Below are 93,062 nucleotides of genomic sequence, written 5' to 3' on the forward strand. Positions count from 1 at the left end.
CCCGCCGGCCCCGGCCCGGATCCCCGCCTGGAAAGGCAGGAAGTCCTGACTCTCAAACTGGCTGTATTCCCGCTCATCGATGGCAATGCCGGTATGGGTGTCCACGTTATTTCCATAGCCCGGGAAATGCTTCAGCACCGAGCCGATACCCAGCGTCCGCCCGTCCGACTCATAGGACACCTGATTCGCGGCGCTGACCACCGTCTCCACGTACTCCGCCGTAGCGGCGGCATCCTGACCGAAAGCCCGGTCGTAGATGAAGTCCGCTGGGTCCACGGACACGTCCGCCACCGGTGCCAGATTCACGTTGATGCCCAGCGCCAGCAGCCCCGCGCTCTTCTCCAGGGCGTCGCGCCGCACCGCCTCCAACCCCCCGGCGGCAAACACCTTCTGAGGGGACTTAAAGACAGCGGGAAAGAGGTTGGGATTCCGGCTGGCCCTGGCCACGGTACCGCCCTCCTCATCCACCCCGATGAGCAGAGAAATTTTTGCCGCCGCCTGATAGGAGGCGATGTTCCCCATGAATTGTTCTCCGGTCAGCCATGTCCCGGCGGCGTCCTTAAAATCCTGGCCGAAGAGAATATAGCCGCCCAGATGGTAGGCGCTGATATCCTCCACCGCCCCAGCGGCGGGGCACCGGACGAAGAACATCTGCCCCACCTTCTCCTCCAGGGACATGGAGGCCAAGATAGCCTCCACAGTCTCCGCCCTTGGATCCGCCCCCGCCGGGGGCTTGTCCTCGTCCCCGTCCCCCGGGGATTGATTGTCTTCCCCGTCTTCCGGCGGAGGTGCGATTCCGTTACTGTTATTATTTGAGTTGATATTACTATTTGTATTATTTAAATTGGTATTGCCGGCGCTATTTTCCACAGCGCAGCCCGCCAGGAGCAGGAGCACCAGCAGAAAAGGGATGATTCTTTTCATCACGATGTACCTCGTTTTTCTCTGTTCGTAGACTGGGCTGTAGGGGCCTCCGGCCAACGCTTGGTTTTCCCCTGCCGGGGGGACGGAGGATGTGGGGCCTCCCCGGCCCCACGCCCCGGGTAACTTTTTCCCGCGCGGGAAAAAGTTACCAAAAAGCGCGCCAAGGGGCTCCGCCCCTTGGAACCCTAATGTTTGATTATTTTTGCGCTCACCCTGTAGTCCGTCCGGTCTAAACCGAACTCACTCCCGTGTATAAGGCGAAGCGGCTATTTTAGAGCTGTTGTACGAGAGATATCTATGCAGCGCCCAGTCGCCTTTGGCGACCTTCGCATTGGTTGCGCTGTACGGCCTGTCTCCCTCTCGCGGAGTAGAACGGAGCGACGGAGGGCAGTTAAAACAAAAAAGCAGTACCGATGAGGGCTTCTCTGGGTTCTGCTCAATACCCATCTCCCGCAAAAAAGGGGGTCCAGCCCGTAGGGCTGGCGGTTTTTCCGGCCACTTTTGGGCGTCCAAAAGTGGCCCCAGGGTGAGATGAATCAAACAAAAAGAAAAGACCAATAAGGGGCTGGAAGCCCCCGGCACCCAGGCCATGGGGGTGGAACCCCCGCACCCCCGCCCCGGCAGGGGAGGGGGGAGGCTCACGCCTCCTCCTTCTCCTTTTCCGTCACAGCAATGTGCAGTTCATCCAACTGCTTCTGCTCTACAAAAGAAGGCGCCCCCATCATCAGATCCTGTGCGTTCTTGTTCATGGGGAAGGGGATGATCTCCCGGATGGAGTCCTCGCCGGCCAGCAGCATCACCATTCGATCCACGCCCGGGGCGATACCGGCGTGCGGAGGCGCGCCGTAGCAGAAAGCGTTGTACATGGCGGGGAACTTGGCCTTGACGTCGTCCTCGCCCAGCCGTACCAGATTGAACGCCTTAATCATGATCTCCGGGTCGTGATTCCGCACCGCGCCGGAGCTCAGCTCCACGCCGTTGCACACCAGATCGTACTGGAACGCGGTGATGGTCAGCGGATCAATCTCCCCGGCGATGGCCTTGTCCAGAATCTCCGCGCCGCCGTTAGGCATGGAGAAGGGGTTGTGGCAAAACTCCAGCTCACCGCTCTCCTCGCCGATCTCATACATGGGGAAGTCCACAATCCAGCAGAACTCGTAGCGCTCTTTGTCCATGTGATTGGGACACATGGTGCCTAGCTTGTTCCGCAGCACACCGGCGGTCTTCTGGGCCGCGCCCTTCTTCCCGGCGGTGAGTCCCACGAAGCAGTTGGGTTCCAGCCCCAGTTCAGAGACCACCCGATCCTTCACCGGCTGAATAAACTTGGCAATGCCGCCCACAATCTCGCCCTTCTCGTCCACGCGGAACCAGTAGGGCTTCTGCCCGGCCTGGACCTCCACATCGGCGCACAGCTTGTCGATCTGCTTGCGGGTGGCGGAGAAGCCGGAGACTACAATAGCCTTCACCACATTGCCCTCAAATGGCCCAAAGCCGATGCCGCCCAGCAGATCACTCACGTCCCGCACCACCAGATCGATGCGCAGATCCGGCTTATCGGAGCCGTAGGTCTCCATCGCCTCTGTAAAGCTAATTCGCTTGAAAGGCGCTGCGGAAGCTACATTGTAGGTGCCGAATTTGGCGAAAATGGGCGGCAGCACGTCCTCCAGAACGGCGAACACATCATCCTGGGTAGCGAAGCTCATCTCCATGTCCAGCTGATAGAATTCGCCGGGGGAGCGGTCGCCCCGGGCGTCCTCGTCCCGGAAGCAGGGGGCGATCTGGAAGTAGCGGTCAAAGCCGGAGGTCATCAGCAGCTGCTTGAACTGCTGGGGCGCCTGGGGCAGGGCGTAAAATTTGCCGGGGTGGTTTCGGGCGGGCACCAGATAGTCCCGGGCGCCCTCGGGGGAGGAGGCGGTCAGAATGGGCGTGGTGATCTCCAGGAAACCGTGCTCCGTCATGGCCTGCCGCAGGGCGGCCACCACCTGGCACCGCAGGACGATGTTGGCCTTGACAGCGGGATTCCGCAGGTCCAGATAGCGGTACTTCAGCCGCTGGGCCTCGTCGGCCTCCCGGCTGCGGTTGATCTGGAAGGGCAGCTCATTGTGCTGGCAGCGGCCCAGGACGGACACCTGCGCGGGGACGATCTCAATGTCGCCGGTGGCCATCTTGGCGGTCTTACTGTCCCGCTCCCGGACGGTGCCCTCCACGCTGATGGTGGATTCCTTGGTAATGGCCTTGAAGGTGTTCACCATCTCCTCGGTCTCCGCCACCACCTGGGTGGTGCCGTAGAAGTCCCGAACGACAATAAAGGCCAGGCTGGAGGAGACCTCCCGGATATTTTCCATCCAGCCCACGATCTTTACCTGCTTTCCAGCGTCGCTGAGCCGGAGTTCCCCGCAGGTATGGGTACGATTCTGCATCATAAAATAACTCCTATTTGTATAATAAAATTGATTTATTGCGATTTGTATTTTTATTCTTCCGCATCGTTGAAGAAATCAGAGTCAATGGTCTTGATTTCATATTTTGCGATGGGGGAGACGCCAAGATCATATTCGATCATTAGTCGGGTAAGCCGTTTTCCGTCTACCAGCACGATGTGCTGCCTTTCGGCAGAGGCGCGAGCGCCGTCTGAAAATTTTGCAGTGGTAATAAACAGCCCCTTTGACGCGCCTTCATCACGAAGCGCGCCGGAAAATTTTTGGATATCCGGGCGGCTGATCGACTTTTCAGGATCCCAGCGTTTGGCCTGAATGTAGATTTGGTCAAAGCCCAATTTATCTTCCCGGATAATGCCGTCGATGCCGCCGTCATTGGATTGCTGCGTGACAAAACCAGAGTCAGAGGCCGAGCCGCCATATCCCATTTTTTGAAGGAGTTTGACAACCAACTGTTCAAAAAAAACGGGGTCTTTGGACATGATTTCTGCCATTAAGTCATCAGCCAGCTTTTGGTTGAGGGAAGAGAATGCGTGGTCGATCAAATCCTGAGGCGTTTCATCTGATTCGGTGGGGTTGGAAATTCGCTCGGAAGAGGAGGATTCTGTCAGATAAAAAGCTTGAAAAGAGGGATATTTGCAAAGAAAATTGTTGTCCAGAAGTGGGGGCGGATTTTGCAGGATTTGATATCCTTCGTCTGTCAGGCGATGATGACCGCGCCTTTCGCTTTCCACCAGTCCTGCCTTTTTCAGGTATGTGCAGGCCCAGTTTACCCGATTTGAGAAGACTGATACACCGCTTGTGAGTGTGAGTTGCTGCCGTTCTTGCTGTGTAATTCCAAGGCTTTCGGCAATTGTATCAGCCATCTCCCGGTTTGTATGAACTGCGCGATCCCCGAGGGCTCTCAACAGAGGAAGATACATTTCGTTGTATTTTGGAATTCCCATACAAAGCCTCTTTCTGTATCTTTCTATTTCTATGGATCGTATTCGTTTATCCCAAAATCACCGCGCCTTTTTCCCGTTCCGCCAGGCCCGCCTTGATGCGGTAGATGGTGGCGGGGGGCTCCAGCTTGGTCTGTTCGCCGGTGGACATGTCCTTGCAGGCCACCACACCGGCGTTGATCTCGTCCTCGCCCAGGAAGATGACATAGGGGATGCCCAGCTTGTCGGCATAGCTGACCTTCTGCTTGAACTTCTTCTCCTCGCAGTGGAGCTGGGTGCGAATGCCGTTTTCCCGGAGCTGGGTGGCGAGACCGATGGCGGCGGAGAGGTCCTCCGTCATGGGCAGGATCAGCACATCGGCGGGGGCGGTGGGCAGATCGGGATTCAGCATGCCCTGCTCGCCCAGGACGTAAAACAGACGGGTCAAGCCGATGGAGATGCCCGCGCCGGGGAGCTGGCGGTCCGTGTAGTACTCCGCCAGGTTGTCATACCGTCCGCCGGAGCAGACGGAGCCGATCTCCGGGTGGTCCAGCAGGGTGGTCTCATACACGGTGCCGGTGTAGTAGTCCAGGCCCCGGGCGATGGTCAGGTCCACGGCGAAGTTTTCGGCGGGCACGCCGAAATCCGCCAGATACCGCACCACGGTCTTCAGCTCGGCAAGGCCCTGGTCAAACATCTCATTCCGGCCCTGGTAGCCCTCCAGCGCCGCCAGCACGGCCTCGCTGCCGCCGCCGATGGCGATGAACTTCAAAATCTCGCCGGCGTCGGACGCACTGACGGCGAAATCCTCCACCAGAATGGCCTTGACCTTCTCGGGACCGATCTTGTCCAGCTTGTCCACGGTGCGCATCACGTCGCCGGACTTTTCCGTCAGGCCCAGCATGGTGTAAAAGCCGTTGAGGATCTTCCGGTTGTTCACCCGGATCTGGAACCGTTTCAGGCCCAGAGTGGAGAAGGTCTTGTAGATGATGGCGGGGATCTCCGCCTCATTGATGATGGAGAGCTTGCCGTCGCCGATGATGTCGATATCCGCCTGGTAAAACTCCCGGAACCGGCCCCGCTGGGCGCGCTCGCCCCGGTAGACCTTGCCGATCTGGAAACGGCGGAAGGGGAAGGTCAGGTCGTTGTAGTGCAGGGCCACGTATTTTGCCAGGGGGACGGTGAGGTCGAACCGCAGGGCCAGGTCGGCGTCGCCCTTCTGGAAGCGGTAGATCTGTTTTTCCGTCTCGCCGCCGCCCTTGGCCAGCAGCACATCGCTGGATTCGATGACAGGGGTGTCCAGAGGGGTAAAGCCGTACAGGGAATAGGTGCGGCGGAGGACCTCCATGATGCGCTCCATCTGCTGTTGGGGCGCGGGAAGAAGCTCCATAAAGCCGGACAGCGTCCGGGGGGTCATTTTAGCCATGGTAATCGTCTCCTTTTCTTCTGCTGGTCTCAAAGATCTCTGCCAGCCGCACTGCGGCCGATTCACGGTCTTTCAGCCGAGACCATCGGATAGCTTTTTGGGTAAATCCCCTGAGTTCCAAGTGTTTGTATGCCTGTATATAGTCGTAATCTTTTTCGTCGATCTATTTGACCAGCAGCCTGTCATCCTTGACCAGCCGGGCGACGAAACCGCGGGAGAAGGCGCCGCCGCTGCCCCGCTGAAAGCCCAGTAAATAGCAGCCGCCGGTCTCCGCATCCCATTCAATGTGGTCCGGCACAATGGAGCGCTCGCCGCGGAACAGCTTGCGGAGAACATGGAAGTCCGCGGTTCCATAGATGGTCAATTCTGTCTCACGGCTGGAGAGGGGTTTTCAATATTGAAAAACAGTCTGCCGTCCGGCGAGAAACAGCAGCCCTCATCCTGGGCGGCGCCCAGAGGGGAGAGTTTAAATTTCTTCACAAGCTTTGGCGGCTCCAGGGAATAGACCGCCAGCCAACCGGCGGTGGATTTTACGATAAACGGATCCCCCTTTGGGGAAAACATGGGTGTGTAGGCATATTTCAAGTCTTTGAATGCTGCAGGTTCCGTGCCGCTGGCGTCGCAGAGGCAGACTGTCTGGCCGGTGCAGCTCACAGAGTAGTGCTCATTTCTGGCAATCTCCCAGGACCGGCGCATAAAATACCTTCCGATAAAATAACGCTCCCGTCCCATCAGCATTGGGACGAGAGCGAACAGACGCTTCGTGGTGCCACCCAAGTTCAAGACCGAAACGGTCTCCTTTGGCCTCCTGGTACGGGGAGGGCGCCGTGGGCGTTTCCGCCCCCGCTCCGCCGCTGTCCTTCGCCCGGGCCGAACGGGGCGCTTTCAGCGCTGCGCCCCTCTCTGAGGATCGGCTGCCGGAGTACTGCTGCGGCATCTCTGCGGTATCTGTGATTGTATGCGTTTTTTCCAAAAAAGTCAAGCGATGGGACGGGTGGAGGGGTTGACGATGCAGCGCCAGTCCAGATCGCCCCGGGCCAGACCCAGCACCAGCATCTCGGCAGTGGCGATGTTGCTGGCAAAGGGGACGTTGTTCTGGTCACACAGGCGGGAGATATAGGAGATGTCGCCGGCCATGCTCTCGTTGCTGGGATCGTTGAAGAACAGGACCAGGTCAAATTCGTTATATGCGATGCGGGCGCCGATCTGCTGGCTGCCGCCGTGCGCGTAGGACAGGAAGCAGTGCACGTTCAGACCGGTGGCCTCGGCCACCATGTGTCCCGTGGTGTTGGTGGCGTAGATCCGGTGCTGAGACAGGATGCCGGCATAGGCGGTGCAGAACTGGACCATCAGGTCCTTTTTGTTGTCGTGAGACATGATCGCGATATTCATTGGGATGGACTCCTTTCTCTTCTATTTGATGCGCAGAAGGGGGGCTTTGCCGCCCTGAATGCGCGTGGCGATGTTTCGATAGGCGGAGGCGGCAGGCTGGGCGCCTGCCAAAAGTAACGGGACGCCCTGATTCAGGCAAAGCGGGAGGGCGTCATCCTCCGGGACCACCCCGATCAGCGGGAGGCCGGCTTTATCAATGGCATCGTCAATGGTGGCGTGCATGCTGCGGAGCATTTTCTTTCGTACCCGGTTGACCACCAGATGCAGGGAACCGCTGGAAAAACGGTTCAGCTCCATGACGGTGTGCTGGGCGTCCCGGAGGGAGGAGGCGTCTGCGGTGGTGACCACGACAGCCCGGTCCGCGGCGCAGGTGGCCAGCAGAAATCCGCCGCCCAGGCCCGCCGGCGCATCCAGCAGGCAGTAGTCATACCGTCTGCGGATCTCCTGAAGCAAGTCTGCCATCTGGCGCTCGCTGACCGGACGGCCGCGGCTGCGGACGGGGGCGGTCAGCAAAAACAGGCCGGGGATCTTGGGGTGCTCCACCACAGCGGACTCCAGAGAGCAGCGCCCCTGGGCCACATCGGAGAAATCCATCAAAGCCCGGTCAGTGAGGCCCAGGGCCAGGTCCAGGTTCCGGAGGCCCACATCGCAGTCCAGGCACAGGACGCGCTTGCCGCCCAATGCCAGGGCAGAGCCCACACCGGCCGTGAAGGAGGTCTTTCCTGTGCCTCCCTTGCCGGATACAACGGCGATGCATTGTCCGCGTGTTTCCATGAACTGGCCCCCTTTCCTGCACAATTATTTACTATTTTCTGCCATCCATTATAACATAAATTTTCGGCATGTATAGCGCAAAACAGTGGAATGTGCGTATATTATAACGGATTTTTTTTGATTTTTGCAAATGCTCTGGGATATTTTTGGGGAGTTTTTTGGACTTTTTTGATGCAGACCAGCCGGTGGCGGACATCTGTGCCCGGAATGGTGTAGTCCGATACCTTTTCCACCGTCCCGCCTAGGACTTGGATGGCGTGGGCGGCGGACCGCAGCTCCGCGTCGGAATCCACGGATTTCATGGAGAGAAAATATCCGCCCTCCTTCACCAGGGGAAGACACAGTTCCGCCAGAAGGGGCAGTCCGGCCACCGCCCGGGAGGTGACGGCGTCAAAGGACTCCCGGTGGCCGGCGGCGAATTCCTCGGCCCTGGCGTGGACGCAGGCGACATCCGTCAGACCCAGATCCCCGCAGACCTCCCGGAGAAAGTCGATGCGCTTGTTCAGAGAGTCCAGAAGCGTCAGGCGGATGGACGGCTCCAGGATGCGCAGCGGCATTCCCGGAAAACCGGCGCCGGTCCCTACATCCGCCACAGCTTTCCCCCGCAGGTCCGCCAGGGAAAGGAGTGCGGCACTGTCCAGAAAGTGGAGCGCGGCAATGTCCGCCGGTTCCGTGATGGCGGTCAGGTTCATGACCTTGTTTTTCTCCAACAGCAACTCCGCATACCGGAGCAGGGAGGGGACCCCGTCCTCCGGCAGTCCCAGCGCGGCAAGACCGTCCCGCAGGAGCTGCTCCATTACTTCTGCTCCTTCAGCAGGTCACGGATCTCAGTCAGCAGCTTTTCCTCAGCAGAGGGCTCGGGAGGAGCGGGGGGCGCGGCGGGGGCCTCTTCCTTCTTGCGGTGCAGGCCATTGAGGAACTTGATGAGGCAGAACACCGCGAAGGCGATGATGAGGAAATCCAGAATGGTGGCTAGGAAAGCGCCGTAGCGGATAGCTACTTCGGTGGCGGGGTCAATGGCGCCATCGGCACCGGCTACAGCCGCCTTCAAAACGATTTTCCAATTGTTAAAGTCCACGCCGCCGGTGAGCATGGAGACGGCGGGCATGATAACGTCATTGACCAGGGAGGTGGAGATCTTGCCGAAAGCGCCGCCGATGATAACGCCGACGGCCATGTCCATCACGTTGCCCCGGGCGATGAACGTCTTGAATTCAGATAAAAAGCCAGATTGTTTCTTCTCGGTTGCCATAAGTAACCTCCTGTTATATAATAATAAAATTATACTAAAAGTATATACATATGAAACCGTTGCGGCCCAATGGATACAGGGAATTCGACCCAAATAGGGCGGCCAGGACGCTGGGCAACGAAGCAAGGTATGACCCGGCGTCCTGCTATCCGCTGGAAAGGGCCCGGAATTTTTGAGGGGCAGGCGCTGTTACTTCTTGGTGGGGACCAGGACCTTGGTGCCGCCCATATAGGGCCACAGAACCTCGGGGATCTTTACGGTGCCGTCGGCCTGGAGGTTGTTCTCCAGGAAGGCAATCAGCATACGGGGGGGCGCCACGCAGGTGTTGTTCAGCGTGTGGCACAGCTGGGTCTTGCCGTTTTCGTCCTTGTAGCGGATGCGCAGGCGGCGGGCTTGGGCGTCGCCCAGATTGGAGCAGGAGCAGACCTCGAAGTACTTCTGCTGGCGGGGAGACCAGGCCTCGATATCGCAGGACTTGACCTTCAGGTCGGCCAGGTCGCCGGAGCAGCACTCCAGCTGGCGGACGGGGATGTCCAGGGAGCGGAACAGCTCCACAGAGTAGCGCCACAGCTTCTCATACCAGTCCTTGGACTCCTCGGGTTTGCAGACCACGATCATCTCCTGCTTTTCGAACTGGTGGATGCGGTACACGCCCCGCTCTTCAATGCCGTGGGCGCCCTTTTCCTTGCGGAAGCAGGGGGAATAGGAGGTCAGAGTCTGGGGCAGCTTTTCATTGGGGATGATCTGGTCGATGAAGCGGCCGATCATGGAGTGCTCGGAGGTGCCGATGAGGTACAGGTCCTCGCCCTCGATCTTATACATCATGCCGTCCATATCGGTCTGGCTCATAACGCCCTCCACCACGTTGCCGTGGATCATGAAGGGGGGGATGCAGTAGGTAAAGCCCTTGCTGATCATGAAGTCACGGCCATAGGCCAGCACCGCCTCATGCAGGCGGGCGATGTCGCCCAGCAGATAATAGAAGCCGTTGCCGGAGACGCGGCCGGCGGCGTCCATATCGATGCCGTCAAAGGTCTCCATCAGGTCGGTGTGGTAGGGGATGGGGAAGTCGGGGACCTTGGGCTCGCCAAAGCGCTCCACCTCCACGTTGGCGGAGTCATCCGGACCCAGAGGCACGGAGTCGTCGATGATCTGGGGAATGACCATCATCCGCTTGCGGACCTCTTCATCCAGCACGGTCTCCTGCTTTTCCAGCTCCGCCAGACGTTCGGCCTGCTGGGTGACCTGCTTCTTTACGGCCTCGGCCTCCGCCAGCTTGCTGGGGTCCTTTTTGGCCTGGCCCATCAGCATGCCGATCTGCTTGGACAGGGCGTTGCGGTTTTTGCGCAGCTCGTCCGCTTCGGCGATGGCGGCGCGGCGCTGCGCGTCCAGATCAATGACCTCGTCCACCAGGGGAAGCTTGGCGTCCTGAAATTTCTTTTTGATGTTTTCCTTGACGATATCGGGGTTTTCGCGGACAAAACGAATATCAAGCATGATGCGGTTCTCCTTTATTTATAGTGTTTCCAGCGAGATGTTTCACGTGAAACATTCATTTATTTGTGCGGGCTTCCAATTTATCAAGCACAGCGTCTTTCAGCTGCTGATAGCGCTCAGAGGGCGGGGTTACGCCCTGTTCGATACGTTTGGGGAGCAGTGTTTCATAGCCGGCTGCTTCCATCGCCTCCATGGTCTCCTTGCAGGCGGCATAATCTCCGGCGGAGTACTGCTGCTGCAAGGCGTACAGGGCGAGCAGCGCCTGCTGTTCTCCCTGGGCCTGGAGGAGGTCCTTTTGGGTCTGGCTGGCCTCGGCCTCCAGATCTTCAATGGCCCCCTGGGCAGCCGTCACTTCCTCCTGAAGCTGAATGATCTTCTCCTGATAGGACTGGACCTCCTGCATGGTGGAGACGGAGTTTTGCAGCTGGCCCAGCGCCTCGGTGTTGCTGCGCTGGTGCATCAGAAAGGAGAGGGCCATCAGCAGAAAGGCCGCGATAAAGAGGATCATGATATAGACAACAACGGGCTTGCTTTTGGCGGGCTTGCCCTCCTGCATGGAGGGAAGCTCCTCGCCGCCGCTGCTGCGTTTTTCAAGTTTCATAGCGAGGATCCTTTCTTTTTCGCTGACCGCAGGAGCGCAAGGGCCTCCAGCAGGTCATTCAGGTCATCCAGACCGTAGTATTCCAGCTCGATGCGTCCCTTTTTGCGGCCGGACACGATCTTTACGCCCCGCCCCAGCTTGGAGGAAAGCTCTTTTTGGGCCTCGGCGGTGTAGTCCACCTGAGTGGGATCGGGCTGCTTTTTGGCTTTTTTCTCAGCTGCCAGTCGTTTCGCCAGGGCCTCTGTCTGCCGGACAGAGAGTCCGCCGGATAAAACCGCATTGGCCGCGTTTTCCTGGAGACCAGAGGGAAGGGGGAGCAACGCCCGGGCATGTCCTGCGGAGAGCTTTCCCTCCTCCACCAGCTTGCGCACGGCAGGCGTCAACCCCAACAGCCGCAGAGCGTTGGTGACGGTGCTGCGGGATTTTCCCACTCGCTGGGCGGCTTCCTCTTGGGTCATATGATAGTTGTCGATCAGGGCCTGGAAACCGGCGGCTTCCTCCATGGGATTGAGGTCCTCCCGCTGGAGGTTCTCGATCATCGCCAGCTCGGCGGCCTTGCGGTCGTCCGCCTCGATCACGATGGCGGGCACCTCCTGGAGACCGGCGATCCGGGCGGCGCGCCAGCGGCGCTCACCGGCGATGATCTGGTAATAGCCGGAGGCCAGCTTCCGTACGGTCAGAGGCTGGATGATGCCGTGCTCCCGGATGGAATCAGCCAATTCGGCCAGAGCCGCTTCGTCAAAGGACTTGCGGGGCTGGGAGGAACAGCTTTCCACCTGGGAGATCGGTAAATAGAGGTTTCCCGTGCTTTCAGTCTTCAATACATCGTCGCCCAGCAGGGCGCCGAGTCCCCGGCCCAGGCCGGAGGGCTTTTTCGATGCCATGGGATCTGCTCCTTTCAAAGGTCAGACATGCTGTTTTTTCAGGAACTCCGCCGCCAAAGCGGTATAGGCTTCAGCGCCGCGGGAGGAACGGTCATAGGATGTGATGGGCTTTCCGTGGCTGGGAGCCTCGGAGAGCCGGACGTTTCGGGGGATCACAGTGGCGTATACCTTGCCGGGGAAATAGTGCTTGACCTCCTCCGCCACCTGGAGGGCCAGATTGGTCCGCCCATCGAACATGGTCAGCAGGACGCCCTCCAGCTCCAGGCGGGGATTTAAAGAGCGGCGGACGATGCGCACCGTGTTCATCAGGTCGGAAAGCCCCTCCAAAGCGAAATACTCACCCTGGACCGGCACCAGGATCGCGTCCGCGGCGCAGAGGGCGTTGAGGGTCAGAAGCTCCAGAGAGGGGGGGCAGTCGATAAAGATGAAGTCATAATTGCCGCTGATCTGCTCCAGTGCATCTTTCAGCAGAAATTCCCGGCGTTCCATACTAATCAGCTCGATGCCGGCTCCGGCCAGCGCCTTGTTGGAGGGCAGCACATCGCCGAATTTGGTATGTACAACGGCGTCAGCGGCAGGGGACTCATCGATCAGAACCTCATAAATGCCTTTGGAGACTGTCTTGTCCACCCCCATGCCGGAGGTGGAATTGGCCTGGGGATCAAAATCACACAGCAGAACGCGCTGCCCAGCCTCTTTCAGCGCAGCGGCAAGGTTCACACAGGTGGTGGTTTTGCCCACACCGCCCTTTTGGTTGACGATTGCAATGGTTTTTGCCACGAAGGCACCTACTTTCCGGATATCCAAATCCATGTAAAGGCTTTTTCGCATACGCACATATTATAACAAGCTGTTGCGGCGCTGACAAGGGGAAATCAAAAAAAGCGGAAAAAAAGAGATGTTCCACGTGAAACATGGAAAGCGGGCAGAAGGGAGAGCAAAGAAAGACCCGGTATGTTTCACGTGAAACATACCGGGCGGTCGATCAGGACAGCAGCAGTCCTTGACAAGGCTCGAGATCCAGGGTCAGCACGCCGCCCGCCGCGCAGAATTGGCGGCCGGAGAGCAGGTCGACGGCTTCCGTTCCCTCCCAGGGGAGGAGAAGCTGTTGGGGCGCGGCCGACGCATTCACCACCGTGACAGTCCGCTGGTCCGGAAGCTCCCGGGCAAAGGCCAGCAGGGGGCCGGAGGTGTACAGCCAGCGGATGGCGCCCCACTGAAGGGAGGGCCGCTGGCGGCGGAGGGTCCCCAGCAGCGTAAAGTGGGCCTTGAGGGACAGGTCCTCGTGTCCCCAGGGATAGGTGCCCCGGTTGAAGGGGTCCTCACAGCCCTCCATGCCGGCCTCGTCGCCATAGTAGACGGTGGGTGCGCCGGGGAAGGTGAACAGCAGCAGAGCAGCCAGCCGGACCAGCGCCAGCCCCTTTTCCCGCTGGGCGGGGGAGAGGCGGTAAAAGGCGCGCTCGTCCTTGCTGTCCGGCACGCCGTCTGTGCCCAGGACCGTGAGGATACGGGGGGTGTCGTGGGTGCCCAAAAAGTTCATGGCGGAATAAAAGGCGGCGGGGGGATAGTTCTCCCGCAGAGTCTCCATGGACTCCCGGAAATCGTCGGCGTCGCCGCCCTGCAAATAGGCCAGCACGGCGTTTCGAAAGGGGTAATTCATAACGCCGTGGATCTCGCTGCCCAGCAGATATTTGCGCCGCTGGGAATAGGCGATCTTGGTGGAGGCATCCTCCCAGACCTCGCCGATCAGCAGGGAGTTTGGAGCGGTCTCCTCCATAACGGTGCGGATCTTTTCAATGAACCAGTCCGGCAGCTCGTCGGCCACGTCCAGCCGCCAGCCGGAGGCACCGGCCCGCAGCCAATGGCGGATGACGGAGTCCGGATTTTCGATGATATAATCCACATAACTGGGGCATTTCTCCCGGACAGCGGGCAGCGTCTTGATCCCCCACCAGGAATCATAGTCGCTGGGCCAGGGATGGAAGGAGAACCAGTCGAAATAAGGGCTTTCCCGGCTCTGCGCCGCGCCCAGGGTGGGATAGGCCCCATCGGCGTTGAAATAGCGGCTTGTGGAGCCGGTGTGGTTGAACACACCGTCCAGGATCACCCGCATACCGCGGCCCTTGGCCTCCCGGCACAGGGTCTTGAAATCCTCCTCCGTGCCCAGCATGGGATCGATCTTGGTATAATCGGCGGTATCGTAGCGGTGGTTGGAGGCGGATTCAAAGATGGGGCAGAGATACAGCGTGGTGACGCCCATAGCGGCAAGGTCATCCAATTTGGAGGTGATACCAGCCAAAGAACCGCCAAAAAAGTCACAGTTCCAAATATTTTTATAGGGGTCAGGCCGCCATGCCGGGGTGTCCTCCCAGTTCTCATGGACCCAGCGGTCTCCAATCAGGCCGTCGGGGGAGGGGATAGCCGTGCGACAGAATCTGTCTGGGAAAATTTGGTAGGTAACGCCGCTGCCGAACCATTCCGGCGTATGGCTCTTTCGGTAGACGGTCAGCTGCCAGGGGTCCGTAAGGCCGTCGCTGCGGTAGCCGGTCTTATCCAGCTCACAGCCGGTGCCGTCGTCCCGCCAAAAGCGGAAGTGATACCAGGTCAGCTCCGGTGTTTCAGAGGCGGAGATGGTGCCGGAAAAGCAGCTGCGGCCGCCTTCCATCCCAGCGGGCTGTAATTCCACCTCCTGGCGGGTGCCGGAAAATTCGTGGTTCAAGATCAGGGAGCAGTGGGTAAAGCCCTCCTGCGTCAAAGGGCGGCAACGGAAGGTCACGTTCTGCCCGCATACGACCGCGCCGAAGGGTTCCTTGCACAGTGCGCAGCGGGGGTCAAAAACAAACGGTTCACTCATGGGGGAGAGGCTCCTTTATTACTGGAGTAACTGATTTTCGCTGATAACAGCGGTTCCGATCTCGTCGGGGGTAAAATAGGCGTTCAAAATCTCCACGGCGGTGGAGGCCAGGGCCGCGCCGGAGCCGCCGTGCTCGATGGCGATCGCCACGGCGATCTCCGGTTCCTCATAGGGGGCGAAGCAGACAAACACGCCGTTGTTGGTGATGTTGGCACCCAGTTGGGCGGTGCCGGTCTTGGCGCCGGCGGATACCACACAGTCCTTAAAATAGCTGTATACCATGCCGCCGGGCTGGGTGTAGTCGTACATGCCCTTTTTCACGGCGTTCAGCGTGCTGTCGCTGATATCGATCGTATTGGAGGGCTCGGCGGCGCCTACGGCGATCACCTGGGAGTTGTCGTAGGATTTGACGGCTTTCAGCAGATGGGCGTCATAGTGCTTGCCGCCGGAGACCAGGGTGGCGATGTAGTTGGCCAGCTGGAGCGGCGTGAACAGGTTGTCGGACTGGCCGATGGCGGCCTGGACCGTATCGCCGCCGTACCAGACGCCGCCGGCTTTCTCCCGCGTCTCCGGGCTGGCCAGCGTGCCGGCTTCGTCACCGATCTCAATGCCGGTCTTTTTGCCCAGGCCGAAATCCAGGGCATACTGGTCGATGGTGTCGATGCCCAGAAGATAGCCCATCTGATAGAAGAAATAGTTGCAGGATGCTGTGATGGCCTCGGTGATGTTGAGGCGGCCATGGCCGCTGTGGTTCCAGCACCACCAGCCCCAGCGCTTGGTGCCCTCCACGTAATCCGGATACAGCCAATAGCCGGTATCCCGGATTTTTTCAGTCAGTGTGACCTTGCCCTCCTCCAGTGCTGCCACAGCGATCAGGGGCTTGAACGTAGAGCCGGGCGGATAGGTGCCATTGGTGGCCCGGTTGAACAGAGGGGCTCCCTCGGCGGCGCTCAAGGAGTTGAATTCCTGCCGGTAGGTGGAGAGATCGAAGGTGGGATAGGAGGCCAGTGCCAGCACCTCCCCAGTGCCGACCTTCACCACGGCGGCCCCGGCGCCGCGAGCGGTGTCGCCGTCCTTGTCGTTCATTTGGGAGACAGTGGCCGCCAGAGCGTCCTCTGTGGCCTGCTGGAGCTTCAGGTCGATGGTCAGCTCCACGGTACTGCCGGGCTGCGGCTCTATGGAATAGTATTCTCCGGTGACCTTGCCGTCACTATTCGTAGACACAACACGCCTGCCGTCCGTGCCTTTTAAATACTTCTCAAAGGCCAGCTCCACGCCGTCCCGGCCGATCCAGTCATCCATGTCATAGCCCTGGTCCTTCAATTCGGCGTAATCCTCTTTGTAGAGGCGCCCTACAGTGCCCAGAATATGGGCGCCATAGGAGGTCTCGTATTCCCGGACCGTGGAGCTGGTGATTTTGGAACCGGCGTAATTGCCGTCGCTGAGCAGGGAGATGAAGGCAGTGTCCACATCATCCGCCAAAACATAGGTGTCGATGTCCATCAGCTTCCGCAGGGACAGTTCATATTGGACGCCCAGGACCAGGCGGGTCTCATCCAGAGAGAAGGAGGCGGGAATGTCCAGGTCCTCCTTCATGATCTCCAGCAGCTTGGGAACGGAGATCCCCGCAGAGCGCAGAAGCCCGGTGGTCAGGGTCTCGGCGGTCAGCTTTTCCGCCAGCGCGTTGGCGGCCTTTTTCAGGGCCTTCTCGTCATGCTCCTCTCCGTCGGGAAGCAGCTCGGACAGGTCGGCGGACACCACCTCCGGGTGATCCAGCAGATAGGCGCCCAGTGCCGTTTTCACCTCCCGCAGGGATTGGAGATAGGTTAGAAAACGCTTTTTCTGAATATCGGTCTGTTGGTCGATGGTATAGGAGAAGGGGGCCTTGCGGGTGATGGGGAGATTGTCGTTCCAGACCACGCCGTTCTCCTGGCAGAGCTGTACCAGGCGGAGGATGGCCTCGTTTTCATCGTCCGACTCCTTCAGCAGACCGGCGTCAAAGGTCAGTGCGTAGGTGGAGCGGTTGCTCACCAGCGTCCGGCCGCTGCGGTCGGTGATGATGCCCCGGGAGGCCTCCACCTTTTCCGGCTTGGCGATGGAGCGGACGGACTGGGTCAGGTAGTCGTCATAGTGATTCACCTGGGTGTCAAACAAAACGCCCAGGTAGACCAGCAGGATCACTGCCAGAAATCCCGCCAGGATATAGAGGCGGCGGTTGCTTTGCGGATCTTTGTAGTCCATGGAAACTCCTTTATGGAAACAGAGAAACGGTCTGTCAGTCGTAGAGATGTGTCTTGCGGAAAACGGCCCGGTACAGCAGATTCACGGGCACTGTCAGCGGCGCGGTGACGCAGAACTCCCGCAGGGTTAAAAACAGGCCCGCGCCCCAGGCGGTCTTTCCGTTGATCCACAGCAGCAGACAGTGGAAAAGCCCCGTCATCAAAAAGGCGATGGCCGTCCCGGAGAGGGAGCAGAGGATCCCGGCGGGCAGCAGGCTCTGGGAGAGCAGGGAGGCGCAGAGGCCCGCCAGGGGAAAGACCAGGGTGTAAAAGCAGGGGATGGAACCGGGAAGGATCAGGTCGCAGAACACGCCCACGGCCAAAGCGAAGATCGTGGCGGACACGGGCTTTTCATAGGAGGCGGGAATGGCCGCCAGCAGGGGGTACAGAAAGGGGATCACGCCCCAGACTGTGATCCGCTGCAGCAGCGCACCCTGGACAAAGAAGCACAGCGCCGTGGCGGCGGCATACAGCGTCCATTTGAAGATGATCTCATTTCTTGCCAGCACAGGCGGCGGACCTCCTTTTTAAACGGATCTACACGTGGGAAAGGGCGGAACGTTCAGCGGCTCACGTCACAATGTCGAAGGATTTGATGATAAAGACCTCTGTCAAGGCGTCAAAATCCACCTTGGGGACCAGAATGGCGTAGGAGGCGGCGCCGGAATCGTCCACCTGGACCTCCTCCACGGAGCCGATTACCAGGTCCGAGGGATAGTAACCGCCCAGACCGGAGGTCATCACCAGGTCGCCGCCCAGCAGCTGGCAGTCGGCGGGCAGATAGTCCAGCCGCAGGCGGTTTTTGCCCATCAGGGTGAAGTTGCCCTGGGCCAGTCCCAGGTCCTGGGTGCGAAAGACCTTGGCACCCAGGGAGGTGTCCGTGTCCACCAGGGTCAATACAGTGGACCAGTTGACGCCCACCTCGCTGATGATGCCCACCAGGGCGCCGGTCTCGTCGATCACGCAGTCATTGACCTCCACGCCGTGGGTGGTGCCCTTGTTCAGGGTCAGGGAGGAGGTCCAGTTGGTGACGGTGTGCTCCGTGACGGTGGCCGCCTCCAGGTCGCTGGTCAGGTCCCGCCGCTGCTCCCGCAGGTTCAAAAGCTCCCGCAGGAGTTTGTTTTCTTCCAGGGCCGCCTCGGCCTGCCGCACGGTCTCCTCCATCTCAGCCATCTGCTTCCGCAGCGCCGCGTTTTCGGCTTCCAGCGCGGTGGTGTCCTTATAGTAGTTCTGCTTGTCGTTGAACCAGTCGGCTACGGCGGTGCAGGCGCTGCGGAAGGGGGAGGCCAGGGTGTTGGCCACATTGGTCAGGGGGGAGGAAGTCGTGCTGAAAAGGGACATGACGGCCAGGGCCACGGAGATGACCGCCGCGGCAAACAGGACCCACAGTCCATGATCTCTCAGGAATTTTTTCAAATCAAGGCCTCCTTAGAGGTTTACGCAAAAAAGGTGACGCCAAACTGCGAGAGCATCCGGGACAGCCGCAGGACGGGCAGCCCCATCACATTGAAGAAATCGCCGTTGATCTTCTCCACCAGCAGCGCGCCCTTCCCCTGGATGCCGTAGGCGCCCGCCTTGTCCATGGGCTCGCCGGTGGCGATATAGCCCCGCAGCTCCGCCTCCGGGACAGGGCGGAAATAGACCTCCGTGGACTCGCTCTCCGTAATGGAGCGGCCGTCCTGCCGCACCGTCACGCCGGTACAGACCGTGTGATGCCGCCCCTGCAGGGCCGTCAGCATCCGCAGGGCGTCGGCCTCGTCCACGGGCTTGCCCAGACGCTGGTCGTCCAGAAAGACCATGGTGTCGGCGGTGATGACGATCTCATCCGCGCCGCACAGCTCTGCCGCGGCATCCGCCTTCTCCCGGGAGATGTACTCCACGATCTGCCGGGGCGTCAGGCCGTCGGGATAGGATTCCGCTGTCTCCGGCACCCGGACCTCAAAGTCCGTGATGCCGATGCGCTGCAATAATTCCTGCCGCCGGGGGGAACCGGAGGCCAAAACGATCTTTGCCATGGGTGATACCTCTCTATGATATGCGTTATTTGCCGGTGGAGCCAAAGCCGCCCCGGTCGGGGCCGTCCAGATACTCCACCCGGGTGAAGCGCAGAGGCGGCTGGTTCTTCATGATGCGGAACTGGCAGATGCGGGCATTTTTCTCAATGGTCACGTCCCGGGTGGCGTAGACCGGCATCCGCCACTGGTCGTTGTCTCCGCAGTAGGAGCAGTCCACCACGCCCATGGAGTTGGACTGCAAAATGCCGTAGTTTTTAAAGGTGGAGCTGCGGGGGACGATGTGGGCCTCATAGCCCTCCGGCAGGGCGATGGCCACCCCCAGAGGGATCAGCCGGAATTCCCCGGCCCTCAGCGTCACCTCTTCGGCGGCGTGGAGGTCGATCCAGTCGGATTTGCCGTCCACATAGCACAGCTCGTCGATATCATCTACAAAATATTTTACCTTGATCTCTTCCATATGAAACTCCAAATTTTGATAATATATCGTAATATTAAAATGAATATATACAAATTGTATTTACTTGCGGGCACACATCAGATAAAACAGAGGCATGCCGCGTATTTTTCAAAGGAATCAAAAGCGTTTGGGATGCCCGCGGGTCAGGAGAGCAGATAGAATCCCGCATCCGCCAGAAAGGGGAGGTACATGGCGGCGAGACAAAATTGCTCCCACAGGCCCTCCCGGGCGATGATGGTGCGGCGGAACCGCGCTTTGTCCGAAAGAATGAACAGCACGAAGCAGAAGAGGGCGAAAACAAATGCAAGGAGGCGGAGTGCGGCCATACGGGGACGGCCTTCCGCCAGGGCCAGCAGCGCGCCGGAGAGGGGGAAGCCCAGCAGGGCGAAAAATCCCAGGGCCGAGGCGATGCCGTGGACCAACGCGCGGCGGTCCGACAGGTCTTTCTCCAGTCCGGTGGGAAACAGTCCGGCCAGAATACCTGCGCCCAGGGCAAACGCCCCAATGGCTCCGGCCTGCCATGCCGCCAGGACCGGGGAGACCGGAAAAGCGGCGGCATAGTACACAGATGCGGCCGCCAGCAGGAAAAGCCCCAGCCAGAGCAGCCAGCCGCGATAGATGCGGGCCACGGGGCCGCCGGATCGGCCGAGAACGCTGACGGCCATCCAACCGGGGCGGTAATCCGGGTCCCGGCAGGAGAGAAGGGCGGGCAACAGGAACGCACCCATCACTGTCAGCGCCAGCAAAAGCCAGAAAGCGCGGCTCTGCGGAAGGATCCAACACGCGGCCTATTCCACGCCCCGCTCATACAGGCCCCGGGTAAATTCGCCCGGGGCGGCAGCGCCGTCCAGATACCCCCGGAACACCCGGACGCATTCCTCCGGCGTCTCCGTGGTGAACCGCAGCCGGGCGTAAGCCAGCCCCAGCCGCCTCCACTCCGGCCGGTCCGCCAGCCAGAGGACCTTGCTGTTCTGGATCTCCGTCCGGTGCCCATAGGCGGGCAGCAGGGGGAAGGAGGCTCCGGTGCGGTCATTCAAAAAATTGGGCCGGTCACAGCGGCAGCCCCTGTCGTTTTGGATGATGCAGTTCTCCGTGATCATCAGAGGCAGGCGGCCGTAGACGATGGCTTCGGCGGGGATGATCTTTTGCAGGTCCCGGATCTGGGCGAACCGCAGCTCAAAGGACACACAGGCGGAGGCGAGGCCCTTGCCTCGGAGATAGTCCAGAGACCAGGTGTTGAACACATTTAAGCCAAAATCGCCGTACAGGGCAAACCCCATCTCCCGCACCAGGGGGAGATGGCCGATGTTGCCTGCCAGCACGCCGGTGACGCCCAGCGCCCTGGCATGGTCCAGCCAGCGGCGAAGCTCCGGCTCATCCCTGTCCCGCCAGACCCGGGGCAGGATGGCGCACCACGCCGTATCCGAAGCTGGCAGGGCGGAAAGGCCCGCCAACAGCTCCAGCGGCACATAGGTCCGGGCGGGACGGAGGTCCAGCAGGCCTCCTGTCAATTGGGCGGCATGGGTGACGGACACCGTGAACTGCGGCGCGTCTGCGGCGCAGTTCAGATCCGGCAGGTCCGGCACCGGCAGCTCCCGGCGGACGGGTGCGGCGGTGCGGGCCTGGGTCATAGCCGCCAGCGCGTCCCGCCGCAGGGCGTTGATGGCGCTGGCAGGGAGGGACAGGCCCTCGTCCACAGCGGCATCCACCTGTTCGCAGCGGAAAGCGGTGCCGCCGGTCTTTTTCAGCCGGTCCGAGACCTCGGCGGCGGTGATGCTGCGGCTGCGGGCGGCCTCCGGCACAGGGCCGGTGACGGTGATGGTGTGTCCATCTCTGTCCGCCGCAGTCAGGGCGCAGGGGATGCCGGTCCGGATCTGGCAGGCAAAGCGCACTGGGATGGTGCGCAGATCGTCTTTTTCATAGGCGGCCTTTGCGGCGTCAAACAGCTCCTTGGGGTCGGCGGCGTTCTCCGGACGGACGCCGAGCATGGGCGCGCCGTGCTTGCCCTGCCAGTACCAGTCGGTGAAGCCGGAGCGGGAGAAAGCCTGCTTCAGTTCCGACTCCTCCCGGGCGGTGGGGCCGCGGCCCTCCTCCAGCAGGCGGGCGTAGATGCGGGTGATGACCGCCACGTATTCCGGCCGCTTCATCCGGCCCTCCATCTTCAGGCATGCCACGCCCATGTCCGCCATGGCGCCCAGTTCCCCGGCCAGGCAGTTGTCCTTCAGGCTGAGGGGATACTTTTTCCGGGCCGGCTCGTTGACGCCATAGGGCAGGCGGCAGGGCTGGGCGCAGCGTCCCCGGTTGCCGGAGCGTCCGCCGATCAGGGCGCTCATGGCGCACTGGCCGGAATAGCACATGCACAGGGCGCCGTGGACAAAGACCTCGATCTCGGCGGAACAGTTTTGGCAGATGGCCCGGGTGTCCTCAGCGGAGCACTCCCGGGCCAGGACCACCCGCTCACAGCCGTCGGCGGCCATCTCCACAGCGCCGCCGGAGGTAAACACGCTCATCTGGGTGCTGGCGTGGAGGGGGAGGTCCGGCAGGGATCTTCGCATCAGGTCAAACAATCCCCAGTCCTGGACCAGAATGGAATCCACGCCCATGCGGCAGGCCGCGGCGGCGGTCTCCAGAGCCTGGGGCAGCTCCCGGTCCGTCAGCAAAGTATTCAGCGTTAAAAATACCCGGACGCCCCGGACATGACAATAGGCCAGCGCGTCCGCAAATTCCTCGTCAGAAAAATTCTTGGCGCCCCGGCGGGCATTGAAGTCGCTCCAGCCCAGATATACCGCGTCCGCTCCGTTCTGTACTGCGGCCCGCAGGGACTCCAGAGATCCGGCGGGGGCGAGAAGCTCCGGCTTCATCCGCGGTTCCGGCTGTCCAGCTTCTGCTGCAGGCGAAAGACCTCCCGCTTCAGCTCGCTGACCTCCGCCTGGGCCTTGCCGGCCTCATCCAGATACCCCTTGATCTGCCCCCGCAGCTGTTCCGCCGCGGCCTGGGCTTTAAACAGCTCGTCGGCGATGTTGGCGGCGGTCAGGATAGCGGCGTCGGTGCGGCCCACCTTGGCGCTGTTCAGCACTTCGTTCATCTTGTCGCTGACGTAGGAGCCCACCTTCTGCATGTAGGCTGCGGATTCATCCGCCACGAAGGTATATTCCTCTCCACAAATGCTGACGACCACACGGTTTGCCATGGAAAATTCCTCCTCTTTCGTTCTCTATCTGACGGCAGGACATACCCTACCTATTATTACAGCGTACAGTATACCATAAGGCGGGGAACAGCGCCAGAAAAAATGCACTAAAATCCAAAAAATTCACAAATGAAATTGAAAAATACAGCTTTTCTGGACCCTGCGCGTCCATCGACAAAAACAGGGAAAAGGAGAGGCCGATTTTCCGAAAAGACGGAGATGTGCCGGGAGTTTTTGCGCCGGGGCTTGTTCTTCCGGCATAATTCGTGTAAAATGGAAAGGCAAAACAGAAGGAGGAGCGTCATGGCAAATATTTTGGTACATACGGCGGACGAGAGCGTCACCCTGACCGCCCAGGCGGCCAAGCGCCTGCTGGACAGGGGAGACGGCGACGCGGCGCTTCTCTACCTGGCGCTCCTGCGGCACCACGGCAGTGTGCCGCCCCGCTCTCTGGCGGGGGAACTGCGCTGGGATCGGCCGCGGATCGAGACGGCGGAGCGGACCCTCCGGGACCTGGGGCTGATCGCTCCGGCGGAGACGCCGCCGGAGCCGTCGGATGAAAAGCCCGTCTATCAGCGCATGGAGATCGCGGAGCGGCTGGAGGGCAGCGCAGAGTTCCGGGACCTCACCGCCGAAGTGGAGCGGAAGCTGGGCAAAAAGCTGACCACGCCGGATATCGGCGTCCTGCTGGGGTTGAACGACTATCTGGGTCTGCCCGCCGATGTAATCTATCTCCTGGTCTGCCACTGCGCGGAGCGCATCCAGCGCCGATACGGCGAGGGTCGCCGCCCCACGCTGCGGCAGATCGAAAAGGAGGGCTACGTCTGGGCCCGCATGGGGATCGACACCCAATCGGAGGCCGCGTCGTATCTGAAGAAGTACGCCGAGCGGCAGGGCGCCCTGCCCCGGTATATGCGTGCCCTGCGGCTGGGAGACCGTCTCCCGGTGGCCTCGGAGGAGAAGTATCTGACATTGTGGCAGGAGATGGGATTTCCGCCGGAGACAGTGGCGCTGGCCTATGACAAGACGGTCCTGAAATGCCACGAGCTGAAGTGGCCCTATTGCAACGGCATCCTGAAGCGCTGGCATGAAGCCGGGCTTCACACGCTGGAAGAGGTGGAGCGGGGGGACAAGCCTGCGAAGCCCGCCGGGTCAAAGCCGCAGTCCGGAGACCTGCGGCAGTACGTGCAGGACCTGCACAGAAACAGGGGGTGATGGGATGGCATACGATGGAAAGCTCATGCGGCTGGCGCTCCAGCGGTTTGAAGCGGACAAACAGCAGCGGGAGGCCCGGTTTCAGGCGCAGCGGGAGACGGTGTTCCGCCGCCAGCCCCGTTTGAAAGAGGTGGACGCCGAGCTGCGGGCCACCATGAGCCGCATCATCTCCAGCGCCCTGCGCTACGGCACGGACCCCGCGCCGGCGGTGGAGGTCCTGCGGGAGGAGAATTTGCGCCTGCAGGCGGAAAAACGGGAATTGCTGCGCCAGATGGGGCTTCCCCAGGATTTCCTGGAGGAAAAGCCGGCCTGTGCGCTCTGCGGCGACACCGGATACCAGGGCGCGAGAGTCTGCCGCTGCCTGCGGAGCTATTACGCCCAGGAGCAGCAGAAGGAGCTCTCCCGGATGCTGGACCTGGGGAACCAGAGCTTTGACACCTTTTCCCTGGACTGGTACGCCGACCGCTTTGACACGGGAAACGGCATGTCTCCCCGGGAGCATATGGAGACCGTTTACGAGGTGTGCGCGGAATTTGCCCACAGCTTTGGAAAGCGGCCTCAGAATCTGCTGCTGTTCGGCGCGCCGGGTCTTGGCAAGACCCACCTCTCCGCGGCCATCGCCCGGGAGGTCAGCAAGGACGGCTGGTCCGTGGTGTATGACACGGCGTCCCACGTGTTCACGCAGTTTGAAAACCAGAAGTATGGACGGGACTCCGGCGGCGAGGCGGCCGCCCATGTGGAGCGGGTCCTGACCTGCGACCTGCTGATTCTGGATGACCTGGGTACGGAGGCAGGCGGTCCGGTGGTCTCCAGCGCGCTGTATCAGATCGTCAACACCCGCCTGATGGAGAAGCGCTCCACCATCATCAGCACGAACATGATGCCGGGGGAGATCGCGCAGCGCTACTCCCCCCAGACCGCCTCCCGCATCGAAGGAGAGTACGCACTCCTGCCTTTCTTCGGGGAGGATATCCGCAAATTGAAAAAGGGCACGAAACCCTTTTGACAGGCCCTGCGAACTGCTTAAGGTCCATCGGAAATGAATACAAATAGCAATATAAATTATAAAAAATCCAATTTATTATCAAAAATGAGGGCTTTAGCTCACATGAGACCGGCAGCAGGCGGCGGAACACACCGGTGTGTTCCGCCGCCTGCTTTTACTCAAGATACCGGCTCCGTCCGCCAAAACCGCCAGAGGCACAGGGACAGCGCTGTCAGCGCCGCCCCAATGCCCAGGGAAAGCCAAAACCGTGTTCCGCCGATCTCCCAGAGGGCGGCGCCCAGCAGCGTGGCGGAGACCACTCGGGGAAAGCTGCCCAAAAGTCCGCCGGACAGGTAGGCCCGCCAGGGGACGCCCGCCGCGCCCAGATACAGGCTCACCAGGTCGCCGGGGGAGACGCCGCCCAGCCGCAGCAGAAAGACGGTCCGGCCCGGATGGCGTGGGTCCGGCCGGACCAGATCCGCCAGTTGGGGATACCGGGCGGCGACGGCGGCAAGGCCGCCCTGTTCCCGCTGCCCCAGGAGATAGGGAAGCGTCTGGACGATGGCAGCGCCGCAGAGATTCACGGCCAGCGCCGCCGGAAAGGGAAACAGCAGTCCCGACGCAGCCTCCAGCGCCGAGAGGGGAAAGGCCACGGACAGGCTCTTGACCGCGTACAGCGCCAGAAGAAAGCACACGGTCACCCAGGCCTGTTGGGGGGACCGGGCGGCGATGGCCTCTGCGGTCAGCTGGCGGCGAAAGGCCCAGGCCCCGGCGGCGGTCAGGAGCAGGAGAAAAAGGGGCAGACATCCCCGCCATTTTTTCAAAAAACTCCCTCCCACCTGTCGAGATCTGCGGATATAGTCAGCGCAGTTGAAAAAGAGCTTGTGCCCCTTTTCAACCGGCGAACCAATGGTCCGCCGTCGCGAAAAGCGCGCGTGCGTTTCCTATGAAGTCAGGCACAGAGGGCCGCATACGCAGCATGCAGCGCTGCACAGCAGCATTGCATGGAAAAGAATCCTCTGAATTCTTTTCAACTGTGCCGACTATAGTATGCGCAAAAGCGCGAAAAATGCGGCGGTCTTGAAGGGAATTTTATAGAGGCGGAGATGTGCGGCTGCCATTTGGAGCGGCTGCGCCCGCACAGGCTGCGGAAACAGTAAACATCTGTTAATTTTTGTGTTCGATTGTTGCGTGATATACGAAGAATGGCTATAATAGATATCATCTTGTTTTCATCAGCTGCTGATAAGGGAGGGGCCTATGGCACGCCGCCGCTTTCAACTCAATGCCGTCCAGACACTGGCCGTCAGCTTTGCCTGCCTGATCTTCGCCGGCGCGATGCTGCTGTCTCTGCCCATCGCCTCCCGCGGCGGGCAGTCCCTGCCGTTTTTGGACGCGCTGTTCACCTCGGCCTCCGCCTCCTGTGTCACAGGGCTGGTGCTGTATGATACCTATACACAGTTCACCCTCTTTGGGCAGGCCGTGCTGCTCCTGCTGATCCAGATCGGCGGACTCAGCTTTATGACCGTCTCGATTCTGGTGTCCATCCTGCTGCACCGGCGGATCGGCCTGCACCAGCGGTCCGTGCTGATGGATACCATCGGCGCTTTGCAGATGGGCGGCGTGGTCCGCCTGACCCGCCGGGCCCTGACGGTCACCGCACTGTGCGAGGGCACCGGAGCCCTGCTGCTGTCCCTCTGGTTCTGCCCCCGGTACGGAGCGGGGCGGGGACTTTGGATGGCGCTGTTTCACGCGGTGTCGGCCTTCTGCAACGCGGGCTTTGACCTGCTGGGGACCGGCAGCTCCCTGACCTCCGCGGCGGGGGATCCCCTGCTGAACATCGTCCTGATGGCGCTGATCATCGCAGGCGGACTGGGCTTTCTGGTCTGGGACGATGTGATCGTCCACCGCTTTCACTTCCGGCGATACCGGCTCCACAGCAAGATCGTGCTGACGGCCACATCGGCCCTGTTTCTGGCGGGGACGCTGGCGTTTTATATCCTGGAGGGCGGTTCCGCGCAGGCGGGGCTGCCTGTGGGAGAGCGGCTGATGATGTCGGCCTTCCAGTCTGTGACCTGCCGGACGGCGGGTTTCAACACCATGGATCAGGCCGCCCTCAGCGAGAGCGGGACCCTGCTGACCATGATCCTGATGTTTATCGGCGCCGGCTCCGGTTCCACCGGCGGCGGCATCAAGGTGAACACCTTTGCCGTGCTGCTGCTCAGCGCCTTCGCACGGGCACGGCGGAAGGAGGACGTGAACCTCTTCCACCGGCGTCTGGATGAGGAGACGGTCCATAGGGCATTTTCCTCGGTCAGTCTGTATTTCATGGTCTGCCTGCTGGGATGCATGGTCCTGTGCACCCAGGGTGTCACGCTGGATGACGCGCTGTTTGAATCTGTCTCCGCCATCGGCACCGTGGGACTGACCCGGGGCATCACGGCAACGCTGCCAGAGGTCTCCAAGATCGCGGTCACCCTGCTGATGTTCGCGGGGCGGGTGGGCAGCATGTCGGTGGCAATGGCAGTCACCCGGGACCGGCCGCACCCCAAGTTGCGGAATATCCCGGAAAAGATTTTGATCGGTTGAAAGGGGAGTAGGGCATGAAATCCTTTTTGGTGATCGGCCTGGGCCGGTTCGGACAACACCTGTCGAAGAAGCTGGTGGACCTGGGCAACGAGGTGATGGTGATCGACCAGGACGAGGAGCGGGTGGCCCGTCTGGCGGGCAGCGTGACCGCCTCCTGCGTGGGAGACTGCCAGGACGAGCATGTCCTGGAGGCGCTGGGGATCCGCAACTTTGACGTCTGCTTTGTCTGCGTGCGGGACGACTTTCAGTGCTCCCTGGAGGTCACTGCCACGCTGAAGGATCTGGGGGCCAAATGCGTGGTGGCCCGGGCGGACCGGGAGCGGCAGATTAAATTTCTGAAAAAGATCGGCGCGGATTATGTGATCCACACGGAGATGGACATGGCCCACCGGGTGGCCATGCGGTTCTCCGCCCGCAACGCCTTTGACTATTTTGAGCTGACGCCCAAATACGCGATCTTTGAAATGGAGATCCCCGAGGAGTGGGAGGGACGCACGGTCACCGAGGTGGATGTCCGCCGCCGCTACAATGTGAACATCCTGGGTATCAAACACGGGGACGAGGTGATCCCCCTGCTGGACCCCGGGTACCGCTTTCAGCCGGATGTCCATCTGATCATTGCGGGAGACAAGGACGCGGGCCTTCGGCTGATGGATAAAGTGTGAAAGCGCATTTCCCTGGGGCTTCCATCCTTTACGGAGGATAGCAAAACGGCCCGCCGGATCTTCCGGCGGGCCGTTTTCTGCTTAGAATTGTTATTTGTGATGATTTGGGGCCCGGTCACTTGTTGGCTTATGCGGCACTGTTCGAAAAATCCTCCGGCAATACGATGATGGGGGTGCTGGGCGTCTCCTCCACCGGCTCGTCAGGCTGGACGGGGACGGCCGGCTCATCGGGAGAGGCGGGGATGTCCCCGGGGCCGATCACGGGAGCGCTGGGCTCCGCGGCTTGGGCAGGGGCACGGAGGATGACCCGGTTCCGGGCCTTGTAATCACTGGTGTCCTCATAGGCGCTGGAGATCAGATTGCCGTCTTTGTCATACAGATGGCGGTAGGTCCGCCACTTGGATCCGGTATAGGGCGTGGTCTTTACCTTTTCCACGCCGGGGGCAAGGGTGGGATCGTCCTCGTAGACCACCTCAAAGTTGGTGGTGGACAGCCTCTCGTGGGTCATTTTGGCGGTGACACCGGTGACATTGGTGCCCAGCAGCTTCACGGTCAGATAGCCGTTCTCATAGCTGGTAACGATCTTGATGGGATAGCCGGTGTTGTTGGTGAACTTGTAGTCCGGTCCGCCCCAGGAGACAGTGGCGTCCATACCGGCGTCGATGTAGGAGGGGATATAGCGGTGGGCGTGCCGCTCGGTGATCTCCAGATTCCCGCGCAGGCAGGCCAGGTACAGGGTGGAGGAGGTCTGGCAGATGCCGCCGCCGATCTCGTCCACGGTCTCGCCCTTCACATAGGCGGGGGCGGGCTTGTAGCCGTTGGCAGCGGTCCGCTTACCCACGACGCCATTGTAAGAGAACACGTCTCCCGTGTTCATAACATAGTCGTTGATGGTGGAGGCGGACAGCTTTACATTGCTCTTTCGGGCGGCGGTGCCGCCGACCTTTGTCCGGGCCTCGCCCAGCACATCCCGGAAGAGGACGGCCTTCAGCTGCTCGGCGGTGACAGAGGGATATTCGATAACGGCGGGCACCTCCACGGTCTCGCCGGGCTGGGCGGCATCCAGCGCCGCCTGGGCGGCGGCCACGTCGAATTCCGCGCCCACCTGCTCGGGGATGATGGAGTCTGTGGCGGCGTCATATCCGGCGTTCTTCACCTCACTGGACACCTCGTCATAGATCTCCTGCGCTGTCAAAGACCTGCCGGGCACGGCGGTATAGGAGGCTTTGAGAGAGAGGTCACTCAGCCATTCCATCTCCCGGATAGCGGTTTTCAGAGCGGCCGCGTCGATCTGCAGGCCATCTTTGGCCACTTGAAATCGAATGGAATCCTCCGCGACGGTATAGGAGGTGTCCTGGGGCGCAATGGAGAGGGCCTGGGCCGCGGCCTCCGCGGCGGCGTCGGCCTTTGCCTCGTCCAGCGTCAGCATATTGCCGGCATAATAGTTGCTGGACCGGATGGTCCGGCGGTGCCGGAGGTAGTCTTTGCCGGCACTGAGCAGGGAGGTGTTCCGCTGGGAGTCAAAAGCGCTTTGTGCCAGCGCCTGGGCGTCCAGTTCCATTCCGAGGTCCGAGAGGAGGACGGAGTAATGGGGCGGAGCACCCTCCTCGTCGGGGTCCTCCGGGTTGGAGAGAAATTCGTTGTCAGCGCTGTCCTCCGGCATATAGTAAATGAAGAGGTCCGTCTCGGGCAGGGCCTCCTGAAGCATCTGGGTGGCCTCTGTCACCGTCAGACCGCTGACATCATGGCCCAAAACAGAGGTGCCGGGCCAAAAACGGTCCAAATGGAGGGCGTAAGCGCCCAGCCCTATATAAACCGCCAGACAGACCACCCCAAAGAGCCCCACGATTAAAAGGCCCCATTTTTTGCGGTGATGCTTCGCGGCATCCTCCTTTTGCAGCCGGGAGCCGCCCTTCTTCTGCACAATGGCTTCGTTCGTTGTCTGTTCCATGAAGCCCTCCTGTTGTCACGATAGAATTCAAGACAGGCTGCACACACAAACAGCCTATTCTACTAAGTATATAGTTTAACACACTTATTTGGAAAAAGTGATTACAATCTCGTAACAACCACAGTTTTTTTCATGGAAGTCCCACACGGAAACGATGTCACGCCTGCCTGCGCCGCTGCTTGGGGATGCGGATGGTCAAAAGGATGTCCTCCTCCGTCTCCTCCCGGCCGCAGGCCGCGTCGATCCCAGCGTCCCGGATCAGCCGCAGACCCCGGTCCACGCTGTTGAGAAACAGCCGCACGTCCTTGATGATAAAGGTCCGCCGCCCCGCCGGGGGCGTGGACTGCAGGGCGGCCAGCCGCCGCTCGATGTACTGTTCGGCCTGGGCCACGTTCAGATGGTGGTCCGCGATATACCGGACGGCGCGCAGGCGCTCCTGTTCGTCCTCCAGCCGCAGGAGGCACCGGGCATGGCGCTCGGTCAGCCCCTGGGATGTGAGGACCTCCCGGCAGGCAGGGGACAGCCGCAGGAGCCGCAGCTTGTTGGCCACCGCTGAGGGCGAGCGGCCCAGCTGGGCCGCGGCTTCCTCCTGTGTGACGCCGGACTGCCTCAGATAATCCGCGATGGCGGCGGCCTCTTCGAAATAGTGAAGGTCCCGCCGCTGTAAATTTTCCACCAGGGCCAGCAGGGCGGATTCCCTGTCGTCCGCCGAAGCCTCGATGCAGGGCACCGTCTCCAGTCCCACCAGCCTGGCCGCCCGAAGCCGCCGCTCTCCGGCGATCAGCTCCCAGCCATCCGGCATCCGCCGCACAGTCAGGGGCTGCAAAATGCCGTGGCGCCGGATCGACGACGCCAGCTCCCGCAGCCCAGCCTCCTCAAAGATCTGGCGGGGCTGCCTGGGATTGGGCCGGATCTCCGCCGCTGGTAGCCGCAGGACCCGTTTTTCCTCCTCCATGGATCCGCCTCCTTCCAATTTTCTCCATTGTACAATCTGTTTTCGGAGAAGTTGGATGGAATCTGTCGAAAGAAACTGGGAAAGAAAAAAGTGCGCGGCTTTTGCCGCGCACGGAAGGGTCAGCTATTTGTCTGTTCCGCCTGCCCCGCGCGATAGGCTTTGCTTGCATTGGTGTTCATCAGGACCTTGGCGATCAGGGAGGTGGTGACCTGGAGAAAAATGGGCGTGAAGGCCACGGGGAACATCACGTCGGCGGGGAAGTACTGGGAGGCCAGAACGGCTCCGGCGCTGATGTTCCGCATGCCGGTGTTCAGGCACATGGTCTGTATGGTAGGATAGTCCTGCTTCAGCAGCTTGCCGCTCCAGTATCCGGAGAGGAATCCCACCAGACACAGCAGGAACACCACCACCATGACCAGGACCAACGTCTTGTTCATATTCCGCAGGAAGGGGGCGCAGCCCGTGGCGTTGGAGAGGATGATGACCAGGAGCGCCGCCTTGGCAAAGGGGGACAGCACCGGCTTCACCCTGTGGGCCACACGGCCCTTGGTGGCTTGATAGAGAATCATGGCGATCAGAGCGGGGATGGCCACCATGACCAGCAGGTCCTTCATCATCCCCATGGTATCCATCTCCACCACAGAACCGAGAAGGACTCGCAGGGTCATTGGGATGACCACCGGAGAGGCCAGGGTATCCAACAGGACGATGGAGAGGCACAGCGAGGCATTGCCGCCGCACATGCCCACCCACATCAAAGACGCGACGCCGGTGGGGATGGCGTATTCCAGCACCAGTCCGGTGGTGAACAGGGGCGCGTCCGGGAACAGCAGATTGCCCAGACACAGCGTCAGCACCGGCATCACGATGTGAAGCAGGACCAGCGTTATCAGGGCGGGCAGGGGATGCAGAAAGACTCTGCCCAGTTCCCGAAAGCCGCCGCCCAGGCTGTTGGCAAAGGTGGTGAAGGCAAAGAGCCCCACAACGATATGGCTCAGCGGCTCAAAGAAGTCTGGAAAGGCAACCCCCAGACACACGCAGAACAGGACAAAGCAGGGGAAATATTTTCCCAGGAATTGGTCGATGTGATTGAGCTTTTGCACGGAAAGGTCCCTCGATTTCTGCGGCGCGGTCACATCAGCGGCAGGTGTAGGCAAACCACCCCTCGGAATTCCGGCTTTCCAGAATTTCCAGACCGGCCTGGCGGAGCTTGTCCGCCACCTCCTCCGCCCGGTCGTCGATGATGCCGGAGCAGAGGAACACGCCCCGTTCGTTCAGCAGAGAACGGACCATGGGAGCCAAACCGATGATGACGTCCGCCACGATATTGGCCAAGACTACGTCATAACCGCCGCCTATTCTATACTGCAAAACGCTGTTCGTCAAGATGTCGCCTGCAAAAACTGTATAAATATCTTTGCCGATGCCGTTCATGGCCGCGTTTTCATAGGCCACATCCATGCACTTGTCGTCAATATCCACCGCCGTCGCGGCGGCGGCGCCCAGCTTCAGGGCCGCGATGGACAAAATGCCGCTGCCGCAGCCCAGGTCCAGGACCGTTTCTCCGCCGTGGATGGTTTTTTCCAGGGCCGTCAGGCACAGACGGGTGGTGGCGTGGCTGCCGGTGCCGAAGGTCAGGCCGGGTTCCAGGATCAGCGGGACTCTGGAGGCCATGGCCGCCTGGACCTTGGGATCGTCCTGCTCCCACTGGGGGATGACCAGCAGCCGGTCTCCGATCTCCATGGGCTTGTAATACTGCTTCCAGTTGTTCTCCCAGTCGGCGTCCTGCATGTTGTTCAGAGTCATCAGCAGCGTGCCGCAGTCGGTCACGGTCCGCTTCAGCTGTTCCAGCGCGATGCGGATCTCGCCCAGCTTGGCGAAGCCCTCCTCATCCGCCTGAAGATAGAAGGTGAGGCGGGACTTGCCCTGCATCTGTTTTTCCAGATCCTCATCCACATAGTCCCAATATTGATGGTTGTTTTCCAGGAAGTCCTGAAATTCGGTCTCGTCATCGATGACCACACCGTCGATCCCCAGGGCGGAGAGCATGGTCTCCAGCGGCTCCAAGCCCTTGTGGGTGGTGTCGATATGTAATTCCAGCCAGTTCATAGAGGTTCCTTTCCAGATCAAGAGTGAAGTGTGAGACGCGGAGACGTGAGGTCCGCAGGCGGACCTCACGTCTCCGCGTCACGCCCGCCTGACCGCGCCGGTTTTCAGCGGGGCTCGCCGAGGAAGAACAGCGCCATGGTGCCGGGGCCGGAGTGGTTGCCGATGACCGGACCCACATAGTTGATATGGATATCGGTGATGCCGAAGCGGCGGGTGATCTCCTCCGCCACAAAGCGGGCATCCTCCGCGCAGTCGCCATGGCTGATAAAAATGGTCTGATGCTGGGGGTCGATGGCCGTCTGCTCCATGTGGTCCACCAGGGCCAGCAGGGATGCCCTCCGGCCGCGGGCCTTTCCAACGGGCGTCAGATGGCCGCCGTCGTCCACATGCATCACGGGCTTGATGGACAGCATGGTGCCGAACAGGGCCGTGGCGGCATTGATGCGGCCGCCCCGCTTCAGGTGGTTCAGGTCATCCACCGTGAACCAGTGGCAGACCTTACCCTTGGTGGACTCGGCAAAATCCCGGACCTCCTCGATGGTGCGGCCCTTCCGCTGCTCCTGGGCGCACAGGTACACCAGCAGCCCCTGTCCCAGGGAGGCGCACAGGGAGTCCACCACGAAGATTTTTGCCTCCGGGAATTCATTTCGCAGCTCGTCGGCGGCAATGGCGGCGGACTGATAGGTGGTGGAGAGGGCGGAGGAGAAGTTGATGCAGAGGATGTCCTTTCCCGCTGCCAGGACCTTCCGCATGGCCTCGTCAAACTGGCTGACGTTGGCGGCGGAGGTGGTGGCGGTCTCGCCGCTCCGGATACGGGCATAGAAGTCCGCAAAGGCGATATCCCGGCCGTCCAGCCAATTGCGGTAGGTCCTGCCGCCCATTTCCAGGCTCAGGGGGAGGACCACAAGGCCCAGCTCCTCCGCCATCTGGGCGGTCATATCACAGCAGCTGTCTGTAAAGATCACAAAATCACGCATGTCAGTCGCGCTCCTTTTCCTTTTTGGACTTGGCTCTGCCCTTGGTGGGCAGCTCTCCAGCCTGCGCTTTTTGCTGCCGCAGGAGAGAGACATAGCGGCTGCTGGCCACGCCGGCGGCATAGCTCAACAGGGCAAAGTGGATGGCAGCGTCCGCCAGGCCGTCCTCATCGGTGCGGTTGGCCATCTCTCCCGCAGTGATATTCAGAGCGCTGTCCAGGCTGGCACAAAAGGCGGTGTATCCGTCCTCAATGGAATGGCGGCCCCGCAGCTCCTCCTGGATCAGCAGGTCCATGTCCTTGGTGGACATGACGCGCTTTAAAATACAGATGGCGGTGAGATAGGCAAGATGCTCCCGGCTGTATTTTTTGCCCTCAGCCCGGGGGACCAGGCCGCTTTTGGTATAGTTGTTCACCATGGCGGCGGTCAGCACGTCATCCTCACCAAAGCGGATGAACTGGCGGTCCATATAGGACAGCACCTGGTCCATATACAGTGCAAAGTCCGGAAGCTGGTTCCATTCCACGGGACGCTGGGTTTGCAGGCGTTCCCGCAATTCTGTCAAATCAGACACGGCAGTGCCCTCCTTTATTTAGAGATGAAAAACGAATATAGGAGAATTGTACCACCGCAATGTGATTTTGTAAACCATGTTTTAAAGGGATGAAAATGATATTTTTGTCATTTTCCGACACAGAACCGGGAGAAAATGCGGGAGACGATGGCCTCCTTTGCCGTCCGCCCGGTCAGTTCGCCCAGGGCATCCAGAGCCTCCTCCGCGTCTGTCAGCACGGCATCCGGCGTTAGACCCGCGTCCAGGGCTCCGGCGGCCCGGCGGACGGCGTCCCGCGCCCGGGTGACGGCTTCCTCCTGCCGCTGGTCTGTCAGCAGGCTCCCGGCGTCATTGCTTTCCCCGGCGGGGAAGAGAGCGGCGACGGCGGCCTCCAGCGTGTCCAGTCCCTCCCCGGTGACGGAGGAGACGGACACCTGGAAGGCGGGGGCGTGCTGGCCATCCCGCGGGCAGAGGAAGGGCGCGGGAGCGGAGGGGAGGTCGGATTTGCTGGCCACCAGGACCCATGTCTGATGCCGCGCGGCCAGTTCCAGAACGGTTTCATCCTCCGCCGTGGGCGGAACGGAGCTGTCCACCACCGCCAGCACCAGGTCGGCGGAGGCCAGAGCGGCCCGGGAGCGCTCGACGCCCTTTTGCTCCACCACATCCTCCGTGTCCCGGATGCCCGCGGTGTCGATGAGCCGCAGCAGCACGCCGCCGCAGAGGACAGACTCCTCCACCGTATCCCGGGTGGTGCCGGGGATGTCGGTGACGATGGCCCGGTCATACCCCGCCAGGGCGTTCAGCAGGGAGGACTTTCCCGCGTTGGGCCGCCCCACAATGGCGGTGCGGACGCCGGCTTTCAGCAGCTTGCCCCGCCGGCAGGTGGCCAGCAGGCGGGTCAGCGTCTCGTCGGAGTCGCGGAGGGCCTGGGCGATCTGTTCCGGCCGAATGTCCTCGATGTCCTCGTCCGGATAGTCCACCACGGCGTAGAACCGGGAGGAGATGTCCAGCAGCGCGTCCTGCACCGGCTCCAGCACCCGGCGCAGACCGCCGTCCAGCTGGGCGGCGGCGTTTCGGGCGGCGGCGGCGGTCTCCGCGTCGATCAGGTCCACCACGGCCTCGGCCTGGGTCAGGTCCAGCCGCCCGTTGAGAAAGGCCCGCTTGGTGAACTCTCCGGCTTTGGCCTGCCGTGCGCCTGCGGCGAACAGGGCGGACAGCAGCTCCCGCAGCACCACGGGGGAGCCGTGGCAGTGGAATTCGGCGGAGTCCTCCCCCGTGTAGCTGTGGGGGCCGGGGAAGCGGACGGCAAGCCCCCGGTCGATGACACGGCCCTGGCTGTCCAGCATCTCACCGAAGATCATTTTTCGGGGCGCCTGCTCTGCAAAAGCTTTTCCATTTGCGGCCCGAAATACCCGGTCACAGACGGAAAAACAACCGTCGCCGGAGACACGGACAATGCCGATGGCGGTGGGATTCCCGCCGGTGGCGATGGCGGCGATAGGTTCCATCAGATCAGCTCCTTTTCCATCACATAATTGGTCAAGCGCTGTCCCCGGCGCTCCACCTGCCGGGGCCGTATAACGCGGCAGCTCCCTTTTCAAAGAGGGGACGGACGGCCTCACAGAGCAGCCGCATCAGTATGGATCCGCCCGCGGAGCGGCAGAGACGAAGCGCTGTGGCACAGTCTTCTTCCCGCGAAACGCGGCGGGGGTCAACGGTCAAAACCCGCTTACAAGCAGTTTGCGGAGCCCCCTGCTTTTGGAAAGAAGAAAGACCAAAAGCGTGCTGCACAGAGCGGTTCCCGCAAAAAATACCAGAATGCTGCGGGACGCGCCAAGAGCGTTTGGCAGTCCTCTGACAAAGTAAATGCAGCAGTCCAGGAGCAGGACATGGGAGAGATAGATGCCGTATGACAGCTCCGAAATATGCTTTGAAAGGCGCGGGATCACACCGGTGCTGGAACCGGTGGTTCCACAGTGTTCCTTAACCCACAAAAAGAAGGCACCGGCTGTCAAAAAATGCGTAAGTGCGCAGCCGTCATTGAAGACCAGGTTCATCTCCTGGGGCGACGAGTAATAGAAGCTCCCCCATACATTCAGGAGAAAACCCGCTATACCGCCCAGATACAGAATGCGCTTTTGTAAAGACGAGAAGTCATACTTCCCCAGAATATAGCCCAAAATGAAAAATCCGATGCGGCCTTCTATCAAAGAGCCGAAATCAATATGGACAGCGGACTGAACCGTATTGATAAAGGGAAATATCGTGGGCTGGAGCATGACCACCAGCAGCAGGAGGATCTGCTCCCGGAGCTTGCAATGGTCAAGGATTTTTTTGAGAAACGGGATCAGCAGATAGATGGCGATGATCTTGTAAATAAACCACAGATGATATTTGCTGCCCCGCTGTGCCAGCAGCTCCAGCAAAAACTGCCTGAGATCCGGAGGTTGTGCCTGAAGATAGCAGTTCTCCAGAAAATAAATAATGTCCCAGCAAAGGAAGGGAATAAGCACCTTTTTCAGACGCTTTGTGTAAAAAGAGGGGATATCCAGTACCCGTTCATCAGAGAGTAGCAAAAATCCGCTGACCATAAAAAAGATCGGCACGCCCATCCGCACGATGCTGTTTACAACATTACACACCCACCAGACAGGCGTTCCAAACAGCGAACTGCTGGCAAGATATGATGAGATGCAGTGCAGCGCGATGACCAGATAGGTTGCGATGCAGCGCAGGATGTCAATATACAGGTACGCAGGGCGCTGGGCCGCATTTCCTATTGCCTTCATATCCCATAACTCCATCAAGTAATGCAAAAATAAGGCGGAAAAATTCCGCCTTATTTTCGGTTCATACAAAATGCTTATTTGACTCGCTCTCCGGCGGCTTCCTTGGCGGCGACTTCCTTCACCGCGTCCTTGTGGCTCAGGTTGACCCGGCCCTTCTCGTCGATGTCGGTGACCTTGACCCACATCATATCGCCTATCTTGCAGGCGTCCTCCACCTTCTCGATGCGGTGGTCGGCCAGCTTGGAGATGTGCACCAGGCCGTCCTTGCCGGGGGCCAGCTCCACGAAGGCGCCGAAGGTCATCAGACGAACCACGCGGCCGTAGTACAGGGCGCCCACCTCGGGCACGAACACGATGTCGTCGATGCACTTCTTGGCGGCGTCGCAGCTGTCGGGGTTGGGAGCGGAGATGAACACGGAGCCGTCGTCGTTGATGTCGATCTTGGCGCCGGTGTCGGCCACGATCTTCTGGATGACGGAGCCGCCCTTGCCGATGACGTCCCGGATCTTGTCGGGATCGATGTGCATGGTCAGCATCTTGGGGGCGTACTTGGAGACCTCCTTGCGGGGCTCGGCAATGCAGGGCAGCATGATCTGGTCCAGGATCTGGCACCGGGCGTCGTAGGTGATGTCCAGGGCGTTCTGGATGATCTCCATGGTCAGGCCGTCATTCTTCAGGTCCATCTGGATGGCGGTGATGCCCTTCTTGGTGCCGGCCACCTTGAAGTCCATCTCGCCGTGGAAGTCCTCCACGCCCTGGATGTCGATGAAGGTGGTGAAGGAGCCGTCGTCATCCTGGATCAGGCCGCAGGAGATGCCGGCCACAGGGGCCTTGATGGGCACGCCGGCGTCCATCAGCGCCAGGGTGGAGCCGCAAATGGAGCCCTGGGAGGTGGAGCCGTTGGAGCTGACCACCTCGCTGACCACGCGGATGGCGTAGGGGAACTCCTCCACGGAGGGGATCACGGGCAGCAGGGCGCGCTCGGCCAGAGCACCGTGGCCGATCTCGCGGCGGCCGGGGGAGCGGGCGGGCTTGGCCTCGCCCACGGAGTAGCCGGGGAAGTTGTAGTGGTGCATATAGCGCTTTTCGGTCTCTTCCCAAATGGTGTCCAGCTTCTGGTTGGCGGACAGGGTGTCCAGCGTGCAGGCGGACAGGACCTGGGTCTGGCCGCGGGTGAACAGGCCGGAGCCGTGGACCCGGGGCAGAACGCCGACCTCGGCGTCCAGGGGCCGGATCTCGTTCTTCTGGCGGCCGTCCACGCGGTGGCCCTCCAGCAGCCATGCCTTGACGATCTTCTTCTGGAACTTGTAGGTGATCTCCTCCAGGTACTGGTCCATATCGGGGTGGGACTCCAGATACTTCTCGTGCCACTTCTCGATCATGGCGTTCCAGCGGGCCTCTCGGACGTTCTTGTCGTCGGTGTCCATGGCGGCCTTGGCCTCGTCCATGAAGTTGGCCACGATATCGTCGAACAGCTCCTGGTCGAAGGCGGCGTGGGGATATTCAAACTTGGGCTTGCCGATCTCAGCCACCATCTGGTTGATGAGGGCGATCTGCTTCTGGTTCTCCTCGTGGGCCAGCTTGATAGCCTCGAACATCTTGTCATTGGGGACCTCATTGGCGCCGGCCTCGATCATGACCACCTTCTTGCCGGTGGAGACCACGGTGACGTCCAGGTCGGAGACCTTCCGCTGCTCGCTGGTGGGATTCAGCACCAGCTTGCCGTCCACCAGGCCCACCTTCAGAGCGCCCACGGGGCCGTTCCAGGGAATGTCGGAGATGGCCAGAGCGGCGGAGGTGCCGATCAGGGCGGCGATCTCGGGAGAGCAGTCATGGTCCACGCTCATGACGGTGGCCATGATGGAGACGTCGTTGCGGAAGTCATAGGGGAACAGGGGGCGGATGGGCCGGTCGATGACACGGCTGGTCAGGATGCCCTTTTCGCCGGGGCGTCCCTCCCGGCGGTTGAAGCTGCCGGGGATGCGGCCCACGGAATACATCTTCTCCTCAAAGTCCACGCTGAGGGGGAAGAAGTCGATGCCGTCCCGGGGACGGGCGGAGGCGGTGGCGCACACCAGCACGCGGGTGTCGCCGTAGCCCACCATGACGGCGGCGTTGGCCAGCTCGGCCAGCTTGCCCACCTCCAGAGTCAGGGGGCGGCCGGCCAGATCCATCTCATACTTGCGGTAGTTGGGAAACTGTCTGCGGGTGATGATGGTTGACATGATATTGCTCCTTTACATTTCAGGCTCGGGAGCGGCTCTTTTCGTATTTGAAAGCATGTCCGAAGCCTTCGGGCACAGTTTCAAACACAAAAAGGCAGCGGCTCCCGGCAGAGATACACGAGAGGGACCCTGCGGGCAAAGCCCGCTGGGTTCGCCGCAGGTGCGGCGTCCAAGCGTTTTGCCGAAAGGCAAAACCTTGAAATGGTCGGGCTCCGCTTGACCATTTGTGTTCGATCCGGGGTCCCCGCGCGGCATGCCGCGTGGGGGATCACAGTTTCAAACACAAAAAGGCAGCAGCTCCCGGCAGAGATACACGAAAGGGACCCTGCGGGCAAAGCCCGCTGGGTTCGCCGCAGGTGCGGCGTCCAAGCGTTTTGCCGAGAGGCAAAACCTTGAAATGGTCGGGCTCCGCCTGACCATTTGCGTTCAATCCGGGGTCCCCGCGCGGCCCGCCGCGTGGGGAATCACAGTTTCAAACACAAAAAGGCAGCGGCTCCCGGCGGATTTGTACAAAAGGGTGACGGAGGCCAGCCTCCGTCACCCGATTTGTCTCTTATTTCCGGATGCCCAGCTTGGCGATCAGAGCACGATAGCGCTCGATGTCCTTTCTCTGCAGGTAGTCCAGCAGGCTGCGGCGCTTACCGACCATCTTCAGCAGGCCACGGTTGGAGTGCTTGTCCTGGGGGTTCTTGCGCATGTGCTCGGTCAGCACATTGATGCGCTCGGTCAGAATGGCGATCTGGACCTCGGGAGAACCCGTGTCCGTGGGATGGGTGCGGTTGGCGTCGATAACAGCGGTCTTTTGTTCTTTGCGCAGCATAGTGATTTCCACCTTTCCAATAATTCCCCGCAGGACTGCGTTCCGGGATCGGTGAAAGTCCGCAAAACGAAGCTCTGGGGCATAATCTGCACGGTCGCGTGCTTAAAAAATATATCACACCGGATGCCGCTTGTAAAGAGAAAAATCGAGGATTTTTATAACATATATGCGGTTCCCGGATATTTTTGCGAAAGATCCGGCCGTTTGCTCCAGGAAGTGCTTGACAAGGGGAGCGGGGTATGATATGTTAACTGTACTAGTACGGTTAATACAGTTTGCGGCAAAACAGGCCGCAGAAGGGAAGGTGAAGCCATGATCAGCCTGAATTATCGGGATTCCAGGCCGATTTACGAGCAGATCAAGGATGGCCTGCGGAAGCTGATCGTCACCGGAGCCATGGCGCCGGATGAAAAGCTGCCGTCCGTCCGGGCATTGGCCACTCAGCTGTCCATCAACCCCAATACCATCCAGCGGGCCTATAACGAGCTGGAGGGCGAGGGGTACATCTACTCCGTCCCCGGCAAGGGCAGCTTTGCCACCGGAAATGTGGACGCGGACGCGGCCCGGAAGCAGGACCTGCTGGCGAAGGTGCGGGAGCTGCTGGCGGAGCTGCGATATCTGGGCGTGGGCGACGAGGAGCTGCTGGCGCTGTTGAAAGAGAAGGAGGAGACGCCATGATCGAAGTGAAGAGCGCCGTCAAGCGGTTTGACGGCTTCGCGGCCCTGGACGGGGCCTCGCTGACCGTTCCGGCGGGCAGCGTATACGGCCTGGTAGGGCCCAACGGCGCGGGAAAATCCACCGTGATCCGCTGCCTGACGGGAGTCTACCGGCAGGATGAGGGCGCCGTTCAGATCGGCGGCGCGGACGTGTGGGAAAACGCGGCGTTGAAGGCCCGCGTGGCCGCCATCCCCGACGACTGGTACTATTTTTTGCAGGCCACCGTTCGGGATATGATGCGCTTTTACCGGGGTTTTTATCCCTCGTTTTCCATGGAGCGCTATGAAAAGCTGAAGGAAGTCTTCAGCATCGATGAGAAAAAGACCATCCGCCGCCTGTCCAAGGGCATGCAGAAGCAGGTGGCCTTCTGGCTGGCCCTCTCCTGCATGCCGGACTACCTGATCCTGGACGAACCCGTGGACGGCCTGGACCCGGTGATGCGGCGGCAGGTGTGGTCCCTGGTGATGGGCGACGTGGCCCAGCGGGGCACCACGGTGCTGGTCAGCTCCCACAACCTGCGGGAGCTGGAGGACGTCTGCGACCACGTGGGCATCATGGACCACGGCAAGGTGCTGCTGGAGCGGTCCCTGGCGCAGCTGCAGGACAACATGGTGAAGCTCCAGGTGGTGTTCCCGGACGGCATGACGGAGGTCCCGGCGGAGCTGCCGGTGCTCCATGCGTCCAGGATCGGCCGGATCCATACCTTAATTATGCGGATGAACGCGGAGGAGGCCACGGCCAAGCTCTCCACCTACAATCCGCTGCTGGTGGACGCGGTGCCCCTGACGCTGGAGGAGATCTTTATCTATGAATTGGGAGGTGCGGACTATGCGGTCAAAGATATCGTTCTTTAACGGGACACTGTTCCGCAAGAACCTGACGCGGTTCTGGCCCCTGTGGGGCGGCGCAAGCTTCTTGGGCGCGCTGTTCCCCCTGGCCCTGTGGCTGAACATCAGCCGAGGCGACAGCTTTTACCAGAGAACTCCCCTGGAATACACCAGCGCCTATTACAGCATCCTGACCGAAATTGTGCCCATCATCTGCCTGCTGTACGCCATCCTCTGCGCCATGGCGGTGTGGAGCTACCTGTACAATGCCCGGAGCGTGGGGATGCTCCACACCCTGCCCATCCGGCGGGAGGGTCTGTTCGCCGCCAACTTCCTCTCCGGCATGGCCATGATGCTGATCCCCTACGCCGTCACAGGCGCGCTGTGCGTGCTGGTCTCCGTGCTCTACGGCAATTTTGAGCCGGCGGGCCTCTTCACCACCATCCTGGGCGTGCTGGGGCTGAGCTTCTTCTACTTTGCCAGCGCCACCTGTGTGGCCTTCGTCACCGGAAACCTCCTCGCCCTGCCAGTGCTTTACTTCCTGCTGCACTTTCTGGCCGCGGCGCTGGAGTGGATCCTGACGGAGCTCGCCTCCTGCTTCCTGGTGGGCGTGAACGCCTTTTACACCGGGGCGTCGGACGTTCTCTCTCCCACCATCCATTTCCTGAGGCATCTGGGCGTGGACCGGACCTACGAGGAGGTGGAGCGGATCTCCTCCAACGGCTATCATTACACAGACAGCGTGCTGACCGCCGTGAGGCTGGAGAATTTCTGGATCATCGGCGTCTACGCCCTGGTGGGCGCGGCGCTGGCTGCCATTGCCCTGGCCCTTTACCGCCGCCGCAGGAGCGAGAGCGCCGGAGACGTGGTGGCCGTGGGCTGGATGAAGCCCCTGTTCCGCTACGGCCTGGCGGCCACGGCGGCCCTGGTGGGCGGCCGGGCGCTGTACGCCCTGTTCTGGGAGGACAGCTTCCAAAACGGCAGCTACGCCGAGGCGCTGCCCATGGCCGTGTGCATGGCGGTGGCGGGCGTCATCGGCTACTATATCGCCTCCATGTTGCTGGCAAAGTCCCTGAAGGTCTTTCGCGGGAGCTGGATCGGCGCGGGGGCGGTGCTCGTGGCCTGTGCCGCGCTGTGCGCCGTGCTGCGGTTCGACCTGCTGGGCATTGAGAGCCGGGTGCCGGAGGCCGGGACCTTCACCGACGTCCGCCTCTATGCGGCAGACAACTCCTATACGCTCTGCACCGGGGAGGACGACGCGCTGATCAGCGATGTGCTGGCGCTCCACCGGGCTGTCATCCATGAGGCGGAGCGCCTGCGGGACACCAGCTGGCGCCATGAGACCACGGAGGACGGCAAGCTGCTCTATGCCCGTACATATATGACGCTGACCTATACGCTGGAAAACGGCCGCGAAGTCCGCCGCAGCTACGACCTTCCCCTGACGAAGGAGCGGATGGCGGAGGAGGGCACCTATGAACAGTTGCTGGATCAGCTGGTGAACCAGCAGGTTATGAAGGAGAAGCGCCTGCATCTGAATGACAGCCGTTATACGGTCTCCGGCGGATCGCTCTGGCGGTATACCCCGGACGGCGCCGGCGACGAGGGCTTCGACCTGAACAGCCGGGAGGCGAAAACCATTTTGGAGGCCGTTGGGCAGGATGTGCAAAGCGGAAACTGGGGCGATGTGACCTGGTTTGACTCCGACCGGGACAGCGCCTATGCGCTGGAGCTCTCTTTGTACTTTGATCGCCGGGAGGAGAACAGCAGGGTCCCTGCCAGCGACCAGATCAGCATCACCGTCCGGCCGAAAATGGTCCACACCCTGGACTGCCTGGACGCGCTGGGCCTGATCGACCGGAACGAACTATTCACCTGGGGACAGCTTGACGCGTATAACGATGCGGAGGTCCAATACACCGAGATGGCGGTCCCCGTTGAGGAGATGAAGCGCTGAACCATGGAAACGCACGGAAGAAGGCGCCGGAGGCGGCGGTATGCCGATCCCCGGCTGAAGATCGGCGTCCTGGCGGCGGTGCTGCTGGTGCTGGCGTTCGCCGTCATAGGCACGGTCCTGACAAAACTGGGACCCGCCGCCAAGGACGTGGAGGTGCCGGATTATGTGCGGAAGGACTATCTCACGGTGAACGAGTGGTCCCGTCCCGGCACGGAGCTGGAGAAGATCCGGGGCGTGGTCATCCACTATGTGGGCAACCCCGACACCACCGCCCAGGCCAACCGCAACTATTTTGAATCCCTGTCCTCCGGCGCAGAGGGCGTCTATGCCAGCAGCCACTTTGTGGTGGGGCTGGAGGGGGAGACCATCCAGTGCATCCCCCTGACGGAGATCGCCTACGCCTCTAACGGGCGGAACGGCGACACGGTGTCCATCGAGGTCTGCCATCCCGACGAGACCGGGGAATTTTCCCCGGTCACCTATGACCGGGTGGTGGAGCTGACTGCCTGGCTGTGCCGGGAGTTCCGGCTGGACCCGGAGACCGAGGTCATCCGCCACTATGACGTGACAGGCAAGATCTGTCCGAAGTACTACGTGGAAAACCCGGAGGCCTGGGACGCCTTCCGGACGGATGTGGCCGCTGAAATGGAGGCGCAGAAGACGGCGGAAGCGGCGGATTGACGGCCTGTGGAAAAAATTTTTAAAAATTTTTCAAAAAAGGTGAAACAAAACGCCCCTTTGAATCGTCTTATTATCAGAAGCTGTGTGAAAGGAGCCATTCTCTGTGGAGAAAACAAGAGCAAATGAAGACCTGTGGCGCGTCTGGGTGGATACCCGGCGGCGGATCGTATCCTTCCATGAAGAGGAAGGCTGTCAGCTGCTGGAGTTCCGGAGCCGGGAATTGTTCCTGAGCTGCGTGGACCAGTACACAGGGATGCAGTACCGGTATCAATAAGTGGAAAAAGGACCGCCGTGGGCGGTCCTTTTTTTATCTGAGGTAGGGGGTGGGGTCATCGGTCAGGCCCAGCAGGTAGTCGATGCTGGTCTCGTAAAACCGGGCCAGGGCGATCAGCGCCGCGCTGGGGATGTCCAGCGTGCCGCTCTCATACCGGGAGTAGGTGGCCTGGGAGACGTGGAGCAGCTCCGCCAGCATCCGCTGGGGCAGGTCCTTGTCCTCCCGCAGGTCCCGCAGACGCTGATACATGGCCCACCGCTCCTTCCGTTCCCGATTCCGCTGTTATCATCAAATCACTTGAAACGTGATCAATTCACTTTTCAAGTGTCACAGCGCATGTGCGCTGTGACAGGCCGCGGACCGCGGTCTTGATTTGCATTTCATCGTCAATCGCTGTGCGCTTTGCGCACAGCGGGCATCACCCGCTTGAAAAAACGCATGCGATTTTTCAAGTTCATTGACCATATTCTAGGATATGCAAAAAATGCATATTGCATTTTATGCGATAATCGCATAAAATAGCAGAGAAAGGCAATCGGGCAGCGGGAGGTGAGCGGCAGTGGCCCAACGGAAACAGGAACCCCTTTGGCGCATTTGGGTGGATACGGAGCGGCGGGTGGTCTCCTTTCACGAGGTGGAGGGCGGACAGCTGCTGGAATTTTGCAGCTATGAGATGTTTCAGGCCTGCATCGACCGGTACACCGCCCAGCGGTACCGCTATCAGTGACAAAAAGGGGCGGTTTGCCCCGGTTTTCAGGAAAAAATTCGTCCAAAACGGTTGACAAACCACCGAAACGTGGTATGATGATTCGGTAATTGAACAGTTTGGCGTGGATAAGGACGAGTAACCCTTTGAGCCCTGCAAAGAGAGCCGCCGTTCGGTGCGAGGCGGAGAGGAGCGGAGGATGAAAATCACCTTGGAGCCTCCTGCTGAAAGACGACGCGAGTAGGTGTGGACGCGTGATGCCCGTTAAAGCATCGGCCCGTGACGGCGGGCGGTGAGCGGCCGCTTCCCGCAAGGGGAGGGCAACCGAGAGTGGTACCGCAGAGTGTTTGCAAACGCTTTGTCTCTTGACGGAGACAGGGCGTTTTTTGTTTTGCAAAGACCTGTCTCCGCCGGATTCGTGAGACAGGGATCATAAAAAATATTATTTTATTTTCGTATAGGAGGAGACACAGATATGGATTACAACAAGACCATCAATCTGCCGAAGACCGACTTCCCCATGCGGGCGGGCCTGCCCAAGCGGGAGCCGGAGATGCTGGAGCGCTGGAAGAAGATCGACGTCTACCACGAGCTGCTGAAGAAGAACGAGGGCAAGCCCCTGTTCAACCTCCACGACGGCCCTCCGTTCTCCAACGGCGCCCTGCACATGGGCCACGCCCTGAACAAGTCCATCAAGGACTTTATCACCCGGTCCTACGCCATGCGGGGCTATTACACCCCCTATATCCCCGGCTGGGACAACCACGGCATGCCCATCGAGTCCGCCATCATCAAGCAGAACAAGCTGAACCACAAGGCCATGAGCGTGCCTGATTTCCGCTCCGCCTGCCATGAGTTCGCCCAGCACTATGTGGACGTGCAGAGCGAGGGCTTCCAGCGGATGGGCGTCATCGGCGACTGGGAGCATCCCTACCTGACCATGAACCCCGGCTTTGAGGCCGAGGAGGTCAAGGTGTTCGGCGAGATGTACAAGAAGGGCTATATCTACAAGGGCCTCAAGCCCGTGTACTGGTGCCCCCACGACGAGACCGCCCTGGCCGAGGCCGAGATCGAGTACCAGGACGATCCCTGCACCACCGTCTATGTGAAGTTCCCCATGCACGACGACCAGGGCAAACTGGGCAGCTTTGACCACAGCAAGCTCTTCTTCGTGATCTGGACCACCACCATCTGGACCCTGCCGGGAAACCTGGCCATCGCCCTGCATCCCGACGAGAGCTACGCCCTGGTGAAGGCCCCCAACGGCGAGACCTATATCATGGCCGAGGCCCTGACCGACAAGGTCATGCGCATTGGCGGCTTTGAGAGCTACGAGATCGTGGAGACCCATCCCGGCTCCTTCTTTGAGAACATGCTGGCGGACCATCCCTTCCTGCCCAAGACCAGCCGTCTGGTGCTGGCGGACTATGTCACCATGGATTCCGGTACCGGCTGCGTCCACACCGCTCCCGGCTTCGGCGCGGACGACTATCAGACCTGCAAGCGCTACGGCATGGACATGGTGGTGCCCGTGGACGACCAGGGCAAGCACACCGATTACGCCGGCAAGTACGCCGGCATGAGCACCGACGAATCCAACCCCGTCATCCTGGCGGACATGAAGGAGAGCGGCGCCCTGTTCGCCGACCAGGATATCGTCCACAGCTATCCCCACTGCTGGCGCTGCAAGAACCCCATCATCTTCCGGGCCACGCCCCAGTGGTTCTGCTCTGTGGACGCCTTCAAGGAGGAGGCCTGCGCCGCCTGTGATGACGTCCGCTGGGTCCCCGGCTGGGGCATCGACCGCATGAAGTCCATGATCCGGGAGCGCAACGACTGGTGCATCAGCCGCCAGCGCCGCTGGGGCCTGCCCATCCCCGTGTTCTACTGCAAGGACTGCGGCAAGCCTGTGGTCACCGACGAGACCATCGCCGCCATCTCCGCCCTGTTTGAGAAAGAGGGCTCCAACGCCTGGTTCGCCAAGGACGCAGAGGCGATCCTGCCCGACGGCTTCACCTGCCCCCACTGCGGCAAGAACAGCGGCTTTACCAAGGAGGAGGACACCCTGGACGGCTGGTTCGACTCCGGCTCCACCCATTTCGCCGCCATGAAGCGGGATCAGGGCTTCTGGCCTGCCACCGTGTATATGGAGGGCCTGGACCAGTACCGCGGCTGGTTCCAGTCCGCGCTGCTGACCGCCGTGGGCGCCTTCGGCAACGGCGCGCCCTTCAAGGAGTGCATCACCCACGGCTGGACCGTGGACGGCGAGGGCAAGGCCATGCACAAGTCCCTGGGCAACGGCGTGGACCCCTATGAGGTCTTTAACAAATACGGCGCGGACCTGCTGCGCCTGTGGGCCGCCTCCGCCGACTACCACGCCGACATGCGCTGCTCCGACGCCATCTTCAAGCAGCTCTCCCAGAACTACCTGAAGTTCCGCAACACCGCCCGGTACTGCCTGGGCAATCTGGACGGCTTCGACGCCGACCACCTGGTGCCTGCCGCGGAGATGGAGGAGCTGGACCGCTGGGCCGTCACCCGCCTGAACGCCCTGATCGAGAAGTGCGAGCAGGCCTACCATGACTACGAGTTCAACGCCGTCACCCACGCTGTCAACGACTTCTGCGTGGTGGAGATGAGCAACTTCTACCTGGACATCATCAAGGACCGCCTGTACTGCGAGGAAAAGGACGGCGCCAAGCGCCGCAGCGCCCAGACCGCCCTGTTCCTGATCCTGGACACCATGACCAAGATCATGGCCCCCATCCTGTGCTTCACCTGCGACGAGATCTGGCTGGCCATGCCCCACCGCGCCTGCGACGACGGCCGGAACGTGGTGTTCAACGAGATGAACAAGCCCTTTGCCGACTATGCCCTCAGCGAGACCGGCATGATGCAGTGGTCCGTGCTGAACCAGCTCCGCGACGGCGTGAACGCCGCCCTGGAGGCCGCCCGCGCCGACAAGCGGATCGGCAAGTCCCTGGAGGCCCACATCACCCTGGTGACCGAAAAGCCCGTGGCCGAGAGCGCTCTGGCCGAGACCAAGGCGCGCTTTGAGAGCCAGTGGGCGGACCTGTTCATCGTCTCCGACGTGGAGGTCAGCGATGACGCCGCCCTGTACGCCCAAGGCGCCGAGACGCCGCTGGCGGGCGTCCGGGTGGTGGTCTCCGAGGCCAAGGGCGCCAAGTGCCCCCGCTGCTGGAAGCACTCCACCCAGTCCGGCAAGGACGACCTGTGCCCCCGCTGCGCCGCCGTGGCGGCGACCCTGCCCGAATTCTGAGAAAAGCCATGAAAGCCCGGAAGCATCAGCTTCCGGGCTTTTCTCTGTAATACCGGCAGGCCGGGGCATTCCCCCGCCGGAGCTTCAGGCGGGGATAGACGCAGTGCCCGGACCCCACCGGGTTATACCGGAACCCGAATTTCACGTAATGCCGCCGAAAATGTACGCAGGTCTCGCAGTTTTTTTCCATACATGTATCACCTCAAAAGAAATTTTACACCTGATAAGGTGTAAAGTCAATGTATCCAACAAGATTTAAAGCAGGATATTATTTGAGGTGATGTAGGTGAGCTATTATCCAAGATTACGAGATTTGCGGGAAGATGCGGATAAAACGCAAGACGAAATTGCAAAGCTATTGCAAACGACCCAACAGCAGTACTCCAAATACGAAAAGGGTGTCCAGGAGATCCCGGTCCACCATTTGATTACACTTGCAGATTTTTATAAGGTGTCAGTTGATTACCTGCTTGGAAGATAAGACCGGAGACGGATGTTCCCGGTCTTATTTTTTGTAAGTGCCCACTTACGGGGAATGAACCCCCATTTTCTTTTCGGTTGCGCCGAAAAGAAAACGGCCGTTCACGGTCAAAAGAAAAGGCGCTTTGGTGTCCACAGTTGGCCCCTAGGGCCAACTGTGGACGAGACGCGGGGTCCCAGAAAGAGACCGATGGAGGTCGAGGGCAGACTCTGCGTTGGGCGCGGGCACAGTCTTGCTGAATCTTTCGGTTTTTAGCCACGCGAATGGGAATTGCGGGAACGGGCAAAGACTGCAAGGACCAGCGGCTTCTGTCGCTGCCGCTCTTTGATTCCTTGCGGAAGCGCCTGCGTGTGGGCCTTATACGGGACCAGACATTGTTGAAAGCCTTTCGATATCCACCCCAAATTTGTACCCATGCCCTCAAATGCGGGCACGCACTCCTACCCTCGTACTTAGTCCAGCGGCCCCGCCGGAGGCCAATTTGACCGCCCAGGTAGTGTGTAGCGAAGCGGAACACACGGGGCCAGCGGTAAAAGCCTTTCATCGACCACCCCAAATTTGCACCCAAGCCATCAACCTGCGGCGGCGCAGTTCTAAACCCGTACCCGGTTCGGCGCACCCGGCAGAAGATTTCCGGGACTTGGTGGCACATCTAACCACCACCTCCCGTCCGGCCAACTTTACCCCAAAGGGGCAAAGTTGGACACCCAAAAGCACTTTTCTTTTGGACCGTGCACGGCCCGTTTTCTTTTCCAGCCGGAAAAGAAAATGGGGGGTGCATTCTGCGGTGATGCACCGCATCCCCCACGGCAAAGCCGCCCGCAGCAGTTGCAATTCCCGCTCAAAGCGTGTAAACTGGTCAGGAAATCGAAATTTGAGGAGAACCATTCATGTTATATGCCATTTTTGCCGCCCTGGCCATGGCCCTGCTGGCGCTGGACCAGTGGTTCAAGCACTGGATCACGGTAAACCTGCCGCTGGGGGAGACCATGGACTTTCTGCCCGGTTTTATGCAGCTGCGCACCGTCCATAACTACGGCGCCGCCTGGTCCAGCTTTTCCGGGATGCGGTGGCTGCTGCTGGGCGTCACCGGCTGCATCGTTCTGGCGGTGCTGTTCGTCCTGATCCGGCGGATCGTCCGCCATCCCGTGGGGCTTTGCGCCTGCTTCCTGATCCTCTCCGGCGGCCTGGGCAACATCATCGACCGGGCCCGCCTGGGATACGTGGTGGACATGTTCGACTTCCAGTTCATGAATTACCCCGTATTCAACGTGGCGGATATCTGCGTGGTGTGCGGCTGCATCCTGGGGGCGGTGTATTACATCTTCCTCTACGAAAAATACGACAAAAAGGGAAAGAACGATGGAGATCCTGACGCTCCAACCGAATAAGGAGGACGCAGGCGTCCGGGTGGACGCCTGGCTGGCCGCCCATCTGGAGGGCGTCACCCGCTCCGCCGCCCAGCGCCTGCTGGAGGAGGGGCGGATCACCTGCGCCGGAAAGGCCCTGGCGAAGAATTATAAGCTCACGGGGACCGAGACCCTGGAGGCGGTCCTCCCGGACCCGGAGCCGGTGGACGTGGCTCCCCAGAACATCCCCCTGGACATCGTGTACGAGGACGGGGACGTGATCGTGGTGAACAAGCCCAAGGGGCTGGTGGTCCATCCGGCCCCCGGCCACCCGGACGGCACCCTGGTGAACGCCCTGCTGTTCCACTGCGGCGACTCCCTCTCCGGCGTCGGCGGGGAGCTGCGGCCCGGCATCGTCCACCGCATCGACCGGGACACCTCCGGCCTCATCATCGCGGCGAAGAACGACTTTGCCCACCAGCACCTGGCGGCCCAATTGCAGGACCACACCCTGGCCCGCACCTATGAGTGCATCGTGGTGGGGAGCCTGCGGGAGGACGCCGGCACCGTGGACGCCCCCATCGGCCGCCACCCGGCGGACCGGAAGAAGATGGCGGTGGTATCCAGCGGGCGGCCCGCCGTCACCCATTGGACCGTGCTGGCCCGCTATCCGGGCTTCACCCATGTCCAGTGCCGCCTGGAGACCGGGCGGACCCACCAGATCCGGGTCCACATGGCCCACATCGGCCATCCGATTTTGGGCGACACGGTCTATGGAAACAAAAAGCCCGTTCCGGGGCTGCAGGGCCAGTGCCTCCACGCCGTGGGCCTGCGGTTTGTCCACCCCCGCACCGGGGAACTGGTGGAGCTGCGCTGCGGCCTGCCGGAGGAGTTCCAGGCACAGCTTCAAAAGCTGTCGAACAGACGCTGAAAGGGAGGGCTCCGGCCCTCCCTTTTTTGACAGCCCCTGAAGCGGAAACGTTTAAAATATGCAATATACACAGAAAGCAATCGATTACCTAACACAATTATGGCGATTTATATTGTTGACAGTGCTGGATGAGACTGCTAATATGATGGCGATCCCGCGGGGAACGGGACCGCCGAAATTTTTGTGAATAAGGAGGAAACGGGCATGGTTCGAGAGATCGATATCAAGAGCAAAGAGCAGGCGGAGAAGATCAACCAGCTGGCCTGCAGAGCGCCCTATGAGGTCTGGGTGAGCACCGACACCGTGATGCTGGACGCACGGTCTTTGCTGGGCCTGCTGGCACTGGTGGGCCAGAAAGCCCATGTGGTTGCCGAGGATGATGTGAATCCCATTGCTTTCGGCAAGCTGGTTTCTAAAATGAAATAAGCGGATGACAGGGAGAGCGGCGCCATGTGGCGCCGCTCTCCGCTTTTTTATATTGTGCTTTTTGTGGTTTTATGCTATGATACTTTAGTTAAAGTATCTATATTCGGAGGAACGATTTTGGAACGGAAAGACGTATTGGTCCCGGAGGCGGATCTCACCCGCCAGCGGGACTTTGAGAAGAAGATCAGGGCCATGTTTGCGGCCCGGGAGGCCCATCCCGCGGCCTGCGTGGACACCTTCGGGTGCCAGCAGAACGTGGCCGACGGCCAGAAGCTGATGGGGATGCTGCGGGACTGCGGCTTCACCTTCACGGAGGAGCCGAAGGAGGCGGACCTGGTGATCCTCAACACCTGCGCCGTCCGGGAGCACGCGGAGCAGCGGGTGTTCGGCAATCTGGGGGCCCTGACCCACACAAAAAAGGAAAACCCAGAGCAGGTCATCTGCCTCTGCGGCTGCATGGCCCAGGAGGAGCGGGTGAGCAGGCGGGTGAGGGAGTCCTACCGCCATGTGGACCTGGTGTTCGGCCCCCATGCCCTGTGGAAGTTCCCGGAGCTTTTGTGGCAGGTCTATGAGACCCGCAGACGGGTGTTCTCCGTGGACGACGAGCACGGCACCATTGCCGAGGGCATCCCCGTGGTGCGGGAGAAGGGCGTGAAGGCCTGGGTCTCCATCATGTACGGGTGCAACAACTTCTGCTCCTACTGCATCGTACCCTATGTCCGGGGCCGGGAGCGGAGCCGGGACCCCCAGTGCGTTTTGCAGGAGGTCCGGGAGCTGGTGGAGGCCGGGTACAAGGACATCACCCTGCTGGGGCAGAACGTCAACTCCTACGGCAATGATCTGGACCTTGGATATGATTTCGCAGATCTGCTGGCGGAGATCGATGAGATCCCCGGCGAGTATCTGATCCGCTTCATGTCCAGCCATCCCAAGGACGCCACAAAAAAACTCTTTGATACCATGGCCCGGTGCAGGCATGTTGCAAAGCAGCTGCACCTGCCCTTCCAGTCCGGCAACGACCGGGTGCTGCGGGAGATGAACCGGCGGTACACCAGGGCGCAGTATCTGGACCTGGTGAACTACGCAAAGAGCGTCATGCCCGGCCTGGTGCTGACCAGCGACGTGATCATCGGGTTTCCCGGCGAGACGGAGGCGGAGGCCATGGACACCGTGTCCCTGGTGGAGGAGGTGGGGTTCGACGCCTTGTTCACCTTCATTTACTCCCCCCGGCCCGGCACAAAGGCGGCGGAGATGCCGGACCCTGCCTCCCGTCAGGAGAAGCAGAAGTGGTTCGACAAGCTGCTGGAGGTCCAGAACGGCATGTCCGCCAGGCTCCACGCCGGCTATATCGGAAAGACCGTGCGGGTGCTGGTGGACGGTGAGAGCGACGACCCGGCATATCCCCTGGCTTCTCGGACCGAGGGCAACCGCCTGGTGCGGCTGAAAGGGGAGAAGGATCTGATCGGACAGTTTATCGATGTGAGGATCACGGACAGCAATACCTGGGCGCTGTACGGCGAGCCGGTCTAACGGGCCATCCATTTGCCGAGGGCGAAGGTCTCTTGAAACAGGGCCATGGTCTCTAAGGCATACAGGCCTGCTTCCGCCAGGAGGAACTGTTCCAGCGCCGCCTGCTGTTCCGGCGAGAGCATGGTTTCAAGGGCCGATAATGCGGATTCCCGGCTGGCTGAAGCCCTGCGGTGTTCCGATGTGTGGAGGTGCCGGGGAACACAGTTCTCCTGCACATAGGTATATAGGCAGTCCCATAGATCATCCATAAATGATTCTCCTAAAAAAGAATTGAAAAGCACATTTGGGTATGATTATAATAACATACCCGTTTGTGCTTGTCAATAGAAAAGAGGCCACATGGAATTTCATGAAAAACTACTTAGTCTGCGCCAGAAAAGGGGACTGACACAGCCGCAGGTCGCAGATGGCACCGGACTTAGTTTGCGTGGCTATCAAAATTACGAGCGGGGCTTGCGGGAACCGCAGCTGACTGCTCTGGTTGCCCTGGCGGACTTTTACGATATTTCTCTGGACGAGCTCGTCTGCCGGGAGCGGCAGCGCTGACTGCGGACTTTCCGCAGGGAATGAACCCCCATTTTCTTTTCGGTTGCGCCGAAAAGAAAACGGCCGTTCACGGTCAAAAGAAAAGGCGCTTTGGTGTCCACAGTTGGCCCCAACGGGCCAACTGTGGACGAGACGTGGGGTCCCAGAAAGAGACCGATGGAGGTCGAAACTGGATTCAGCGTTGGGCGCGGGCATGGTTTTGCTGAATCTTTTGGCTTTTAGCCACGCGAATGGGAATTGCGGGGGCGGGCAAAGACTGAAAGGACCAGCTTCTCTTTCCGCGCTCCGCGCTTCGCTTAGCGCTACCTGGGCAGTTGCGGCAGTGTGTTTTGGAGCCTGTTCCTCGACAGGGGACCAGGTAGTGTGTAGCGAAGCGGAACACACGGGGCCAGCGGTGAAAGCCTTTCATCGACCACCCCGAATCCGCACCCAAGCCATCAACCTGCGGCGGCGCAGTTCTAAAACCGTACCCAGTCCGGCGCGCATTTAACTGCCCAGGTAGTGTGTAGCGAAGCGGAACACACGGGGCTTGTTGCTGAAAGCCTTTCGCTGACCACCCCGAATCCGCACCCACGCCCCCAAATGCGGGCACGCACTCCTACTTTCGTACCCGGTATAGCGCACCCAGCAGAAGATTCCCGGGACTTAGTGGCACATCTAACCACCAACTCCCGTCCGTCCAACTTTACCCCAGAGGGGCAAAGTTGGACACCCCAAAGCGTTTTTCTTTTGGACCGTGCACGGCCCGTTTTCTTTGGCGCAACCAAAGAAAATGGGGGGTGCATTCCCGCACGGCAAAGCCGTGCACCCCCCGTCCCCGGCCCGTGGCCGGACAAGTCCCCGCCCCATGGGCGAAAGCTCTCGTCCCGCGCCCGCGGCGCGAAACCCTCCGCTCCAAAATATTTTTAACAGCTTGATAGTAGATAGAAAGATAACGAGGTGAGTTCATGGCGGAATTGACCCCCATGATGAGGCAGTATCTGAAGATCAAAAAGGACAACCCGGATTCCATTCTGTTTTTCCGTCTGGGTGATTTCTATGAGATGTTCGACGACGACGCGCGCCTGGCGTCTAAAGAACTGGACCTGACGCTGACCAGCCGGGACCACGGCAAGCACGCCAAGCCGGCGGAGGAGCAGATCCCCATGTGCGGCATCCCCTACCACGCCAGCGAGGCCTACATCGCCCGGCTCATCGGCAAGGGGTATAAGGTCGCCATCTGCGAGCAGATGGAGGACCCGGCCACGGCCAAGGGCCTGGTGAAGCGGGACATCATCCGGGTGGTCACGCCCGGAACCGTCATCGACGCGGCCTGTCTCGACGACAAGGCCAGCAACTTCCTCTGCGGCATTTATATCGACTCCCGCTCCGCCGGCGTGGCCTTCTGCGACATCACCACCGGCAAGGCACACCTCACGGCCTTTTCGGGCAAGGACCGGGTGGAGCATGTCATCAACGAGCTGGGCCGTTTTTCCCCGGCTGAGGCCATTCTGAACGACGGCGCATCCGCGGAAGGGGCCCTTGCCGCCGCCTTGACGGACAAGCTCCGCTGCCGCACGGAAAACGGCGGCGAGCGGCGCTTCCTGCTGGCGGAGGCGGAGAAGAATATCCGCAGACAGTTTGGCGAGGAGGCGCTGAAAAACCTGCCCGCCGGAAATCCGGCGGCGGCCATGGCCCTGGGCGGGCTGCTGAACTACTTATACGAGACCCAAAAGACGGATCTCTCCCACATCAACGATCTGGATTACTATGAGCAGGGCCGCTTCATGGAGCTGGACCTGACGGCCCGGCGGAATCTGGAGCTGACGGAGACCCTGCGGAACAAGGAGAAGAAGGGAAGCCTGCTGTGGGTGCTGGACAAGACCAAGACCCCCATGGGGGCGCGGTGCCTGCGGAGCTGGCTGGAGCGGCCCCTGCTGTCCGTCACCGCCATCTGCAGGCGGAATGCCGCTGTGGCAGCGTTGGTAGACAACACCATCAACCGGGAAGAGCTGATCGCCGCCATGACGGGCCTGGGCGATATGGAGCGGCTCATCGGCCGCATCGTCTACGGCACCGCCGGCGGGCGGGACATGGCCTCCCTCCGGGCGGCCATTGAAAAGCTGCCTGCCGTGAAGGAACAGCTCACCGCCTTCTCCGACCGCCGTCTGTCCGAGCTGACGGCGGAGCTGGACACTCTGGACGACATCGGCGCCCGCATTGCCGCCGCCATCTGCGACGAGCCGCCGTTTTCCGTTCGGGAGGGCGGCTTCATCCGGGACGGCTTTGACGGGGAAGTGGACCGCCTGCGGCACATCCTGAAGGGCGGCAAAAGTGTCATCGCGGAAATGGAGGCCAAGGAGAAGGAGCGCACCGGCATCCGCACGCTGAAGATCGGCTACAACAAGGTCTTCGGCTATTACATCGAGGTCTCCAACTCCTTTAAGGAGCAGGTGCCGGAGACCTACATCCGCAAACAGACCCTGGTGAATGGCGAGCGTTTCATCACCCAGGAGCTGAAGGATCTGGAGCATGAGATCGTGACCGCCTCGGAGCGGGTGGTGGCCCTGGAATATGAGCTGTTCACCAGGCTGCGGGAAGAGGTTTCGGCCCAGGCCCAGCGCATCCAGAAAACCGCCGCGGCAATCGCCGAGATCGACGCGCTGGCGTCCTTCGCCGCCGTGGCGGTGCGGAACAACTACTGTCGTCCTGATGTGGACGAATCCGGCGTCATCGAGATCCGCGAGGGCCGCCACCCCGTGGTGGAGCGGGTGCTGAAGGACAGCCTGTTTGTCCCCAATGACACGTTCATGGGAGAAAAAGAGGAGCGGGTGGCCATTATCACCGGTCCCAACATGGCGGGAAAGTCCACCTATATGCGCCAGGTGGCGCTGATCGTCCTCATGGCCCAGATGGGCAGCTTCGTCCCGGCGGCCCACGCCCACATCGGCGTGGTGGACCGCATCTTTACCCGCATCGGCGCGTCGGACGACCTGTCCGCCGGACAGTCCACCTTCATGGTGGAGATGACGGAGGTGTCCGACATCCTCCACCACGCCACGAAGAAATCCCTGCTGATCCTGGACGAGATCGGCCGGGGCACATCGACGTTCGACGGCATGTCCATCGCCCGGGCGGTGCTGGAATACTGTGCGGACAAAAAGCTGCTGGGAGCCAAGACGCTCTTTGCCACCCATTATCACGAGCTGACGGAGCTGGAAAACACGCTCCCCGGCACCGTGAATTACAACATCGCCGTCAAGGCCCGGGGCGAGGACATCATCTTTCTGCGGAAGATCATCCCCGGCGGCGCGGACCGCAGCTACGGCATCGAGGTGGCCAAGCTGGCGGGCCTGCCGGACAAGGTGGTCCAGCGGGCAAAGACCGTCCTCAGGGAGCTGGAGGAGGAAAACGGGGTCCAGTACACCGCGCCCCGCCGGGAGGCGGACCAGGTGTCCCTGGGGGCTATCGGGGAGGGCGAGGTTTTGGACGCCATCCGCCGCTGTCAGCCGGACACCCTGACGCCGATCGAGGCCATGAGCCTGCTGTATGAGCTCAAGAAAAAATTGCAGTAGGGCGGAGGGATCGACATATGGCTAAACGCAAGACCGCGACTTACATGACGGCGGGGGAGCAGATCGCCGGGGTGGTGTTCTTCGTCATCTACCTGCTGGTGCTGCCCTTTGCCACCGCGCCGCTGTTCCGCCTGGCGGGCAGACTGCTGGGGGTGTCCATCTCCAGTGCCATGCAGAATATCATCTACTATTACGTGCTGTTTGCTGTGACCATCATCATTTTCCATGGGTTTCTGGGCCGCACCTCCCGCCATTTCGCGGACAATCTGGGTGGTGCCTGCAAGACCCTGGTCATCGGACTCATCGGGCTGTACGGCCTGAACGAGCTGGTCTACCGGCTGACGAACCTGATCTTCACCAACCACACCAACCTTAACGACACCACCATCTCCGCCCAGATCGACGATGCGCCCCACATGACGCTGCTGATCGTCATTTTCCTGGCGCCCTTTGTGGAGGAGGTGCTGTTTCGCGGACTGGTGTTCGGCAACCTGAAGAGCAAGAGCCGGACGGTGGCCTATCTGGTGAGCTGTTTGCTGTTTGCGCTGCTGCATGTGTGGCAGTTCGCCGTGGTGAAGCAGGACATCACCTATTTCCTGCTGATGATCCAGTATCTGGTGCCCGGCCTGGTGCTGGCCTGGGCCTATGAGCACAGCGGAACGCTGTGGACCTCCATCGGGCTCCATGCCGCGGCCAACGCCCTGAGCGTGTGGACCATGATGCGGTGACCGTGAGAAAAGAGAGAAGAAGTTCCCTATGAGTTTTATTGACACGTTTTCCGAGATGCTGATCCTCCTCTTTGCCATGGCGATCGGCTATCTGGCGCACCGCCTGGGCTACCTGGGGGAGGGGATCGACGCCAGGCTGTCAAAGCTGATCCTGAACATCACCCTGCCCGCCATGATCGTCGGCTCGGTGGTATCCGGCAGCGCCCTTCCCGGCACGGCGGAGATCCTGTCCACCCTGAGGGTGGCAGCAGTATTTTACGGGATCCAGCTGCTCGCCGCGTTTGCCGTGCCCCGCTTTCTGGGGGGCACGCCCGGACAAAAGGGCGTCTGGCGCTACGGTCTGGTGTTCTCCAATCTGGGCTTTATCGGCTATCCCGTGGTCATCAGCCTCTTTGGAGCGGATAAGCTGTTTTACGCGGTGATCCTGCAGCTGCCGTTCAACATGCTCTCCTATACCCTGGGACCGCTGATGCTGGCGGGAGCCAAGCAGTTTCGGTGGAAACAGTTTTTGTCGCCCAGCATCATCGCCTCAGTGATCGCCCTGACGATCGCCCTGACAGGGGTCCGGGTGCCGGCGCAGATCGGAGACCTTATGAACTTTGTGGGGGACCTCACGGTGCCGCTGTCCCTGCTGGTGGTGGGGTCGCTGCTGGCGGGCCTTCCCGATATGCAGGCGCTTTCCGCCTTCCGGTTCTGGGCGCTTTCCGTCCTCCGGCTTTTGGTGCTGCCGGTGCTGCTGTGGCTGATCCTGCGGCAGATGGATGTCGACCCCGTTGTACAGGGAATCGCCGTCATTGAAATGGCCATGCCGGTGGCAGTTAATGGGTCGATGCTGTGTTTGGAATACGGTGGAGATACCGAGACAATGGCACAGGTCATATTCATAACCACTCTGCTGTCCATCGTCACGATCCCCCTGGTGGCGATGGTGCTGCTGTAAAATTTTTGATATCCAAAGGCGTGGGGAGATGCCCAACATCCAACAACTGGACGTCCGTGCGGCGGCGAGATGGCGGGGCGGTTTCGACGGGTTCCAGCTGCCGGAGACCCCATGATTTGACTTAAATTGTCCGAAATAAATTCGAGATTTCAAGATTTTGCCTGCGGTAAAACGCTTGGACGCTGCACATGCGGCGGCTGGACACTCCACGAAAGGAGAAAAACATGCCTCACATTCAACAATTGGACGCTCATGTGGCGGACTTGATCGCCGCCGGCGAGGTGGTGGAGCGGCCTGCCAGCGTGGTCAAGGAGCTGGTGGAAAACGCCATCGACGCCGGAGCCTCCGCCGTGGTGGTGGAGATCCAGCGGGGCGGCATGGGGGCCATCCGCGTAACGGACAACGGCTGCGGCATCGCGCCCGCCGAACTGCCCACGGCCTTCCTCCGCCACGCCACCAGCAAGCTGCGCACGCCGGAGGATCTGGGAAAGATCGGCACCCTGGGCTTCCGGGGCGAGGCGCTGGCGGCCATCTCCGCCGTCAGCCGGGTGGATATCCTGACCCGGCAGAAGGGCGCCGGAAGCGGCGCGTCCCTTCATCTGGAGGGCGGCGTACCCAGCCAGGTGGAGGAGGCGGGGGCGCCGGAGGGGACCACCATTCTGATCCGGGACCTGTTTTACAATACGCCGGCCCGGCTGAAATTTATGAAAAAGGACAGCGCCGAGACCGCCGCTGTGGCGGGATTGATGCAGCACCTGGCCCTGTCCCATCCGAATATCTCCTTCAAATTCGTGAAGGACGGCATGGAGGCCCTCCATACCCCCGGCGACGGAAAGCTGGACTCCACCGTCTACGCCGCGCTGGGCCGTGACTTTGCCAAAAGCCTGGTGCCGGTGGAGGGCCGGGGCGGGGACGTGGCCGTCTCCGGCTTCGTGACGGCCCCCCTCATGGGGCGGGGCTCCCGGTCCATGCAGGTGTTCTTTGTCAACGGCCGCTTTATCAAGTCCCAGCTGCTGACAGCGGCGCTGGAGGAGGGCTACCGCAACCAGATCATGAAGGGGAAATTTCCCGGCTGCGTCCTGGCTGTGACGCTGCCGGTGGCGGCGGTGGATGTCAACGTCCATCCCGCCAAGACCCAGGTCAAGTTCGCCCGGGAGCGGGAGGTGTTCGACGCGGTGTACCACACCGTGCTGGACTGCCTGGCCGCCAAGGGATCGCCCATTTCGGCCCCCAAGCCTGCGGAACAGGCGGTGAATCCACGGCAGGATTTCTTCCAGGCCATGGATGCCAGGACCTACCGGGAGCGGGGCGCAAAGCCTGCGGAAAGGACGCCGGAAGCAGGAAAGCCGGCGGCCTGGCCCATGGGGCGGCAAACGGCCGCGCCCCAGCAGCCGGCCCGGCCCGCCGAAAGACCGGCCGCCCCCCGCCCAAGCTGGAACACGGAGTGGCGGTCCGGCTCAAAGGTGGCGGACAGCGCGGCGGAGAAAACCGTGTACCGGACATCCCAGACGCCCGGCAGGCCCATCGGCTCCGCCCTGGGCAAGCCCCCGGCCTCTGTGGCGGCAAGGCCCGCGGAACAGGCGGCGTCTGAAAGGCCCGCTGTTCCCGCGGCGGAGGTCCCGGCCACGCCAGAGGCGCCGAAGCGCCCCTTTGTGCCGGCCATCCCGATGGAACAGCAGACCCTGGACCTGCCGGAACAGCAGACCATCGAGCCGGTGAGGGAAGCGCCCTGGCGCATCGCCGGAGAGGTGCTGCATACCTATATCATCTGCGAGAGCGGGGACGGCTGCGTCTGGCTCATCGACAAGCACGCCGCCCATGAGCGGATCAATTTTGACCGCATGAAGGCGTCTCAGGAGCCGCCGATGCGGCAGACCCTGCTGAAGCCCATCGCGGCGGAGCTGGAGCGGGAGGACGGACAGCTCCTGCTGGAAAACCTGCCGCTTTTGGAGCAGTTCGGCTTTGCCTGCGAGGATTTCGGCGATGGCGCCATTCTGGTGCGGGAGGTCCCGGCGGATATCGACGCGGCGGACGCCGTGGCGACGCTGGAGGAGTTCGCGGAAAACCTGCGGACGGGCCGGGACCTGGCGGAGAAGCGGGAGAACCTGCTCCACACCATGGCCTGCAAGGCCGCCATCAAGGGCGGCTGGACCAGCGATGTGTCGGAGCTGAGGGTGCTGGTGGAGAAGGTTCAGAGCGGAGAGGTCCGCTTCTGCCCCCACGGCCGCCCGGTGGCGGTGAAGCTGACGAAATACGAATTGGAGAAAATGTTCAAGAGGGCCTGACCGGTCCCGGAGGAAAGCTGGCTGGGGCCGCTTGGACAGAACGCCCCAAATACAGGGTGAGAAGGAGAATCAGCATATGGCAAAGGCGGAGGAGCGGTTTGTAAAGACCTATGCCCAGGGAGTGGTGAACATCATGGAGATCTGGGTGGACCGCAGGACTGGCGTGAACTACCTGTTCCACGCCAACGGCAATGCCAGCGGCCTGACGCCGCTGCTGGACCGGGAGGGCAGGCCAATCATCACAACGGTATATGGCGAGGACTGAATGATGAAACTTTTATTTGTGGAGTGCTGTATCAGCCAGCGGGGCGGGGACTCCCGCACGCTGGTTCTGGCAAATGCGTTTTTGGAGGCGTTTCGGGAGTCGTACCCGGATGCGGAGATCGAGACGGTGAGACCCGGGGAGATGAACCTGCGGCCCTTTGACCGGGACATGCTGAATGACCGGGACGCGCTGGCAGGCATCGGCGCCTTTGACGCGCCGGTGTTCGATCTGGCCCGGCAGTTTCGGGGGGCGGATGCCGTGGTGGTGGCCGCGCCCTTCTGGGACCTGAGTTTTCCGGCGGTCCTGCGGACCTATATCGAATATATCTCCGCCAACGGCCTGACGTACCACTATGAGGCGGACGGCTGCCACGGCGACTGCCGGGCGGAGCGTCTGGTGTATCTCACCAGCGGCGGAGACGCGGAGCGGGAGGACAGTCTGGGCGTGCTGTACTGGCGGCAGCTGTGCGGCATGTTCGGCATCGGACAGTTCGACTACGTGTTCGCCGGGGGATTGGACCTGGACCCCGCCGGGGCGCCGGAGCTGCTGGCCGCCGCCTGTGATCTGGCGCGGAAGCTGGCGAGGACTTTTAAAGGGACGCGGGGATGAGGCCGGAAAACCCGGATGAGGAAAGATAACGGAGGGAGACCATGGCACCAAAGATCGTCTGTGTCGTCGGGCCGACGGCCTGCGGAAAAACGACACTGGGCGTTTTACTGGCAAAAAGATTCAACGGAGAAGTGGTCTCCGCCGACTCCATGCAGATCTACCGGGGCATGACCATCGGCACCGCCGCGCCCACGGAGGCGGAAATGGACGGCGTGCCCCACCATATGGTCGCCGTGGCGGACCCGGCGGAGCAGTGGTCCGCTGCCCGCTACGCCGAAATGGCCACGCCCATCATCGATGACATCCTGGCCCGGGGAAAGCTGCCCATCCTGGTGGGCGGCACCGGGCTGTGGCTGGACGCGGTGGTGAAGGGCCACGGATTTGCAGGCGGACACGCCGGCGGACAGGTCCGCCGCGAACTTCAGCGGCGGCTGGAGCAGGAGGGGATCCAGCCCCTGCTGGCGGAACTGCGGCAGGTGGACCCCGCGTCGGCGGAGCGGCTGCACCCGGCGGATGAAAAGCGCATCCTCCGGGCGCTGGAGGTGTATTTGGAGACGGGCAGGACCATCACAGCCCACAACGAGGAGACCAAAGGGCTCCCGCCCCGGTATAACGCCGTCTGGCTCGGCCTGCAATTTGAGGACCGGGCGGACATGCGGGACCTGATCAGCCGCCGGGTGGACAGGATGGTGGAGGAGGGGCTGCTGGAGGAGGTCCGGGGCCTGCTGGAAAGCGGCCTGCCCCGGAATGCGACGGCCCTCCAGGCCATCGGCTATAAAGAGTTTTTAGGGGTCCTGGACGGCACTGCCACAGAGGCGGAGGCTATCGAGGAGGTAAAGCTCCGCTCCCGGCAGTACGCCAAGCGCCAGCTGACCTGGCTGCGGAGGAATCCGGATATCCACTGGATTTTTTGGAAAAAAGAGCGGGATTTTGCGCGGGCCATACAGGTTTCGACGGAAATCCTGGCCGCTGCGGGCGTATCCTAGCCCTGGGGACCTAACAATCACTGAGGCCCTGGGGCGGGCGGTACATAGCAGAAGATCGTCCGGCCGAAAAAGAAAAAAGGAGCGGACGACATGCAGACAAAAGCAAATTTACAGGACATTTTTCTCCTCCAGGCCAAACGGGACAAGCTTCCCGTGACCATGTTTTTGATGAACGGCTTCCAAATGCGGGGCGTCATCACAGGCTTTGACGCCTTCGTGGTCATCCTGGACAGCGACGGCAGACAGCAGGTGATCTACAAGCACGCGATCTCTACCATAGCTCCCATCAGGCCCGTGGACCTGACAGGGGATGAGGCTGTCTGACGGCGCGGAAGCGAAAGCGGACCGCCGCGAAGCGGCGCCAAGCATCTTGCGGAGCAAGATCTTGAAATCGGCAGGCTCCGCCTGACGATTTGAGTGAAATGCGGGGTCCCCATCCAATGGCTGCATTGGGTGGGGCGGCAGACAGCAGGTGATCTATAAGCATGCGATCTCCACCATAGCGCCCATCAGGCCCGTGGACCTGATGGGGGATGAGGCTGTCTGACGGCGCGGGAGCGAAAGCGGACCGCCGCAAAGCGGCATCAAGCATCTTGCGGAGCAAGATCTTGAAATCGGCAGGCTCCGCCTGACGATTTGAGTGAGATGCGGGGGCCCCATCCAATGGCCGCATTGGATGGGGCGGCAGACAGCAGGTGATCTGCAAGCACGCGATCTCCACCATAGCGCCCATCAGGCCCGTGGACCTGACAGAGAATATTCCATAAAACATGCATTTTCCCCCGGGGGAGGGTGCGCATGATAAAAGGCAGTTTGTGTGATGAAAAATAACTCTCTTGGAATAAAAATACTGATGGCCCTCATCATGATGGCTGCGCTGGCGTATTTCGGCATTCAGGCGTTTCTCTATTTCAGCGACCCGCTGACCACCACGCTGGCGTACAGCTATCAGGTGGAGGAGGGCATCGACCTCTCCGGCTACGTGGTGCGCAGTGAACAGGTGCTTGCAGACGACGCCGGGGGCCTGATACAGATCCAAAAGGCGGAGGGAGAGCGGGTCTCCTCCGGCGGGGTGATCGCCACGGCCTATGCGGACCAGGCGTCTCTGGACCGCCAGAATGAGATCAACGCCCTTGCCACGCAGGTGGAGCAGCTGGAGTACGCCCAGGACGCGGCGCTGGGAGCGGAGGTATCCCTGAAGCTGGACGCGCAGATCATGCAGAGCCTGCTGGGATACCGGCAGGCCCTGGCGGAGGATCGCCTGGACTCGGCGGAGAAGCGCGGCGGTGAACTGCGGACCCTGGTGATGAAGCGGGACTACACGTACTCCGATACGGAGGACCTCTCCGCGCAGATCGAGACGCTGAAAGCCCAGCTCAAGGACCTGCGGTCCCAGTCGGCCGGCTCCGTGCGGCGGATCACCGCGCCGGCGGCGGGACTGTTCTCCGCTGTAGTGGACGGGTATGAGACCGTCCTGACGCCGGAGGCGCTGCCGGAGCTGACGCCGTCAAAGCTGGCGGCCATGCAGGCCGACGGGTCAGTGCACTCCGATTTGGGCAAGCTGATCCTGGGAGACAGCTGGTATTATGCGGCGGCCATCTCCGCCGAGGACGCGAAGGAGCTGAAGAAGACCAGCGGCCTGAGCCTGCACTTTGCCAAAAGCATCGAGCGGAGCCTGGATGTGACATTGGACAGCGTGGGTCCGGAGGAGAACGGCCGGGTCGTGGCGGTTTTCAAGGGCCGGACCTACCTGCCGGAGCTGACGCTGCTGCGCCAGCAGAGCGCCATGGTCGTCACCAGGACCATCGAGGGGATCCGGGTGCCCAAGGAAGCGCTGCGCATGCGGGCGGAGACGGTGGAAAATGAGGACGGCACCACAAAAGAGGTGCAGGTCACCGGCATCTACTGTGTCTATGGCAGAGAGGCCCTTTTCAAACCGGTGGAAGTGCTGTATAACGGAGACGGCTTTGTCCTGGTCCGGGCCGCCGGGCCGGAGGGGAAGGAGAAGCTCCGGCTCCGGCCCGGCGACGAGGTGATCGTCACGGCCGTGGACCTGTACGATGGAAAAGTTTTAGCATAACGGAGATAGAACAAGATTCAGAAGGGAAGTTGGAACGCTTATGTCCATTGCGGAGAATATCGCCCAGATTCGGGAGAGAATTGCCGCCGCCGCCCGGGAGGCGGGGCGGGACCCCAGCGAGATTATCCTGGTGGGAGCCAGCAAGATGAACGACGCCGCCGCATGTCGGGAGGCCATTGCCGCGGGGATCGACGTGCTGGGGGAGAACCGGGTCCAGGAGATGACCCAGAAGCTGTCGGAGCACGCCTATGACGGCGCGCCCCTGCACTTTATCGGCCATCTCCAGCGCAACAAGGTCAAACAGGTGGTGGGCCATGTGGACCTGATCCAGTCCGTGGGCTCCATGGAGCTGCTGGACGAGATCGAAAAGGTGGCCGCCGCCCGGGACCTGGTGCAGGATATTTTGCTGGAGGTCAACGTCGGGGAGGAGGCGGCCAAGAGCGGTTTTGCCCCCGACGCGGTGTTTGCGGCGGCAGAGGCCGCCAGGTCCCGCGCCCATATTCGGGTGCGCGGATTGATGACGATCCCCCCCGCGGACGCGGACCGGGATGCCAATATGCGGTATTTTGACAAAGTTCGGGCACTTTATGTTGACATCAATACAAAATTGTTCCATAATGAACTCAAGTATCTGTCTATGGGCATGAGCGGCGACTATGAGGATGCCATCCGTGCCGGCGCTACCATGGTCCGGGTGGGCACCGCTATTTTCGGCGCCCGTCAGTACCATATCTGAAAACTCCAACAGGAGGATCTGCCATGAGCATTATTGATGAGCTGAAGAAGCTGACCCATCCCTATGAGGATGAGGACGAGGAATTCGAGGACTTTGAGGAAGAACCCCGGAGAGACGCCTTTGAGGACCGCCGGAACAAGGCCGAGGACCGCCGCAACAAGGTGGTGAACATCCATGCCACCACCCAGCTGAAGGTGGTGCTGGTGAAGCCGGAGCGCTTTGAAAACGCCTCCGAGATCGCCGACCATCTGAAGGACAAGCGGACAGTGGTGCTGAACCTGGAGTCCACCAACAAGGATATCGCCCGCCGCCTGGTGGACTTTTTGTCCGGTGTGGCCTATGCCGGCGAGGGCAAGATCAAGAAGGTGGCCGTGAATACATACATCATCACGCCCTACCATGTGGACATTGAGGGGGACCTCATCGACGAGCTGGAAAACAACGGTCTGTATTTCTGATAGGGGGATAGACGGGTATGCTGACACCGCAGGAAGTTTCCACCCATGCCTTCACCAAGGCGGTCATGGGCGGCTATAACATGGCCATGGTCGATGAGTTTTTGGACGAACTCACAGACGACTATACGGCGCTTTATAAGGAGAACGCGGCGCTGAAGGCAAAAATGAAGGTCTTGGTGGAGAAGGTGGAGGATTACCGGGCCACGGAGGACTCCATGCGGGCCACGCTGCTGACCGCGCAGAAGATGGCGGATTCCATCGTCCGGGAGGCGGAGGCCAAGCGGGACGAGATCCTGGCCAAGGCGGAGACCAGCGCCCAGGACCGGATCGCCCAGATGGCCCAGGAACTGAAGGAGTCCGAGGCGCGCCTGCGCCAGGGACAGCTGGAATTGGCAAAATTCATTGCCGCCAGCCGGGATATCTGCAATAAGGAACTGCAGCTGCTGGAACAGCTGCCCCAGGCCCCGGTGGACATGCCCGCCCCCGCTCCGGCGGCGGGAGCGCCTGTGGAGGAGATCGAGGAGAAGGTCATGGCGGCATTTTCCGCCCAGGACGGCGAGGAGCCCGCTGAAGAGCCCGCCCCGGCAGTGGACGACTACCCGGAGGGAGACCCCTTTGCCGAGCCGGAGATGCAGGATGCCACCCGCCGCATCAATCTGAATGATCTGAAATTCGGCCGCAATTACAGCGGAGAAGAGGATTGACCGAAAAGCGGCTCTTTTGAGCCGCTTTTTTACTGACCGGAGGAGACAGCTATGGAGAAACAGCAGCCCATCGTGGCCTTTCTGTACGATTTTGATAAGACGCTCTGCACCACGGACATGCAGGACTACGCCTTCATCCCCAGCCTGGACATGACGCCCCGGGAGTTCTGGGCCAAGGCCAACGGCTTTGGCCGGGCCAACCGCATCGACGGCATCCTGGCCTACATGTATACCATGATCCAAGAGGCGGAGCGGAAAAACCGCCCCTTCACCCGGCAGGACCTGGTGGAAAAGGGGCGGAGCATTGTTCTGTTCCCCGGCGTTCAGGACTGGTTCCGCCGCATCAACGCCTTCGGCGCCGGCCAGGGCGTCCAGGTGGAGCACTACATCATCTCCTCCGGCCTGCGGGAGATCATCGAGGGTTCCTCCATCAGTGGGGAGTTCAAGGAGATCTACGCCAGCGAGTTCTACTATGACGAGGCGGGGCGGCCTGTCTGGCCTAAGCTGGCGGTCAACTTCACCGCCAAGACCCAGTTCGTCTACCGCATCAACAAGGGGGTGTTGGACGTGTCCGACGACAAGACCCTCAACGACTCCATGCCGGACGACAGCAAGCGGGTACCCTTCCCCAACATGGTCTACATGGGCGACGGCCTCTCCGACGTGCCCTGCATGAAGATGATGCGGGCCTACGGCGGCCAGGCCATCGCGGTGTACCAGGCCAGCAACCGCATGGGCGTGGAGGATTTGCTGGCCAAGGGCCGGGTGGACTTCATCTTCCCGGCGGATTACCGGGAGGGCACGGCCCTGGACGAGACGGTGAAAAACATCATCCGGAAAATGGCCATCACGGACCAGCTGTGGGAGGAGAACACCCAGCAGCTGCGGAACATCGGGGGAGATGTCCTGCCGGACCAGGTGGGGCTGTTCTGACAGACCGCTGAGGGCGGATATGGACGGAGACCCGATAGCAGTCAGGAGGAAAAGATGGGTCAGATCATTTGGAACTGGACATGGATCGCGGTGATGCCGCTGCTGTTGGGTGGGGCTGTCCGGCTGCTCTGCCGCAGGTGGTCCAAGGCGTGGCTGGTGACGGCCGCCGCCGCACTGCTGGCAGCGGCGGCGTATATCGCTGCCTTAGACCCTCCCGTGCGGGGGAGTGAGCTGTATGGATTGCGGACTGTAATGGCGGTTTTCCTGACGGCCGGTTCTTTGACCGCGGCTGTGATCCTGCGGGTAAAAAATAAACGGCCCTAAAGATTGAATCAAAGAAGCGCTTCCGCCACGGACGGAAGCGCTCTTTTGATCAAGTCCGGTCACAGAAGGTGCAGCTTGGAATCCGCCTCTGTAATGGGGCGCATGGGACGGCAGGGAACGCCGTAGGCCAGGTATCCCGCCGGGATGTCCTTGGTGACGACGCTCCCGGCGCCGATGACCGCACCCTCCCCGATGGTGACGCCGCCGAGAACGACGCTGTTGGCGGCGATCCAGACGTTGCTTTCAATGTGGATATCCTCCGCGTACTCGGACATGGAGATGTGGCCGTCCGGATACCGCATGGCGGTCCGCTCCTCCGGGAGCAGAGGGTGGTTGGTGGCCATCAGGGATACGTTGGGACCGAACATCACATTGTCGCCGATGAAGATGCGGGCGTCGTCCATGACGGTCAGGTTGAAATTGGCAAAGAAGTTTTCACCGATAAAGGTGTGGGTGCCGTAGTTGAACTGGATCGGCCCCTGAAAATAGTATTTTCCGCCAATGGCGCCGATAAAGTCCCGGATGATGGGCAGGCGGCCCTCATCGTATTCGTCCATCTGGTTGAACCGGCGGCAGGCCTCATGGGCTTTGTGCTTGATGTCCCGCAGCTCCTGCGTCCGGGCGTCGAACAGTCTCCCCGCAAAGATCTTCTCTTCCTCCGTCATGGCGTGTCCTCCTGTTCTGTGATATACCAGTTCTATGGTATCATCCCGCGGCGGACTTGTAAAGCGGCGTCCCACGGGAAAATCTCACGCATTTTGCTTTACATTTGGTAGCTTTTTTGCTAAACTATACCCTGCGTATTTAGAAAAACCCCAAAGGAGAGAGAAAAATGGCTTCCACTTCTGAGTTTTCCCGTACCTTATCCCTGCTGCGGCGGGAACGGGGCGTGTCCCAGCGCACCGCCGCCGGCGACCTGGGCATCTCCCAGGCGCTGCTTTCCCACTATGAAAACGGCGTCCGGGAACCGGGCCTTTCCTTCGTGGTCAAGGCCTGTGACTACTATAACGTCTCCGCGGACTTCATCCTGGGCCGCACCCTGTCCCGGAAGGGCAGCATGCTGACCTCGGAGGAGGTGCTGAACGCCGCGGAGCCGGGCAACGTCCTCCAGGGCAGCGTCATGGCGACCCTGCAGAGCAAGCTGCTCTCCGGCGCAATAGGCGTGCTGTTCGGCCTGCTGGGCAAGCTGGGGGACAAGAGCGCCATCAACGCGGCGGCGTCCTATCTGGGCAGCGCGGTCTACCAGCTCTACCGCCACCTGTACCGGACCGCCGGAGCCAATGAGGCCTATTTCGCCCTGGACCCCGCCGCCTGCACCATGGGCGTGGCCGACGCGGATATGAAGCTGGCTGAGACCCAGTACGCCCGTGCCCTGCGGAGCCAGGCGGCCCAGCGGGCGGAGTTTCCCGACCTGTCGGCGGAGGCCCTGAATGATAACTATCCCGGCCGCTGCCAGAGCCTGACCCAGGTCCTGAGCACCGCCGACACCCGGCTGAACAAGCTGGCGGAGCGCTGATATGAATTTTCAATCCCTGTCCTTTTTGACCTTTCTGGCCGTCACCGCAGCGGCCTGCCTGACGGTGGGCCGGAGGGCACCCTGGGCCGGACGGCTGCTGCTGACGGTGGCCTGCCTGGTGTTTTACATCGCGGGCGGCGGCTGGCAGGCGTTTTTGGTGCTGGCTGCCGGCATGGCAGTGACTGCCGGCGTCCTCCAGCACCTGCGCGGAACGGAGGAGACCTCCCGCCGCAGGGCGCTGCTCCTGGGCTGCTGCTACCATATCGCGGTGCTGGTGGTATTCAAATATACCGGCTTTTTCACCGGCGGCAGGCTGTCCATCGGCTGGGCACCGCTGGGACTCAGCTTTTTCACCTTCCAGCAGCTGTGGCTGCTGAAGGAGGCCTACACCCGCCAGTACCAGCCCGCCCAGGGCGACGATCTGACGCTCTTTGCGTTTTTCTTCCCCACGGTCACATCCGGCCCCATCCTGCGGCCGGGCGCGTTTTTCCCGCAGCTGAAGAGTGAGAAATTCCTGCATCCCGACTGGCAGGACGCGGCGGCGGGCCTGTATGCCATCTGCATCGGCACGGCGAAAAAGGTGCTGCTGGCGGAGGGCTTCGGCGTCATCGTGAACAACGGCTACGCCTACCCGGAGCGGCTGACCACGGTTTCGGCTGCCATGGTGGTGCTGGGCTATACCCTCCAGCTGTATTTTGATTTTTCCGGCTACTGCGATGTGGCGGCGGGCTGCGCCCGCCTGCTGGGCCTGCACCTGCCGGTGAACTTCGATTCGCCGTACCGCAGTCTGTCCGTGGGCGAGTTCTGGAAGCGGTGGCACATCACCCTGACGACGTTTTTGCGGGAGTGCCTGTATTTCCCGCTGGGCGGCAGCAGACGGGGCACGGCCCGGACCTATCTGAACATCCAGATCATCTTCCTGGTCAGCGGCTTCTGGCACGGCGCCGGATGGACATTCCTGCTGTGGGGTGCCCTCCACGGCCTGGCCCAGATCGTGGAACGGATGCTGGGGCGGCGGCTGGATAAACTGCCCGCTTGGCTGCGGTGGGGGCTGACCTTTGCCTTTGTCAATCTGGCCTGGATCTACTTCCGGGCGCCCACGGTGGCGGCGGGCAATGAGATCGTGAAGGCCGTCTGTTCCCTTGACTTTGCCAAGCCCATGCCCTGGCTGTCCGAGGGCTTGTTCACCTGCGAGCAGGAGGTCATCCGCATCCTGCTGCCCGCCATCGCCCCCTGGCGGAACCTGCTGGTGACAGCGGCGCTGTACATCACCGGCCTGGTCATCGCGCTGTGGCCCCGGAACACCATCCGGCAGATGGACCGGTTTCGTCCCACCCTCTGGCGGGGCGCGGCCCTGTGGGTGCTGGGGGTGTGGTCGGTGCTGTCCTTCAGCGGCATCACCCAGTTCATCTACGCGAATTTTTAAGGGGGGAGAGGCTTGAAACAGGAATACCGGAAATGGGCGCTGGGCCTGCTGGCCGCGATAACTGCGATGCTGGGCCTCTGCGCCGCCATTGTGATCGTGGTGGACCCCTTTTTCCACTACCGGACACCAGACCCGGAGGCGGAAGTCTGGTTTGAACAGCGGTGCCAGACAGCGGGGCTGCTCCGCAGTCAGGACTATGAGACGGTGCTGATGGGGACCTCTCTTGCGGCCAACTACCGCCCGCTGTGGTTCGACGCCTACTTTGACACCAAGACCGTGAAGGCCACCTTTCCCAACGGCGGCTTCCATGAGTTTTCCCAGGCCCTGGACTACGCCTGCGAGACCCACGACGTGAAGCGGGTGATCTTTGGCCTGGACCCCAATATCCTGGTCCGCTCCGTGGAGGAGGCCCCGGACCAGCTGCCGGCATATCTCTACGACACCAATCCCTGGAACGACAGTCCCTATCTGCTGAACAAGGACGTGCTGGTGCGGGCGCTGTATGTGGTCCGGGAAAAGGCGGCGGGGAATACCCAGGCCCTCCAGGACGCCTTTGTGTGGGACGGCAATGTGTTTTTCTCCAAGGAGCTGGCCCTGGCGGGGTACAAGCGGCCGGAGATCGGGGGCACGGTCCTGCCGGAGGACGCCCTGCTGGGGGTCTGCGATGAAAACCTGGCGGTGGTCAAGACCTGGCTGGAGGAACACCCTGACACGGAGTTCATCTTCTACTATTCCCCATACAGCATCCTGTTCTGGGACAAGATGGCGCGCATGGGACAGACCGACGCCATGTTCGCCGTGCTGAAGCACGCCACGGAGGAACTGCTGGCCTATGACAACGCGAAGGTCCAGTGCTTCCTGACGGATATCGACACCATCACCGACCTGGACAACTACGCCGACCACATCCACGTGGCGGGCCGGGTGACCTGGAGGATGTCCAAGGCTATGGCGGGAACGGAACACCTGCTGACGCTGGAAAATTATGAGGCAAAGCTGGACGCTCTTCGGGAATATGTGTTAAACTACGACTACGAGAGCATTTGGGAGGACCAGAACGGATAGCGTTTCCTGAAAACCGGCTTTGAGCGGCCAAACGGAAGAGAGGGCGGATACGGCAAGACAACATCCGCGATTCCGGCGTCACGGCCCCTATGGACCACAGCAAGCCTGTTTCCTTATGCGCATGCCGATCCGGCATGGTGTTCCTGAAGCTTTCAGGGGGTACACAGATGACGGATATCATTTCAAAAATCGATGAACTGATAGGCAAGCCCTGCTATTTGATAGATATTTTCCCCTGTACGGTTCCGGCAACACCGGACAGGCGGTATTTTGCAATAGAAGAGCTCTTCCAAAACGACAGAGCTGAATTGGATAAAAAATTCTGTAGAATACTGCTCAAATTATATTGCTATTACGATTTTGGGGTCTCTGCAGGGGAGAAAACCGCGGAAAACCCAGAGCCAAGCCAGCTTATAAACTGGGTCCGCCGCTGTTTTGAGGGAGACTGGCGGAAACGGGATTATATCCATATCATCCTGCCGGATTGCAATGCCATGGTGCTCCTGAATGGCGATGACCTTTATATGAGCGTGTATAACCCTGACAAGCGGCTTATGGAACTTATATCCCAGTTGGCCGAAGCGGAGGGACTCTTCTTTTACAAAGCTCCGGAAATGCAGACGTAAATTGGAGGTTACCAATATCCTCGGGCGAAGATCCGCCCTGCGGCGGGCGTTTTCCCCGGAAAACACCCGCCGCGCTGCCGCGCGAAACCGCGCGGACTTGCCAAAGGAGGTTTTATCCGATATGACAAAACAGAGCAATATCCGAAATTTTTCCATCATCGCCCATATTGACCACGGCAAGTCCACCCTGGCGGACCGGCTGCTGGAGAAGTGCGAGGCGGTCTCCCAGCGGCAGATGGAGAGCCAGCTGCTGGACAATATGGACCTGGAGCGGGAGCGGGGCATCACCATCAAGGCCCGTGCCGTCCGATTGAATTATAAGGCCCAAGACGGGCAGGTCTATGCGCTGAACCTCATCGACACCCCGGGCCATGTGGACTTCAATTACGAGGTCTCCCGGTCTCTGGCCGCCTGCGAGGGCGCGGTGCTGGTGGTGGACGCCACCCAGGGCGTGGAGGCCCAGACCCTGGCCAACACCTATCTGGCCATGGAGCACGACCTGGAGATCCTGCCGGTGTTCAACAAGATCGACCTGCCCGCCGCGGACCCCCAGAAGGCCAAGCATGAGGTGGAGGACATCATCGGCCTGCCTGCTATGGATGCGCCGGAGATCTCCGCCAAGATGGGCATCAACATCGATGCCGTGCTGGAGGACATCGTGAAAAACGTACCGCCTCCCACCGGAGATGTAAACGCCCCTTTGAAGGCGTTGATCTTCGACAGCCAGTATGACAGCTACCGGGGCGTCATCGTCTATATGCGGCTGATGGAGGGCTCCATCCGCACCGGACAGACCGTGAAGCTGATGGCCTCCGGCGCAGCCTACCAGGTGGTGGAGTGCGGACACCTGCTGCCTCTGGGCATGGAGCCCTGCAGCCGGCTGGAGGCCGGAGAGGTGGGCTACTTCACGGCGTCCATCAAAAATGTGAAGGACACCCAGGTGGGCGACACGGTCACCGACGCGGCCTGCCCCACGGATTCCCCGCTGCCCGGCTACCGCCCGGTGCAGCCCATGGTCTACTGCGGCATCTACACCGAGGACGGCTCCAAATACCCGGACCTGCGGGACGCGCTGGAAAAGCTGCAATTAAACGACGCCTCCCTGAGCTTTGAGCCGGAGTCCTCCGTGGCACTGGGCTTTGGCTTCCGGTGCGGCTTTTTGGGGATGCTCCACATGGAGGTCATCCAGGAGCGGCTGGAGCGGGAGTTCGACCTGGATCTGGTGACCACGCTGCCATCGGTCATCTACCACGTCTACAAGACCGACGGCACCCTGGTCAAGGTGGATAATCCCCACAATTACCCGGACCCGGCCTCCATTGAGCACGCGGAGGAGCCGTATGTCAAGGTCTCCATCATCACCCCCAACGAGTACGTGGGCAACATCATGCCTCTGTGCCAGGCCCGCCGGGGAGAGTTCAAGGACATGCAGTACCTGGACACGAACCTGGTGGAGATGCACTATCAGATGCCTCTGAACGAGATCATCTACGATTTCTTCGACACCCTGAAGGCCAACACCAAGGGCTATGCCTCCCTGGACTACGAGCTGTCCGACTACCGCCCCAGCGAGCTTGCGAAGGTGGACCTGCTGCTCAACGGCGACAAGGTGGACGCGTTGAGCTTCATCGCCCACCGGGACAAGGCCTATCCCCGGGCCAGAAAGCTCTGTGAGAAGCTGAAGGAGAACGTGCCCCGTCAGCTGTTCGAGGTCCCCATCCAGGCGGCCATCGGCGGCCGGATCATCGCCCGGGAGACCATCAAGGCCATGCGGAAGGACGTGCTGGCCAAGTGCTACGGCGGCGACGTCACCCGCAAGAAGAAGCTGCTGGAAAAGCAGAAGGAGGGAAAGAAAAAGATGCGCTCCCTGGGGACGGTGCAGGTGCCCACGGAGGCGTTTTTGGCAGTCCTTAAATTGGACGAATAAGAGCGGGAAAAGGCGGAGCCTGTATCTATAGCTCCTTACCGCGCTGCTCCCGGCTCTCACCGCCTGCGGCGGGGAAAAGGAGACCACGGGGCCGTTGCCCCGCTGCAGGCAGAACAGTCTACCACTGGTGCGGTGGAAGAGGAGAAGAACTTCCGGCCGGGAGAGATGAACGTGTATGGCGACGGATTCTTGGGCACCGGCTGCACGCCCGATATCGCGGCGCTTTTCTGCACGCCGGACGCATCAATAGCACGGCCCGCACCTGGATTTCCAGGCGCGGGCCGTGTTTTGTATCCAGAGGCTCCGCCAGAGCGGCCGCAGGGGCAGGGGAGACCGCACAGGGGCCGACGGTCAGGGACCCTCCAGGAGGACCCAGCTCTGTCCCTGGTCCGCAGAACACAGGGTGATGACGGAAGTGTGGCCGGGGTCCGTGTTTGTGCCCATGGATAGGTACACCGCGCCGCCCTCCAACTGGAGGGCCTCCGGCCGCCAGAGGGCGCCGCCCTCCGGAAGCGGGAGAACGGCCTCCGTCCAGGTCTGCCCGCCGTCGGCGGTGGTGTACACCGGAGCGCCGTCAAACACCTTTGTGGTGATCACAGCGTGGCTGTCGTCCAGAAATGCCGCCTGGGCGGGGAGCCAGGCTTCTTCCGGCAGGGGCGCGGCCTCCGCCCAGGTCTGTCCGCCGTCATGGGTGCGGTAGATGTAGGTGTCCATCCCGGCCACGCCGCTTTCCAGGGAGAGCATCAGCCAGCCGTCGCCGGCGGAGACCATCTCCAGGGATGTGAAGGCGGGTTCGATACCCGCCCAATCCTTTGCCCGGTTCCGCCCGGCCAGGTCCTGCCCCGCCCAGGACGCGGGCGCGGGGATGGCGGGACCAAGGGGCGTCCAATCCGTCCAGCCGCTGTCAAACCGCCTGACACAGAGGACGCCGTCCATCAGCGCATAGCAGTCCATGGTCCACAGGCATCCCTCCGGGACTTGAAATTCCACGGCCTTCCGGGTGAAGCGCAGCTGGGCGGGGAGCGCCGGGGATACCGTGCCCTCCCCGCGGCATGTGCCGCCGCAGGGAAGATAAGTCACTGGGAGTACGGTCCTGCCGGAAAGGGCCGCTGTGTCCTCACTGGCCGCGCTGAGGTCCGCTCCGCAGAAATCAATGGGGGAGGCGTCCGCAATGACATCGGAGACAGGGAGCATACAGACCTTTCCGTCCAGAAGGGCGTAGTAATAGATCTCGTGGAAACCGTGGTAAAACCACAGCAGCTCTGTCACGCCGTCACCGTTGACATCCGCCTCCAGCACGTGATTGGCGCAGTCCGCCAGCATGCGGGGGACGCCGTTTTCATCGATGATGTAGTAATCAAAGGCCTCATAGGCCGCACCCCGGGGAGCCTGGATGCGAAAGCCGTTCTGCCCCAGAATGCCCGTGAAGGGCGTCACGTCATAGCCTGAGGCGTAGGCGCTGTACTCCTGGGCGAACCGCAGCAGCTCATCGCCTTGGCGGATGGCCCAGTATTTGGTGAATTCGTGCTCCGGGTTCGTCAGATGGTCCGGTTCCCAATAGCAGACGACCTCTGTGCCGTCCGGCAGCGTCTTGCCGCACAGCACCTCGCCCATGGTGCCGGCGGAGACCGTGTCGGCCTCCATGCTCTCCCAGGGCTGGTAAGGCGTCTGCTCCGCCAGCGGGATCGACAGCACCGTTACATGGATATCATCCGCATCCCCGGCGGACTGGGCGGCGGGCGGTCCGCCGGAGGGCTCCGGGGCCGTGCAGCCCGTCAGCAGCAGACAGGCGAACAGCGCCGCCAGACATTTGATCATAAAAATTCCCCCTTTTTCCTGGCCATCATAACAGGAAGAGGGGGGAATTTCGTTACAAAACGGTGAAAAAGCGGTAAAGATCCGTGTACAAATGGTTACAGATCTTCCAGCGTTATCAACAGGACGCCGGCCTCCCGGTCCAGCCAGGAACAGTGGAAGTGCTTGCATTGGGGGCCGCCGGGGGCATCCAGAGCGCAGGTGTAGGTATACGTATCCTGGTTTTGCAGAACGTCCAGGACCGTCTCCAGGCGGACGGCCCGGCGGACGGCGGCCCGCTGGCGGGAGGGGGCCTGGTCCCAGAGGTACTTTGCCGCCAGGGAGCGGTAGGTGGTCCCGGCGGGCAGCGGCTCCTGGCCGCCGTACATCTGGCAGATGCCGCTGGCGGCGTGGACGGTCAGCACAAAATCATAGCCGCGGCGGGCCAGGGCGTCCAGCACCGCGTTTTGATAGCGCGGGACATCCACATTGGAGATGGTGCAGAAGGCCGTGATGTGCAGGGTCTCCGGGTCCTCCGCCAGCTCCACCGTGGTGCTGGCCCAGACGGGAACGCCGTCGCTGACGAGGAAGCGGTGCTCAAAGGAGCAGGCGGATGCGCCCTGGTGGAAGGCGGCCAGCAGCGTGTCCCGGCGGAAGCGGGCGTCGAAGGCCTGGCGCTGGGCCTCGTCGGGCACATTGTCCCGCAGATGGCGCAGACAGGCGTCCGCCGTGTTGCCGAACAGCACCCGCGTCAGGTGGCGGCTGCTGCCCTTGGCGTCCAGGATGCGGTCCTGGGCCAGATCCAGCCGGGCGGAGGCCAAAACGCCGGGAGCCAGTTTTTTCTGCTGGCCCGCAAGGGCGTGGAACCGCTGCGCGGCCGCCCTGCTCTGGGAGATGTCCTCGCTTTTTCCCAGCAGGCGGGTGACGTTGCCCTGCCCGTCAAACAGGCTGATCCAGGACAGGCGGTACCACCGCCAGCCCTGGCCGTCATAATTGCCCCGGTATTCCAGTGTCTCGGCGCCGGGGCGGGCGGAGAGCCGCTTGACGGCGGCGGTCAGCTTTTTGCAGTCCGCCGGGTGGACGAAGGTGGTGTCGGCCAGAGAGGTCCGGTAGTGCTCGATGGTGTGGGTGATCCGGTGGCCGGTGTCGTTGTGGCGGTCGATGCGCATGGTGTCTGACACAGGGTCGTAGTCGAAGCCCAGAATGCGGGAGCGGTCCAGCAGGAGGTCGCACAATTGGGCGCGGAATCGCAGTTCGGCCTGAGACTCCTGCTCCTCACTGCGGTCAAAGCAGGCGGCGCAGACCAGGCAGGAGCCATCCGTCTGCGGCTGCCAGACCACCTCCAAAGAGAGCCAGGTGCCGCCGCTTCCCGGCTGGAGCCGGCAGGCGTGCCGCAGGGGAAGGCCCGCACTTTGGGCCTGTGCCGCGGCGGCGGACAGGGCGTTCCGCTCCTCGGGCGGCAGGAGCCACAGCGGGTCGGCGGCCAACTGCCGGGTGAGCTCCGGCAGGGGGAGGTCCAGCAGGCGGGCAAGACCCTGGCTGGCGAAAAGCGGGGAGAGCGTCTCTCCGGCGGCCTCTCTGCGCAGGAGACAGTAGCCGCTGGGCAGACCATCAAACAGGGCGGACAGGTGTGCCCGCTCTGCGGTCAGCTGCCGGAGGGAGGCGGCGGCCTGCTCCTGGGCGCGCCGCTGGCAGTCGATATCCAGCAAAAGCGCGTGGATGAGATAGACGCCCTCCCGAAGGGACAGGATCTCCGCCCGGAGATCGACCCACAGGGAGGGGGCGTCCTTCCGCCGGAGCCGGAATTCGTGGTCTGCCGGACGGCCGTCCCGGGCTGCATCCAGCAGGGACTGGAGCAGATCCGGCCAGTCCGCCCGCTCCACCAATGCGGAAAAGTCCCCGGCAAACCGGTTCAGCAGCTCGGTCCGGTCCCAGCCGGTGAGCGCGCACAGCTTTTGGTTAAAGGCGCGGCAGAGGACGCCGCCCCGTCCCAGCTCAATCACTGCCGCGGCGCAGGGGAGGGCCTCGGCCGGTGTGATGTCCGGGTCCTGACGGCGTTCCCGGGCCGGTTCCAGAATGCAGCAGACCATACCGTACATGGGCTGGTAACAGGTGACGGACAGTGTCTGCCCCAGGGCCGTTTGATAGGAAAAAGAGACGGTGGAGCCGGAGAAAGCCACGGTTTCCAAGGGCTTCAGCTTCGCCAGCCGTTCTGGGGGAAACCGGTGCGTGAACCGCTGGTTCTGGAGCTTCTCCGCCGGGAGCTGCAGCAGTCCGGCCGCCGCCTGGTTGGCAAACCGGCAGGCCAGGTCGACCATGATGCCCCGCCCGTCGGTGATGACCTCCACCAGCAGAAAGGGAATGCTGCTCTGCCGAAACGCATGGATGAAATTGTGCAGGCGCTTTGCCAAGGCGGCACCTCTTTTCCAGTGAGATGGCTCTATTATACGCATAAATGGGCGTTCTTGCAATGCAAATCACGGCGGTTCGGCGCAGATTCCGGCAAAAAGGTCCACCTTTGCAAAAATGCACAAAAAGTAGTACCTATTTTTCCGGAAAGTCTACCTGTAAAATCGTGGAGAGACGTTGACTGTTGGAGAAAAAACCATCATAATGTCATCGAATCATATAAAATAGATGAAATGCGGTCAAAAGCAGGAGGAGAGCATGAAGAAGGGCTATTTGGTGTTACAGGATGGCCGGGTGTTTGAGGGGATCCGCTTCGGCGCAGAGGGCGATACGGTGGGCGAGCTGGTATTCACCACCGGCATGTGCGGGTATATCGAGACCCTGACGGACCCCAGCTATGCGGGACAGATCGTTTTGCAGACCTATCCTTTGATCGGCAACTACGGCATCATCCGGGAGGACTTTGAGGGCGCCTGCTGTGTGAAGGGCTATGTGGTCCGGGAGTGGTGCGACGCGCCCTCCAACTTCCGCACGGACTGCGATCTGGACACCTTCCTGAAGGAGCAGGGCGTGCCGGGGCTGTACGGCGTGGACACCCGGGAGCTGACCCGGATCATCCGGGAGCACGGCGTGATGAACGCCGCCATCTGCGGCGAGGTGCCCGCTGATCTGACGCCGGTGGAGACCTATGCGGTGGCGGGCGTTGTGGACGCCGTCACCTGCAAGGAGTCCTCCGTCCATCCGGCGGTGGGGGAGGAGCGGTTTAAGGTCTCCCTGCTGGACTACGGCGCGAAACACAACATCATCCGGGAGCTGCAAAAGCGCGGCTGCACCGTCACTGTTTTGTCCGCGTCCACCACGGCGGAGGAGATCCTGGCGGCGGACCCCGACGGCGTGATGCTCTCCAACGGTCCCGGCGACCCGGCGGAAAACGTGTTTCAGATCCAGCAGATCAAAAAGCTCTTAGGCAAGGTGCCCCTGTTCGGCATTTGCCTGGGCCACCAGCTGACGGCCCTGGCGGCGGGCGGCTCCACCTACAAGCTGAAATACGGCCACCGGGGCGTCAACCAGCCCGTGCGGGATCTGAACGGCGTCCGCACCTACATCACCAGCCAGAACCACGGCTACGCCGTGGATTCAGATACCGTGAAGCTGGGGAAGGTCAGCTTTGCCAACGCCAACGACGGCACCTGCGAGGGCATCGACTATCCCGGACTGCGGGCCTTCACCGTGCAGTTCCACCCCGAGGCCTGCACGGGGCCAAAGGATACATCCTTCCTCTTCGACCGCTTTGTGGAACTCATGAAAGGTGGTGACCGGTAATGCCTCTGGATAAAAGCATTCAAAAAGTCCTGGTCATCGGCTCCGGCCCCATCGTCATCGGTCAGGCAGCCGAGTTTGACTACGCCGGCGCCCAGGCCTGCCGTATTTTGAAAGAGGCGGGGGTCAACGTGGTGCTGTGCAACTCCAACCCTGCCACCATCATGACCGACCAGGCCATGGCGGACGAGATCTATCTGGAGCCCCTGACCGTGGACACCATCAAGCGCATCATCAAAAAGGAGCGCCCCGACTCCATCCTGGCGGGCCTGGGCGGTCAGACCGGCCTGACCCTGGCCATGCAGCTGGACAAGGAGGGCTTTTTGGAGGAGCAGGGGGTCCGCCTGCTGGGCACCGATGCCAAGGCCATCTCCCGGGCCGAGGACCGGGAACTGTTCAAGGAGGCCATGGCGGAGATCGGCCAGCCGGTCATCGCCTCCGACATTGCGGAGACCGTGGAGGGCGCGTTGGAGGTGGCCGCCCGCATCGGCTATCCCGTCATCGTCCGTCCGGCGTTCACCCTGGGCGGCGCCGGCGGTGGCGCGGCCAAGGACGAGGCGGAGCTGCGCGTCATCGCCCAGACGGGCCTGGACGCCTCGCCCATCACCCAGGTGCTGATCGAAAAGGCCATCTTTGGCTGGAAAGAGATCGAATTTGAGACCATGCGGGACAGCGTGGGCAATGTCATCGCCGTCTGCTCCATGGAGAACCTGGACCCTGTGGGCGTACACACCGGCGACTCCATCGTGGTGGCCCCCACCCAGACCCTGGCGGATAAGGAGTTCCAGATGCTCCGCTCCGCGTCGCTGGATATCATCACCCACCTTGGCATTGTGGGCGGCTGCAACTGCCAGCTGGCCCTGAACCCCGATACCTTTGAGTATGCGGTCATCGAGGTCAATCCCCGTGTGTCCCGCTCCTCCGCCCTGGCCTCCAAGGCCACCGGCTATCCCATCGCCAAGATCACCACCAAGATCGCCCTGGGCTACACCCTGGACGAGATCAAAAACGACATCACCGGCAAGACCTGCGCCTGCTTTGAGCCCACCCTGGATTACATCGTGGTGAAGATGCCCAAGTGGCCCTTTGACAAATTCGCGGACGCCTCCCGGAAGCTGGGCACCCAGATGAAGGCCACCGGCGAGGTCATGTCCATCGCGCCCAATTTTGAGATGGCCCTCATGAAGGCCGTCCGGGGCGCGGAGGTGGGCATGGACTCCCTGAACCGCAAGCAGGACCCCGACGACCACGCCCCCATCTGGGAGCGGCTCCGCCGGGTAGACGACCACCGCATCTTCACGGTGTTTGAGGCGCTGAAATCCGGCGTCTCCATCGGCGAGATCTTCGGCATCACCCACATCGACCGCTGGTTCCTGGCAAAGCTGAAGAAGATGGCGGACTTTGAGCTGGCCCTGGAGCGGGACGGCCTGACCGCGGAACACTACGAGACCGGCAAGAGGATGGGCTATCCCGACGACACGCTGCTGCGCCTGGCCAGGGCGGACGGGCTGCCTGTGCCCGCCAAGACCGCCGTCTATAAGATGGTGGACACCTGCGGCGCGGAGTTCGACGCCGAGACCCCCTACTTCTACTCCAGCTTTGACCAGTTCTGCGAGTCCCGCACCTTCCCCCGGTCCGGCAAGCCCGTCATCATGGTGCTGGGCTCCGGCCCCATCCGCATCGGCCAGGGCATCGAGTTCGACTACTCCTCCGTCCACTGCGTCTGGACCCTGAAGGAGCTGGGCTACGAGGTGGTCATCGTCAACAACAACCCGGAGACCGTCTCCACAGACTACGACACCGCCGACCGCCTGTATTTCGAGCCCCTGTTCCCCGAGGATGTGATGCACATCATCGAGGTGGAAAAGCCCGTTGGCGTGGTGGTGGCCTTCGGCGGCCAGACGGCCATCAAGCTGACCCAGTTTCTGGACAGCCGCGGCATCCCCATCCTGGGCACCTCCGCCGAGTCCATCGACATGGCGGAGGACCGGGAGCGGTTCGACGAGCTGCTGGAGCGCTTCTCCATCAAGCGCCCCCAGGGCCGGGGCGTCTTGGGGATGCAGGAGGCGCTGGATGCCGCCCACGAGCTGGGCTATCCCGTGCTGCTGCGGCCGTCCTATGTCATCGGCGGCCAGAACATGGTCATCGCCCACAACGACGAGGACGTGCGGACCTATATGGAGGTCATCCTCTCCGGCAAGATCGAAAACCCCGTCCTGGTGGATCAGTACCTGATGGGTAAGGAGCTGGAGGTGGACGTCATCTCCGACGGCCGGGACGTGCTGATCCCCGGCGTGATGCAGCACATCGAGCGCACCGGCGTCCACTCCGGCGACTCCATCGCCGTCTACCCGCCCTTCTCCATCGGCGACAAGATGCTGAAGGTCATCATCGACTGCTCGGAAAATCTGGCGCTGTCCCTGGGCACCCGCGGCCTTATCAACATCCAGTACCTCATTTACCAGGGCGAGCTGTACGTCATCGAGGTCAACCCCAGGGCCTCCCGCACCGTGCCCTATATCTCCAAGGTCACCGGCGTGCCCATGGTGGACCTGGCCACCCGGGTCATGGTGGGCCAGCCCCTGGCCTCTCTGGGCTACGGCACCGGGCTTTATAAGCAGCCGCCCTATGTGGCCGTCAAGGTGCCTGTGTTCTCCTTTGAGAAGATCACCGACGCCAACGCGGCCCTGTCCCCGGAGATGAAGTCCACCGGCGAGGTGCTGGGCCTGGGCAAGGATATGCAGGAGGCGCTGTTCAAGGGCCTGGTCTCCGCGGGCTACAAGGTGGAAAAGGCGACCCGCGGCGGCGTACTGATCTCCGTCAACCACCGGGACCAGCCGGAAATCGTCAACATCGCCCGGAAGCTGGACGAGATGGGCTACAAGCTCTACGCCACCGACGGCACCGCCCATGAGATCGAGCAGCTGGGCACCAGCGTGGAGGTCGTGGGCAAGCTGGGGAAGGACAACAAGGTCTTTCAGATGCTGGAGGAGGGCAAGATCGACTATGTGATCCTTACCGGCTCCACGGAGCCGGACTACATCCGGGACTTCATCCATCTGAACCACCGCTGCGTCCAGCTGGGCATTCCCTGCCTGACCTCTCTGGACACCGCCAACGCTCTGACGGATATCCTGGCCTCCCGCTACACCCAGCAGAACACGGAGCTGATTGATATCTGCCATCTGCGCGCAGAGCGGCAGAAGCTGCGGTTCGTCAAGATGCAGACCTGCGGCAACGACTACATCTTCCTGGAGAACTTCCACGGGGAGATCACCTGCCCCGAGTCCCTGTGCGTCTCCTTCTGCGACCGGCACTACGGCATCGGCGCCGACGGCATCATCCTTATGGAGTCCTCCGGCCAAGCCGACGGGAAAATGCGGATGTTCAACAGCGACGGCAGCGAGGGGGCCATGGCGGGCAACGCCCTGCGGTGCATGTGCAAATACCTCTACGACAACGGCATCGTGAAAAAAGAAGAGATGACCATCGAGACAGGCAAGGGCGTCAGGACGGTGAAGCTCTATACCACCAACGGCAAGGTCACCTCCGCCTGCGTGGACATGGGCCGTGCCACATTGGACACGGCGGCCCTGCGGTTTACCATTCCCGAAAAGACCGTGGTGGACTACCCCGTCCGCATCGCCGGGCGGCCCTACAACATCACCTGCGTGGATGTGGGCAACCCCCACTGTGTGGTGTTCTGCCCCCGGGTGGACGCGGTGGACATCGACTTTATCGGCCCCCGCTTCGAGCACGCTCCCTATTTCCCCGAGCGCATCAACACGGAGTTCATCCGGGTGGTGAATCCCAGCACCATCAAAATGCGGGTCTGGGAGCGGGGCAGCGGCGAGACCATGGCCTGCGGCACCGGTGCCTGCGCGGCAGTGGTGGCGGCGGTCGCCAACGGGCTCTGCGCCAAGGGCAGCGATATCACGGTCCGGGTCCGGGGTGGCGACCTGGTGGTGAACTACACCGACGAGCGGGTGACCCTCACCGGCGACGCCAAGCTGATCTTTGCCGGCGAGGTGGAGTACTGATCTCGGCGTTTGCAACAGATCTGATACAACGAGAGACCCGGCGGAACATTCCGCCGGGTCTCTCTTTCCGTTATTTAGATAGTGGTTCTTCAGAAATCCAGATTGACCCGCACGTCGTCCAGGGCGGGGGCGGAGCCGATCAGCCCCTGGGCCAGCATCCAATCGATATTCTCCTGCCAGCAGGCGTCGGACTGGGACAGGAACTTGGCGTCCGCCGTCTCCATCAGGGGCAGCAGGGTCTCCATGCTGGAGCGCTCCACCGTTTCAGACAGGGGGAAGTTCTCCTCGTTCTGGTTGTCCAGCAGGACGCGCAGAGCCTCCTCCGGGTCGGCCTGCATGTCGGCAAAGCCCTTGGCGGAGGCCCGCAGGAAGGCCTTCAGCATGCCGCTGTCGTTTTCGATGGCATCGCCGTTGGCCAGGAAGATGCCTTCATAATAGGTGGGCACACCGTAGTCGTCCACGGCGAACCAGTTGACCTCGAAGCCCTCTTCCTCCATCTGGGGGACCTCGTGGTTCACCAGGCACCCGATGGTGGCGTCCACATTGCCGGTGGTCATGGAGCTCATCAGGTCAAAGCCCACGTCGATCATGGTCACATCGCTGTAATCGGCGCCCACATTGGCCATGATGCTGCGGGTCAAAGCCTCGGACAGCTCCGTGCCTGCGTAGCCCACGGTCTTGCCCACCAGATCCCTGGGGGAGGTGATGTTCTCCTCCTTCAGGGACAGGATGATGTTCAGGGGTTTTTGCACCACGGCGGCAATGGACTTCACCGGCACGCTCTGGTTGGCCCGGGCCTGGATGACGTCCTGCTGGTAGTACAGGCCGATGTCCGCCTTTCCCGCGGCCACCATGGAGATGGCGTCGTTGGCGTTGGAGGGGAAGCGGATGTTGACCTTCAAGCCCTCTGCCGCGTAGTAGCCCTTTTCAATAGCCACGTACAGGAAGGCGTGGAGGGCGTTGGGATACCAGTCCAGCACCACGTCCACCTCTCTCAGTTCCGTCCCGGCGGCGTTTCCCTCCTCAGCGGGAGGATCGCTCCGGTCGCCGCAGGCGGCCAGCAGGGACAGGCACAGCAGGGCGGACAGGAGGCGCGCAAGCATTTGTTTCATGATCGTTATTCTCCAATCTTTTGTGTTTTGCGGGAAACGGTCAGGACTCGCCCCGCCATTTCACGACTTTGTTTTCCAGCAGGCCTACCAGGGCCACCACCAGCATGGCCACCGCGCTCAGCAGCACGATGGGGGCGAACACGCCTGCGCCGTCCAGCTGGGTCATCATCCGGCGGGAGAAGTAGCCAAGGCCGCTCTGGGAGCCCAGCCACTCGCCGATGGCGGCGCCGATGATGCTCATGGGGATCGCCATCTTGATGGCGGAGAAGAAGTAGGGCAGGGCGCAGGGGATCTTGATCTTCAAAAAGATGTCCCATTTGGTGGCGCCGTAAGTCAGCAGCAGCTCCCCCATCTCCGTTTTCGCGGCGCGGAAGCCGTCGCAGACGGTGATGGTGATGGGAAAGAAGGTGATGAGCACCGTCACCAGCACCTTGCTCCAGATGCCGTAGCCAAACCACAGCACGAACAGGGGGGCGATGGCGGTGGTGGGGATGGTCTGGGAGGCCACCACCACCGGATACAGGCACTTTTGCAGCAGGGGGCTCCAATCCATGGCCACCGCCAGAAGAAGGCCCAGGCCGATGGAGATGAGAAGCCCGATGCCGGTGACCGCCATGGTGGCGGGCAGGTGGACGGTGAACAGCGGCCCCCGCAGCTCCCACAGCCGCTGCAGGATCTGGATGGGCGTGGGCAGGATATAGGCGGCGTTGACTCTCATGGCCCCCAGCTGCCACAGGAACAGCAGGATGAAGAGGAAGATCAGGGCGGGCAGATTGCCCTTATTTGCTTTTCTCATGACCGCACCTGCCTTCTCAAAACGCCGATCAGATCCTCCCGCAGAGCCACCATGTCCGGCCGGGCCAGGCATTCCCGGGTGCGGGGGTAGGCGGCGGGGACGGGGACCTCCGCCAGGGCGCGGATGGGCGTCTCCGTCACCGCCAGCACGCTGCCGGAGAGGAAAATGGCCTCCTCCACGTCGTGGGTGATGAAGAGGATGGTCTTTTTGTGCTTTTCCCATTGGCCCAGCAGCCATTCCTGCATGGAGATGCGGGTCAGGAAGTCCAGGGCGGAGAAGGGCTCGTCCAGCAGCAGAAGGTCGCAGCCGGTGAGCATGGTGCGGGCAAAGGCCGCCCGCTGCCGCATACCGCCGGACAGCTCCTCCGGCCGCTTGTCCCGGCAGCCCTCCAGGCCCACGTCCGCCAGAGCGTCGTCGATCAGCTCCCGCTGCTGGGCCCTGGAATAGCCGCCGATGATCTCCAGGGGCAGAGCCAGGTTCTCTCCCACGGTGCGCCAGGGGAACAGCAGGTCCTTCTGGGGCATGTAGCCGCAGTAGTGCTTCTGTTCTCCAATGGGCCGTCCGCCCACCCGGATGACGCCGGACTTGGGCTGAAGCAGGCCGTTGGTCATGCGGAAGATGGTGCTCTTGCCGCAGCCGCTGACGCCGATGATGCAGTGAAAGGAGCCGGGTTCCACGGAGAAGGAGAGGCCGTCGATGATATCAGAGTCCTCGCCGGGATACTGATAGGACACCCGGTCAAATTCCAGCTGGCTCATTTGCGCATCTCCCAGGCCATGTCCCAGAATCCCAGCTCATAGCGGCTGCAATGGACGAAGATATCCTCTAAACGGGCCAGCTGCACCTCCGGCGCGCCTGCCGACAGCTCGTCCATCAGCTCGATCAGGGCCTGGTTGGCGGCGGCGTAGTCCGTCCCGGCATAGCCCCGGATCCACTCGCCGTAGAAGGGGTGCTCCGCCGCGCCGGGGAGCTTCGCCAGAGCCTGTCCGATCTCGGCATAGCTCCAGGAGCAGGCGAGGATGGCGGCCACGATCTCCATGGGGCCGCCGGACTCCGCCGCGGCCAGCATGTAGTGGGTGTAGGAGAGGTTGTCCAGAGCGGGCTTGACAGCGAACACCTGCTCCTCGGTGATGCCCAGCCGGGCCATGTAGGTCCGGTGGATGTTCATCTCTCCGCCCAGGATGGCGTCCACGTTTTGGGCAAAGGTCCGCATCAGCTCCGGATCACGGGCCTTGACCACGCCCAGGGCGAACACCCGGGCGTAGTCGAAGAGATACAGGTAATCCTGCAGCATGAAATACTGAAACTTCTCCACCGGCAGAGTGCCGTCTCCGATGCCGGTGACGAAGGGGTGGGACAGGCAATCGTCCCAGATGGGCCGTGCCGCCTCATACAGGCGCTGGGATGTGGTCATGGCAGTTTCCTCCCGTTTCAAAAACTAACATGCCCCCGCCGGATCTCCCGGCGGGGGCATGTCGTACATCGTCTTTCTCTGCTCGACGAAAACAGTATGCTCCCTACGCTGGCATGATCCAGATCAGGTTTCGTGGGTCTCGGAACACATCCGACTCTCAGCCCGTCAACTCGGACTCCCCAGTTGTCTGGAATTACTCTATGCCATTTTTCCCGATTTGTCAAGAATTCGATCAGGGCAGGGGAATCTTTTTTCACAGGGAAAGGGCGCTCATGGTTCGCCGGCGGCGCGTTCCCTCTGCTGTTCCGCAGCCCGCCAGGGACCCCGGGCGTAGAAGCAGACGGACATCACAGCGGCCACCGCCCAGCCGATGGGCCAGGCGCACCAGATGCCGAGGGCGGAGCTCAGGGCGCTGGACAGGCCATAGGCCAGCACCACCCGCAGGATCAGATCCGTGAAGGTGGCGGCCATGAACCGGCCCATCATGCTGGAGCCCCGCAGAACACCGTCGGCCACCAGCTTGGCGGATACCACAAAGTAGAAGGGGGACAGGACCCGCAGGAACTGGACGCCGGCGGAAACGGCGGTCTCGGTGGGCGCGTCGATGAAGAAGCAGACCAGGCCGCGGCCCGCGAAGAAGTACAGCAGCGTCAGCGGGACACACAGGGCCCAGACCAGCCGCAGTCCGGCCCGGAACCCCTGGGGAATGCGGGAGAGCTTGCCAGCGCCGATGTTCTGGGCCGCATAGTTGGAGATGCCGTTGCCAAGGGTGGTGAAGGAGGTGATGACCAGGTTGTTCAGCTTGACGGCGGCGCCATAGCCCGCCATGACGCCGGTGCCGAAGCCGTTGATAACGCCCTGGATCATGATGTTGCCGACGGAGATAAAGCTCTGCTGCAAAATGCTGGGCACGGCGATGACCGCGAACTTTTTGAACAGGGACAGGGAGAAAAGGTGGGGATTTTCCTCCGACGGGATGCGGCGCAGCCGCCGGAACACCACCCATACCGCCAGCACGCAGCTGATGCCCTGGCACAAAAAGGTGGCCCAGGCCACACCGGCCACGCCCATGTCAAAGGCGGTGACAAAGAGAATGTCTGCCAGAATGTTGCCGGTGGAGGAGCAGGCGAGGAAGAGGAAGGGCGTTCTGGAGTCCCCCAGAGCGGAAAAAATACCGGTAGACACGTTGTAGAAAAACACAAAGGGCAGGCCGTAGACGTAGATGTTGAGGTACAGCAGGGAGTCCGCCATGGCGTCCTCCGGCGTGTTGATGGCCAGGAGCAGGGAGGCGCCCAGGCCCAGGCCCACGGCCATCAGCGCCAAACAGACCGCGGCGCTGGAGATCAGAGCCGTGTGGACCGCCGTTTTCATGTCGGCCAGTCTTTTCGCGCCGAACAGCTGAGACACGATCACAGAGCAGCCGATGTTGCAGCCGAAGGCGAATGCGATAAAAATGAGGGTGATCTCATAGCTGTTGCTGACAGCGGCCAGGGCGTTCTCGCCCACGAATTTGCCGGCCACCAGGCTGTCCGCGATATTGTACAGCTGCTGAAACACGATGCTGCCGAACAGCGGCAGGCAGAATTTCCAGAGGACGGTTTGGGGCTCGCCCACCGTCAGATCTTTTTCCATGACTTTTTCTCTCCATCTTTTTTTGGGGACTTGCTTTTCACGGCTATTTAGTATACGCTCATTGCAGAAAGATGAAAAATATATAGTTGATATTATAGCAATATCAAATTATGATGACAAGGAGTGCGGAGATGGCGGTCAATTACGAGTATTATCGCTGCTTTTACTATGTGGCGAAATACAAAAACCTGACGCGGGCGGCCGCGGCCATGGGGAGCAGCCAGCCCAATGTGACCCGGGTGATGCACAATCTGGAATATGAGCTGGGCTGCCGGCTTATCACCCGCTCCAACCGGGGCATCGCCCTGACGGAGGAGGGAGAGCGGCTGTACCAGCATGCGGCGGTGGCGTTCGCCCACCTGCAGCAGGCTGAGGAACAACTGACCCGGGGCGGCGGTCCCCAGGAGGGCTGCGTCTATATCGGCGCCAGCGAAGCGGCGCTCCACGGCCTGCTGCTGGATGTGCTCCGGCATTTTCACCAGGAGTATCCGGCCATTCGGCTCAAGATCCGGAACGACACGGCGCTGCGGGCGCTTCAGGCCCTGCGGAGCGGACAGATCGACTTTGCCGTGGTGGCGATGCCGGCGGGACCCCTTCAGCGGCCCTTCAAACGGACGGACCTGAAACCCTTCCGGGATATCCTGGTGGGGGGGAAGCTCTTTGCGGAGCTGGCCGGAGGGTCCCTGTGCCTGGCGGACGTGAGTCGTTATCCGCTGATCAGCCTGGCACGGGACACGGCCACCTTTGCCTTTTACAGCAATTTTTATATGAAACACGGGCTGGAATTCGACCCGGATATGGAGGTGGCTACCACAGACCTGCTTCTGCCCATGGTGGAGAACGACCTGGGCCTGGGGTTCGTGCCGGAGGAATTCGCGGCAGAGGCCCTGCGCACTGGCCGCGTCATACAGGTCCGTCTGCGGGAGACCATTCCGGAGCGCCGGATCTGCCTGGTGCAGGATACCAGAAACAGTCCCAGCGCCGCTGCCCGGATCTTGCAGCAGATGCTTTGCGCATATGCGCCGCGGTTTTAAAAAAATACGCAAATTTTGCGGAGAAATTTGCGTAAAGCCCTTTCCAAGACAGAACCTATATGATATAATTTTAACGAATTTTAAACACAGCAGACCCAGGTGGGGAGAAACCATTCATAGTAGGGAGAAATCTGCCATGGACACAAAAGCAACGACGAAGCACGGATTGCCAAGGATCGGACTGCGCAACATCAAAACAGCCATCGCCGCCACGCTCTGCGCGCTGGTGTACTATTTTTTTGACCGCAGCCCCGCCTTTGCCTGCATCGGCGCCATCTTCGGCATGGGCAGTGACCTGGGGAACTCCAAGCTCCACGGCGGCAACCGCTTTTTTGGAACGCTGGTGGGCGGCTTCATCGGCATGGGCCTGTTTGCCCTCTACGCCCAGATCTTTCCGGGCGGCGGCAGCCGCTGGTTCCTGATCCCCCTGACCTTTGTCGGCGTGGTGATCCTGATCGTAGCCTGCCAGTATATCTGGGTGGGCGGCGTGCAGCCCGGCGGCGTGGTTTTGTGCATCATCCTGTTCAACACACCCATGGATTCCTACATCTCCTATGCCTTGAACCGGATCCTGGATACGGGCGTCGGCGTGCTGGCGGCCCTGTTTGTCAACGGGATGCTGCCCGGAGGCTTTACCTTCGGCTTCATGCACCGCTTTTATGTGCGGGTGGGTATCCCGGACAATGTGGAAAAAGAGACATAACATGAAGCGTTCCGGCCTTTTCAGCAAGGCCGGAACGTTTTTCTGATCAAATCACCTGAAAGGGAGCGACGCTTCTTTCAGGTGACCCGGCGTTGATACGCCGGGGGGGCGCAAACGCGGCCCCGGTTTAGCGCTCATAGTCAACACCGGCGCGTTTTACGCGCCGGCGGGCAGCGCCAAACGGCGTCCGCCCATCCAAGAAGAATCCCCCCGGTCCTTCATGGACCGGGGGGATTCATTAGGCTTGAAAACGGAGAGGCGGATGATCACTTGCCCTCTTTGATGGCGGCCTGCGCGGCGGCCAGACGGGCGATGGGCACCCGGAAGGGAGAGCAGGACACATAGTCCAGGCCAACCTTGTGGCAGAACTCCACGGAGGAGGGGTCGCCGCCGTGCTCGCCGCAGATGCCCAGGTGCAGGCCGGGGTTGGCGGAGCGGCCCAGCTTGCAGGCCATATCCACCAGCTTGCCCACGCCGTTCTGATCCAGCTTGGCGAAGGGATCGTTCTCGTAGATCTTCTTGTCATAGTAGGCGTCCAGGAACTTGCCGGCGTCGTCGCGGGAGAAGCCGAAGGTCATCTGGGTCAGGTCGTTGGTGCCGAAGGAGAAGAAGTCGGCCTCCTTGGCGATCTCGTCGGCGGTCAGAGCGGCGCGGGGGATCTCGATCATGGTACCAACCAGGTACTTCATGTGGGAACCGGCCTCCTTGATGAGGGCGTCGGCGGTCTCGACCACCACGCTCTTGACGTATTTCAGCTCCTTGACCTCGCCCACCAGGGGGATCATGATCTCGGGGACCATGGTCCACTCGGGATGGCGGGCCTGAACAGCCAGAGCGGCCTTGATGACGGCGCGGGTCTGCATGGCGGCGATCTCCGGATAGGTGACAGCCAGACGGCAGCCGCGGTGGCCCATCATGGGGTTGAACTCATGCAGGCTGGCGATGATGGCCTTGATCTCGGTCACGGTCTTGCCCATATCCTTGGCCAGCTTCTCGATGTCGGCCTCCTCGGTGGGCACGAACTCGTGCAGAGGGGGATCCAGGAAGCGGATGGTCACCGGGCAGCCCTCCATGGCCTCGTAGATGCCCTCGAAGTCGCCCTGCTGCATGGGCTCCAGCTTGGCCAGAGCCTTCTCGCGCTGCTCCACGGTGTCGGAGCAGATCATCTCGCGGATGGCGGGGATACGGTCCTCGTTGAAGAACAT

Annotated in this window: 87 protein-coding genes and 1 riboswitch; of the genes, 41 read left to right on the forward strand and 46 right to left on the reverse strand. The window is 61.4% G+C overall.

The features are described from left to right. From Q0Z71_RS07380 to Q0Z71_RS07490, 23 genes are all read right to left on the reverse strand, one after another. Positions 1-924: glycoside hydrolase family 3 N-terminal domain-containing protein (locus Q0Z71_RS07380; protein WP_298020237.1), on the reverse strand; the 924-nt coding region annotated here is incomplete at its 3' end. Between the two features lie 638 nt (positions 925-1,562). Beyond that, positions 1,563-3,347 carry an aspartate--tRNA ligase gene (aspS, locus tag Q0Z71_RS07385; protein ID WP_298020240.1) on the reverse strand — a complete coding sequence of 595 codons (1,785 nt, stop codon included), beginning with the start codon at positions 3,345-3,347 and terminating at the stop codon, positions 1,563-1,565. Between the two features lie 50 nt (positions 3,348-3,397). Then, entirely contained in the window at positions 3,398-4,309 is a 912-nt protein-coding gene (locus Q0Z71_RS07390) for a restriction endonuclease (RefSeq protein WP_298020243.1), read from the reverse strand. A gap of 46 nt (positions 4,310-4,355) precedes the next feature. Continuing rightward, positions 4,356-5,711 (reverse strand): histidine--tRNA ligase, encoded by a 1,356-nt coding sequence (gene hisS, locus Q0Z71_RS07395; RefSeq protein ID WP_298020247.1) that lies wholly within the window; start codon positions 5,709-5,711, stop codon positions 4,356-4,358. Positions 5,712-5,874: 163 nt separating this feature from the next. Beyond that, on the reverse strand, positions 5,875-6,075 hold the full coding sequence (locus Q0Z71_RS07400; RefSeq protein WP_298020250.1) for a hypothetical protein: 201 nt from the start codon (positions 6,073-6,075) through the stop codon (positions 5,875-5,877). Continuing rightward, positions 6,072-6,494 (reverse strand): hypothetical protein, encoded by a 423-nt coding sequence (locus Q0Z71_RS07405; RefSeq protein WP_298020253.1) that lies wholly within the window; start codon positions 6,492-6,494, stop codon positions 6,072-6,074. The genes Q0Z71_RS07400 and Q0Z71_RS07405 overlap by 4 nt, the downstream gene beginning before the upstream one ends. Before the next feature lie 195 nt (positions 6,495-6,689). Next, complete coding sequence (locus tag Q0Z71_RS07410; protein ID WP_298020256.1) at positions 6,690-7,103, reverse strand: methylglyoxal synthase; 414 nt, start codon at positions 7,101-7,103, stop codon at positions 6,690-6,692. 21 nt (positions 7,104-7,124) lie between these two features. After that, positions 7,125-7,877 carry a septum site-determining protein MinD gene (gene minD, locus Q0Z71_RS07415; RefSeq protein WP_298020259.1) on the reverse strand — a complete coding sequence of 251 codons (753 nt, stop codon included), beginning with the start codon at positions 7,875-7,877 and terminating at the stop codon, positions 7,125-7,127. Between the two features lie 101 nt (positions 7,878-7,978). Continuing rightward, the gene (gene rsmG, locus Q0Z71_RS07420) at positions 7,979-8,674 is read right to left on the reverse strand and encodes a 16S rRNA (guanine(527)-N(7))-methyltransferase RsmG (protein WP_298020262.1); all 696 of its coding nucleotides are present in this window, start codon (positions 8,672-8,674) and stop codon (positions 7,979-7,981) included. Continuing rightward, positions 8,674-9,129 carry a large-conductance mechanosensitive channel protein MscL gene (gene mscL / locus Q0Z71_RS07425; protein WP_298020265.1) on the reverse strand — a complete coding sequence of 152 codons (456 nt, stop codon included), beginning with the start codon at positions 9,127-9,129 and terminating at the stop codon, positions 8,674-8,676. The genes rsmG and mscL overlap by 1 nt, the downstream gene beginning before the upstream one ends. A 189-nt stretch (positions 9,130-9,318) precedes the next feature. Continuing rightward, positions 9,319-10,626, reverse strand: a complete 1,308-nt coding sequence (gene serS / locus Q0Z71_RS07430; RefSeq protein WP_298020268.1) for a serine--tRNA ligase — start codon at positions 10,624-10,626, stop codon at positions 9,319-9,321. A gap of 55 nt (positions 10,627-10,681) precedes the next feature. Next, the gene (locus Q0Z71_RS07435) at positions 10,682-11,227 is read right to left on the reverse strand and encodes a hypothetical protein (protein ID WP_298020271.1); all 546 of its coding nucleotides are present in this window, start codon (positions 11,225-11,227) and stop codon (positions 10,682-10,684) included. Continuing rightward, positions 11,224-12,111, reverse strand: a complete 888-nt coding sequence (locus Q0Z71_RS07440; RefSeq protein ID WP_298020274.1) for a ParB/RepB/Spo0J family partition protein — start codon at positions 12,109-12,111, stop codon at positions 11,224-11,226. The genes Q0Z71_RS07435 and Q0Z71_RS07440 overlap by 4 nt, the downstream gene beginning before the upstream one ends. A 21-nt stretch (positions 12,112-12,132) precedes the next feature. Beyond that, complete coding sequence (locus tag Q0Z71_RS07445; protein ID WP_298020494.1) at positions 12,133-12,891, reverse strand: ParA family protein; 759 nt, start codon at positions 12,889-12,891, stop codon at positions 12,133-12,135. A 205-nt stretch (positions 12,892-13,096) separates the two neighbouring features. Then, positions 13,097-14,965 carry a glycoside hydrolase family 13 protein gene (locus Q0Z71_RS07450; protein ID WP_298020276.1) on the reverse strand — a complete coding sequence of 623 codons (1,869 nt, stop codon included), beginning with the start codon at positions 14,963-14,965 and terminating at the stop codon, positions 13,097-13,099. Between the two features lie 18 nt (positions 14,966-14,983). Continuing rightward, entirely contained in the window at positions 14,984-17,206 is a 2,223-nt protein-coding gene (locus Q0Z71_RS07455) for a penicillin-binding transpeptidase domain-containing protein (protein ID WP_298020279.1), read from the reverse strand. A gap of 34 nt (positions 17,207-17,240) precedes the next feature. Continuing rightward, complete coding sequence (locus Q0Z71_RS07460; RefSeq protein WP_298020282.1) at positions 17,241-17,753, reverse strand: hypothetical protein; 513 nt, start codon at positions 17,751-17,753, stop codon at positions 17,241-17,243. 61 nt (positions 17,754-17,814) lie between these two features. Then, the gene (mreC, locus tag Q0Z71_RS07465) at positions 17,815-18,660 is read right to left on the reverse strand and encodes a rod shape-determining protein MreC (protein ID WP_298020285.1); all 846 of its coding nucleotides are present in this window, start codon (positions 18,658-18,660) and stop codon (positions 17,815-17,817) included. A 20-nt stretch (positions 18,661-18,680) separates the two neighbouring features. Next, positions 18,681-19,259 (reverse strand): nucleoside triphosphate pyrophosphatase, encoded by a 579-nt coding sequence (locus Q0Z71_RS07470; protein ID WP_298020288.1) that lies wholly within the window; start codon positions 19,257-19,259, stop codon positions 18,681-18,683. Between the two features lie 25 nt (positions 19,260-19,284). Continuing rightward, positions 19,285-19,716: a dUTP diphosphatase gene (locus Q0Z71_RS07475; RefSeq protein ID WP_298020290.1), complete on the reverse strand. Its 432-nt coding sequence runs from the start codon at positions 19,714-19,716 to the stop codon at positions 19,285-19,287. A gap of 143 nt (positions 19,717-19,859) precedes the next feature. Beyond that, positions 19,860-20,444 (reverse strand): DUF998 domain-containing protein, encoded by a 585-nt coding sequence (locus Q0Z71_RS07480; protein WP_298020294.1) that lies wholly within the window; start codon positions 20,442-20,444, stop codon positions 19,860-19,862. Positions 20,445-20,504: 60 nt separating this feature from the next. Further along, positions 20,505-22,577, reverse strand: a complete 2,073-nt coding sequence (locus Q0Z71_RS07485) for a U32 family peptidase (RefSeq protein WP_298020297.1) — start codon at positions 22,575-22,577, stop codon at positions 20,505-20,507. Beyond that, entirely contained in the window at positions 22,574-22,906 is a 333-nt protein-coding gene (locus Q0Z71_RS07490; protein WP_298020300.1) for a cell division protein ZapA, read from the reverse strand. Before Q0Z71_RS07490 ends, Q0Z71_RS07485 begins: the two co-directional genes overlap by 4 nt. 303 nt (positions 22,907-23,209) lie before the next feature. On the opposite strand from Q0Z71_RS07490, the gene Q0Z71_RS07495 reads away from it, so the two are divergent. Continuing rightward, positions 23,210-24,121 (forward strand): DnaD domain protein, encoded by a 912-nt coding sequence (locus Q0Z71_RS07495; RefSeq protein ID WP_298020303.1) that lies wholly within the window; start codon positions 23,210-23,212, stop codon positions 24,119-24,121. 4 nt (positions 24,122-24,125) lie between these two features. Next, entirely contained in the window at positions 24,126-25,127 is a 1,002-nt protein-coding gene (locus tag Q0Z71_RS07500) for an ATP-binding protein (protein WP_298020306.1), read from the forward strand. A 158-nt stretch (positions 25,128-25,285) separates the two neighbouring features. On the opposite strand, the gene Q0Z71_RS07505 is transcribed toward Q0Z71_RS07500, so the two are convergent. Continuing rightward, complete coding sequence (locus Q0Z71_RS07505) at positions 25,286-25,930, reverse strand: TVP38/TMEM64 family protein (protein WP_298020309.1); 645 nt, start codon at positions 25,928-25,930, stop codon at positions 25,286-25,288. A gap of 436 nt (positions 25,931-26,366) precedes the next feature. On the opposite strand from Q0Z71_RS07505, the gene Q0Z71_RS07510 reads away from it, so the two are divergent. Further along, positions 26,367-27,695, forward strand: coding sequence for a TrkH family potassium uptake protein (locus Q0Z71_RS07510; protein WP_298020312.1), 1,329 nt, complete (start codon positions 26,367-26,369; stop codon positions 27,693-27,695). A 14-nt stretch (positions 27,696-27,709) separates the two neighbouring features. Beyond that, positions 27,710-28,360, forward strand: coding sequence for a TrkA family potassium uptake protein (locus Q0Z71_RS07515; RefSeq protein WP_298020315.1), 651 nt, complete (start codon positions 27,710-27,712; stop codon positions 28,358-28,360). Positions 28,361-28,487: 127 nt separating this feature from the next. Here Q0Z71_RS07515 and Q0Z71_RS07520 read toward each other — a convergent pair whose 3' ends face one another. The 10 genes from Q0Z71_RS07520 to rpsO all read right to left on the reverse strand — a co-directional run bounded on the left by Q0Z71_RS07520 (position 28,488) and on the right by rpsO (position 40,736). Next, complete coding sequence (locus Q0Z71_RS07520) at positions 28,488-30,311, reverse strand: VanW family protein (RefSeq protein WP_298020318.1); 1,824 nt, start codon at positions 30,309-30,311, stop codon at positions 28,488-28,490. Between the two features lie 157 nt (positions 30,312-30,468). Further along, entirely contained in the window at positions 30,469-31,266 is a 798-nt protein-coding gene (locus Q0Z71_RS07525) for a ParB/RepB/Spo0J family partition protein (RefSeq protein ID WP_298020323.1), read from the reverse strand. Between the two features lie 119 nt (positions 31,267-31,385). Continuing rightward, positions 31,386-32,369, reverse strand: a complete 984-nt coding sequence (locus Q0Z71_RS07530) for a bile acid:sodium symporter family protein (RefSeq protein ID WP_298020326.1) — start codon at positions 32,367-32,369, stop codon at positions 31,386-31,388. A 34-nt stretch (positions 32,370-32,403) separates the two neighbouring features. After that, a complete protein-coding gene (prmA, locus tag Q0Z71_RS07535) occupies positions 32,404-33,375 on the reverse strand; it encodes a 50S ribosomal protein L11 methyltransferase (RefSeq protein ID WP_298020328.1) in 972 nt (323 codons plus the stop codon). A 104-nt stretch (positions 33,376-33,479) separates the two neighbouring features. Beyond that, complete coding sequence (locus tag Q0Z71_RS07540) at positions 33,480-34,352, reverse strand: DegV family protein (RefSeq protein WP_298020331.1); 873 nt, start codon at positions 34,350-34,352, stop codon at positions 33,480-33,482. Between the two features lies 1 nt (position 34,353). Next, on the reverse strand, positions 34,354-34,923 hold the full coding sequence (locus Q0Z71_RS07545) for a DUF1836 domain-containing protein (protein WP_298020334.1): 570 nt from the start codon (positions 34,921-34,923) through the stop codon (positions 34,354-34,356). Between the two features lie 107 nt (positions 34,924-35,030). Beyond that, the gene (gene mnmE, locus Q0Z71_RS07550) at positions 35,031-36,410 is read right to left on the reverse strand and encodes a tRNA uridine-5-carboxymethylaminomethyl(34) synthesis GTPase MnmE (RefSeq protein WP_298020337.1); all 1,380 of its coding nucleotides are present in this window, start codon (positions 36,408-36,410) and stop codon (positions 35,031-35,033) included. A 210-nt stretch (positions 36,411-36,620) separates the two neighbouring features. After that, positions 36,621-37,874 (reverse strand): acyltransferase, encoded by a 1,254-nt coding sequence (locus Q0Z71_RS07555; RefSeq protein WP_298020340.1) that lies wholly within the window; start codon positions 37,872-37,874, stop codon positions 36,621-36,623. Continuing rightward, positions 37,766-39,916: a polyribonucleotide nucleotidyltransferase gene (locus tag Q0Z71_RS07560; protein WP_298020344.1), complete on the reverse strand. Its 2,151-nt coding sequence runs from the start codon at positions 39,914-39,916 to the stop codon at positions 37,766-37,768. Before Q0Z71_RS07560 ends, Q0Z71_RS07555 begins: the two co-directional genes overlap by 109 nt. Positions 39,917-40,469: 553 nt before the next feature. Beyond that, positions 40,470-40,736 carry a 30S ribosomal protein S15 gene (gene rpsO / locus Q0Z71_RS07565; protein WP_298020347.1) on the reverse strand — a complete coding sequence of 89 codons (267 nt, stop codon included), beginning with the start codon at positions 40,734-40,736 and terminating at the stop codon, positions 40,470-40,472. A gap of 312 nt (positions 40,737-41,048) precedes the next feature. On the opposite strand from rpsO, the gene Q0Z71_RS07570 reads away from it, so the two are divergent. From Q0Z71_RS07570 to Q0Z71_RS07590, 5 genes are all read left to right on the forward strand, one after another. After that, the gene (locus Q0Z71_RS07570; protein WP_298020350.1) at positions 41,049-41,414 is read left to right on the forward strand and encodes a GntR family transcriptional regulator; all 366 of its coding nucleotides are present in this window, start codon (positions 41,049-41,051) and stop codon (positions 41,412-41,414) included. Further along, a complete protein-coding gene (locus Q0Z71_RS07575) occupies positions 41,411-42,307 on the forward strand; it encodes an ABC transporter ATP-binding protein (RefSeq protein ID WP_298020353.1) in 897 nt (298 codons plus the stop codon). The genes Q0Z71_RS07570 and Q0Z71_RS07575 overlap by 4 nt, the downstream gene beginning before the upstream one ends. Further along, the gene (locus Q0Z71_RS07580; RefSeq protein ID WP_298020356.1) at positions 42,282-44,237 is read left to right on the forward strand and encodes an ABC transporter permease; all 1,956 of its coding nucleotides are present in this window, start codon (positions 42,282-42,284) and stop codon (positions 44,235-44,237) included. The genes Q0Z71_RS07575 and Q0Z71_RS07580 overlap by 26 nt, the downstream gene beginning before the upstream one ends. A gap of 3 nt (positions 44,238-44,240) precedes the next feature. Beyond that, positions 44,241-44,918: an N-acetylmuramoyl-L-alanine amidase family protein gene (locus tag Q0Z71_RS07585; protein WP_298020359.1), complete on the forward strand. Its 678-nt coding sequence runs from the start codon at positions 44,241-44,243 to the stop codon at positions 44,916-44,918. A 103-nt stretch (positions 44,919-45,021) separates the two neighbouring features. Further along, positions 45,022-45,192, forward strand: coding sequence for a hypothetical protein (locus Q0Z71_RS07590; RefSeq protein ID WP_298020362.1), 171 nt, complete (start codon positions 45,022-45,024; stop codon positions 45,190-45,192). Between the two features lie 33 nt (positions 45,193-45,225). Here the strand turns inward: Q0Z71_RS07590 and Q0Z71_RS07595 are convergent, their stop codons facing one another. Further along, positions 45,226-45,441 (reverse strand): helix-turn-helix domain-containing protein, encoded by a 216-nt coding sequence (locus Q0Z71_RS07595; RefSeq protein ID WP_298020364.1) that lies wholly within the window; start codon positions 45,439-45,441, stop codon positions 45,226-45,228. A gap of 310 nt (positions 45,442-45,751) precedes the next feature. Here Q0Z71_RS07595 and Q0Z71_RS07600 point away from each other — a divergent pair, with 310 nt between their 5' ends. Beyond that, on the forward strand, positions 45,752-45,919 hold the full coding sequence (locus Q0Z71_RS07600) for a hypothetical protein (protein ID WP_298020367.1): 168 nt from the start codon (positions 45,752-45,754) through the stop codon (positions 45,917-45,919). Positions 45,920-46,373: 454 nt separating this feature from the next. Then, positions 46,374-49,178 (forward strand): isoleucine--tRNA ligase, encoded by a 2,805-nt coding sequence (gene ileS, locus Q0Z71_RS07605; RefSeq protein WP_298020371.1) that lies wholly within the window; start codon positions 46,374-46,376, stop codon positions 49,176-49,178. A 25-nt stretch (positions 49,179-49,203) separates the two neighbouring features. On the opposite strand, the gene Q0Z71_RS07610 is transcribed toward ileS, so the two are convergent. Continuing rightward, positions 49,204-49,368 carry a hypothetical protein gene (locus Q0Z71_RS07610; RefSeq protein ID WP_298020375.1) on the reverse strand — a complete coding sequence of 55 codons (165 nt, stop codon included), beginning with the start codon at positions 49,366-49,368 and terminating at the stop codon, positions 49,204-49,206. A gap of 96 nt (positions 49,369-49,464) precedes the next feature. Here Q0Z71_RS07610 and Q0Z71_RS07615 point away from each other — a divergent pair, with 96 nt between their 5' ends. The 5 genes from Q0Z71_RS07615 (at position 49,465) to miaB (ending at position 53,895) form a co-directional block, all read left to right on the forward strand. Beyond that, positions 49,465-49,659 carry a helix-turn-helix domain-containing protein gene (locus Q0Z71_RS07615; RefSeq protein WP_298020378.1) on the forward strand — a complete coding sequence of 65 codons (195 nt, stop codon included), beginning with the start codon at positions 49,465-49,467 and terminating at the stop codon, positions 49,657-49,659. An 890-nt stretch (positions 49,660-50,549) separates the two neighbouring features. Next, on the forward strand, positions 50,550-51,050 hold the full coding sequence (gene lspA, locus Q0Z71_RS07620) for a signal peptidase II (RefSeq protein ID WP_298020381.1): 501 nt from the start codon (positions 50,550-50,552) through the stop codon (positions 51,048-51,050). Next, a complete protein-coding gene (locus Q0Z71_RS07625) occupies positions 51,022-51,939 on the forward strand; it encodes an RluA family pseudouridine synthase (RefSeq protein WP_298020385.1) in 918 nt (305 codons plus the stop codon). Before lspA ends, Q0Z71_RS07625 begins: the two co-directional genes overlap by 29 nt. A gap of 204 nt (positions 51,940-52,143) precedes the next feature. Continuing rightward, positions 52,144-52,365, forward strand: a complete 222-nt coding sequence (locus tag Q0Z71_RS07630) for a hypothetical protein (RefSeq protein WP_298020389.1) — start codon at positions 52,144-52,146, stop codon at positions 52,363-52,365. 117 nt (positions 52,366-52,482) lie between these two features. Beyond that, entirely contained in the window at positions 52,483-53,895 is a 1,413-nt protein-coding gene (gene miaB / locus Q0Z71_RS07635; protein WP_298020392.1) for a tRNA (N6-isopentenyl adenosine(37)-C2)-methylthiotransferase MiaB, read from the forward strand. On the opposite strand, the gene Q0Z71_RS07640 is transcribed toward miaB, so the two are convergent. Continuing rightward, complete coding sequence (locus tag Q0Z71_RS07640; RefSeq protein ID WP_298020395.1) at positions 53,892-54,143, reverse strand: hypothetical protein; 252 nt, start codon at positions 54,141-54,143, stop codon at positions 53,892-53,894. The genes miaB and Q0Z71_RS07640 overlap by 4 nt on opposite strands. Positions 54,144-54,234: 91 nt before the next feature. Between Q0Z71_RS07640 and Q0Z71_RS07645 the strand changes: the two genes are divergently transcribed. The 16 genes from Q0Z71_RS07645 to Q0Z71_RS07725 all read left to right on the forward strand — a co-directional run bounded on the left by Q0Z71_RS07645 (position 54,235) and on the right by Q0Z71_RS07725 (position 69,043). Then, positions 54,235-54,441 (forward strand): helix-turn-helix domain-containing protein, encoded by a 207-nt coding sequence (locus Q0Z71_RS07645; RefSeq protein WP_298020398.1) that lies wholly within the window; start codon positions 54,235-54,237, stop codon positions 54,439-54,441. Positions 54,442-55,388: 947 nt separating this feature from the next. Beyond that, a complete protein-coding gene (mutS, locus tag Q0Z71_RS07650; protein WP_298020401.1) occupies positions 55,389-57,995 on the forward strand; it encodes a DNA mismatch repair protein MutS in 2,607 nt (868 codons plus the stop codon). Positions 57,996-58,012: 17 nt separating this feature from the next. Beyond that, on the forward strand, positions 58,013-58,723 hold the full coding sequence (locus Q0Z71_RS07655; RefSeq protein ID WP_298020404.1) for a CPBP family intramembrane glutamic endopeptidase: 711 nt from the start codon (positions 58,013-58,015) through the stop codon (positions 58,721-58,723). Positions 58,724-58,751: 28 nt separating this feature from the next. Beyond that, positions 58,752-59,663, forward strand: coding sequence for an AEC family transporter (locus Q0Z71_RS07660; RefSeq protein ID WP_298020407.1), 912 nt, complete (start codon positions 58,752-58,754; stop codon positions 59,661-59,663). 224 nt (positions 59,664-59,887) lie between these two features. Further along, the gene (mutL, locus tag Q0Z71_RS07665) at positions 59,888-61,948 is read left to right on the forward strand and encodes a DNA mismatch repair endonuclease MutL (RefSeq protein WP_298020410.1); all 2,061 of its coding nucleotides are present in this window, start codon (positions 59,888-59,890) and stop codon (positions 61,946-61,948) included. Positions 61,949-62,024: 76 nt separating this feature from the next. Further along, the gene (locus tag Q0Z71_RS07670) at positions 62,025-62,213 is read left to right on the forward strand and encodes a DUF6440 family protein (RefSeq protein WP_298020413.1); all 189 of its coding nucleotides are present in this window, start codon (positions 62,025-62,027) and stop codon (positions 62,211-62,213) included. Positions 62,214-62,216: 3 nt separating this feature from the next. Next, a complete protein-coding gene (locus Q0Z71_RS07675; protein WP_298020416.1) occupies positions 62,217-62,822 on the forward strand; it encodes an NAD(P)H-dependent oxidoreductase in 606 nt (201 codons plus the stop codon). Positions 62,823-62,863: 41 nt separating this feature from the next. Continuing rightward, positions 62,864-63,808 (forward strand): tRNA (adenosine(37)-N6)-dimethylallyltransferase MiaA, encoded by a 945-nt coding sequence (gene miaA, locus Q0Z71_RS07680; RefSeq protein ID WP_298020419.1) that lies wholly within the window; start codon positions 62,864-62,866, stop codon positions 63,806-63,808. A 90-nt stretch (positions 63,809-63,898) separates the two neighbouring features. Further along, positions 63,899-64,132, forward strand: coding sequence for an RNA chaperone Hfq (hfq, locus tag Q0Z71_RS07685; protein ID WP_298020422.1), 234 nt, complete (start codon positions 63,899-63,901; stop codon positions 64,130-64,132). A 124-nt stretch (positions 64,133-64,256) separates the two neighbouring features. Beyond that, on the forward strand, positions 64,257-64,355 hold the full coding sequence (locus Q0Z71_RS07690; protein WP_298020497.1) for an RNA chaperone Hfq: 99 nt from the start codon (positions 64,257-64,259) through the stop codon (positions 64,353-64,355). 273 nt (positions 64,356-64,628) lie between these two features. Beyond that, on the forward strand, positions 64,629-65,888 hold the full coding sequence (locus Q0Z71_RS07700) for an HlyD family efflux transporter periplasmic adaptor subunit (RefSeq protein ID WP_298020425.1): 1,260 nt from the start codon (positions 64,629-64,631) through the stop codon (positions 65,886-65,888). Between the two features lie 40 nt (positions 65,889-65,928). Then, on the forward strand, positions 65,929-66,624 hold the full coding sequence (locus tag Q0Z71_RS07705; RefSeq protein WP_298020428.1) for a YggS family pyridoxal phosphate-dependent enzyme: 696 nt from the start codon (positions 65,929-65,931) through the stop codon (positions 66,622-66,624). Between the two features lie 23 nt (positions 66,625-66,647). After that, on the forward strand, positions 66,648-67,082 hold the full coding sequence (locus Q0Z71_RS07710; protein ID WP_298020431.1) for a cell division protein SepF: 435 nt from the start codon (positions 66,648-66,650) through the stop codon (positions 67,080-67,082). Between the two features lie 17 nt (positions 67,083-67,099). Continuing rightward, positions 67,100-67,786 carry a DivIVA domain-containing protein gene (locus Q0Z71_RS07715; RefSeq protein ID WP_298020433.1) on the forward strand — a complete coding sequence of 229 codons (687 nt, stop codon included), beginning with the start codon at positions 67,100-67,102 and terminating at the stop codon, positions 67,784-67,786. A gap of 51 nt (positions 67,787-67,837) precedes the next feature. Further along, positions 67,838-68,719 (forward strand): HAD family hydrolase, encoded by an 882-nt coding sequence (locus tag Q0Z71_RS07720; RefSeq protein ID WP_298020436.1) that lies wholly within the window; start codon positions 67,838-67,840, stop codon positions 68,717-68,719. A gap of 54 nt (positions 68,720-68,773) precedes the next feature. Continuing rightward, the gene (locus Q0Z71_RS07725; RefSeq protein ID WP_298020439.1) at positions 68,774-69,043 is read left to right on the forward strand and encodes a hypothetical protein; all 270 of its coding nucleotides are present in this window, start codon (positions 68,774-68,776) and stop codon (positions 69,041-69,043) included. Positions 69,044-69,102: 59 nt separating this feature from the next. Here Q0Z71_RS07725 and Q0Z71_RS07730 read toward each other — a convergent pair whose 3' ends face one another. Beyond that, positions 69,103-69,708 (reverse strand): sugar O-acetyltransferase, encoded by a 606-nt coding sequence (locus Q0Z71_RS07730; protein WP_298020442.1) that lies wholly within the window; start codon positions 69,706-69,708, stop codon positions 69,103-69,105. Between the two features lie 167 nt (positions 69,709-69,875). Here Q0Z71_RS07730 and Q0Z71_RS07735 point away from each other — a divergent pair, with 167 nt between their 5' ends. The 5 genes from Q0Z71_RS07735 to lepA all read left to right on the forward strand — a co-directional run bounded on the left by Q0Z71_RS07735 (position 69,876) and on the right by lepA (position 75,603). Further along, the gene (locus Q0Z71_RS07735; protein ID WP_298020446.1) at positions 69,876-70,559 is read left to right on the forward strand and encodes a helix-turn-helix domain-containing protein; all 684 of its coding nucleotides are present in this window, start codon (positions 69,876-69,878) and stop codon (positions 70,557-70,559) included. Between the two features lies 1 nt (position 70,560). Further along, positions 70,561-71,985, forward strand: coding sequence for an MBOAT family protein (locus Q0Z71_RS07740; protein ID WP_298020449.1), 1,425 nt, complete (start codon positions 70,561-70,563; stop codon positions 71,983-71,985). A 12-nt stretch (positions 71,986-71,997) separates the two neighbouring features. Then, complete coding sequence (locus Q0Z71_RS07745) at positions 71,998-73,050, forward strand: hypothetical protein (RefSeq protein ID WP_298020452.1); 1,053 nt, start codon at positions 71,998-72,000, stop codon at positions 73,048-73,050. 167 nt (positions 73,051-73,217) lie between these two features. Then, the gene (locus Q0Z71_RS07750; protein WP_298020455.1) at positions 73,218-73,676 is read left to right on the forward strand and encodes a hypothetical protein; all 459 of its coding nucleotides are present in this window, start codon (positions 73,218-73,220) and stop codon (positions 73,674-73,676) included. A 121-nt stretch (positions 73,677-73,797) separates the two neighbouring features. Next, positions 73,798-75,603 (forward strand): translation elongation factor 4, encoded by a 1,806-nt coding sequence (lepA, locus tag Q0Z71_RS07755; RefSeq protein ID WP_298020458.1) that lies wholly within the window; start codon positions 73,798-73,800, stop codon positions 75,601-75,603. Positions 75,604-75,954: 351 nt separating this feature from the next. Here the strand turns inward: lepA and Q0Z71_RS07760 are convergent, their stop codons facing one another. After that, positions 75,955-77,421: a hypothetical protein gene (locus Q0Z71_RS07760; RefSeq protein ID WP_298020461.1), complete on the reverse strand. Its 1,467-nt coding sequence runs from the start codon at positions 77,419-77,421 to the stop codon at positions 75,955-75,957. Between the two features lie 95 nt (positions 77,422-77,516). After that, the gene (locus Q0Z71_RS07765) at positions 77,517-79,808 is read right to left on the reverse strand and encodes a PAS domain-containing protein (protein ID WP_298020464.1); all 2,292 of its coding nucleotides are present in this window, start codon (positions 79,806-79,808) and stop codon (positions 77,517-77,519) included. Between the two features lie 256 nt (positions 79,809-80,064). Here Q0Z71_RS07765 and Q0Z71_RS07770 point away from each other — a divergent pair, with 256 nt between their 5' ends. After that, positions 80,065-81,129 (forward strand): carbamoyl phosphate synthase small subunit, encoded by a 1,065-nt coding sequence (locus Q0Z71_RS07770; RefSeq protein WP_298020467.1) that lies wholly within the window; start codon positions 80,065-80,067, stop codon positions 81,127-81,129. Beyond that, positions 81,129-85,166 (forward strand): carbamoyl-phosphate synthase large subunit, encoded by a 4,038-nt coding sequence (gene carB / locus Q0Z71_RS07775; RefSeq protein WP_298020469.1) that lies wholly within the window; start codon positions 81,129-81,131, stop codon positions 85,164-85,166. Before Q0Z71_RS07770 ends, carB begins: the two co-directional genes overlap by 1 nt. 89 nt (positions 85,167-85,255) lie before the next feature. On the opposite strand, the gene Q0Z71_RS07780 is transcribed toward carB, so the two are convergent. From Q0Z71_RS07780 to Q0Z71_RS07800, 5 genes are all read right to left on the reverse strand, one after another. Further along, entirely contained in the window at positions 85,256-86,278 is a 1,023-nt protein-coding gene (locus Q0Z71_RS07780; RefSeq protein ID WP_298020473.1) for an ABC transporter substrate-binding protein, read from the reverse strand. 40 nt (positions 86,279-86,318) lie between these two features. After that, positions 86,319-87,074 (reverse strand): ABC transporter permease, encoded by a 756-nt coding sequence (locus tag Q0Z71_RS07785; protein ID WP_298020476.1) that lies wholly within the window; start codon positions 87,072-87,074, stop codon positions 86,319-86,321. Continuing rightward, the gene (locus Q0Z71_RS07790) at positions 87,071-87,832 is read right to left on the reverse strand and encodes an ABC transporter ATP-binding protein (RefSeq protein WP_298020479.1); all 762 of its coding nucleotides are present in this window, start codon (positions 87,830-87,832) and stop codon (positions 87,071-87,073) included. The genes Q0Z71_RS07785 and Q0Z71_RS07790 overlap by 4 nt, the downstream gene beginning before the upstream one ends. Further along, entirely contained in the window at positions 87,829-88,488 is a 660-nt protein-coding gene (gene tenA, locus Q0Z71_RS07795) for a thiaminase II (RefSeq protein ID WP_298020482.1), read from the reverse strand. Before tenA ends, Q0Z71_RS07790 begins: the two co-directional genes overlap by 4 nt. Before the next feature lie 83 nt (positions 88,489-88,571). Continuing rightward, a riboswitch (TPP riboswitch) is annotated at positions 88,572-88,680 on the reverse strand. Positions 88,681-88,758: 78 nt separating this feature from the next. Beyond that, the gene (locus Q0Z71_RS07800; protein WP_298020485.1) at positions 88,759-90,120 is read right to left on the reverse strand and encodes an MATE family efflux transporter; all 1,362 of its coding nucleotides are present in this window, start codon (positions 90,118-90,120) and stop codon (positions 88,759-88,761) included. Positions 90,121-90,251: 131 nt separating this feature from the next. On the opposite strand from Q0Z71_RS07800, the gene Q0Z71_RS07805 reads away from it, so the two are divergent. Together Q0Z71_RS07805 and Q0Z71_RS07810 are read left to right on the forward strand one after the other, a co-directional pair. Then, positions 90,252-91,154 (forward strand): LysR family transcriptional regulator, encoded by a 903-nt coding sequence (locus Q0Z71_RS07805; RefSeq protein ID WP_298020488.1) that lies wholly within the window; start codon positions 90,252-90,254, stop codon positions 91,152-91,154. A 136-nt stretch (positions 91,155-91,290) separates the two neighbouring features. Beyond that, entirely contained in the window at positions 91,291-91,857 is a 567-nt protein-coding gene (locus Q0Z71_RS07810) for an aromatic acid exporter family protein (RefSeq protein ID WP_298020491.1), read from the forward strand. Between the two features lie 266 nt (positions 91,858-92,123). Here Q0Z71_RS07810 and Q0Z71_RS07815 read toward each other — a convergent pair. Then, the coding region (locus Q0Z71_RS07815; protein WP_363316692.1) for a putative PEP-binding protein at positions 92,124-93,062 on the reverse strand (939 nt) is incomplete at its 5' end.

This window comes from uncultured Dysosmobacter sp., assembly GCF_947631635.1.
Classification (GTDB): Bacteria; Bacillota; Clostridia; order Oscillospirales; family Oscillospiraceae; genus Oscillibacter.

Coding starts and splice junctions, on each gene's coding strand:
- aspS (WP_298020240.1), bottom strand. CDS start 3,347: ATGATGCAGAATCGTACCCATACCTGCGGGGAACTCCGGCTCAGCGAC.
- Q0Z71_RS07390 (WP_298020243.1), bottom strand. CDS start 4,309: ATGGGAATTCCAAAATACAACGAAATGTATCTTCCTCTGTTGAGAGCC.
- hisS (WP_298020247.1), bottom strand. CDS start 5,711: ATGGCTAAAATGACCCCCCGGACGCTGTCCGGCTTTATGGAGCTTCTT.
- Q0Z71_RS07410 (WP_298020256.1), bottom strand. CDS start 7,103: ATGAATATCGCGATCATGTCTCACGACAACAAAAAGGACCTGATGGTC.
- minD (WP_298020259.1), bottom strand. CDS start 7,877: ATGGAAACACGCGGACAATGCATCGCCGTTGTATCCGGCAAGGGAGGC.
- rsmG (WP_298020262.1), bottom strand. CDS start 8,674: ATGGAGCAGCTCCTGCGGGACGGTCTTGCCGCGCTGGGACTGCCGGAG.
- mscL (WP_298020265.1), bottom strand. CDS start 9,129: ATGGCAACCGAGAAGAAACAATCTGGCTTTTTATCTGAATTCAAGACG.
- serS (WP_298020268.1), bottom strand. CDS start 10,626: ATGCTTGATATTCGTTTTGTCCGCGAAAACCCCGATATCGTCAAGGAA.
- Q0Z71_RS07435 (WP_298020271.1), bottom strand. CDS start 11,227: ATGAAACTTGAAAAACGCAGCAGCGGCGGCGAGGAGCTTCCCTCCATG.
- Q0Z71_RS07440 (WP_298020274.1), bottom strand. CDS start 12,111: ATGGCATCGAAAAAGCCCTCCGGCCTGGGCCGGGGACTCGGCGCCCTG.
- Q0Z71_RS07450 (WP_298020276.1), bottom strand. CDS start 14,965: ATGAGTGAACCGTTTGTTTTTGACCCCCGCTGCGCACTGTGCAAGGAA.
- Q0Z71_RS07455 (WP_298020279.1), bottom strand. CDS start 17,206: ATGGACTACAAAGATCCGCAAAGCAACCGCCGCCTCTATATCCTGGCG.
- Q0Z71_RS07470 (WP_298020288.1), bottom strand. CDS start 19,259: ATGGCAAAGATCGTTTTGGCCTCCGGTTCCCCCCGGCGGCAGGAATTA.
- Q0Z71_RS07475 (WP_298020290.1), bottom strand. CDS start 19,716: ATGGAAGAGATCAAGGTAAAATATTTTGTAGATGATATCGACGAGCTG.
- Q0Z71_RS07480 (WP_298020294.1), bottom strand. CDS start 20,444: ATGGGTGCGTTCCTGTTGCCCGCCCTTCTCTCCTGCCGGGACCCGGAT.
- Q0Z71_RS07485 (WP_298020297.1), bottom strand. CDS start 22,577: ATGAAGCCGGAGCTTCTCGCCCCCGCCGGATCTCTGGAGTCCCTGCGG.
- Q0Z71_RS07490 (WP_298020300.1), bottom strand. CDS start 22,906: ATGGCAAACCGTGTGGTCGTCAGCATTTGTGGAGAGGAATATACCTTC.
- Q0Z71_RS07495 (WP_298020303.1), top strand. CDS start 23,210: ATGGCAAATATTTTGGTACATACGGCGGACGAGAGCGTCACCCTGACC.
- Q0Z71_RS07500 (WP_298020306.1), top strand. CDS start 24,126: ATGGCATACGATGGAAAGCTCATGCGGCTGGCGCTCCAGCGGTTTGAA.
- Q0Z71_RS07510 (WP_298020312.1), top strand. CDS start 26,367: ATGGCACGCCGCCGCTTTCAACTCAATGCCGTCCAGACACTGGCCGTC.
- Q0Z71_RS07515 (WP_298020315.1), top strand. CDS start 27,710: ATGAAATCCTTTTTGGTGATCGGCCTGGGCCGGTTCGGACAACACCTG.
- Q0Z71_RS07520 (WP_298020318.1), bottom strand. CDS start 30,311: ATGGAACAGACAACGAACGAAGCCATTGTGCAGAAGAAGGGCGGCTCC.
- Q0Z71_RS07525 (WP_298020323.1), bottom strand. CDS start 31,266: ATGGAGGAGGAAAAACGGGTCCTGCGGCTACCAGCGGCGGAGATCCGG.
- prmA (WP_298020328.1), bottom strand. CDS start 33,375: ATGAACTGGCTGGAATTACATATCGACACCACCCACAAGGGCTTGGAG.
- Q0Z71_RS07540 (WP_298020331.1), bottom strand. CDS start 34,352: ATGCGTGATTTTGTGATCTTTACAGACAGCTGCTGTGATATGACCGCC.
- mnmE (WP_298020337.1), bottom strand. CDS start 36,410: ATGGAACCTATCGCCGCCATCGCCACCGGCGGGAATCCCACCGCCATC.
- Q0Z71_RS07560 (WP_298020344.1), bottom strand. CDS start 39,916: ATGTCAACCATCATCACCCGCAGACAGTTTCCCAACTACCGCAAGTAT.
- rpsO (WP_298020347.1), bottom strand. CDS start 40,736: ATGCTGCGCAAAGAACAAAAGACCGCTGTTATCGACGCCAACCGCACC.
- Q0Z71_RS07570 (WP_298020350.1), top strand. CDS start 41,049: ATGATCAGCCTGAATTATCGGGATTCCAGGCCGATTTACGAGCAGATC.
- Q0Z71_RS07575 (WP_298020353.1), top strand. CDS start 41,411: ATGATCGAAGTGAAGAGCGCCGTCAAGCGGTTTGACGGCTTCGCGGCC.
- Q0Z71_RS07580 (WP_298020356.1), top strand. CDS start 42,282: ATGCGGTCAAAGATATCGTTCTTTAACGGGACACTGTTCCGCAAGAAC.
- Q0Z71_RS07585 (WP_298020359.1), top strand. CDS start 44,241: ATGGAAACGCACGGAAGAAGGCGCCGGAGGCGGCGGTATGCCGATCCC.
- Q0Z71_RS07595 (WP_298020364.1), bottom strand. CDS start 45,441: ATGTATCAGCGTCTGCGGGACCTGCGGGAGGACAAGGACCTGCCCCAG.
- ileS (WP_298020371.1), top strand. CDS start 46,374: ATGGATTACAACAAGACCATCAATCTGCCGAAGACCGACTTCCCCATG.
- Q0Z71_RS07610 (WP_298020375.1), bottom strand. CDS start 49,368: ATGGAAAAAAACTGCGAGACCTGCGTACATTTTCGGCGGCATTACGTG.
- lspA (WP_298020381.1), top strand. CDS start 50,550: ATGTTATATGCCATTTTTGCCGCCCTGGCCATGGCCCTGCTGGCGCTG.
- Q0Z71_RS07625 (WP_298020385.1), top strand. CDS start 51,022: ATGGAGATCCTGACGCTCCAACCGAATAAGGAGGACGCAGGCGTCCGG.
- Q0Z71_RS07630 (WP_298020389.1), top strand. CDS start 52,144: ATGGTTCGAGAGATCGATATCAAGAGCAAAGAGCAGGCGGAGAAGATC.
- Q0Z71_RS07640 (WP_298020395.1), bottom strand. CDS start 54,143: ATGGATGATCTATGGGACTGCCTATATACCTATGTGCAGGAGAACTGT.
- Q0Z71_RS07645 (WP_298020398.1), top strand. CDS start 54,235: ATGGAATTTCATGAAAAACTACTTAGTCTGCGCCAGAAAAGGGGACTG.
- mutS (WP_298020401.1), top strand. CDS start 55,389: ATGGCGGAATTGACCCCCATGATGAGGCAGTATCTGAAGATCAAAAAG.
- Q0Z71_RS07655 (WP_298020404.1), top strand. CDS start 58,013: ATGGCTAAACGCAAGACCGCGACTTACATGACGGCGGGGGAGCAGATC.
- Q0Z71_RS07660 (WP_298020407.1), top strand. CDS start 58,752: ATGAGTTTTATTGACACGTTTTCCGAGATGCTGATCCTCCTCTTTGCC.
- mutL (WP_298020410.1), top strand. CDS start 59,888: ATGCCTCACATTCAACAATTGGACGCTCATGTGGCGGACTTGATCGCC.
- Q0Z71_RS07670 (WP_298020413.1), top strand. CDS start 62,025: ATGGCAAAGGCGGAGGAGCGGTTTGTAAAGACCTATGCCCAGGGAGTG.
- Q0Z71_RS07675 (WP_298020416.1), top strand. CDS start 62,217: ATGAAACTTTTATTTGTGGAGTGCTGTATCAGCCAGCGGGGCGGGGAC.
- miaA (WP_298020419.1), top strand. CDS start 62,864: ATGGCACCAAAGATCGTCTGTGTCGTCGGGCCGACGGCCTGCGGAAAA.
- hfq (WP_298020422.1), top strand. CDS start 63,899: ATGCAGACAAAAGCAAATTTACAGGACATTTTTCTCCTCCAGGCCAAA.
- Q0Z71_RS07700 (WP_298020425.1), top strand. CDS start 64,629: ATGAAAAATAACTCTCTTGGAATAAAAATACTGATGGCCCTCATCATG.
- Q0Z71_RS07705 (WP_298020428.1), top strand. CDS start 65,929: ATGTCCATTGCGGAGAATATCGCCCAGATTCGGGAGAGAATTGCCGCC.
- Q0Z71_RS07710 (WP_298020431.1), top strand. CDS start 66,648: ATGAGCATTATTGATGAGCTGAAGAAGCTGACCCATCCCTATGAGGAT.
- Q0Z71_RS07715 (WP_298020433.1), top strand. CDS start 67,100: ATGCTGACACCGCAGGAAGTTTCCACCCATGCCTTCACCAAGGCGGTC.
- Q0Z71_RS07720 (WP_298020436.1), top strand. CDS start 67,838: ATGGAGAAACAGCAGCCCATCGTGGCCTTTCTGTACGATTTTGATAAG.
- Q0Z71_RS07725 (WP_298020439.1), top strand. CDS start 68,774: ATGGGTCAGATCATTTGGAACTGGACATGGATCGCGGTGATGCCGCTG.
- Q0Z71_RS07730 (WP_298020442.1), bottom strand. CDS start 69,708: ATGACGGAGGAAGAGAAGATCTTTGCGGGGAGACTGTTCGACGCCCGG.
- Q0Z71_RS07735 (WP_298020446.1), top strand. CDS start 69,876: ATGGCTTCCACTTCTGAGTTTTCCCGTACCTTATCCCTGCTGCGGCGG.
- Q0Z71_RS07740 (WP_298020449.1), top strand. CDS start 70,561: ATGAATTTTCAATCCCTGTCCTTTTTGACCTTTCTGGCCGTCACCGCA.
- Q0Z71_RS07750 (WP_298020455.1), top strand. CDS start 73,218: ATGACGGATATCATTTCAAAAATCGATGAACTGATAGGCAAGCCCTGC.
- lepA (WP_298020458.1), top strand. CDS start 73,798: ATGACAAAACAGAGCAATATCCGAAATTTTTCCATCATCGCCCATATT.
- Q0Z71_RS07760 (WP_298020461.1), bottom strand. CDS start 77,421: ATGATCAAATGTCTGGCGGCGCTGTTCGCCTGTCTGCTGCTGACGGGC.
- Q0Z71_RS07770 (WP_298020467.1), top strand. CDS start 80,065: ATGAAGAAGGGCTATTTGGTGTTACAGGATGGCCGGGTGTTTGAGGGG.
- carB (WP_298020469.1), top strand. CDS start 81,129: ATGCCTCTGGATAAAAGCATTCAAAAAGTCCTGGTCATCGGCTCCGGC.
- Q0Z71_RS07780 (WP_298020473.1), bottom strand. CDS start 86,278: ATGAAACAAATGCTTGCGCGCCTCCTGTCCGCCCTGCTGTGCCTGTCC.
- Q0Z71_RS07785 (WP_298020476.1), bottom strand. CDS start 87,074: ATGAGAAAAGCAAATAAGGGCAATCTGCCCGCCCTGATCTTCCTCTTC.
- Q0Z71_RS07790 (WP_298020479.1), bottom strand. CDS start 87,832: ATGAGCCAGCTGGAATTTGACCGGGTGTCCTATCAGTATCCCGGCGAG.
- tenA (WP_298020482.1), bottom strand. CDS start 88,488: ATGACCACATCCCAGCGCCTGTATGAGGCGGCACGGCCCATCTGGGAC.
- Q0Z71_RS07800 (WP_298020485.1), bottom strand. CDS start 90,120: ATGGAAAAAGATCTGACGGTGGGCGAGCCCCAAACCGTCCTCTGGAAA.
- Q0Z71_RS07805 (WP_298020488.1), top strand. CDS start 90,252: ATGGCGGTCAATTACGAGTATTATCGCTGCTTTTACTATGTGGCGAAA.
- Q0Z71_RS07810 (WP_298020491.1), top strand. CDS start 91,291: ATGGACACAAAAGCAACGACGAAGCACGGATTGCCAAGGATCGGACTG.